Raw genomic sequence first — 115,343 nt, 5'->3', positions numbered from 1 at the left:
GCGCCGAGACCGGCGGCACGAGAACGGAATCGACTGCGGTGCCGGGCGCGAGGCGTTCGGCGGGAACCCCAGCGGCGTAGTGACCGCCGACGGTGATCCAGTCGGCGAGGTCGGCGACCGGGATGCGATGGGTGGCACCAGGGAACTCGATGAGTGCCGAATTGACCGGCAGGTCCTCGGTCGCGGGGGTGAACCGGACGTAGACCGAGGTGGTGATCTCGGTGTCGACCGGAGCCAGTCCGTTCACACCGACGAGGGTGTTGACGAGAGAGCTCTTGCCGCGGCTGACCTCGCCGATCACCACGACGGTGCCCTGCGGTGCGGGCCGGTCCGTCACGCGGAGAGCACGGTCGGCGATGGCGTCCTCGCCGTGCTTGCGCAGCATGTCCACGGCGGCTCGCAGCGTGGCGTCGGGGGTGGGGACCGCGGACTTGGCGGGCGCCTTCTCGAGACTCACTGCCCCGCTCCTCGTTTCACGACTGTTCCCCGGCTCATGTGGTCCACCGCCCACGGCGCACCAGCTGATAGGTCTGTTCGAGAACCAGCAACGCCTCCTTCTCGGCGGATGTCGCGGCGAAGGCCCGTCGCGTGCGGCAGTCGGTGGCCCGTTCCTTCGCGGCGTCGGCGATCTGCGGTGGCGCGGCATTGGGCGGCAGCGACAACAGCAGGCGCACATCGCGACTCGCGACCACGAGGGTCAGCTCGCCGATGAGGTCGCTGTCGGGTTGCCAGCGGGCGAGGGCCTCGAGCGCGGCGACCTCGCGCAACCGGTGCAGCTCGGGAGCGGTCTCGGCCTCCTCGATCGCCTCCAGGAAGGCATCGCGGCGCGTAGCGCGATATGCGGCCTCGCGGAGTTCGGCCAGTGCGGTGCGGGCCTTGAGGATGTCGCCGACCGCGAGGAAGCGTCGTCCGATCGCGAGGCGCAGTTCGTCGATGCCCGAGACTCGTTGCAGCCATTCGCAATACGCGCGCGCACCCTGGCGGGCGACGTCGGCGCCGGCATCCATCGCGTAGGTACCGACCAGTTCTTCGAGTCTGCCCAGCAGGTCGACGTCGAGTCCCGGTGGTGGCGGCGCCGCGCCGTCGAGGATGGTCAGCAACTCCCAGGATTCGAGGAGTCCGCGACGGGAGATCTGTGCGGTCTCCCGTTCGGTGACGCCGCAGACTCCGGCCTCGGCCATGAGTCCCGACACTGCGACCACTGCACCCGCGATCGCCGGGAACCGCCGCCAGACGCGTCGGGCGATCTCCTGCGCCTTGAGCATCGGGTTGTCCGCGGCGATCAGGTCGGCGTGGGAGATGACCAGGATCGTGTTCTGCGCCGACGCCCCGGCGTCGGCGAGGAACTGCACCTCGTCGGACTTGGGACCCGCCGCGTCGTCGAGGAGGAACAGGATGACGTCGGGTCGCGGCAGCCGACCCTCCCCGGAGAAGACGCGGCGGGTGGCGATCTCGGCGGTGTCGGTGAACCCGGACAGCCCGGGGGTGTCGATGACCCGGAATCGCTCGCGGAGCAGGCGGGACGGGGTGTAGACGACGGCGTGGTCGATGTCCTCGGGTCTCCGTCCGAGGTCGCCGCGCATGATTCCGGGGATCTCGGTGACGGTGCCGTCGAGGCCGACGACCTCGACGCGCTGCGGGTTGCCCTCGGTGTACAGGGCGGCGACCTTCGTGCACTCGGCGCGGTCGGTGGGTGCGACGCGGTCGCCGACGAGGGCGTTCAGCAGCGTCGACTTGCCGGCGCTGACGCGTCCGACGAGCGCGACGGTGAGCGGGTTCGCCAGTTGCGCGCGCAGGACACCGATCAGCGCGGGATCGGGCGCGAGGGGAGTGACCTCGTCGAGCAACTGCTCCACGCGACCCCGCACGGTCATGTGTTGCTCCACGCCATCGGTCCTCCAGTTCACGGACACTGCCTCGTGACGTTGCGCAGTTTCCGACTCTGCGCCGTTTCCGACTCTGCGCCGTTTCCGACTCTGCGCCGTGTCGGTGCCGCCGGGAACATTTCCGCGTCGTCGACACTCCAAGTCACGTGACGAGAATTGTCCATTACCGTCGACGCCCTGACAGTCGACCGGATGACGGTATCCGGGCCGACGCCGCGTGCGTCGCAGATCCGAGCAGGAGTCGAACACCATGACCGACAACACCACCAGTTGGGACGACCCGCTCGACGGGGACGACTTCGAGTCCTGGCTACGCGAGAGCGATCCGCCGAGCGAGCTGGCCGTACCGGCCACGACCTGGGATTCTGCGGTGGAGACCGCCTTTGATCCGTCCCACGAACTGACCGAGGACCTGACCGCCGCGCCCGGACCGGACCCGCTCGACGAGGAATCGTCCGACGGCTCCCCCGATGCCGAACTCGTGGGATTCGACGACGATCTCGGTGGAGACCTGGACGCCACCCTCGACACCCCAGACGCCTTCGGCAGCGACGACGACGCCGGCGACGAGTCATTCGGGGGAACGACTTTCGACGACTCGGCCCTCGGTGACGACTTCTGAGGATGGACACTTCTGAGGTGCATTCGTTGACCGACGAATCCGATCCGGGCGCAGACCTTCTCGAGCATGCGCGCTCCGGCGACCCACAGGCCTTCACCATGCTCGTCGAACAGCACCGGGACCGGTTGTGGGCCATCTGTTTACGCATCACCGGCAACCAGCACGACGCCGAGGATGCCCTCCAGGACGCATTGGTCGCCGCGTGGCGCGCGATCGGAAGCTTCCGGGGCGACGCGCAGGTGTCGACATGGCTGTACCGGATCGGATCGAATGCGGCGCTCGCGCGCATCCGCAAACGATCCGACGCCGACGACATCGACGACCACGACCCGGTGAGCTCGCTCGACGTCGCGCAGCAGGTCGTCGTGTCCGATCGCATCCAGGAGGCGTTGTCGCAGGTCCCGGACGCCTACCGGGCCACTTTCGTGCTGCGGGTCTACGGCGAGCTGAGCTATTCGGAGATCGCCGAGGCGCAGGGTATCGGCCTGCAGACCGTGCGCAGCCGCATCTCGCGGGCACGGTCCATCCTCGCGGACCTGCTTGCGGATCTGCGATAGCAGTCGTTGCCCTCCGCTAACGAATTACGCTCTGTCCGAGCACGTTTCAGCCACCTGAATTATGGGTTGACCACCTGGTGCGCGATTACGCTCATCCTCGTGCTCATCGGCGGCCAGGTCATCTCATCGGATGATCGACTCCTCCCAGGGAACAAACACCGCCGAGTTCGTCTCCAAGTAACCAGAGCACGAAAATCCATCACCCACAGCATTCCCTGGAAGGAAACATCATGAGCGAGATCCCCGAAGACGCAGTACTCGTCGACACCGACGGCGACGGCACCATCGACGCCGCCCTGACCGACGTGGACGGCGACGGCGTCACCGACGCCGTCCTCGACACCGACGGCGACGGCCAGGCCGATTCCATCGCCTACGACACCGACTCCGACGGCGAGATCGACGTCATCGAGGCCGACACCGATGGAGACGGCTACACCGACCTCGCGGTCGCCGACACCGATGGCGACGGCACCTTCGACACCGCGGTCGACGACGAGGGCAACGTCGAGGTCGGCGACTTCGGCAGCATCGACGGCGGCGACGCGGTCTGACAGTCCACTCCTCGAAGGAATCCCGGTCGCGCATCGCGGCCGGGATTTCGCCCTTTCTAGACTGTCCGAGTGCGAACCGACCTGAGCAAGTTGGCCGACCCCGATCGCGGAAACATCGGATCCCTGGAGTTCGCCATACCGGTGTGGGCGACCGCGACCGCGCTGGTCCTCGTCCTGATGGTGGCCTGGCTCTTCGGTTCCGTCGCGAAGTGGCTGTTGCGTCGACGGGCACGGCTGAACACGACCACCTGCATGGTGCTCTCGATCGTCGGCACTGCCGTCGGCTTGTTCATCGCCGGCGCCGTCGACCACCGCATGGACATCTGGAGCCCGGTGACCATCGTGCTCGGACTGGTGAGTTCGATCGTCGCGGTCGGCGCCTACGCGTTGATCGCGGCTCGGCTGCAGACCCCGACCGACATCTCGGTCGCCGAGATCCTGGAGTCCGGCGAATCCGAACGGGTCGAGTTCAAGTCGACCGCCCGCATGAACCTGCGCACCAAGCAACGCGATCCCGCACTCGAGGCGGTGATCGTCAAGACGGTGGCCGCATTCCTCAACTCCGACGGCGGGAACCTGCTGATCGGCGTCGACGACGACGGCACTCCCCTGGGTCTCGACGCCGATTTCACGTTGCTCCGCCAGCCCGACGCCGACCGGTTCGAACTGTGGCTGCGGGACCTACTCACCACGATGCTCGGTCAGAGCACCGCCGCCGAGGTGGGCATCTCTTTCGAGAAGATGGCTCGTCCCTCTGGAGACGCCGACTCCGAGGGCCCTGCGGAGGCGCTGGTGTGCCGGGTGGAGTGCACCCCGTCGCCGCGCCCGGTCTATCTGCGCGGCACGAAGAACAACGCCGTGCCCGAGTTCTGGGTGCGCGCAGGCAACTCCAGCCGGCAACTGAACGTCGACCAGGCCGCCGAATACGTCATGTACCGCTGGCCGCTCGGCGTCGGACGCGCGGTGGCGGCCCAGGTCCAGGCCGCCGTGCGGTTCTCGGCCGTCTGACCACCGCCCAGACGCAACGCGCCACTTGGCGGACGAAAACTCGTCCCCCTGAGCCGTATTCAAGGGCAGATTGCCCTCCGACCACGCTCAGGGGGACGGGATTTCACGACGCCTCGGGTCCTCCTCGCGTCTGATGCGATGACGGTCGGGTCGTGTGACGGCTCTGATGTCCTCGAGAACGCTCTCCCAGTCGTAGAGAACGTCGTCATAGGTGACACGCATCGTCATCCAGCGATCGATCAGAGTCATCCGGTCACGACGACGATCGTTCCGAAATGCTTCTGCGCTCGAGTGGTATTGCCGACCATCGCATTCGATCAGCAGCGAACCCACGCGCAAGTCCGCCCGCTCGTGTCCGCCGATGGAGGGCTGGACCGCCACCTTGAACCCAGTGGCGACCAGTCGAACACGCGCGATCGATTCCGTGCCGGACTGAGATCGTGCATCGCAGCGTCCGAACAATTCCATCACTGCCTTCGTCACCCCGCCCATGTCTGCCTGGATGTCGGGGATGGTCAGCTGGGTCTGGTTCAGGATGGAATCGACGGTCGCGACCCAGTCCTCCGGTTCAAGACAGCGCGCCGCGCAACCCAGCGCGATCGGGATCGAATCGACCGCGGACACCACCGGAAGAGGCCGACCATAGCCCTGACACCACCGAAAAGGTCCGGTCGGTCGGGCTCCGGACTTCCGGTGTTTGGGCCGGCGAACGTGGGTCTCCTGGTATCCCGGAGGTACCCAGATCCCCTCGGAACCGTGTGTTCTGTGAAACCGGAGCGCAGAAATGCACGATAACGCGCCACCTGCGGCCACCGCCGAGACCGCTCGCTCGTCGGCGCCCTCCGCACTCACCCAACCGTGCGCGACAGAACTGAGCCGGCCCGCACGGCGGGCTTCGGCCACCTCCGCCCGTGACCAGCCGTTCGCCAGTAGTTCGCTGAGTGGGTAGACGCCGCAATCTGACATATGTCTTGGACGCGCCGCTTCCAGTTCCGGTTGCGCGACTTCGGAAAGAGGACCGAAACCGTCCTCGATGCCTGGGACCGTGGTTTCAGAGCACACGACCACGACATCAGGAGGAACCGTGAACTGGACACTCGAAGTCGTCACCCTGCCCGTCACGGACGTCGATCGCACCAAGGCGTTCTACGAGTCGATCGGGTTCAACCCCGATCACGATCACACCGTGAGTGAGGAGATCCGCTTCGTCCAGATGACGCCTCCCGGGTCGAACTGCTCCATCGCCTTCGGCAAAGGCCTCACCGACAAGGTCCCCGGGTCCACCGGACCGATCATCATCTGCGTCACCGACATCAACGCCGCCCGCGATCAACTGCTGGCCGCCGGCGTCGATCCCGGCGAGGTCGACGTGCAGCCGTGGGGGCACTTCGTGTACTTCGCCGACCCCGACGGCAACCAGTGGTCCGTGCAGTATCTGCCGTATCGCGACAACTGACTGCTGCACCACCGAACGCAGGACCACCGACGGTCGCGGATACGGTGGGATATGCGATCCCCCATCGACGACTATCTCCACCAGGTTCTCCAGGACTGCCGCGACGACGACGCCGGGGACGTCATGTCCGGCAATCGTGAACTCGAGCGGGCGGATCCGTCGTCGTTCGGCATCGCTCTGGCGACCGTCGACGGGACCGTCTACACCGCGGGCGACGCCGATCACGAGTTCACCATGCAGTCCATCGCGAAGCTGCCCGCCTACGCACTCGCGCTGCGGGACCGGGGACTCGACGGCGTTCTCGACCGCGTGGACACCGAGCCGTCCGGTGACGCCTTCAACGAGATCTCCCTCGAGGCCGAGACCGGTCGCCCCCGCAACGCCCTCATCAACGCCGGCGCCATCGCGGTCCACGGCATGGTCGACGGCGACGGCGCCACCGAACGGGTCGACCGCATCGTCGACCTGGTGAGCACCCTCGCCGGACGAGAACTTTCCGTGGACAGCGACGTGCATTCCGCCGAGCTCGCCTCCGACGACCACAACACCGCACTCGCCTACCTGCTGCGGTCCGCGGGCAAGCTCGAATACGAACCCGACGAAGTCGTCGACGGATATGCCGCCCAGTGCGCGATCAAGGTGAGCTGTCGCGACCTCGCGGTCATGGGATCGGTCCTCGCCAACGGCGGACTCTCCACGACGAACGACGACGAGAGCCTCCTCGAGGGTTGGATCACCCGGCACCTGCTGTCGGTGATGGCCACCTGCGGGATGTACGACGGCAGCGGCAGCTGGATGGCAAGGGTCGGGATACCCGCGAAAAGCGGTGTGAGCGGGGCGATCCTGGGAGTGCTGCCCGGCCAGGTCGGGGTCGCGGTGTGGTCGCCACGACTCGACGAGCAGGGCAACAGCGTGCGCGGCGTCGCCGTGTTCGAAAGGCTCTCCCACGACATGGAACTGCACATGATGCACGTCGCGCCGTCAGGCATGCCGGCATTGCGCTCGGTCCACGAAGACAATGGTGCGACGGTCGTCGAACTCCAGGGCGACGTGCGCTTCGCGGGTGCCGAGATCATCGCAAGCCGTGCGTGTGAGGGCTTTTCGACCGACAAGGTGATCATCGACCTCACCCACGTCCGTGTCATGGACGACGCCGCCCGCGGACTGCTGCGCGAGGTCGCCAAGCGCCTGGGTGACGACCACGACACCCACATCGAGGACCCGAACGAACTGATGGACGAAGGCCCCGACGACCAGGACACCGACGAGAAATGATGAACCCGACACGGTTCCGCGTGCCCTGGATCGCAACCCTCGCCGCCATCGTCGTGCTCCTCGGGGTGACACCGGCATCCGTTCCGGCCGCGCCGGCCACGCGTCCCGTGGACGTGTCGTCGTCTGTGGCCACCGAATGCGCGGGCAAACCCGTGCGGGTCGACGCGCGATGGTATTTCCCCGCCGGCCGGCCCACCGCTCTCGTCTGGCTCCAACACGGCTTCTCCCGTAGCGCAGCGAATCTCGACGCCCTGGCGCGCTCCTATGCGAACTCAGGCTTCCTCGTCGTGAGCCCGACACTCGACTCGGTGAACCTCGGCGGGTGCGCCGTCGCGTACAACATCGCCGACAACGCGGCCTTCGCCCGCACCATCGGCGGGGTGTTCGGCTCGGGCCGCGACGCCGACAGCCCGCTCGGTGCCAGTCTCGTCCGGGCACGGGACGCCGCCCACCGGCCCGACGTGACGATGCCGTACCGGATGGTGTTCGCCGGGCATTCGGCCGGCGGCGAGTTCGTGGTGGTCGCGGCCGACGCACTCCGCCGAACGGACCCGGTCGCCTACCGGCGCCTGGCGGGACTCATGCTGTTCGACCCCGTCAACTCCTTCTTCGGCGACCACTTCTCCTCCGCCGCAGCATCTCTCGGTGCCGAGCGGGTCCCGATCCGGGTGATCGCCTCGCAGCCGTCGGTGTCCAACTCCTTCGAGTCCGGGGTGGCCGTCCTCGAGCGGACGACCCGGCAGGAGTTCCTCGGCTCGCGACTGGTCACCGGCATCCACATCGATGCCGAAGGCGAGTCCACCGACCTGATCGGTGAACTGTCCGAACTCGCCGTGCCGCGTCCGCGAAACGGCCGGGTCATCCGCACCCTGGCCACCGGATGGTCGTCGGACATGGTGGCCGGCACCGTGACCCCGACCTACTACCCCGGCGGACGCTACTACGACCTCCTCCTCTCGACCCGCACCGTCACCACCCTCCCCGTGCGCTGAGACACCCCGGACAGCGAAAAGCCCTCGCACTCAACGAGTGCGAGGGCTTTTCAGCTGAAGTACGGCTTACCGGTATTCGTTGGAGAAACCGTAGTCGTCCAGCGGCACCGCAGCGCCGGCCGGAGCACCGAAGGTGCCGTCCGGGCTGTAGTAGGTGTCGTCGTAGGACGGCACCGCGTAGGCCGCGGCACGTGCCTCTTCGGTGGGCTGAACCTGGATGTTGCGGTAACGGTTGATACCGGTACCGGCCGGGATCAGCTTACCGATGATCACGTTCTCCTTCAGACCGATCAGCTTGTCGCTGCGGCTGTTGATCGCCGCGTCGGTCAGGACACGCGTGGTCTCCTGGAACGACGCCGCCGACAGCCACGACTCGGTCGCGAGCGAGGCCTTGGTGATACCCATGAGCACCGGACGTCCGGCTGCGGGCTCGCCACCCTCGGTGACCACCTGACGGTTGGCCGCCTCGAACTCGGCACGCTCGACGAGCGAACCGGGCAGGAACTCGGTCGCACCGTGATCGATGATCGTCACGCGACGCAGCATCTGACGAACGATCGTCTCGATGTGCTTGTCGTGGATCGACACACCCTGGCTGCGGTAGACCTCCTGGACCTCGTTGACCAGGTGGATCTGCACCTGACGGGGACCCATGACACGCAGGACCTCGTGCGGGTTGGCCGAGCCCTCCATGAGCTGCTGGCCGACCTCGACGTGGTCACCGTCGGCGAGGAGCCGCTCGGTTCCGTCGTCGTGCTTGAACACGCGCAGACGCTGACGCTTCGAGATCTTGTCGATGACGACCTCTTCGGAACCGTCGTCCGGGATGATCGTGATCTTGTAGAAGCGGTCGTCGTCCTCGAGGCGAATCCGGCCCGAGACCTCCGCGATCGGCGCGACGCCCTTGGGGACGCGGGCCTCGAAGAGCTCCTGGACACGAGGCAGACCACCGGTGATGTCGTCACCGACGCCACCCTGGTGGAACGTACGCATCGTCAGCTGGGTACCGGGCTCACCGATCGACTGGGCCGCGATGATACCGACGGCCTCACCGATGTCGACGAGCTTGCCGGTGGCCATCGAACGGCCGTAGCAGTGCGCACACACACCGGTGCCGGTGGCACAGGTGAGGACCGACCGGACCTTGACCTGGGCGATGCCGGCCGCGAGGAGAGCCTCGATGGCCGGGTCGCCGAGATCGTGGCCGCGCTCGACGACGACGTTGCCGTCGGCGTCGACCGCGTCGGCGGCCAGGGTGCGTGCGTACGCCGAGGTCTCGACATGCGCGTCGCGGATGATCGAGCCGTCCGGCTGCTTCTCACCCAGCGGCACGTTGATGCCGCGCTCGGTGCCACAGTCGGTCTCGCGAACGATGACGTCCTGCGACACGTCGACCAGACGACGGGTCAGGTAACCCGAGTCGGCGGTACGGAGAGCCGTGTCCGCCAGACCCTTACGGGCACCGTGCGTGTTGATGAAGTACTCGGCGACGGTCAGGCCCTCGCGGAACGAGGACTTGATCGGACGCGGGATGAACTCACCCTTCGGGTTGGTCACCAGACCCTTCATGCCCGACAGGTTACGAACCTGCGTCAGGTTACCGGTGGCACCCGACTTCGGGATCATGATGATCGGGTTGTCTTCGGGGTAGTACTCCTCCATGGCCTTACCGACTTCTTCGGTGGCCTGCTTCCAGATCTCCACCAGTGCGTCGCGACGCTCGTCCGGCGTGAGGGCACCGCGCTGGAACTTGCGCTCCAGGCCGTCGGCGCGCTCCTCGTAACGGTCGAGGATCTCCGCCTTCTGCGGCGGCACGAGCACGTCGGCCATCGACACGGTGACGCCCGAACGGGTGGCCCAGTAGAAGCCGACGTCCTTGAGCTTGTCGACGGTCTGGGCGACCACGATCATCGGGTAGCGCTCGGCGAGATCGTTGATGATCGCGGCCTGACGCTTCTTCGGCATCTGCTCGTCGACGAACGGGTACTCGATCGGCAGCAGCTCGTTGAAGAGCACGCGGCCCAGCGTGGTGATGGTGGTCCACGGCTGACCGAAACGCCATCCTTCGGGGAACAGCTCGGCCTCGACCTCGGCCGGCGGACGCTGACCGGTCAGACGCACCTTGATGCGCGACTGGACGGTGAGCTGACCGCGGTCGACGGCCATGATGGCCTCGGCCGGGCTCGAGTAGACACCGCGTTCGATGTCGTCGGCGGTCGCCGGGGTGTACTCGCCTTCCGCACCCTCCTTGAGGGAGGTCAGGTAGTACAGACCGGTCACCATGTCCAGACGCGGCATGGCGAGCGGGCGGCCCGATGCCGGCGACAGGATGTTGTTCGACGACAGCATCAGGATGCGTGCCTCGGCCTGCGCCTCCGCGGACAGCGGGAGGTGCACGGCCATCTGGTCACCGTCGAAGTCGGCGTTGAAGGCCTCACACACGAGCGGGTGCAGCTGGATGGCCTTGCCCTCCACCAGCTGCGGCTCGAAGGCCTGGATGCCGAGGCGGTGCAGCGTGGGTGCACGGTTCAGCAGAACCGGGTGCTCGGAGATGACCTCTTCGAGGACGTCCCACACCGCGGGGCGCTGACGCTCGACCATGCGCTTGGCCGACTTGATGTTCTGGGCCTGGTTCAGGTCGACCAGACGCTTCATCACGAACGGCTTGAACAGCTCGAGAGCCATCAGCTTCGGCAGACCACACTGGTGCAGCTTCAGCTGCGGGCCGACGACGATGACCGAACGGCCCGAGTAGTCGACGCGCTTGCCGAGGAGGTTCTGACGGAAACGACCCTGCTTGCCCTTGAGCAGATCGCTCAGGGACTTCAGCGGGCGGTTGCCCGGGCCGGTGACCGGACGGCCACGACGGCCGTTGTCGAACAGGGCGTCGACCGACTCCTGCAGCATCCGCTTCTCGTTGTTCACGATGATCTCGGGGGCACCGAGGTCGATCAGACGCTTGAGGCGGTTGTTGCGGTTGATGACGCGGCGGTACAGGTCGTTCAGGTCGGAGGTCGCGAAGCGGCCACCGTCGAGCTGAACCATCGGACGCAGCTCCGGCGGGATCACCGGCACGGCGTCGAGGACCATGCCCAGCGGCGAGTTGCCCGACTGCTGGAACGCGGCGACGACCTTCAGGCGCTTGAGAGCACGGAGCTTCTTCTGGCCCTTGCCGCTGCGGATGGTCTCGCGCAGCGACTCGGCCTCGGCGTCGATGTCGAAGGTCTCGAGGAGCTTCTTGATCGCCTCGGCACCCATCGAACCCTGGAAGTACTCGCCGTAGCGCTCTTCGAGCTGGCGGTACAGCTTCTCGTCGATGATGAGGTCGCCCGGGGCGAGCTTGACGAACTTGTCCCAGATCTCCTCGAGACCGTCGAGCTCACGCTGAGCGGAGTCGCGCATACGACGCATCTCGCGCTCGGCACCGTCGCGCACCTTGCGGCGCACGTCGGCCTTGGCACCCTCGGCCTCGAGCTCGGCGAGATCCTGCTCGAGCTTCTGCTGACGCTCGTTCAGGTCGGCGTCGCGCTGATCGGCGACGGCCTTCTTCTCGACCTCCATCTCGGCCTCGAGGGTCGAGAGCTCGTTGTGACGCAGTTCGTCGTCGACGGCGGTGATCACGTAGGCGGCGAAGTAGATGATCTTCTCGAGATCCTTCGGCGCCAGGTCGAGCAGGTAGCCCAGCCGGCTCGGCACACCCTTGAAGTACCAGATGTGCGTGACCGGTGCGGCCAGTTCGATGTGGCCCATGCGCTCACGGCGCACCTTGGCCTTGGTCACCTCGACGCCGCAGCGCTCGCAGATGATGCCCTTGAAGCGGACGCGCTTGTACTTACCGCAGTAGCACTCCCAGTCGCGGGTCGGTCCGAAGATCTTCTCGCAGAACAGGCCGTCCTTCTCGGGCTTGAGCGTGCGGTAGTTGATCGTCTCCGGCTTCTTGACCTCACCGTATGACCAGTTGTGGATGTCGTCGGCCGTGGCCAGGCCGATCTTCAGTTCGTCGAAAAAGTTGACGTCGAGCACTTGTTACCTTTCCAGAGCTCTGTTGTCAGTGGTGAGGATCAGTTGGCGAGGTCGTCGACGGTTGCCGACTCGTTGCGCGACAGGTTGATTCCGAGGTTGGCAGCAGCGCGCTCCAGGTCCTCGTCGTCGGTGTCGTGCATCTCGATGGCGGCACCGTCGGAGCTGAGCACCTCGACGTTCAGGCAGAGCGACTGAAGTTCCTTCAGAAGCACCTTGAACGACTCGGGGATACCCGGTTCCGGGATGTTCTCGCCCTTGACGATCGCCTCGTAGACCTTCACGCGGCCCACCACGTCGTCCGACTTGATGGTGAGCAGCTCCTGCAGGGTGTAGGCGGCGCCGTACGCCTGCATCGCCCAACACTCCATCTCACCGAAGCGCTGACCACCGAACTGCGCCTTACCACCCAGCGGCTGCTGGGTGATCATCGAGTACGGACCGGTCGAACGAGCGTGGATCTTGTCGTCGACCAGGTGGTGCAGCTTGATGATGTACATGTAGCCGACCGCCACGGGGTACGGGAACGGCTCGCCGGAACGACCGTCGAACAGCGTCGCCTTGCCGTCGCCGTTGACCATGACCTCGCCGTCGCGGTTGGGCAGCGTCGAGGACAGCAGTCCGGTCAGCTCCTCCTCACGCGCACCGTCGAACACCGGGGTGGCGGTGTTGGTGTCGGGCTCCGCCGAGTACATGTCCTCGGGCAGGTTCGAGGCCCACTCCGGGACGCCCTCGGCCACGTTGATGTTCCAGCCGGCCTTGGCGATCCACCCGAGGTGGGTCTCCAGGATCTGGCCGATGTTCATACGACGCGGGACACCGTGGGTGTTCAGGATGATGTCGACCGGGGTGCCGTCGGGCAGGAACGGCATGTCCTCCTGAGGGAGGATCTTGCCGATGACGCCCTTGTTGCCGTGACGACCGGCGAGCTTGTCGCCGTCCTGGATCTTGCGCTTCTGGGCCACGTAGACGCGGACCAGCTCGTTGACGCCCGGCGCGAGATCGTCGTCGTCGTCGCGGCTGAACACGCGCACGCCGATGACCTTGCCGGTCTCGCCGTGGGGCACCTTCAGCGAGGTGTCGCGAACCTCACGGGCCTTCTCACCGAAGATGGCACGCAGCAGACGCTCTTCCGGGGTCAGCTCGGTCTCGCCCTTCGGGGTGACCTTGCCGACCAGGATGTCGCCGTCGCGGACCTCGGCACCGATGCGCACGATGCCGCGCTCGTCGAGGTCGGCGAGGACCTCGTCGGAGACGTTCGGGATGTCCCGGGTGATCTCCTCGGCACCGAGCTTGGTGTCGCGGGCGTCGATCTCGTGCTCCTCGATGTGGATCGAGGTCAGGACGTCCTCTTCCACGAGGCGCTGCGACAGGATGATCGCGTCCTCGTAGTTGTGGCCCTCCCACGGCATGATCGCCACGAGCAGGTTCTTGCCGAGCGCCATCTCACCGTTCTCGGTGCAGGGGCCGTCGGCGAGGACCTGGCCGGCCTCCACGCGCTGGCCCTCGTCCACGATCGGACGCTGGTTGGCGCAGGTGCCGTGGTTCGAACGCGCGAACTTGCGCATCCGGTAGGTGTCACGGGTGCCCTCGTCGGACATGACGGTGATGTAGTCGGCCGAGACCTCTTCGACCACACCGGTCTTGGACGACACGATGACGTCACCGGCGTCGACGGCGGCACGGAGCTCCATACCGGTACCGACCAGCGGCGACTCGTTGCGCACCAGCGGCACGGCCTGACGCTGCATGTTCGCACCCATCAGGGCGCGGTTCGCGTCGTCGTGCTCGAGGAACGGGATCATCGCGGTCGCGACCGACACCATCTGGCGCGGCGAGACGTCGAGGTACTCGACATCGGTGGCGCCCACGAACTCCACCTCGGAGCCCTTCTTGCGCACCAGCACACGCTCGTCGGTGATACGGCCGCTGCCGTCGAAGTTGGTGTTGGCCTGACCGATGAGGAAGCGATCCTCCTCGTCAGCGGTCATGTACTGGATCTCGTCGGTGACGACACCGTCGACGACCTTGCGGTACGGGGTCTCGATGAAACCGAACGGGTTGACCCGTGCGTACACCGAGAGCGAACCGATCAGACCGATGTTCGGACCCTCAGGGGTCTCGATCGGGCACATACGGCCGTAGTGCGACGGGTGGACGTCGCGCACCTCGAGGCCGGCACGCTCACGACTCAGACCGCCCGGGCCCAGCGCCGACAGACGACGCTTGTGGGTCAGACCCGACAGCGGGTTGTTCTGGTCCATGAACTGCGACAGCTGGCTGGTGCCGAAGAACTCCTTGATCGCCGCCACGACGGGACGGATGTTGATCAGGGTCTGCGGGGTGATCGCCTCGACGTCCTGGGTGGTCATGCGCTCACGCACGACACGCTCCATACGCGAGAGGCCCACGCGGATCTGGTTCTGGATCAGCTCGCCGACGGTACGCAGACGACGGTTGCCGAAGTGGTCGATGTCGTCGACCTCGACGGGAACCTCCACACCACCGGGGACGGTCATGTAGGTGGTCGTGTGCGGGTCGGCCTCGTGCAGACGCACCAGGTACTCGACGGTCGCGATGATGTCCTCGCGGGTCAGGGTCGACTCGCCGGTCATCGGGTTGCCCGTCAGACCCAGCTTCTTGTTGACCTTGTAGCGGCCCACACGGGCGAGGTCGTAGCGCTTGTCCTTGAAGAACAGGTTCTCCAGGAGGTTCTCCGCGGACTCCTTGGTCGGCGGCTCACCCGGACGCAGCTTGCGGTAGACCTCGAGCAGCGCCTCGTCCTGGTTGGCGGTGTTGTCCTTCTCCAGGGTCGACATCATGATCTCGGAGAAGCCGAAGCGCTCGGTGATCTCCTCGGTGGTGAAGCCGAGGGCCTTGAGCAGCACGGTGACCGGCTGACGGCGCTTGCGGTCGATACGCACACCCACGGTGTCGCGCTTGTCGACGTCGAACTCCAGCCACGCACCGCGACCCGGGATCACCTTGACGGTGTGCAGGGTCTTCTCGGTGGCCTTGTCGATCGCGGCGTCGAAGTACACGCCGGGGCTGCGGACCAGCTGGCTCACCACGACACGCTCGGTGCCGTTGATGATGAAGCTGCCCTTGTCGGTCATGATCGGGAAGTCGCCCATGAAGACGGTCTGCGACTTGATCTCACCGGTGTTGTTGTTGATGAACTCAGCGGTGACGAACAGCGGCGCCGCGTAGGTCATGTCCTTGTCCTTGCACTCCTCGACGGAGGCCTTGACCTCGTCGAAGTGCGGCTCGGAGAACGACAGGGACATCGACCCGGAGAAGTCCTCGATAGGGGACAGCTCGTGGAGGATGTCCTCCAGCCCGCCCGTCGGGTTCTCTTCTCCGCGGGCGATCGCCTTGGCGCGCCACTCCGGGGACCCGACGAGCCATTCGAAGGAATCGAGTTGGAGGTCGAGGAGGCCGGGAACCTCCAGCGGCTCGCTGATCTTTGCAAACGACGCGCGATGCGGCGCGCCGGGGATTGTTGAGGTGGACTGGCGGTTGACTGCCAAGATGCGTCCTTCCAACACGACGTTATTCACAACCTAGATGTGCGGTGGCTTGATGGGCCGTTCGCTGGTGACACCCTGAGATCGGCGATCACCGCAGCACACACATACAAGGAGTGGCCGAAGAAGGATCGATAGATGGACAGGAGGCAGCCAGCGCAACGTCCAACTGTAGCAGAAAATAGACGTCCTTTGTCAAGTCCGTCGAGAAACGATTTCGCACGGGTGGCTGCCTGCACGTCAATCGCTGGTCACAGCCTGGCCTGACAACGCCGAAACGTCAAGCGGTACGCGCCAATTTCGCGAACTTGTCCCCGGAGTCGTCCGACCGCCTGGCGGTCACGCCCGGATCAGAAGGGCTCGACGCCCTGGATCCGCCACGTGTCGCCCTCCTTGACCATGGCGAACTGCGCACGCGGGGCACCGCTGTTGGTGGCCATGCTGTTCTGCGTCTCGCTGATGATCATGTTCGCGATCACGGTCGCGTGGGCGCCGTCGCCGCCGCCGGTCAGATCCTTGACGCCGAGGGCGTCGACCCGGCACTCGGCACCGGTCTTGGTCTGGGTGATCAGGTCCTTCTGCGCCTTGAAGGTCTTGTCGAACTCTTCCCGCGCCTGACCGGTCAACGCATCCTGGGCACGCTTCTGCCAGGCGTCGAGTTCGGTGTGCTCGTAACCGAAGATCGCGCAGATCCGTTCCTGTGCCTGCCCGGTCAACTGCGACGTGGCCTCCTGGTCGACGAAGGCTTTGTTGGGACCCACGTCGGCACCGGGATGGAAGGCGAGGACCACGGCGACGATGCCGAGGACCACCGCGGCCGCGGCGAGGATCGCCGCGAGCGGGGCCGCACGCTTCTTCCTGCCCTCGGCACTCCCCTGCCGGCCGGGCCGGCCCATCGGGCGGTTCGACGAGGTGTCCTCATCGGTTCTGCCGGCTGCGCTGGGACGCAGGGTCGAGACCCGGGAGACGGGCCTGGTCTTCGGCTTGGTGAGGTCGGGCTTCGCGGGGGCGGTGTCGGTGTCGGCGGCGTCGACGGAGCTCGAGGTGTCGTCACCGGACCCTTCGTGGCTCGTCGACTCGCTCCGCTCGCCCGGCCCGGCGGCTTTCGCTCCTTGCACCTCAGGGAGCGCGGGTGCCGACGCATCGACCTCGGGGGCATCGGGTGTCTGCCCGGGCTGCGTGGCACGGGTGTGTCCGGCGACCTTCGGCGTCGGACGACGCTTGCCTGCGGGCTTCTTCGGGTTCTGGGCCATCAGTTTCCGCCTCCCGGTGCCGGCGCGGGCGCCTGTCCGTTACCCGACTGTCCCGCGTCGGCGTAGGCGATGCCTTCCAGGCCGAGGAGGTTCTCGGCCTTCCAGGTGTCGCCGTCCTTGATCATGCTGACGTCGAATCCGCGCGTCTCGTCGACGCCGGGCTGGCCGGGCCGCTCGAGGGTCGTGATGACGTAGACGAGGACCTTCGCCTTGCCCTCGTCGGGGTTGACCTCGCTCGGCGCGCTGCGCACCAGGCGGGCGCTCAGCTTGGCGGCGTCCGGGCCGGCATTCGACAGCATGTCGAGGACGCTCCCGTCCTTGCCGCCGAGCACCTCGTTCTTGGCCTTGCCGGTCAGCGACGCCTCGGCGCGCTCCCGGAAACCGTCGAGGTCGGCGGGATCGATCGTGGTGATGTTGAGGACGGCCTGTTCGGCCGCCTGGGTCGCGTCGTCACGCGTCTGCTGCGCCGGGTACTGGTTGGCATAGACGTCGTAGGCACGCACTCCGAACACGGCCACGCACACCACCGCCGCGATCACCGCGACGATCGCCAGCGCAAGCGGCGCGACGCCTGCGAGCCGCCTCAGCGCGGGTCGGGTGCCGGTGTTCTTCTCGGTCGGACCTGCATCCGGATCGGTCGAGCCGGTCGATGCAGAACCTGTGGGTTCGGGGGTGCCAGTCATAGCAGAAGACACTGTATAGATCGCTCCTGAGCGCAGGCCAAGGCCCGAGTGTCCGCACGAAGCGGAACCGGAGCCCTGGAAGGCCTGCGTCGTCTACTTGGGCCGCACGCCGAGCAGCGCTGCGAGCTGCTGGGCCAGCGGGTTGAGGTTCAGCTTGTCGGGGTCCTTCTTCGGCGTGGAATCCCACGGCTGCGGGTACGCCGGGTTGGCGTACTTCGCACGCTCCGCACTGCGCACACCCGTCGGGTTGCCCAGCGGCACAGTGCACTTGGCCTCCGTGTTGAACGGGAAGTCGTCGTAGTGCTTGTCGAAGTTCGGGTTCTTGCGCCGCATCTCCGCCATGATCGCGTCGGTGCCGCCATAGCCCCGCGTACAGGCCGCCGGGTTGTTGGTCTCGAGGACGACGCCGAAGTGGATCTGGCCGTCGCCGGGTGCCGGTGAGTGGCTGCCCGCCGACAGAGCGGAGAGCATCGCGAAGGTCGTCGAGATGTTGTAGGTCGCCGGCTCGATGGTGCGGGACACCTCGGCGAGATCCTTCACCACCTTGGAGATGTCGTTGCCGTTCTTCTGGATCAGCTCGGAGATCTGCGTGGCCGACAGCGTGCCGGTGGTGAGCAGACGTCGGAGGTCGGGGTCGGAGCTCGCGAGGGTCGCGGTGACCAGGTCGAGGTTCCGCGACCACGTGAGGATCGCATCCGACTGGTCTGCCTGCGTGGCGAGCACGACATTGGAATCCTGGATGAGCGAGACGACCTCGGGCAGGTTGTCGACGCCCGCGCGCGACAGCTTGCCGAGCGAATCGACCAGGCGGGTGAGGTTCTCACTCTGACCGTTGAACGCCTTGCCGAGTTCGGTGATGACCGTGTGCAGGTCGTCGACCGGGATCGACGAGGTGAAGTCGATGGCCGACTTCACGACGTCCTCGAGCGGCTCGGGCAGCTGGTACTTGGTGATGACGTCGCCCGCCTTGAGGTACGGACCCGACGAGGTCGTCGGCTGCAGGTCGACGTACTGCTCACCGATCGCCGATCGCGAGGCGACGACGGCGGTCGCCGACGCCGGGATGTCCGGGCCGCCCTTGTCGATGTCGAGCTTCACGTCGACGCCGGACTTGGTCAGCGTGAGTCCGCCGACGCGCCCCACCGGCACACCCTGGTAGGTGACCTCGGCGTTGGTGAAGATGCCGCCGGAGTCGGGCAGCTGCGCGGTGACCGAGTACATGCCGACGCCGGCCAGCTTGTCGAGTCGCGCGTACTTCGCGCCCACATAGACCAGCGCCACCAGGCCGACGACGACGAACACGATCAGCTGGATCTTGACGAGCTTGCTGATCATCGTCCTGCTCCTGTCGGTGCCTCAGGGGTCTGCGACTTCGGCGCCAGACCCATCGCCGCGAGCGGGCCGTCGAGAACGCCCTGTCCGGGTTTGGCGGGTGTGGGCATCGGGCCGGCGCCGTCGGCGGACCGGGAGAACGATGCCGCCGGGTAGCGACCGCCGGACGGCGGGGTGTTCGGTCCGGGACGCCAGTTAGGGCCGGGCGGCAACAGGGTGATCGTCGGCCAGCCGTAGCGCGGTCCGTTGCCGTTGTAGTACGGGTTCCGCGGATCGACAGGCACCTTCACCCGGGCCGGGGGCGAGTACTTCGGTGTCCCCTGCCCCACGCCGAGCGCCTCGAGCTGGTTGAGGAGCCGGAGGTCCAACGTCATGAACAGGTTGGTCGAGTCGCCCTTGACACCGGGCAGCAGCCAGTCCGGGAACGGATGGGTCAGGACCAGCGGTGCGGCGGTGATCGCATCGGGCGCAGCAGCGGCGAGCTGGGTGAGCACGGGACGCAGTGCCTTGAGGTCGTTGATCAGCGCCTTGCGCGACTTGCCGAGCACGTCGGTGCCGACCTGACCGAGCTGGTCGAGCTTGGTCAGCAGGTCGACGAACTGCGGACGCTGCTCCTCCAGCACCTCGATGCCCTCGGGCAGCTGCTTGAGGATGCGGTCGATCTGATCGGTCTGCGCCGCGGTCCGTTCGGACAGGTCGGCGAGGCCGTCGATCGCGCCGATGATGTCGTCACGCTGGCGGTTGAGGCCGGCGATGAGCTTCTCGGTCTGGTCGATGAGGTCGCGGACCTTGCCGGCCCGGCCGTCGAGCGTCTTGTTCAGCTCGGTGACGATCGGCTGGATCTGGTTGATGCCGCCGCCGGTCAGCAGCAGCGCCAGCGCTCCGAGAACCTGCTCGATGTCGGTCGCGGTACGGGTTCGCGACGTGGGGATCGGCTGGGCCGGGTTCTGCCGCGGCGCGTCGGCGCTGCCGTCCGGCTCGGACAGGGACACGAACTTCTCGCCGAGCAGCGAGGTCTGCTGAACGCTCGCCTCGGCCTTGTCGGACAGGTCGACCTCGTTCTTGACCTCGACCGTGACCTGGGCGAACCACTGGTCATCAGGCACCTCGACCGCGGTCACGCGGCCGACGGGGATGCCGTCCCGCTTGACCATCGACTGGGGCACCAGGTCGAGCACGTCGTCGAACTGGATCTTGTAGGTGCGTGCGTTGTCGCCGGTGTCGACGCCGCCGGGTAGCGGCAGCGACTGGATGCCGTTGGACATACAACCCGACACCAGCACGGTCAGCGACAGGACCGCACCGGCCAGCGTCATCCGCATGGAGCGTCGGTTCATCAGTTGCCTCCCCGAGGACGTGGGGTGGTCGACTTGGTGGTCGACGACGATGCGGGTGCGCGTGCCGCCGGCGGCGCGGGAGTCCGCGACGACGGGGTTCCGATCTCGGGATCCGGGTTACCGGGAACCGTGCCGGGCACGGGCGCCTTCTGCAGCTTGTTGTTGCTCATGATGCCGAAGGGCAGCACGGGCAGCAGCGGCTCGAGCACACCGTCGGTGATCTGCTTGCCGAGCGCCTCACACTGGCTGATCAGCGGACGCAGCGTGTTGCTGAACTGCGTGGCCTGCGGGTTGCCCGGGAGCAACTGACCGAGGTCGAGCAGGCGGCACTGCGCACCGATCAGGTCCTGCAGATCCGGGATCGTCAGGCGCATCGACAGGGTTCCCGACTCCGCGTCGTAGGCGTTGATCAGATTGCTGATGGTGATCGGCAGGACGGTGAGGACCTCTTTGAGGTTGTTCTTCTCGTCGAGCAGCGCCTGCGTCGTCGGCTGCAGGTCCTTGACGGTCTCGCCGATCTGCTCGCGGTTGTCGTCGAGGAACTCCGCCACGTCGCCGAGGGCGAACGACAGCTTGTTCAGGGCCGACGCGAGCTGGTCGCGTTCGCCGGCGAGGAACTTGTTGAACGACGCCATCTGCGTGTTGAACTGCCGCACCTGGGCATCGTTCTCGCGCAGCGCGCCGACGAAGGTGTTGAGGTTCTTGACGGTGTCGAAGAGGTTGCCCCGCGAATCGCTGAGGGTCGTGGTGGCCTTCGACAGGTTCTCGATGGCCTCGCCGAGCTTCTCGCCGTTGCCCTCGAGGTTCGCGGCACTGGTCGCGACGAGTTCGCTCACCGCGCCCTGGCGGCCGGTGCCGTCGGTCTTGTTGGCGCCGTCGGGACCGAGCGCGTCCGACAGTTCCTTGACGCTGCGATACAACTCGTCGACCTCCACCGGAACCATCGTCTGGTTCACATCGAGGGTGATGTCGCGGGAGGCCTTCGGTCCGCCGGAGTAGGCGGGGGTCAGCTGGATGTAGCGGTCGGCAACCACGGACGGGATCACCTGCACGGCACGGACGTCCTCGGGCAGCGTGATGCCGCGGTCGACGGTCATCGTCACCTTCACGGTGTCGCCCTGTGGAGTCACCGAGTCGACCTTGCCCACGGCGACGCCGAGGATGCGCACGTCGGAACCCTCGTAGATGCCGACGGAACGCTTGAATGTCGCGGTGATCTTGGTGGTCCCCATCGAAGAGAACACCCACCACAGCGCGCCGGCGACAACCAGCGCGATGATCAGCCCGAGGACGAGCGCCACGATGTGGCGCGGTGTGAACCACCGGCCGGGACCGGAGGTCTGTGTGAGGTCTGGCGCGGTCATCAGCCTGCCTCCGTTCCGCCGTTGTTCTGTTCCAGCGTCTTCTTGTTCGGCGGACGTGTGGTGTTCTGTTGCGGCAGGGCCGGCGGCAGGAGGTTCACCACGGTCGACTCGAGCCAGCGGCCGTTGCCGAGCGCGTTGGCGTAGAGCCGGTAGAACGGCGCCATGTACTTGATCGAGTCCCGGATGTTCTGGTTCTGACGCTGCAGCAGTTCATTGACGCCCTTCAGCGCGTCGAGCGCCGGCCCGATCTGCTCCTCGTTGTCGCGCACGATGCCGGTGAGCGAGTCGCCGAGGCTCGTCGTGCTCGCGAGCAGCGCGGAGATGGCCTGCTGCCGGTTGTTGAGCTCGTCGAGGAGCTGTCCCGCACCGCCGATGAGGCGCACGAACTCCTCGTTGCGGTCGGCCAGCAGCTTCGACGTGTCCTTGGTGGCGGCGAGGAGCTTCTGCACCTCCTGGTCGCGGCTGGCGATCGTGTTGGACAGACGCGCCAGCCCGTCGAGCGCCGGACCGGTGGTGCCCGCGGTGCCCGAGAAGGCGTCGGAGAGCACGCGCATCGACTCGGCCAGCTGGTCGTTGTCGAAGTCCTCGATCTGATTCGCGGCGGCCGAGAACGCCTCGATGACGTCGTACGGGGCGACCGTGTCGGTCAGCGGGACGTCGGGATCGGCGGGCTCGCTGCCGCGCGGGTTCAGCGACAGGAACTTCTGACCCAGGATCGTCTTGATCTGGATCGACGCCTGCGTCTGGTCGCCGATCCAGGTGTTCTCCACCTTGAAGGTCACGTCGACCTTGTCGCCGTTGAGCTTCACCGCGTCGACCTCACCGACCTTCACACCGGCGACGCGCACCTCGTTACCGGGCTTGAGCCCGGCGGCCTCGGAGAACTTCGCGGTGTAGCGGGCTCCGGCACCGAGCAACGGGACGTCGGTCAGGTAGAACGCGCTGAGTCCCAGCATCATCAGGATCAGGATGCCGATGGCACCGATGCTCACCGGACTGCGTCGACCACCGAACCGGCGATGGGGGTGCTTCTTCGGCGCATCCGCCCGGGCTGCGTCGTCCTGGTTGTCGTTCTGGTCTGCCATCGTGGTCACCCCCCTGGCTTCTCGTCGGTCCAGCAGCGCGTCGCGGCGCTGGTGTAGAGCACGTGATTGATGTCGGGCAACGGCACCAGCGGTTGTGTCAGCACCGTCGACTTGCCGTTGCCGGCGACGATGTCGATGCCGCACAGATAGAACTGGAACCAGGAACCGAAGGTCGCGGCCCGGCCGATCTTCTGCAGCTTGATCGGCAGGTTGGTCAGCGTCTGCTCGATGTCCTTGTCGCGCTTGTTGATCTGATCGGCGAGCGACTTCAGACCGGCGATGTCGCCCTGGATGGAGGGTCGCGTCGCACCGAGGATGTTCGCGGTCACCGAGGTCAGGTTGGACACCGACGAGATTGCCGAGCCCACCGAACCGCGCTGTGCGGCAAGGCCGGTCACCAGCTTCTCGGTGTTGTCGAGGAGGCTGGTGAACTGCGCGTCGTTGCGGTTGACCGTGTCGAGCACCTTGGTGAGGTTGCCGATCAGGTCACCGATGACCTTGTCCTTGTCGGCGATCGCATTCGTCAGGTCCGCGGTGTCGCTGACCAGGCGCGTGATCGAGCCGCCCTGACCGTCGAAGATCGCGATGATCTGCTCTGTCAGCTTGTTGACGTCTTCGGCCGACAGCTGCTGGAACAGCGGACGGAACCCGTTGAACAGTTCGGTGAGGTTCACCGGCGGATGCGTGTCGGTGCGGCCCGGCTCCAGCCCGAACGTGTGGCCCTGCGCCACGGTCTTCGTCGGGTCGCCCGCCCCCCGCTCCAGACCGAGGTACCGGAGACCGGTGAGGTTGCGGTAGCGGATGTAGAGCTGGGTGCCGTCCGGCAGCCGGTCACGGTCGACGTTGAACGAGACCATGGCCCGGTTGCGGTCGTAGACCTCGACCTTCTCCACCTGTCCCACCCGGACGCCCGCGATGCGGACGTCGTCGCCCGCATTGAGCAGCGTGGCGTCGGTGAAGACGGCCTTGAACTTCGCGTCACCGTCACCACCGGCGTTCGCGATGGTCAGCGCGAGCAGGCTGGTGGTGACCACGGTGACGACCGCGAAGACGATCAGCTTGACGAGGGGCGCGATGATCGACCTCATTTGATGTCGACCTTCGCTCCCTGGAGGGCGCCGCCGGCGAGCATCGTGACCCAGGTCGGCACCGACTCCGGCGTCTCACCGGTGGTCGCGCCGTAGATGACCTGGAGCTGCTTGCGGTAGTCCGGGTCATCGAACGGGTTGGGCTCGACCGATCCCGCGGGGATGCCGCTGAACTGCGGCTGCGGGAGCGTCTTGACGGTGCGCGGGCCTGCGTTGCGTGACGGCGGCTGGTAGCTGCCGTCGGCGAGGCCGCCACCCGGGTACTGCGGGAACGGGCGACCGTTTTTGGCGGGCTCGTAGCACACGGCGGGTGGATCGAGGTCCATGAAGCGGGGTTCGTCCTGGTTCGGTAGGTATCGGCCACGGGGATTGACGAACTGCAGGTTCACGCGCACGCCCGGGTTCTTGGTGCCCTCGCCCACGATGACTCGAGACTCGGGGATCAGACCGGCGAAATTGCGGAACGTGCACACGAACGTCGGAGACTGCTTGGCCAGCCCGACGAGCAGTTGTTCGGAATCGACGGCGAGGTCGATCAGGTCGGTTCGGTTCTGGCGGAGCCAACCGGTGAGGTCATCGGAGGCCACACCGAGCGTGGCGATCAGGGTCCGCAGATCGCCCTGCCGTCCGACGATGGTGTTCGACGTGGTGCGGAACGAGTCCAGCGCGTCGACGACGTCGGGCAGCGCCTGCGAGTAGGTCTGCGAGAAGGTGGCCAGGCCCTCGAGGGTGCCCTCGAGGTCGGGCAGGTTCTTGTTGACCTCGCCGAAGATCTGGTCGAGCTCCTCGAGCGTGGTGCCGATCTGCTCGCCGCGACCCGACAGCGCCTTCGACAGCGAGGTGAGCGTGGCGTTGAGATCCTGCGGCGGGATCGCCTCGAGCACCGGCAGCAGGTCGTCGAACAACTGCTGGACCTCGAGAGCATTGCCGCTCTTGTCGGTCTCGATGGTTGCGCCGTTCTTCAGCGTCGGACCGTTGTTGTCCTCGGGAACCTGCAACGCCACGTACCGCTCACCGAAGAGCGTCTTCGGCAGGATGCGCGCGGTGGTCTTGTCGGACAGCTCCGAGGCCTTGGTCGGATCGAGGCCGAGGATGACCTCCACCGAACCGTCGGGCGCCGGCTTGACCTCGCGGACCTCGCCGACGACCATGCCGCGCGCCTTCACGTCGGCGTTCGCGGGAAGCGCGTTGCCGGTGGAGTCGGTCAGCAGGGTGACGTCGGTGAAGTCTTGGAACGTCTTGTTGAACTTGGTGATGGTCGCGGTGAGGAACAGTGCGACCACGATGAAGAAGACCAAGCCGAGCAGTCGTCGGCGCAGGACCGCCATCTGCTAACCCCCCACTCGCACGGTCGTGGTGGTGCCCCAGATCGCGAGTCCCAGGAAGAAGTCGAGGACGGCGATGAGGACCAGCGCCGCTCGGACCGCGTGACCGACGGCCACGCCCACACCTGCGGGACCCCCGGATGCGTAGTAGCCGTAGTAGCAGTGCACCAGGATGATGACGAAGGCGAAGACCAGCACCTTGCCGAACGACCAGAGCACGTCGGCCGGCGGCAGGAACAGGTTGAAGTAATGGTCGTAGGAGCCGCCGGACTGCCCGTTGAAGACGGTCGTCACCACTCTCGAGGCGAGATACGCCGACAACAGACCCAGCACGTACAGCGGGATGACGGCGATGAAGCCGGCGATCACGCGGGTCGACACCAGGAACGGGATCGACGGCACGGCCATCGTCTCCAGGGCGTCGATCTCCTCGGAGATACGCATGGCGCCGAGCTGGGCGGTGAAGCCACAGCCGACGGTCGCGGACAGGGCGAGGCCTGCCACGAGGGGCGCCACCTCACGGGTGTTCACGTAGGCCGAGAGGAAGCCGGTCAGGGCCTGCGACCCGATCTGGTCGAGTGCCGCGTAACCCTGCAAGCCGACGACGACGCCGGTGAAGCCCGACATCAGCACCATCACGCCGATGGTGCCGCCGATGACCGCGAGTCCGCCCGAGCCGAAGGCGACTTCGGCGAGCAGGCGCAGGACCTCACGGGTGTAATGCACCAGCGTCTTCGGTATCCACGCCAGCGTGCGGCCGTAGAACGACATCTGCTCGCCGGCACCGTCGAGCACCTTGAGTGGTTTGCCCAGCTGTTTGCGGGCCTCGTACATGTAGTACTCAGGCCTGCTCTTGGCGATCGTCACGCCGCCGCCACCATCGGTCACGACTAGCTCCCCTTCGGTGGGACGATCTGCAGGTAGACCGCAGTGATGATCAGGTTGGCGAGGAACAGCAGGAGGAAGGTGATGACGACGCTCTGGTTGACGGCGTCACCCACACCCTTCGGTCCGCCCTTGGGGTTGAGCCCCTTGTAGGAGGCGACGACGCCGGCCAGCACACCGAAGATGGCCGCCTTCAGCGTCGACACGTAGAGGTCGGGCAGCTGGGCGAGAGCACCGAACGACGCCAGGTAGGCGCCCGGGGTGCCGCCCTGCACGACCACGTTGAAGAAGTAACCACCACCGATGCCGATGACGGCGACGAGGCCGTTGAGCAGCATCGCGACCAGGACCATGGCCAGCACACGCGGGACCACGAGGCGCTGGATCGGGTTGATGCCCAGCACCTCCATGGCGTCGATCTCCTCACGGATGGTGCGCGACCCGAGGTCGGCGGCAACCGCCGATCCGGCCGCACCCGCGATGAGGAGCGAGGTCACCAGTGGCGACCCCTGCTGGATGACGACCAACACGCTGGCCGCGCCGGTGTACGACTCGGCGCCGAGCTGTTTGATCAGCGAACCCGTCTGCAAGGAGACGATTGCGCCGAACGGAATCGCGATCAGGGCGGTCGGCAGGATCGTCACACTGGCGATGAACCACGCCTGCTGGATGAACTCCCGCCACTGAAACGGGCGCACAAAGGTCTGGCGTGCAACATCGACGAAGAGCTGAACGATATTGCCGGTCTGGGCGAGAGCACCTGTTCCGGCCTGCGCGATTCGGTCGACGCCACGCGTGGTGGCATTGGTCATCCCTGGATGGTCCGCCCTTCGTTCCCGTCAGCAGCACGATGACTGGGCTTGGTCAGTGCGTCGCCGCCACCGGGCGTCTGCCACTGTTCGGTGGGCGCATCGCTGCCGCCGTAGTCGATGACGTCGGTCTTGGCGTCGGCGACGGCCACGTTCCCGGCGGGAGCGCTGGTCCACTCGTTGTCTCCGCCGTGGCGTCCGCCGCCGCCGCCCGCCATGTCCTCGGCGTGCGCGCGGCTCTCCTCGCGGATCTGGTCTTCCTGCTCCTGGCTGCGGCGGATCGCTTCCTGCGCGTTCTCCGGCAGGTCGGGCAGCATCGCGTGGACGCGCTCACGGTGACGGGCGATCGCCTTACGTTCGGGCATACCGGGATTGGGCTGCACCTGCGGGATGATCTCGGTGAAGTCCTCCTTGGTACCACCACCGGAGATACCCGCGGCCTGCATGGCCTCTTCCTGCTTCTGGACGGCCTCGTCCTTCTCCTCGGACATGCCGATCGGACCGAAACGATCACCGGAGAGGAACTGCTTGACCACCGGCTGCTCCGAGGTGAGCAACTGCTCGCGCGGACCGAACATCACCAGCTCCTTGCGGAAGAGCATGCCGATGTTGTCCGGGATCGTCCGGGCGATGTTGATGTTGTGCGTCACGATCAGGATCGTCGCGTCGATCTGCGCATTGATGTCGATCAACAGCTGCGAGATGTAGGCGGTACGCACCGGATCCAGACCCGAGTCCGGCTCGTCGCACAGGATGATCTGCGGATCCAGCACCAGCGCGCGGGCCAGACCGGCACGCTTGCGCATACCACCGGAGATCTCACCGGGGAGCTTGTCCTCGGCACCGGTCAAACCGACCAGGTCGATCTTCTCCATCACGATGTCGCGGACCTCGTTCTCCTTCTTCTTCGTGTGCTCACGAAGCGGGAACGCGATGTTGTCGAACAGGCTCATCGAACCGAACAGCGCACCGTCCTGGAACAGCACACCGAACAGCTTGCGGATCTCATAGAGTTCCTTGGCCGAACACTGCGTGATGTCGGTGCCGTCGATGATCACCGAACCCTGCTCGGGATGCAGCAGACCGATCAAGGTCTTCAGGAACACCGACTTACCGGTACCCGACGGACCGAGCAGCGCGGAGACTTCCCCCTCCGGGAGGGTCAGAGTGACATCACGCCAAATGTTCTGAGAACCGAACGACTTGGTGAGCCCCTCGACACTGACCTCTACACCCACAACTTCCTCCAGACGATCGCTGCCCCCGAAGGCGGCCACGGTGTGACCGCACACCCACCGGTGGCATTTGTGGTTGGGGTCACTGTAACCGACCAGGGACCACCAACCATGCGACCGGAGTCACTCAGCTTGCGCCCGCGAAAGCTACCAGCCGGTAACTCTCGCTGCGTCGATGACATTAGCCGATGGAACGAAGTGAGGGAAGTCGGACATCAGCGCCGGATGTGATGCCGGACGCAGAGTCCCAGGTCACTCGGGAAGTGTCCGTTTCGGCGATGGAAATTGAACCGAGAAGGCGCCTCGTGCGTCCAATCCTCATGACTTGGTTCCCGACCGATCGACACGGACTCATACGGCGCGAATCGACGCTGCGGGTCGGCATCACCGACGACACCGTCGCAGCGGCGGTGGACGGGGGCGACTTGATCCGACTGGCGCCAGGGGTCTACGTGGAAGCCACCCCCGACACTGCCGATCCCACCGCGGCCCATCGCCTGCGGTCCATCGCGGTGGCGACCTCGGCGCGCGATCGCGGCACGACGACGCTGAGTCATGATTCGGCCGCAGCCATCCTCGGCCTGGAACTCCTCCACCCCGACCGCGAAGCTGTCCATCTCACCAAGAAGTCGAACGCGGGCGGTTTCGTGCGCGGCCACCGACATGTGCACAACGGTCCGCTGACATCCGCCGAGATCAAGATCGTCGACGGGATCGAGGTGACGACACTCGAGCGCACTGCGGTCGACGTCGCGACGAACGGCGACTTCGCGCAAGCACTCGTGGCCTTCGACCGAGCGCTGGCGATGAAGGCCGATCCATCGGCCATGACAGCCATCCTCGACGCACGATCACGGCGGCCCGGGACCAGAATCGCACGACGCGCCCTGTCGTTCGCCGACTCGTCGTCGGAGAGCGTAGGTGAATCGTGGAGCCGCGCCCAGATGATCGCAGCCGGACTCCCCGTCCCACGCCTGCAGCACAGGTTCCGGACATCACAGGGCGAGGCGCGGGCGGACTTCGACTGGGACGGTCGGCTCGTCGGCGAGTTCGACGGACTCCAGAAGTACGGAATGCGCCCCGGAGAGACCCCACGAGAGGCACTGCTACGCGAGAAGCGGCGCGAGGACGCCCTGCGAGCCATGGGGATCATGGTGGTCCGCTGGACGTGGGCCGAGCTCGAACGAGGAGAGCTGGTCGGCCTCCTGAGACCCTGGCTCGTGAAGTTGGGGCTCGCGGCCGCCTGAGCGAGCCACTCTCAGACTTCATTTCGACGCTGCGACTTCGATCGAGGTCGCAACGTCGAAATGAGGTCTGGAAGTCAGGCCGCCACGAGAGTCGAGTGCCCAAACAGCAACAAGCCCGGGACAGCAATGCTGTCCCGGGCTCGTGAAGTCGAGTAAGAGAGTCTTACTTGACGGAAACCTTGGCGCCGGCCTCTTCGAGCTTGGCCTTGGCAGCCTCGGCGGCGTCCTTGTCGACCTTCTCCAGGAGAGCCTTCGGAGCACCCTCGACGAGGTCCTTGGCTTCCTTCAGGCCCAGACCCGAGACGACCTCGCGGACGACCTTGATGACCTGGATCTTCTTGTCGCCGGCACCCTCGAGGATGACGTCGAACTCGTCCTGCTCGGCAGCGGCCTCGCCACCGGCAGCAGCCGGGGCACCGGCAGCGGCAACGGCGACCGGAGCGGCCGCGGTGACCTCGAAGACCTCTTCGAACTTCTTCACGAAATCGCTGAGCTCCAGCAGGGTCAGTTCCTTGAACTGCTCGATGAGCTCGTCAGCGGTGAGCTTCGCCATGGTGGCGTCCTTCCTGTAAGTCCCCGTACGGGGTTGGTGTGCATCCCCGTACGGTCCGGGGATTGGCTTGGTGCGGCGAGTTATTCGCCGGCTTCGTTCTTCTTCTCCTGCAGGGCCGCTGCGAGACGCGCGACCTGCGATGCCGGCTGGTTGAACAGACCGGCTGCCTTAGCCAAGTTGCCCTTCATGGCGCCGGCGAGCTTGGCCAGCAAGACCTCACGGGTCTCAAGGTCGGCGATCTGCTCGATCTCGGCAACGGACAGCGCGCGGCCGTCCATGTACCCGCCCTTGATGACCAGAGCCTTGTTGTCCTTGGCGAACGTCTTGATCGCCTTCGCGGCCACAACCGGCTCACCTTCGATGAAGGCGATGGCGGTCGGACCGGTGAACAGCTCGTCGAGCCCTTCCACGCCCGCATCAGCTGCGGCACGCTTCACCAGGGTGTTCTTGGCGACGGAGTAGGTTGCACCCTCGCCGAGGGAACGTCGCAGCTGGGAGATCTGGGTGACGGTGAGTCCACGGTATTCCGTGACCACTGCCGCCGAGGAGCCCTTGAACTGCTCTGCGATCTCCGCAACAGCGGCGACCTTTTCGGACTTGGCCATACTTCGCCTCCTCTCCTCGTCACTTGAGTTGGTCGGGTTCAACTGAGCGACGGGCCGTGGAGGCGATCGAGGGCGGAAATGACAAACGCCCCGGCACGCAGGCACGGGGCGTGAAGACGCACACTGATGTGTGGGACCACATTCCTCGTTCATCCTGCGTGGGCCGGCGACTTCGTCGCGCCTTCGTTCGGGAGTTCCCGACGACCAACGGTCTCTGGTTGAACCGATACGACGCACGGTTGTGCATCACACCGACGACTAGGCTACGTCCTTGTGGGGGAACAAACCAAATCGACCGACGCGCACGACGCCAACGAGCGCGCGCAGGCCGCCATGGACGCCGTCGCGGCGCGGCATCTGCAGCGCGCCTTCTGGCTGCCGGCGACGCGGACGGCGGCGGTCGCCTGGCCGATCGGGTTCGTCGCGGCGCATCTCGGATCCTGGCACTACTGGTGGCACGCACATCTCGTCGACCTCCTCGTCGACGCCGCGATCCACAGACCCGAAGGTTCCGCACACGGAGACCGCTCCTTCGACCCCGATGTCGCCGACGACGCCAACCGGGTGTTGCGCGGGATCAAGGTGCGCAACCTCGGACGGTGGACGAACAACTACTACGACGACATGGCGTGGCTGGGACTGGCGATCGAACGCGCCGACCGTCACCTCGACCTCGACCATCGACGCGGCCTGGAGGTCCTGACCCGGCGCATGCTCGACGCCTGGGTTCCCGAGGACGGGGGCGGTATCCCCTGGCGCACCACCGACCAGTTCTTCAACGCCCCGGCGAACGGCCCCGCGGCCATCCTGGTCGCCCGTACCGGTCACGTCGAACGCGCGGTCGCGATGTGTGACTGGATGGACGCCAACCTCATCGACCCGAAGACGCACCTCGTCATCGACGGCCTGAAGAAGCAGCCCGACGGTTCGCTGAAGGCCGAGACCGGCACCTATACCTACTGTCAGGGCGTCGTCCTCGGCGCCGAACTCGAGGCCTTCCGCGCGACCGGCGGACAGCGCCATCTGGACCGTCTGGCCCGCCTCCTCGGTGCCGTCGAGAAGCACTCCTGCACCGACGGGGTGATCAAGGGCGGCGGCGGTGGCGACGGCGGCCTGTTCCACGGGGTGCTCGCCCGTTATCTCGGGCTCATCGCCACCGACCTCCCGGATGTCGACGGATCGGATGAATTGCGTGCCCGGGCAGCCCGAATCGTGGCCTCGAGTGCCGATGCGGCGTGGGCGAACCGCACCGAGGTCCGCGGCCGCGTCGTGTTCGGCAGCGACTGGCGCAGCAGGGCCGTCATCCCTACGGCCGCCGGCAAGAAAGCCCAGTTCGTGGCGGGTGCGGTGATGCCCTCGGAGGTCCCCGAACGCGATCTGTCGGTGCAGCTGTCGGCGTGGATGGTCCTCGAGGCGGCGGCCGCGATCGACCTGTCGCTACCGGAATGTGACCGGCCGTAGACCTCCGATGGCCAAACCGAGGCCACCTGGTTAGCCATCCGATACCGGCGCTGAGCTATTCTTCAGCGAACGCGTGAGGTGACCTGGAACACACTGACATCCGCCGCCAGCGGAGCGGGTCCGGCGCCCACGACCGACACGAAGGGGTGTCGGTGTCCACCCGGCCATCTCGACCAGCAGCACTCGCGGTGCGACACCTCTCACCCCAGGCAGGGTGGTGCACCATGACGTATCAGTTGGATCCCGCGGAACGCCGTGCGCGGCCGGCCCCTTCGCCTTCGCGACGTCCCACGGAAGCACCCCATTTCGGTACCCTCCCCCTCGGCGACCCCACCGGAGGAGCCGACGGCATCCGCTGGCGTGAACAGGTCGACGGCAAGCAGCTGTACCCGCGCGTCGTCATCGACCGCGACGTCTCGATCACCATGAGCGACGGGGTCGTCCTGCGTGCCACCGTGATCCGTCCGGCCAACCGGTTCGGCCAGACGGTCCTCACCCCGTACCCCGCGATCATCAACATCAACCCGTACAACCGGGCCGCCATCGACTTCGTCGACCAGGCGCTGCACGCTCCCGTCCTCGGCAAGGCGTTGCACACCGCGTCGGCGTCGATCGATGCGGCCGGTACCGCACTCGAGGGCCTCACCACCCTCACCCAGACGCTGTCGGGGGGCGTCTTCGACGTCTTCGGCATCAACCGCAACCTGGTGCGCAGCGGCTACGTACAGGTCGTCGTCGACGTCCGCGGCACCGGTGCGAGCCACGGCAAGTGGCAGATCCTCGGCCCGCGCGAGCAGGAGGACTCCGTCGAGATCATCGACTGGGTCAGCGAGCAGGACTGGTGCGACGGCACCGTCGGCCTGGCCGGCTGGTCGTATTCGGCGATCAACTCGCTACAGGCCGCGGACAAGCGCCCGCCGCAGCTGAAAGCCGTCTTCGCAGTGGAGGGTTGCGACGACATCGTCCGCGACATCTACATCACCGGCGGCATGCCTTCGGCGTTCATCCCGGTGTGGCTGTCGGCGGTGAACATGCTCAAGTGGGTGCCCAACCCCGCCAACATCATTCGGGACATCACCAGCGGTCACGCGTTGAGGTGGGCCATCGACCGGGTGAAGTCGCCGGCCACCGAGATCCCCTCGCTGCTCTGGGGTTTCCTCACCGCCCGCGACCCGCGCATCTTCGACGACCCGTATTTCGACGAACGCGACCCGATCGTCGACCGCATCGAGGCACCCACGTTCACCGTCGGCGCCTGGCATGACCTGTTCGGCCGCAGTGCAACCGGCGTCTACGAGCGGCTGAACATGGAACCGGGCCGCAAGCAGATGATCGTCGGCGACGGCTATCACCTCGACGTCGGTTCGGGATACGGCGGCAAGTTCGCGCCACCGCGTCTGGACGTCCTCGAACGCGCCTGGTTCGACCGCTGGCTCAAGGGGCACCGCAACGGCGTCGAGCACTACGGGCCGGTCACGATGCTGCAGCAGGGAGGTGCGTGGACCGCCGGACAGAACTTCCCCCGCCCGGGCGTCGAGCCGAAGCGGTTGTACCTGACGGCCGATGCCTCGTCGACCGCCGACCATGCGGTACACGACGGCTCGCTGGGTTCGACTCCCGCACAGGGTGTCTCGTCGTTGCACATCCGCCCCGACATCCGCGGTCTCCGATCGCGCGACATGACCCAGGTGACCGCCGGCGCCACGATGGTCCTCGGCGCCGATTACGCCAAGGACGCACGCTTCCAGGAGCGGGGCGCGTTGTCGTTCACCACCGGCCCGGTTCTCGAGGCCACCCCGATCAGCGGCGCGATGAACCTGCGACTCAACGTCGCAACCACCGCCCACGAGGCGATCTGGGCGGTGACCGTGAACGACGTTGCGCCCGACGGCACGTCGACGGTGCTCACCAACGGCGCCCTCTCCGCGTCGAATCGCGCACTGGACCGCAGCAAGTCGACCTACGCGGCCGACGGCAGCCTGCTCTCGGCGCACCACTACCTGTCGCACAAGCGCAAGCTGCCGGTGCCCGCCGACGAGCCGGTCCGCATCGACGTCGACCTGGTCCCGACCGACGCGGTCCTGCAGCCGGGGCACCGCCTACGCGTCGACGTCTACGCGGCGAGCCTGCCCCGCTACCTCACGGTGGTGCCCGACCTGATCAAGGCACGCGGCCGCAGGCAGCGCCTGGTCCTCGACCCCGACCATCCGAGCTACCTCACGTTGCTCGCGGGTGAGGGACTGTGCGCCGACGCACCCGAGGCGGTGCAGCTCTAGCTGCGCAGCGCCCCTACCTGCAATTTGGGACGGTTCTTTTTGTTCGTCCCATTGACACCGTCGTACCTCCGACCTACGTTTTGGGTGACAGCCGTTACCCAGAACCTCCGATCGGAGTGCACGTCCGATGACCACCGCACGGGTTGCCACCACGCCGCCGCAGGCGCCGCCGAGCACCCCCGCACCGACTATCCCGTCCCGCCACCCGGACGGACCCTGCAAGATCCCGATCGGCCTGCGGCTCGTCGGACCCCTGCTGGGTCTGCGCAAACCCGACCGCGAACTGTTCCGTCATCTCGGTGAACTCCTGACGATCGGCGACGAGCCGGCGGATCGCCTGGTCGAGTGGATGCACACCGCCGGAATGGCCCGGTCCCGTCCGCTGTTCGAGCGGGCACTCGTCAACGGCATCGACTCGATCGACGACGCCCCGGCCCCGCTGCGCGAGTTCTTCACCGAGGTGGAAACCGTACCCACCTGGGTCGACCGCGACCTGATCGAGAAGGGCGCGCGGGTCATGCGCAGCGGAGGCGCCGACGGCCTGTACGTGGCGCGTGACGTCGCCCTACTCGGCGGCTACCAGTTCGCCGGTTTCAACCAGACGCTGCTGCGCACCGGCGCCCTCGAGAAGGGCTCGAACACACGGTTCGCCGAGACCACCCAGTGGGCCACCGACGTCATCACCGAAAACGGTTTGCTGCCACAGGGAATCGGTTACCGGTCGACGCTGCGCGTCCGCCTGATCCACGCGATGGTCCGGCGCCACGTCGCGGCACTACCCGACTGGGATTCCGATACCTGGGGGCTCCCCATCAATCAGACGGACATGGCCGCGACGCTCGTCGGAGCACTCGTCTCGCCCAGCCTGGGCGTGGTCATGATGGGACTCGTCAACCGCCCCAGTGAATATGACGCCGTCGCGCACCTCACCCGGTACGCGGGATGGCTACTCGGCGTGCAGGACGAGTTCCTGCCCACGGGCTTTCGCGACGCGATCCGCGTGCTGCTCCAGACCTCGTACGTCCTCTCCACCCCCGACGAGACGACCAAACAGCTCTCGGTGCCCATGGCCGACGATCCGCTGCAGTGGAACTACTCGCGGTTCCCGAAGTTACGTCGCAAGATCGCTCGCGCACAACACCTCTCGGTCACCAGCGGCTTCCTGGGACCCGCGGCGATGCGCACACTCGGACTGCCGTTCGTCCCACCGTGGTATCCGGCGATCCGGTTCCCGGTGAACATCATCCGTTCGGTGCAGGCGCAACGCCCCGGCGGACGCGAACGTGCAGCGATCCGCGGCGCCGCCGAACAGCGCGAGTTCATGCGGATCATGACCGGCGGTGAGGCCACCGTCGGCCATGCCGCGAAGGAGATCACCGGGCACTAGGCGCCCGATCAGCCGATCCCGGAATCGGCCAGCACCACGCGGAACACGAAGGCCGCCTCGGGGCCGAGGACGAGGCCCACGAGTTCGATGAAGGTGAGCACGAAGCCGCGTCCGTGCCCCGGCCCCTTGGAGTCGTCGAGGTGATGGGCGAGCTCGTGCAGCACCACGAGCTCGCGTAGCGCCCACCGGCCCTCCGCCGACGACGGGATCGCGATCTCCGCGCTGAGCAACTTGTCACCGGAGATCGTCGTCGACCGGGCGTAGTGTGCCGAGCTCTGGCCGCGCCGCTCGCGCACCGACACCGGCTCGGCGGCGCGTGGGAACCGCGACCGTACGCTCGGCAACTCCAGCACCAGTCCCACGTAGTCGCGCACCGCGTCGATCGAGGCGAACCGGGCCTCGGCGGGCAGCGTGAGTTCGGTTCCGGCCAGCTGCACGGTGCGCGAGGAGGACGCGGTGTCGAAGAGTCGGAAGACGAGTCGCTCGGCGTCGTAGTACCGGGCACGCCCGGTGTCACGCGGACTCATGGCATCGCCAATGATGATGAGGGTCCGCCGTACCCGATGGGAGTCCTCATGCGCCGTCCCGACCTGCACGCGATCGGCGAACGTGTGCTGCGACTGCCGGGCGCGACGCTGAGCCTGCGCATCCTCACCGACATCGCGCGCGGCGACATCACCGACCGCGCGATGACCCTCGCCGCGCAGGCCTTCACCTCGATCCTGCCCATCGTCATCCTGCTGCTCACGCTCCCGGGCAGCGACGTCGTCGACGACGCCCTGAGCGGGCTCGGCATCCCGGTGAGCAAGCTCGACCACAACTCGGTGGACAACCCGCAGTCGTTCGCCACCTTCGGGATCATCGGCGCACTCATGACCATCGCCGGCGCCACCTCCCTGTCACGTGCACTCGGCCGAATGTATGTCGCGATCTGGGGCGTCACCAAACTGCCGTGGCGAGCTTTCTGGCGCTGGGTGATCGTGCTGTTCCTCATCCCGACCGCGGTCACCGCGCAGGGGCTGTCGACCGGCCTGCACGCCGAGACACTGTTCGGCCTCCACCTCGGCGGCAGCGGCCTCCTCGGCATCGTGCTGGTCTTCGGAGTGACGGTGACGATCTGGTCGGGCACCTTCACCGCCATCCCGCGCTTGCTGGTGTCCACCCAGGTCCCGCTGCGTCTTCTCGCCCTCAACGGTGTGGTCACGGGGCTGCTGATCACTGCCCTGCTGGCCGGCAGCCGGCTCGCGCTGCCCACGTTGGCGTCGGGAACGATCCGCTATTTCGGCACTCTCGGCATCGTGTTCGTCGCGATCAGCTGGCTGTTCGTGTTCGCTGCGATCCTGGTGGTCACGGCCATCGTCGCGCACGGCGTGGCCACCGACCCCGGACGTGTCGGCACCTGGGTTCGACGTTGGGCGGGAACCCCGACCCCGTTTGCTCCGACCCCGTCGGTGGCCTGGTACGACCGCGGCGCCTGACCACTCGTCAGGCCTCCAGAGCGCCTCGCGCACCGCCGAATTCACGGTCGGCGCCGATCTTGGCCCGACGCCCCGCCCGGTCCCCCGCCTTCCGGGCGGCCTCCGAATAGCCGGCCGACGCGCTCGACGCCCGCCACGTGCCGCGAGCGGTGGACTCGGTCTTGTAGAAGTCGGTGACCTCGAGTTCCTTGTTGCGCAGGGCCAGCGCCGTCGAGCGTTCCGGCTCACCCGAGCGCCGTTCGGCGGCGAGTGCTTCTTCGCGGGCGGCGTCGCGGGCCTCGGTGAGACGTTTGCCGATGCGTTCGGCGAAGGCCGACTGGAAGTTGAGTCGCGCAGTGATCGGCGACAGCGGCTTCTCCTCGATCACCCGCCGCGCTCGCCAGCCGCTGCCCTTGGTGACGACCCGCGCGAAGGTCTCGCCCTTGTACGCCCCCGACCGCAGATAGGCATCGCTCGCCGCGACCATCTGGATGATCAGCGACGTGTAGAGCGCCTCGCAGGCGTCGATGTCGGCCTCGTACCCGTAGGCGAGGACGAAGGTCGAGTTGCTCGCGACGTCGACGGTCACGTCGTTGGCCATGGTGATCGCCACGAACAATTGCACGTAGGTGCGCAGGCCACGCTTACCCGGCTCGCCGATCTTGATCTGCCGCGAGATCGGGGTGACCTGCTTACGCGCGGCCGGATCGTGCGCGCGGGCCACGGCGAGATCGATCGACGACGCCGTGGCAAGGCGTTGTGCGGCCTGCATGAACGTCTCGGCCTCATGCTCGTTGTCGGTGTTCTCCGCCTGCCGCAGGAGGGCGGAGATCCGGGTGAGCAGCTTGTCGTCGCGCATGTAGTTCAGACTATCTGCGCGCCCGATCGGTTCCATCGGACTGCAGGCGAGCAGAAAAAGCCAGGTCGGAGACCCTCACGCACAGTGTGTGACCGAAGGGTCAGTTCTGCTCGCAGGCGATGCCGTCCTTGTCGCGGTCGCTCTCGTCGTTGGCGTCGTAGAGGGCCTGGTCGACGGTGAAGTTCGTAACCGGCGTGCCGGAGGTCGAGTCGACGGCGCCGGGCTCGCCGACGCCGTGCGGGTAGTCGGCGTTGAGTGCCGCGCAGTTGGCGTAGTCGGTCGCCGCCGATGCAGGTGCCGCCACCATCAGCGGCGCGATCGCCATCGACGCCGCAGCGACAAAACCCAGAACCGTCTTCCGCGAACCACTCATCGTCGAACCTTCTCTTCCACCGATGTGACCAGGTGAAACTACCCCGGCGAGGATGCCGCACCGGCATCGAGCACCGAGATTGGTCCACCCGATGGACAGTGCCTGCCCCTACAACCCGAATCGCGCCTGCATCCGGCGTAGCGTCTCCGCCGAGGCGAGCAGACCGGCTTCCTCGTCCGGCGACAGCGGCACCTCGAGGCGCGTCTGCGCACCACCGCGGTCGACGACGGTCGGCAGGGAGAGACACACATCATCGAGCCCGGGGAATCCGGAGGCGACCGTGGACACCGGGAGCACCCGGTGTTCGTCGTTCAGAACGGCTTCGACGATACGGGTGGCGGCGAGGCCGATGGCGTAGTTGGTGGCCCCCTTGCCCTCGATGATGGCGTAGGCGGCGTGCACGACCTCGTCCCGGATACGCTCCCGTGCAACGGCATCCATCTCCCGACGCCCAGGTAGCGGCGTCCACGACGTCAGCGGCACGCCACCGATCGTCGCCGACGACCACAGCGGTATCTCGCTGTCACCGTGCTCGCCGACGACATACGAGTGCACACTCTGCACCGCTACCCCGCAGTGCTGCGCGACGAGGAACCGCAGCCGCGACGAATCCAGCACGGTTCCCGACCCGAACAGCTGATTCGGCGGCAGGCCGGTGATCTTCTGCGCCGCATGGGTGACGACGTCCACCGGGTTGGTCACCATCAGGTAGATCGCGTTCGGTGCCACCTCGAGCACATCCGGCAGGATGGCGCGCGTCAAACCGATTGTGGCCTCGGCCAATTCGAGTCGGGACTGCCCCGGCTTCTGCTTGGCTCCGGCGGTGAACACGACGACGTCGGCGTCGGCGCACACCGACACGTCGTTGGAGCCGATGATGTCGGCGCGCGGTACGAACTCCAGACCGTGGGACAGGTCGAGCACCTCGGCGGTGACCTTGGCGGCCTTGATGTCCAGCAACGCGACCGTGCGCGCGACCCCGCGGATCAGCGCCGAGTAGGCGATCGCGGTGCCGACCGCGCCCGCCCCGATGATCGCCAGTTTCGTGGGTCGTCCGTCCATCGGATCACCGTTCGCCTCGGTTCGATTCGCACCTGTCCGTTGCCTGTCAGCGCCCAGCCTAAGACCTCCGGGCATCCCTCGCCCGACGACTTGGCGACGGGTCGGTGAGAGCTCCGTGTCCGTATTGCTAACCTCACCGGTGAGAGCGGTCGCACCTGCACAGGCGGGTGCCAGGGAACCTGGTGCGAATCCAGGACTGGCGCGCAGCGGTATGGGGGACGGACCCGACATCAGGCCACTGGGGCAACCCGGGAAGGCGTCGGGTTCGGACGAACCCGAGTCCGAATACCTGCCGTTCTCGTCGAGTCCACCCGGCGTCTCGCGCACAGATGCCCAGACCAAAGGCAGTTCCACACGTGTCCCGTCCTCCCGACGGCACGACGATGATCGCCACCGCCATGTCGGTACGGCGACTCCCGTCGTTGCCCCTTGCCCTGATCCTTCTCGCGCTCACCTTGGTGAGCATCGCGATCGCCACCGCTTTCGGTGCCGAGACCATCCCGCTCGGCGATGTCTGGCGAACCGTCGCCGGGCGCCTGCGAGGCGACGAGCTCGACGCCGCCCACTCCGTGATCATCTGGGATCTCCGTTTGCCGCGTTCGGTTCTCGCGGCGATCGTCGGCGCCGGTCTGGCGCTCGCCGGCGCCGTCATGCAGGCCCTCGTCCGCAACCCGCTCGCCGAGCCGTACCTGCTGGGCGTGTCGGCCGGCGCCGCGGTGGGTGCGACGGCGGTCATCACTCTAGGATCGTTTGCCGCCCTGGGTGTCTGGGCGTTGTCCGGCGGCGCGCTGATCGGCGCCCTCGCGGCCTCGGTCACCGTGTACGCCGTCGCCCGGGCGCAGGGCGGACTGACCGCCCTACGCCTGATCCTCTCCGGAGTGGTCCTGTCGTCGGCGTTCCTGGCGCTGTCCTCACTGCTGGTCTTCACCGCGGCCGACCCGCATGCCGCCGACAACGTGATGTTCTGGATGTTGGGCAGCGTCGCCGGCGCGACCTGGGCGAAAGTGCAGATCGCCGGGGTTGTCGTCGTGGTCACGGTGCTCGCCATGCTCGCGATCCACTCCTGGCTCGACGCCTACGCAGCCGGGACCGACACCGCGACATCCCTCGGGGTTCCGGTGCGCGCCATGCGAAACGCGCTGTTCGCGGTCCAGGGAATCCTGGTCGGCGTTCTGGTCTCAGTCGCGGGTGGAATCGGATTCGTGGGCTTGATCGTCCCGCACGCGGCACGCCTGCTCGTCGGTGCGACGCACCGCGCGATGATTCCCGTAGCGGTCTGCGGCGGTGCACTGTTCCTGGTGTGGGTCGACGTCATCTCACGGGTGGCCGCGTCACCTCGCGAGATGCCGCTGGGCATCGTCACCGGACTGATCGGCGCACCGATCTTCCTGTTCCTGATGGGACGGCGCCAGTACGTGTTCGGCGGCGAAGCCTGATGGGCGCCGTGGAGCGCTCGATGTCCCTGCGCGCGAACGCCGTCGGTTGCCGTCGAAGTGGCCGCCCGATACTGCGCGAGGTGGATCTCGACGTCCCTGCCGGAACCCGACTCGCCATCGTCGGACCCAACGGAGCGGGCAAGACCACGTTGCTGCGGACACTGTGCGGTCTCGAACAACCGGCCGAGGGGCGAATCCGGTTGGGCGACGACGATCTCGATCGTCTTCCGGCTCGGCGTCGCGCGCTGTCGATCGCGGTGGTCGGTCAGGATGAACACCCGTCGGCCGAACTCACGGTCGCCGAAGCGGTGGGCCTGGGACGCACGCCGTACCGATCCGCCTGGGCCATACGTAACTCCGACGACCACGCGATCGTCCGGTCCGCGCTGGAGCAGGTGGGACTGGGCGGTTGGGAACACCGTTCGTGTACGCAGCTGTCCGGCGGTGAACGGCACCGCGTCGTGCTCGCCCGCGCAATCGCACAGCAGACGCCGATCCTTGTGCTCGACGAGCCGACGAATCATCTCGACGCGGCCTGGCGACTGCGGTTGATGCAGGTCCTCGACGACCTCGAGGCGACTGTGATCGCCGCGATGCACGACCTCGACCTCGTCCTCCGCCACTTCGACTCCGTCGCCGTCATTTCCGACGGCGGCGTCACCGCACACGGCCCACCGGTCGAGGTGCTGACCCCGCCGCTGCTGGCGTCGGTCTTCGATGTGTCCGGCACCGTCGTGCCACACCCCGAGACCGGCCTCCCCCATCTGCTGCTCGACTCCCCCACCTCTCCTGCACCGCAGGTCTACGCCACCAAGGAAAATCGATGAGACACAACATCACCCGATACGCCACGCTCGCCGTCGTCCTGGGCATCGCAGCGGGCTGCGGCACCGAGTCCGGCGCCGTCGCAACCGACCGCGTCACCGTCACCAACTGTGGCGCCGAGGTCGCCTTCGACCAGCCTCTCGATCGCCTGTTCGTCAACGACGGCGGGATGATCGCGATCGCGCTGGCGGCGGGCGCCAGAGACAAGATCGTCGCCGTCAGTGCGCTCGCCCGCGACAAGGACGTTCTCCGACTCGAATACGGCCCACAGGTCGACACGCTCGACGAGGTCGCCACCGAGCAGCCCACCCTCGAGAACATCGTCGGCGCCAAACCGCAGGTCCTCTACGCCGGCTACAACTACGGCATGAGCGAGTCCCGCGGCATCACCCCGGAGATCCTGGCCTCCCACGGGATCGACGTGTATCAGCTGTCGGAGGCGTGCCGTCAGGTCGACGGCCAGGCTCAGCGCGGCACGATGGACCCATGGGTCGCGCTCGACACCGACCTGCGCAACATCGGCACCATCGCCGGCAATCCCGAGCAGGGCGCGACGGTCGCCGACGACATCTCCGACCGCCTCGAAAAACTCCGTGCTGCACCGCAACCGGCATCGAAACCGACGGTCTTCGTCTTCGACAGCGTCTCCGACACCATCTTCTCGTCGGGCTCCTTCGGTGGCCCGCAGGGCATCATCGACGCGGCGGGCGCGCGCAACGCGACCGAGGATGTCGAGGACACCTGGACCGCGGTGAGCTGGGAACGGATCGCCACCGCCGACCCCGATCTGATCGTCTTCGTCGACTATCCCGGCCAGTCCGTGGAGCAGAAGATCGACGCTCTGCGCACCAACCCCGCCAGCCGCAATCTGAAGGCGGTGCGCGAGAACCGCTTCGTGAACCTCCCCTACGCGATGTGGGTGTCGAGCCCGCTCAACATCGACGCCGCCGAGACACTGCGGTCGGTTTTCGAGGCACATGACCTCGCGCCGGCGTCGGGGATCACGCCCACCCTCGACGTCCGGCAACTCGGACTAGGCGGCAACGACTGGCTCGGCTGAGCACCCCCACGAGCGCGAATGATCCAGCCGGTTTGTTATCAGAGGTGAAATACCTTCGACCAGATGACGCAAATCGGACATCGTCCACGTACCGTGATTCCAGTCGGTCGAGGGCGTTGCTGCCGCAACATACGTTTCGCCGCACCATTCGGTTCGAGTAGGAGTTCGAAAATGAGACGCACATTGGGAATAGCCGCATTGACCGTGGCAGCCGCCGCCACCATGATCACGTCGCCCGCTTCCGCCGCTCCCGGGTTGCCGTTGCCCGGCAACGACTCCGGAAGCCTGTCGGCGCCCCTCCTCGGCGTGCTCCCCAGTATCAGGATGTCGGTGGAGAATTCTCTCGGCAGCGAACTCGGCCCGAATCGTTACAGCAGACCGTTCGCACCCAGGGTGAAGTGGTCGGCGCGCGTCTTCGGCGCCCAGGGCAGGGACATACCCTGTCGAATCGACATCACCTTCCGGGGCACGAGCCTTCCTACGTACCACGCGACGGTCTGCGAGGGCAGCGCCACGTTCACCGACCCCTTTTACAACAAGCCGGGTACCTTCACGATCACCGCCTACGAGAACATGTCCGGGATGGGCGCCCGGGATTCCAGGACGTTCGTCATCCAGTGACATCGCCGTTCACCTGTTCACCCGCACCGGGCTACCGCACAACCAGGGGTTGACCGGCGACCATCATCACGACCTGGTCGGCGCGGTCGGCCATCTCGGCATTCAGTCGGCCGAGTTCGTCGCGGAAGAGACGGCCCGACGCGGTGGCCGGGACGACGCCGCTACCGACCTCGTTGCTGACCGCGACGACGGGCACCGGGCAGCTCCGCCAGGCGTCGAGTAGGTCCTCGACGTCGGACCGCACGGCATCGAGTTCGCCGCTCTCCCAGGCATCGTGGTGATCGATCCGGGCGGCCAGCCAGGTTCCGAGACAGTCGACGAGGACCGGGTGACGCGCGGATCGTAGGACACCGGCCACCTCCGTGTCCTCGATCGTCGTCCACGATGCGGGGCGTCGTTCACGATGGAGTTCGACGCGTCGGTCCCAGTCGGGATCGCCGGCTCGCGGACCGCCGGCGGCGACATAGACGACGTCGTCGACGCCGGCCAGCAGACCTTCGGCATACCGCGACTTCCCCGACCTCGCCCCTCCGGTGACGAAGATCCGCCGCCCGACCGACTCGCCCAAGTCGAGCACCTCCCCGTCTCGTCCCGGCCGCGCGCCGAGATCCCGAAGCCGCTCTCGGAGCACGCCGACCGGCGGATTGTGGTGTCCCAGATGGACTGCGACGACGTCGGTGGAGTCGACGACGGCACCCACTCCACGCAGTGCCGCTACCATCGTCGCAAACCCGGGTAACCCGAGATGCCCATCGGACAGGTCCTCACGATCGCCGAAGGTCTCCTCGAGGAAGACCGCGTCGAACTCGGCCCCGGTCACCGCATCGAACCAATCGTCGGGCCACACACCGGTGTCCGTCGCCCACAGCAGCCTCATACCGTCGGGACCGGTGACGTCGTACAAGACCGCATCACCGTCGCGAAAGACCTGGTGGCGCGCCGGGAGCACCCGCACGTCGTGGTCCCCCACCCGCACCTGGTCACCCGCGACGACCGGCGTGAACCGCACGCCGGCGTCGGGCCCCACCCACGGGCGACACACATCGAGAGCATCGGCCGGACCGATGAGTTCGAGTTCACCGACCCCGTCGACCCACGACCGGAACAACAACGACTGCGGTGCAAGATGATCGGCGTGCGCATGGGTGATCAGGACGTGACGTACGTCGGCGAGCGAAGCACCGTGGCGCACCGCCGACCCGGGCGCGTCCGATCCGAAGTCGAGCATGAGCGCGTTGTCGACGAGCGCGGCTGTCTGGGCACGGAAGTCGTGCCGGCGCCGCGCATCGGAACACGAATCACAGCGGCAGAACGCATTCGGCCAGCCGTCGGCGGCACCCGTGCCGAGCAGCGTGACCTTCATCGTTCTCCGGGTCCCGGGTCACGCACCGGCAGCACGGCCGGGCCGTCGCGGCGGTCGAGCACCTCGACCTTCGCGGCGTAGACGTCCCGGAGTCGTTCAGCGGTGAGCACCTCCTCGGGCGTACCGTCGGCGACGATACGTCCCCGGTCGAGGAGCACGAGGCGCTGTCCGTACTGGGCCGCCGATGTCAGGTCGTGCATCGCCGCGATCACGGTCAGCTCACTGGCCTGCCGCATGGAGTCGACGAGGTCGAGGACCTGCTGCTGGTGGCCGATGTCGAGAGCGCTGGTCGGTTCGTCGAGCAACAACACGCGCGGCTGCTGGGCGAGTGCCCGGGCGAGCACCACCCGCTGCAACTCACCGCCCGACAGCGCCGAGGCGGAACGGTTCGCGAACTCCTCGAGGTCGAGTCGCTCGATGACGTCGTCGACAACCTCGCGGTCCGAGCGGGTCTCGCTGCCGAATCGGGCGATGTGCGGGGTGCGGCCGAGGCCGATGAGCTCCCGCACCGACGTGCCCTCCGGGACGATCGGCCGCTGCGGCATCAGCGCCACGGCCCGGGCGATCTCGCGGCGGCGCGCACGACCCGGGTCGACGCCCGCGACGTCGACCCGCCCGGTCGAGGCCACCAACCCGGCGAGGGAGTGCAGCAGCGTCGTCTTACCCGAACCGTTGGGCCCCACCAGGGAGACCCAGGTGCCGGAACCGATCTCGAGGTCGACGTCGTGCAGGACCTCCACTCCCCCGCGCGACGCGCACACACCTCGACAGGTGATCGCGGCGGTCATTCGACGCTCCGTCCGCTGCGCCGGAGGACGACGAGGAAGAAGGGCGCGCCGATGGCGGCGGTGACCACGCCGATCGGCAACTCCGACGGCGACATCGCGGTCCGCGCGACCACGTCCGCCAGCACCAGGAAGGCCGCACCCACCAGCAGCGACAACGGCAGCAGCAGCCGGTGCCCAGGACCGACGAGGAGCCGGACGGCGTGCGGGATGACGATGCCGACGAAACCGATCAATCCGCTCACCGACACCACCGCCGCGGTGCCGAGCGTCGCGACGCAGACCAGCAGCAGGCGCACGCGTTCAGGTCTGATCCCCAGGCTCGACGCCTCGATGTCACCGACCGCCATGACGTCGAGTGTGCGCCCGAACAGCACGATGACGGCGACGCACGCGAGGACGTACGGCAGCACGGTGACGACCTCGGACCAGCCGTCGGTCGCCAGGCGGCCGAGCATCCAGTTGTAGACCTGCCGCAGCGTGTCGTCGTGCTGCTGCATGAGGAAGGTCTGGATGGCATTCGCGAACGCCGCGACCGCGACTCCGGCGAGGATGATGACCACCTCGGTGCGGCCGCCGCCGACGGTCCGGCCCAGCGCATAGGTCGCGGCCACGGCCAGGATGCCGCCGACGAACGCCGCGGGTGGCAGGCCGATCGTGCCCGCGGCACCGCCCAGGACGATCGCGACGGTCGCGCCGAGTCCCGCGCCGCTGGACACACCGAGCAGGTACGGGTCTGCGAGCGGATTGCGGAAGACACCCTGGTAGGCGGCACCCGCGACGGCGAGCATCGCACCGACCAGCGCTCCCAGCGCCACGCGCGGCATCCGCACCTCCCACAGGATCGTCTGCTGGCGGGGGGTGAGCCCGGATTCGACGTCGACGAGCGGGAGTTGGTCGAGGAGGTCGAGCAGCACGCCCTTCGGGGTCAGTCCGGCCGGGCCGACGAGGACTGCGAGCATGCATGCGCCCAGCAGCACTGCGACGGCCCCGCAGATCACCCCGATGTGACGGCTCGACATCTCAGTTCGTTGGCTGTCCGTCGACGCCGGAGACGATCTGCGCGATGTCGCGGACCAGGTCGACGACGCGGGGTCCCCATCGGCTCGCGATGTCCTCGTCGAGGACGTGGACCTGACCGTTCGCGACGGCCCGCAGGTCGTCCCAGCCGGCACGCGCGGCGACCTTCTCCGGTGTGACCCCACAGCACTGCGAGTCGGCGAGGAAGATGACCTCGGGATCGCTCTCCAGGATGTACTCGGGTGACAGCTGCGGATAGCCGCTCTGACCGGTGGCGATCGACCGCAGACCGAGCAGGCTGTAGACCTGACCGAGGTAGGTGTCGTCGGTGACGGTGTAGTAAGTGTCGTCGAGCTCGTGGAAGTAGGTCAGCGGAACCTCGCGCAGCGGGACTGTGCGGATGGTCTTCTCGATCTCGTCGCGCATCGAGGCGACGAGCTCATCGGCCGACTCGGCATGGCCGGTGGCGTCACCCACCTGCTGGATCTGCGCGTACGTCTCGTCGAGGTTCTTCGCCGCCGGGATCTGCAGCACGTCGACGCCCACCCGGTCGAGGCCGGCGATGATGTCGTTGTTGTCGTCGGTGAGGACGACGAGATCGGGGTCGTAGGCGAGGATCGCCTCGAGGTTCGGGGTGTAACCCGACAGCGAGGTCCGCGGGGCCTCGGCCGGGAAGTCGGACTGGTCGTCGACCGCGACCACCTGATCGCCCGCGCCGACGGCGAAGAGCATCTCGGTGGTCGTCGGGCTGATCGACACGATCGTCGACGGGATGCCCGCGGGGGATGCGTCATCGGCCTGGCCACCGTCGGTGCCACAACCGACGATCACCAGCAGCAGCGACAGCAACACGGCAGCCACCGCCGCACCACCACGACGGGTTCCGAGACGGATTCTCACCACGAGCCACTGACCTCCGATGGAAGAACTGGGGAGACAGAGCACGAGGGGCCCGGCATCGACTGCCAGGCCCCTCGTGGGTGTCTCTAGTTACGCGCGAGCGCCAGGATCAGGCCTGGGGAGCTTCGGCGAAGTTGCGGCTGACCTGCGGGTCGACCGGGATGCCCGGGCCCGTGGTGGTCGAGACGGTGACCTTCTTGATGTAGCGGCCCTTGGCCGCCGACGGCTTCGCACGCATGATCTCGTCGTACGCGGCGCCGTAGTTCTCGGCCAGCTTGGCCGGGTCGAACGAAGCCTTGCCGATGACGAAGTGCAGGTTGGCTGCCTTGTCGACGCGGAAGTTGATCTTGCCGCCCTTGATGTCGTTGACGGCCTTGGTGACATCGGTGGTCACGGTGCCCGTCTTCGGGTTCGGCATCAGGCCACGCGGTCCGAGGACACGCGCGATCCGGCCGACCTTGGCCATCTGATCCGGGGTGGCGATCGCGGCGTCGAAGTCCAGCCAACCGCCCTGGATGCGCTCGATCAGGTCCTCGGCGCCGACCTCGTCGGCACCGGCGGCGGTGGCCTCGGCGGCCTTGTCGCCGGCGGCGAACACGATCACGCGGGCGGTCTTACCCGTGCCGTGCGGCAGGTTGACGGTGCCTCGAACCATCTGGTCTGCCTTACGGGGGTCGACGCCCAGCCGGATCGCAACCTCAACGGTCGCGTCGGTGTTCTTCGACGAGGTTTCCTTCGCCAGCTCAACAGCCTCCAGCGGGCTGTACAGCTTGGACTTGTCGACCTTCTCGGCCGCAGCCGCGTAGGCCTTGCTCTTCTTGCTCATTGCTCTGTTCCTTCTCCGCACTCAACCGGCGGGGTGTGTGGTGCGGGCCGAGCCGGCCCTCCCACGAGATGTTGTGGTAGGTCTAGCCCTCGACCGTGATACCCATGGACCGAGCAGTACCGGCGATGATCTTCGCGGCCTGGTCGATGTCGTTGGCGTTCAGGTCTTCGGCCTTGGTCTTGGCGATCTCACGGACCTGGTCCATGCTCACCTTGCCGACCTTGTTGGTGTGGGGCTCGCCGGAGCCCTTCTGCAGGCCTGCAGCCTTGAGCAGGAGCTTCGCTGCCGGCGGGGTCTTCAACTTGAAGTCGAAGGAGCGATCTTCGTACACGAAGATCTCCACCGGGATGACGTTGCCGCGCTGCGACTCGGTCGCGGCGTTGTACGCCTTGCAGAACTCCATGATGTTCACGCCGTGCTGACCGAGCGCCGGACCCACGGGCGGGGCCGGGTTGGCCGCGCCTGCCTGGATCTGGAGCTTGATGATCCCGGCGAGCTTCTTCTTCTTGGGAGGCATCCTTTTGTCCTTGCTTGTTTCCTTGCGAATTCACGCCCGCTGGAGACGTGAAAGTCTGTGTTTATCTGCTGTGCATCCGCTCCCGCGGAACCAGTCAGATCTTCTCGACCTGATTGAACCCGAGCTCGACCGGGGTCTCGCGACCAAAGATCGACACGAGCACCTTCACCTTGCGCTGCTCGGCGTTGACCTCACTGATCGACGCGGGCAGCGTGGCGAACGGGCCGTCCATGACGGTGACCGACTCGCCGACCTCGAAGTCGACCTCGATGGTGTTCGACGCGGCGGCAGCTGCGGCCTCGACGCCCTCGGCGGCGGAGCCCCCCTTGGCGGGCTTCTTGGCCTCGGCGCGCGGCATGAGGAACTGCAGCACCTCGTTGAGCGACAGCGGCGACGGCTTGCTGGTCATCCCCACGAACCCGGTGACACCCGGAGTGTTGCGCACCGCGCCCCACGACTCGTCGTTGAGTTCCATGCGAACGAGGATGTAGCCCGGCAGCACCTTGCGGTTGACCTTCTTGGGCTGGCCGTTCTTGATCTCGGTGACCTCTTCGGTCGGAACCTCGACCTGGAAGATGTAGTCGCCGACGTCGAGGTTCTGCACGCGGGTCTCGAGATTGGCCTTGACCTTGTTCTCGTAGCCGGCGTAGCTGTGGATGACGTACCAGTCGCCGGGTGCGCGACGCAGCTGCTTGCGCAGCTCCTCGACCGGGTCGACCTCTTCTTCAGGGGCCTCCTCGGCGGGGGTCTCGTCGGCGTCCTCGGAAACGACGTCGGTCGCGGGAGCCTCGTCGCCCTCGGCGGCCGTCTCGACGTCGGTGTCACCGGCCTCGTCGACCGCAGCCTCGTCGACCTCGTCGGTCACGGCCGCGTCGACGGTGTCGGTCGATGCGAGTTCGTTCTCCGGGGTGCTCACTGCAGCCCACGCTCCTTATGGTTCATCTCCGGTCGGCTCCCGCTCGCCCGGCCACCCACCGCGTGGGTCAGCCGAACAACCAGAGGACGCCCTTGGCAAAGGCCAGGTCGAGGCCGGAGATGAACGCGGTCATCACGATGACGAACACGAGCACGACGATCGTGTACGTGATCATCTCGCGCCGCGTCGGCCAGATGACCTTCTTCAGCTCGGCGACGACCTGCGTGAGGAACACCCAGATCCGAACGAACGGATTCCGGCTCTCCTCAGCAGAGGCCTTTTTCTTCTTCTTGCGTTCCTTGACGGCTACTGCCGACCCCGTGGCGGAGTCGGTGTCTCCGTCGGTTCCGGATGCACCGGTTGACGAGCGACGTCCGCGAGCCGAGCGCTTGCCGGACGGACGCAGCTCCTTCGCGGCGCCGGTCGACGTCTCGTCGTCCGCACCGCCGGTGGCCTCGTCGCGACCGTCGAGCTCAGCCGCAGCCGAATCGGCCGCAGAACCCTCAGCGGCTTCTTTGGCGCGGGCAGCCCGGTCTCGCTTGCTCAACTTCGCGGTCCTCTCGTCAACGTGTGCCCTTCACCAGGGCAGGGGCGACAGGACTTGAACCTGCAACCTGCGGTTTTGGAGACCGCTGCTCTGCCAATTGAGCTACGCCCCTTTGCGACTTCCCCACCGGAGTGGTTCCGCTGCCATCTCATCGAATCCCGGCCTCGCGACCGGTGCCGACGTTTCACCGCCGACAAAACCAACGCGCCACCCTATGGGTAGCGCGCAAGTCTGAATCAATCAGACACTTCAGTGTAGATCACCGGGGCTGTGGACCCAAAACGCGCTCCACCTGCTCCCTCGTCGACCGTACACGGTGAGGTCGTCCAAGACGGTCATGACACCTGCTGTCCTGCGAGTTCGATGCGCGGCCAGCCCTCGAGATCGTGCAGCATCTTCCGGTCGTGGGTGGCGACGACGACCGCGCAATCGACGTTCTGCAGGGCCTCGGTGAGCTCGTCGACGAGGCTCGCCGACAGGTGATTGGTCGGCTCGTCGAGGAGCAAGAGGTCGGCCCGGGCGGCCAGGCACAGTGCCAGGTGCAGGCGCCGTTGCTGGCCCTGCGACAGCCGCGCCACCGGGGTTCGCGCGGCCGCCGCGTCCAGCAGGCCGAGACCGCGCAGCGACGGCACGTCGGGCTGATCCGTCTCCAGGCGGCGCCGCTGCTCGTCGTAGATCTCATGGGCGGTGCGATACGGGTCCCAGCTCGGTACCTCCTGCGCGAGGAACGCGCCGCGGGCATCTCGACGGAGGTCCACACGCCCTTCGTCCGGGTGCGTCTGACCGGCCAGAACGGCAAGCAGGGTCGACTTGCCGGCACCGTTGGGTCCGACGATCAGCAGCCGGTCGCCGCCGGTGAGCGCGACGGAGACCGGCGTCCGCAGCCGACCGGCCACCCGCGCGTCGGTGACGTCGACGATCGGCGCGCCGGGCCGCGTACCGGACGCCGGCAGGTTCAGGTGCCGGGGTGGGACGGGAACCGTGATCCGGTGGGCTTCGAGTTCCTCCACGCGGCGGTTGAACGCCTGCACCGCTCCCCCGGCGCGCGTGGCCCGCTGATGCTTCCCGGTGCCTTTGTCGGGCCTCCAGTGGGTCTGCAGCCGATCCCTCGCAGCGTCGGCGGCCCGCACGAGTTCGGCATGTTCGGCCTGCTGCGCCGCGTGTTCCTGCTCCCATCGCTCACGCTCCCGTCGACGACCGGCAACCCAACCGTCGTACCCGCCCGCATACACGCGCGGACGTCCGTCACGGCTGGGGTCGAGATCGACGAAGGTGGTCGCCACGTCGCGCAGGAACGCGCGGTCATGGCTGACGACCGCCATCCCGCCGACGCGCTCACGCAGCCGTCGTGTCAGGAAGCGCAGCGCCTCGGCGTCGAGATGATTGGTGGGTTCGTCGAGGAGCAGCAGATCGGCACCGGAACCGAGGGTGACCGCGAGGCGCACACGGTGTCGCCCGCCTACCGACAGCGTCGACAGCGGGCGCGCACGGTCGGCGCACGCGGACAAGGCCTGGAGCGCGATGTCGATGCGCCGCTGGGCATCCCACGCGTCGAGGCGGGTCGCTAGGTCGAGCGCATCGGCGTAGGCGTCCTCGGCTCCCGGGGTGCCGGTCGCGAGATCCGCGGCCGCCCGATCGAGTTGCTCCAAAGCGGCCAGGGCATCGCCGACCGCGTCGTCGACGAGGCTTCCCACGGTGCGCGCACCGACTGGTAGATCCTGCCCGACGAACGCGATGGTGCCATGGCGCGCAACGGTTCCCGCGTCGGGTGTGGTGATTCCGGCCAGGACTTGGAGAAGCGTGGTCTTGCCGCGGCCGTTCTCGCCGACGACGGCGAGTCGTGATCCTGCGGAGACGATCACGCCGACGTCGTTCAGGATCTGCCGGTCACCGCGGGAGACATGCAGTCCTTGCGCGCGGATGTGTGCGGCCGACCCTGCGGGAAACTGCTGGGGCGGAGAAGAGGGGATCGATGATGAAGTGGTGCGTGATGCGGGCATGCGTATGCTCTCGGCTCGTCGGTACGAAACGCTGACCGGTGCCGGACACGACGAAAGCGTCGGCCGGCGAATCCGGGACGACGAACGAGAACTTCAGAGGATGAGAGGGCTCGTCGCCGTCAGCGACGGGTCCAGAGCTTCATCGACGCGATGCCTGAGTACATGGCCGCGACCGTAGCAAGACCGAGCTGACCGGTCCAGCGGATTGCCTGGCACCACCACCGCACCGCACGATCTGCCGAAACGATGTACGCATCGACGGCGGCGACCCCGACGGGGCGCCGCCGTCGTGGCGTGTTGCGTGCGGAGGGCGTCAGTTGAACTGGACGACCACGGTGGCGCGGCCGAAGATCCGGCGGTCGCCCTGCTTCGCGGTGATCGCGATGGTGCCGCGTCGGGTCTCCGGGTCGAGCGACTTGACCTTGCCGGTGAAGTCGACGGCGGCGCTGTCGTCGGCCGGGACGTACACGGGGCTGGTGAAGCGGACGCTGTACTCGCAGAAAGCGGCCGGGTCGCCGATGAATTCCGATACGAAGCTCGCGCCGAGGCCCATCGTCTGCATGCCGTGGGCGACCACGTCGTCCATCCCGGCCGCGCTGATCACGTGATCGGAGAAGTGGATCGGGTTCGGGTCGCCGGCGACACCGGCGTAGTTCGACAGGTTGCCGCGCGTGAGGAAGTACCGCTTCGGCGTCAGTTCCTGCCCGACGGTGAGGGTGTCGAAGTTCACCGCTGCGTACGCGCCGGGAGTCTGGGTCGGGTCGGGCAGGTCGTAGCGACCGGCCTTGGCCTCGACGGTGTGCCCGGGATCGCCGATGGCGTCGATCTTCATCATCACGTGATCGAGGGAGGCCTCGAGCTCGGGATCGACGTCCATGCCGGGACGTGCGGCGAGCGAGGTCCAGGTGGTCATCACCGGCTCGTCGTGCCGATTCCAGATGACGTTCTTGGTGACCATCAGGTCGATCATCTCGGGACTGCTGACGTGGCGGAACGACTCGAGGGAGACGTCACAGATCAGGCGGTCCCCGACCTTCATCGGCTGGTGGTAGACGAGGCGCTGGTCGGTCTGCATGATCTGCCACATGTCGTAGCCGGTGATCACGTCCTCGAACAGCTTGCGCTGGGCGATGATGCCGAGCACGGAGACGTAGGTGGGAGCGGCGATGAGGGTCTCGTGACCGAACTCGCGGGCGCCCTTCTCACTCCAGTGGGTGGGATGCGCGTCCTGCACGGCCATCGCGTGCTTGCGGACCTCTTCGCGGCCGATCTCGTAGTAGTCGTCGACGGTGTAGTGGAAGCCGACAAGCGACTGGGTGTGCGCGGCGATCTCCTCGGGGGTGAGCTTGACGCCGCCGTTCCTCGACTCGGCGATCCGCTCCTGGAGGTCTGTTCCACTCGCGTCTGACATTGACTACTGCTCCCTTCGCATGACCGACCGGGAGGGGCCCGGACCGGACTACGTGGGCCGAAAGTCGACGACCCACCCGCGCCGCGCTGCGCGTGTTGTCTCGATTGAATTTATTCAGTTGTGCGAAGCACACTGCGCCCAGGCGACCCCTTGGCCCGGCAACAAGCAAAACGAGCTGCCTCTTCGCAGAGGCAGCCCGTGTGCTGGTTCTTGTACCGAAATCGCCGACTGACGTCGTTTAGCGCGATTCCTTGTGCGCCTGATGCTTGCCGCAGTTCGGGCAGAACTTCTTGATCTCGAGGCGATCGGGATCGTTGCGGCGGTTCTTCTTGGTGATGTAGTTACGGTGCTTGCACACCTCGCATGCCAAGGTGATCTTGGGGCGAACATCTGTTGAGGAGGCCACTTGATTGCCTTCTTTCGAGTGGTACGTGGTCGGGTTCGGCAGTTCCCTCAGGGCTTGCGACCCTTGCGCTCGGTTCCGGTCGGATCCGATGTGTAGCGGTGGAGGGACTCGATCCCTCGACCTCACGATTATGAGTCGTGCGCTCTAACCAGCTGAGCTACACCGCCCCGCGGACTTGTCGTCCAGCGAGCCCCCTGACGGAATCGAACCGTCGACCTTTTCCTTACCATGGAAACGCTCTGCCGACTGAGCTAAGGGGGCGTGCCCCGGGCATTTCTGCTCGAGAGCCTTAACGAGGTTACACACTCATGTCCGTGCTAGACAAATCGCTGGTCAGAGACCATCTGTCAGGCAGTTTTCATGGATGTTCACCACGTCGTGGCAGGTATAGGATTCGAACCTATGTAGCTTGCGCGACGGATTTACAATCCGCTCCCTTTGGCCGCTCGGGCAACCTGCCGTGCTGCTCCCACGGCCGCCGTGACGGTCGTTCGAACAACGCGGTGAAGAATACAACGAACCATACGTCCGCACGCAAACCGGCTGGTCAGCGCCTCAGTTTTGGCAGCTCCCGGCCGACCCGACGCGAGCGCTGCCGGTCGGGCGTCGTCCCCTCTGCCGGTCGAGCCGCGTACCTGTGCCGGTTGGGCTACGTCGAAACCCCGCCACGCACCCAGTCCACCCGAGGCGATGACATAGCCTGTCGGACATGGCTGATTCATCGTTCGACGTGGTGAGCAAGGTCGACCGCCAGGAGGTCGACAACGCCCTCAACCAGGCTGCCAAGGAGCTGTCGCAGCGCTACGACTTCCGCGGCACCAACACCGGTATCGAGTGGTCCGGCGAGGAGACGATCGTGATCACCTCCGACGCCGAGGAGCGCGCGCAGGCCGGTCTCGAGGTGTTCAAGGAGAAGCTGATCCGCCGCGACATCTCGCTGAAGGCGTTCGACGCCGGCGACATCGTCGGTTCCGGCAAGACCTTCAAGATCAGCGGCAAGCTGGTCCAGGGCATCGACTCCGAGCACGCGAAGAAGATCTCCAAGAAGATCCGCGACGAGGGCCCCAAGGGCGTCAAGGCACAGATCCAGGGCGACGAGCTGCGCGTCTCGAGCAAGAAGCGCGACGACCTGCAGGCCGTCATCGCCCTGCTCAAGGGCGAGGACTTCGGGATCGCCCTGCAGTTCGTCAACTACCGCTGACATTCACGCCGACATCCCCGCCCGCGATCCCCTGGCGGGCGGGGATATCGCTCGTCGACCCCACCGAGCATGACGCCCGGCGGCCGCAGATGTGTGCAAGATCGCACCGCGGGCCGTCGGAAACCCAAACGGACACTGCGTCGTTTGAATGAACGAGGCGCCTTCATCCTGGTTCGGCGCACGACAGACGAGGACCCCCGATGCATTTCAACGGATTGAAGACCGCAGCCCTACTGGGTGTGATGTCGGCGATCATCGTCGGAATCGGTGCCCTGTTCCAGAGCCCGCTGATCCTCTGGGGCTCGGTGATCGTCGCCGTGGGCATGAACGCCTACGTGTACTTCAACAGCGCCAAGATGTCCCTGAAGGCGATGCACGCCCAGCCCGTCACCGAGCTGCAGGCGCCCGTCATCTACCGGATCGTGCGCGAACTGGCCACGGCCGCCCACCAGCCGATGCCGGCGCTCTACATCTCCCCCACCGAGTCGCCCAACGCCTTCGCGACGGGCCGCAACCCGAAGAACGCTGCCGTGTGCTGCACGACGGGCATCCTGCAGCTGCTCGACGAGCGGGAACTGCGCGCGGTACTCGGTCACGAGCTGTCCCACGTCTACAACCGCGACATCCTGATCAGTTCCATCGCCGGTGCGATGGCCGCGGTGATCAGCGGTCTGGCGAACTTCGCGATGTTCATGGGCGCCTTCGGCGGCCGCGACAACGGCCCCAACCCGCTCGCGATGATCCTCATCGCGTTCCTGGGACCCATCTCGGCCACGCTGGTGAAGATGGCGGTGTCGCGGTCACGTGAGTTCCAGGCCGACGAGTCGGGCGCCGAGCTGACCGGTGACCCGCTGGCACTCGCCTCCGCTCTGGCGAAGATCTCCGGCGGCGTCCAGGCCGCGCCGTTGCCACCGCAGCCCGACATCGCCGCGCAGTCGCACATGATGATCGAGAGCCCGTTTCGCGCCGGCGATCGCATGGCGAAGATGTTCTCCACCCACCCGCCGACCGCCGAACGCATCCGACGTCTTCAGGAGATGGCCCGCAACGGGCGGTGAGCGTCTAGCCGACGCGGTCGATGGTGTAGTCCACCAACGACGAGAGCGCCTTGTGTGCCGGGGTCTCCGGCAACTCGGCGAGCATCGCGTGGGCCTCGTCGGCGAAGCTCTGCAGCTTCGCGCGTGCCGCGGCCATGCCGGCCGACGATTCGAGCAATCGAAGAGCCTCGGCGACCTCGGCGTCGTCGGTGAGCGGCCGTGAACCGCCGTCGGGACCGACGAGCAGTTCACGCAACCGCGCCGACGTCGCGTCGTCTCCGGTGAGCGCGTAGAGCACGGGCAGGGTGTGGACACCCTCGCGCAGGTCGGTACCCGGGGTCTTGCCCGAGTCGACCGACACCGAGCTGATGTCGATGATGTCGTCGGACACCTGGAAGGCGACGCCGACGATGTCGCCGATCTTGGAGAGTCGTTCGATGTCGTCGGTGGTCGCGCCGGAGGCCATCGCGCCGAACCGTGCGGCGGCCGCGATCAGCGAACCGGTCTTCTCCCACACCACCTGCAGGTAATGGTCGATGGGGTCCGCGCCGGGCTTCACGCCGACGGTCTCCCGCATCTGGCCGGTGACGAGTTCGGCGAAGGTCTCGGCGATGATGCGCACCGCCTCGGGACCCAGCGTCGACACCAGTCGCGAGGCGCGGGCGAACAGGAAGTCGCCGGAGAGGATCGCGATCGAGTTCGTCCAGCGGGCGTTGGCGCTCGGGGCGCCGCGACGCATCGAGGCCTCGTCCATCACGTCGTCGTGGTAGAGCGTCGCGAGGTGGATCATCTCCACGACGGTGGCCGAGGTGATCACGTCCTCCGAGTCGGGACGCGGCCCGAACTGCGAGGCGAGGATTGCGAACATCGGCCGGAACCGCTTGCCGCCGGCCTTGGCCAGGTGCGTCGCCGCCTCGGTCATGACCTCGTCTCCGGATGAGAGTTCACCCAGGAGCAGGTCCTCGACCTTCTCCAACGAGGAGCGCACCGTTTCGGCGAACTCATCCGATACCAGGTCCAACCCGGCGAATGTGGACTTCACAGCTACGCCGCCCCATCTCGTCTGATCCGGCTAATGTGTGTCGGCGGAGGCCCGAGTGTCCTCGTGACCCCACCTGCCTGCCGAGCCTATCCGGTCCGGGGTACGGACATACTGTTCGGGTGAGCCCTGAGAAATCGACGCCCCGGGATGTCTCCTTCCCCGATCACGCCGACGTGTTGGTGGTCGGCGCGGGACCGGGCGGATCGGCGGCGGCAGCACATGCCGCGGCGGCCGGTCGTGACGTCGTCCTGGTCGACGCCGCGGTGTTCCCGCGCGACAAGACGTGCGGCGACGGACTCACCCCGCGCGCGATCGCCGAACTCGACGCACTCGGCCTGGGTTCGCTGGTGGCCGACCGGCCCCGCATCGACGGTCTACTCCTCAACGGGTGGGGTGCGCGGCAGCAGGTCCGCTGGCCGTCGGGCCGCTTCCCCGCGTACGGCAGCGCGGTCGCACGGACCGAGTTCGACGATGCGATCCGGGCGCACGCGGTGTCGTCTGGTGTCGCCATGGTCCAGGGCGCCAAGGCCGTCGACGTGACGATGGACGGCGACCGGGTCGGCGCGGTGACATTCTCCGCGGGCGGCACCACCCATACCGTGCGGGTGACCGACCTGATCGTCGCCGACGGGGTGCGGTCGGGACTCGGCAAAGCCCTTGGGCGCGAATGGCATCGAGACACCGCCTACGGTGTCGCGGCTCGAGCGTACGCACCGTCGGGCCGGGCCGATTCCCACTGGATGGGTTCACATCTCGAGCTTCGCGGCCCCGACGGCGACCTCCTCCCCGGCTACGGCTGGGTGTTTCCGCTGGGCAGCGAGGGCGGGGGTCTGGTCAACGTCGGCGTGGGGGCACTGGCCACGTCGAAACGCCCGGCGCACATGGCCCTTCGGCCGATCCTCGAGCACTACGCGACGATGGTCCGCGACGAGTGGGCTCTCGACGGACCGCCGGTCCGCATCGCGTCGGCACTGTTGCCGATGGGCGGTGCGGTGACCGGCGTCGCGGGCCGCAACTGGGTACTCATCGGCGACGCCGCCGCTTGCGTCAACCCGCTCAACGGCGAGGGCATCGACTACGCGATGGAGACCGCCCGGCTCGCCGTCGAACTCCTCGGCGCCGACGACTACACCGACCGCTGGCGCGACATCCTCGTCGGCCACTACGGGCTCGCGTTCTCCGCCGCCCGACGCCTCGCCGGACTCCTCACGATGCCGCAGACCGTGCCCACGCTCGGCCGTCCCGGCATCCGCTCCCCGCAACTGATGTCGCTGGTCGTCCGTGTCATGGGCAATCTGATCACCGACGAGGACACCGACCTCGTGGCCCGCGCCTGGCGGACCGTGGGCCGCGTCTCCAACCGGATCGATCCGCGGCCGCCGTTCGCCTGAGGGCCCGAACTCCCGCGTGCGGGTTTCCCTCCCGCGGTGTCGTTTCCTTCCCGCGTGCGCTATCCGGCAAGCGGGAAGGAATTGGTCCCGCGGGAAAATCTGCGACGTCTCACCACCCCCGGTACCTAATGAGACGTTGAGGCGGTACTGTTCCAACAGTGTGGCGCCGACCACACCGTGCAAGAATCGAGACCACCGCCGACCCTGGAGATGGAACATGTCCACCGCATCCACTCTCGCCACCCGCGCCAAGCACGCCGTCCAGAACCGGGTGGCGCAGCGCTATCACCTGCGTGGCGACATCGATCGCATGGACGCCGACCACGACCCCACGGCCGTCGCCCGGGCGCTGGCCACCCAGGAGTTCCCCTGGGGCATCACCCAGGCGCTGAGCTTCGCACTGTTCCGCACGTACGCGGTGCCGTCCATCGGTGACCTGCTGTACAAGACGAGCCAGTTCACCGAGTCGACGCAGAAGCGCTACGACGACACGGTGCTCCTGCTCGACGCCCCGATCGAGCACGGCGTCGACAGCCCCCTCGGCCGCGCCGGCATCCGCCGCATCAACCAGATGCACGGCATGTACGACATCCCCAACGGCGACTTCCTCTACGTGCTCTCGACTTTCGTGGTGTGCCCGGTCGAGTGGGTCAACGCCTACGAGTGGCGCAAGCTCACCAACCACGAGGTCCGCGGCCTCACGAACTACTACCGCCGCGTCGGGCAGCTCATGGGCATCAAGGACATCCCGGAAACCTACGAGGGTTTCAAGCAGTTCTACGAGGACTACGAGACGGCCAACTTCGCCTTCAGCGCCGACGCCCTGGCGGTCGCGGACTCGACGCTGGACCTGCTGGGCACCTTCATGCCCTACAAGCTGCTCCCCCGCGCGGTGGTGCGCCGGATGTCGTTCGCGCTCATGGACGATCGCCTGCTCACCGCGTTCAAGTACCCGAAGCCGACCCTCGTCGAACGCATCCTGGTACGCGGCGGCCTGAAGGCCCGTGGCCTCGCGATCCGGCTGTTCTTCCCGCCGCGGGCCGAGCCGCTGTTCGGCCGCCAGACCAAGCAGATCCGCAGCTACCCCAACGGTTACCGCCTCGAGGAGCTCGGCACCTTCGGCGCGGGCTGCCCGGCACCGAAGGGCGAGAAGGCCGGCGCCGCAGGCTGCCCGGTTCCGCACGAACTCCTCACCGAGGATGCGCAGCAGGCCGCCGGTTCCTGACCACCCCCTCGCCGCCGCAGTCGGCGAGGAGTCTCAGGCGCGGGCGGAGTGAATCGCGGCGATGCCGCCGGTCATGTTCTGCCAGCGCACCTGGTCGAAACCGGCTTCGCGGATGAGGTCGCCGAGGGCGAACTGGTCGGGCCAGGCCCGGATCGATTCCGCGAGATAGACATACGCGGCCGGACTGCTGGACACCTTCGTCGCGACCGCGGGGAGAGCCTTCATCAGGTACTCCATGTACACGGTCCGGAACGGCTTGAGCGTCGGCGTGGAGAATTCGCAGATCACCAGTCGCCCACCGGGTTTCAGGACCCGGCGTAGCTCGGCGAGGGCCTTGGGGACGTCGTTGACGTTGCGCAGGCCGAAGGAGATGGTGGCCGCGTCGAAGGAGTTGTCGGCGAACGGCAGCGACAACGCGTCGGCCGCGACCTTGGGTACGTTGCGGTGTGCGCCGGCCTTCAGCATGCCGAGCGAGAAGTCGGCGGCGACGCAATGCGCACCCGACGAGGCGAGTTCGACGGTCGACACCGCGGTTCCCGCGGCGAGGTCGAGGACGATGTCGCCCGGGCGCAGATCGAGCGCCTTGCGGGTCTTCTTGCGCCACCCGCGATCCTGTCCGAAGGACAGCACCGTGTTGGTGATGTCGTAGCGGCGGGCGACGCCGTCGAACATGGCCGCGACCTCGGCCGGATCCTTCTCCAGACTTGCTCGCTGAGGTGGGTTCGCGCCCGTCGATGCCATGGGAGTCACGCTACCGCGCGCCGACGGTGTGACGACCGCGAGGTGGGCCCGGCGATTCTGGTCGCGCTCAGGCGGGTCGGTCGAACTCGGCCGCGACCCCGGCACCCGTCACCGACCGGTAGTGGCCGACGAGTTCGGCACACACCGCAGGCCACGTGCGTGTTCGCACCGCCTGTACCGCCGCCCGGCCGAATGCGGCACGCACCGCGTCGTCGTGCAGCGAGTCGACGATCGCGGGCAGGGCGTCCTCGAAGCGCGCGACCTCGAGCAGGTAGCCGGTGCGGAACGGCGTCACCAGGTCGCGTGGCCCACCGGCGTCGGGCGCGACGACCGGCAGGCCGCTGGCCATCGCCTCCTGGATCGTCTGACAGAACGTCTCGTGTTCGCCGGCGTGCACGAAGACATCGAAGGAGGCGTAGGCGCGCGCCAGCGCCTCTCCCCGGAGTTCGCCGGTGAACACCGCGTCCGGCAGCAGCCGTTCGAGTCGGGCACGTTCGGGACCGTCGCCGACGACCACCAGCCGCACCCGCGGACTCCCCGACAGGCCGGCCAGACGCTCGACCTGCTTCTCCGGCGCGAGCCGCCCGACGAACCCGCACACCAGCGCGTCCTCGCGGCCACGCAGCCAGCCGGTCCGCAGCGCTTCGTCCCGCCGGTCGGGCGAGAACAGGTCGAGGTCGACGCCCCGGCCCCACCTCCGCAACCGCGGCACCCCGCGTGCGGTCAGAGCGTTCATCGTCTCGGTCGACGGGACCAGGGTCAGATCGCACATCTCGTGCAGCTTCCGGGTATACCGCCAGGCCGCCTTCTCCACCGCACCCAGCCGGTAGGCCGAGGCGAACCCGGCGACGTCGGTCTGGAAGACCGCGACCGTCGGCACCCCCAGCGCCCGGGCTGCCGCCGCCCCGGCAGCCCCCACCACGAAGGGTGAGGCCAGGTGCACGACGTCGGGCGCGAAGTCGCGCAGCACCCGATACAGCACCGGCATCGGCACCCCGACCGGCAGGGACGTCACCCGCGGAACCCGCACGGCCGGCACCAGATGCACAGGGGTGCGCCGGCCGACGGTCCGCGGTGCCGACGCACATCCCCGCGGCGTGTCCGGGGCGACGACGACCACCTCGTGGCCGGTGGACTCCAGATGTTCGACGACCCGCAGAACGGAATTGACGACCCCGTTCATCTGCGGCAGGAAGCTCTCGGCGACGATCGCAACACGCATACCCCGACCCTGCGCGTCGGATCTGTCCGGCAGCGGCGAAGCGCGTGACTCGATGCGCAACGCCTGGTGAATTCCCGACGACCCGCGCCGCCGGTGCACAGTGGATGTGTGCCCGACATGGACCTACTGCTGCTGAGCCGCTGGCTCACCCCGGTGCGCGACTTCCTCGTGCCCCGGGTCGGCGCCGGTGCCCGCATCGGCTTCATCCCGACCGCGTCGTCGATCTACCCCGACCAGGCCTGGCTCGACCTCGATCGCGGCAGCCTCCGCGATCAGGGTTTCGAGGTCGTCGACGTCGATCCGGAACTCGTCTCGGCGGCCACGTTCACCCGAGCACTCGGCGAGATCGACGCGGTGTTCGTGTCCGGCGGCAACGTCTTCCATCTTCTCGGCGCGCTCCGCCACGCGGGCGCCGACCGCGCCCTCGTCGACGCGGTCCGGCGCGGACTGCCCTACATCGGGGTCAGTGCCGGGGCGTGCGTCACCGGCCCCGACATCGCGCCGCTCGCGCTACTCGACGACCCGGCCGAGGCAGCGCCCCTGACCTCGACCACCGGCCTCGAACTCATCGATGTCACGGTTGTCCCGCATGCGGAGGGAACCGTCGGCGGACGCGGCCGGATCGATCGGACGCGGCAGGAGTTCGCCGACCATCGGCTGCATTTCCTGCGCGACGACGAAGCACTCGTGATCTCCGGAGGGACCACGACGGTCATCGCGGGCTGAGGGACTCCTCGTCGGCGCCGGCAGAATCGGCGCCGGAAGAATCAGCGTCGGAAGGTTCGGTGTCACCGGCGGTCTCCGCGGTCCGGCGGTTCCGGCGCCGGCTGAACTCCGCGACCCCGACCATCAGCAGGCCGACGACCACCCAGCCGACGACGGCGACGGACAGGCCCGGGATGATCGAGAGCATGGCGGTGCGTCCGGTCGGGCGCGCGAGATCCGGATTATAGGCGGCGTATTCGATGCTGATCCGCTGGCCCTCGCTGAGTTCGGTGGGATAGAGCAGACCGAAGCGCGGACTGTGGAACGAGCCGTCGGGCGTCTGGAAGTCGACTGCGGCGTGCAGCGCGTCCACCGAGACCACCTCGGCCATCACGGTGGCCTTGCTGGCCTCGATCGCGGAGTCGTTCTTGAAGCAGCCGGCGACGAGCGAGAACGCCATCGCGGTGATGGTGATCCCGACGACCAGCAGCCCGAGCTGCACGCGTCGCTGGATCACCGGATTCATGCCGTTCAGGGTAACCGGCCGCCGCGGCGGGTACGGGACCGCCGTCGCGCAGTCTAGACCGCCGACGCCTTCAGACGGGCCGCGATCGCCGCGTGCACCGACCGCAGCCGGTCCCGATCCGTGGCGACCTCGATCACCTCGATGCCGCCGGCCGCCGGGCTCTCGGCGAGGACGCTGCGCAGTTCGTCGACGTCGACGCGCCGGTGCGGGATGTGGAAGCCGGCGCACATCGACGCGATGTCGGTGCGGTGCGGGGTTCCGAAGACGCGCTCGTAGGCGCCGGCGTACTGCCCGGCGTTGTAGCGCGGGTCGCCCTGTTCGAGCAGGCCGAAGATCCCGCCGCCGTCGTCGTTCGCCACGACGATCCGCAGCGAGTCGGGCCGCGGCTCCCCGGGCCCGATGACCAGGCCGGTGGCGTCGTGGATGAACGTCAGGTCCCCCATCAGCGCGATCGTGCGAGCGCCCGGACGTTCGTGGTCGAGGGCCAGTGCGGCGCCGATCGCCGTCGAATTGGTCCCGTCGATGCCGGCGACGCCACGGTTGGACAGGACGCGCACACCCTCGGCGACCCGTCCGGCGAGCGCGATGTCGCGGATCGGGTTCGACGCCCCGACGACGAGTTGGTCACCCGGTGCCATCGCGGCGCTGACCGCGCGGGCGACGTGCAGCCCGGTGGTCGGACCGGGTTCGTCGAGCTCGGCCTCCACCGCACCGGCCACGCGTTCCTGCACGGCGGCGCACTCCTTGATCCAGTCCTCGCGCGGTTCGCCGACCACCTCGATGCGGGTGCCGGTCGCGAAGACGTTGCCCGAGACGTCGGGCCAGCGCGGGCCGGTGGTCAGCGCGTAGACCCGGACCTCGGGGTCGGCGAGCAGCCGCGAGACCCCGCGATGGAGCGTCGGACGGCCGCAGATGATCGCCTGCTTGGGTCGCACAGTGTCCAGTGCGAGCGGGTGCAGCGGCGTTGCCGGATGCGGCGCGGTCGGTTCGGCGACCGTCGGCACGTCGGCGAGCGCGGGATGCTCACCGGAGCCGTGACCGGACACCACGACCGTGTCCAGCGACAGGTCGATGGGCAGCGGGACGTCGAGTTTGCCGACCGGCGCCTGCGTCCACGGCAGGCCGCCGGGACGTCCGGCGAAGGAGCCCAGGTCGTCGTCTCCGACCTCGTCCGGATCGGGCACGAGGGGTTCCCGCAGCGGGATGTCGAACTGAACCGGACCGGCGTTGCCGGTGCGTGCACCGCGCGCGGCGGCGAGCACACGACCGACGGCCGACCGCCACTGGCTGTTGGTGTCGAGGTCACGCTCGGCGAGGCCGAGGCTGATCGCGGCACGCACCTGGGTGCCGAAGAGACCGAACTGTTCGACGGTCTGGTTGGCGCCCGATCCGAGCAGCTCATAGGGCCGGTTGGCGCTGATCACGACCAGCGGGACGCGGGCGTAGTTGGCCTCGAAGACCGCCGGACCCATGTTCGCCACGGCCGTGCCGCTGGTCATGACGATCGGCACCGGTTCCTTCGACGACACCGCGAGACCCAACGCCAGGTAACCCGCCGACCGCTCGTCGATGCGGACGTGCAGCCGCAGCCGGCCCGTCGCGTCGGCGGCGTGTAGGGCGAAGGCCAGCGGCGCGTTCCGGGACCCCGGGCACAGCACGGCTTCCCGCACGCCACCCCGGATCATCTCGTCGACGATGACCCGCGCCTGCAGCGTCGAGGGATTCGGAACCGGTCGATTCATTCCTCAAGCGTAGGGACTCGAACTCCCGGCGATGCGCCGGGGAGCGGCGTTACGCTGGTCACGTGGGTTTCTATGGTGACCGCATCGTTCCGCATCTGGTCGAGATGACCTGCGGCATGTCCGCGCTGACGCCGCTGCGGCAACGCGCCTGCGCTCCGCTGAGAGGTCGGACGCTCGAGGTCGGTTTCGGCTCGGGCCTCAACGTCGGCGTCTACCCCGACACGATCACCGAGGTCGCCGCGGTCGAACCCTCCGACGTCGGCTGGTCGATGGCCGCCGACCGCGTCGCGGGATCGAGCGTGCCGATCGAGCGCTCCGGCCTCGACGGTCAGAAGCTCCCCTTCGACGACGAATCCTTCGACGCCGCGCTGTCGACCTTCACCCTGTGCACCATCCCCGATCTCGGCGCGGCCCTCGCCGAGATCCGGCGCGTACTCCGACCGGGCGGCACCCTGGCCTTCCTCGAACACGGCCTCGCCCCCGACGAGAAGGTACGCACGTGGCAGCGTCGGCTCGAGCCGATCCAGAAACGCGTCGCCGGCGGCTGCCATCTCACCCGCGACGTCCGTGCCGAACTGACCGCGGCCGGCTTCGCGGTCGGCACCGTCGACTCCTTCTATCAACCGGGTGTCCCGAAACCCCATGGGGCACTGAGCCTGGGCACCGCTCAGCCCGCCTGATCCCGGCCCGCCCACCTCGACCTCGCACGGCCGACGTCGAGGTGCTGCCCTACTGTGGGCACAATGCGTCGCTGGACACTGCTGGCCCTCCTGACCGCGGCCGCGACGCTGATCCTCGAGTTCTTCGACGTCGACGCGGCGGCCCTGTTCGCCGGTCTCGTCGTCGCCGGCCTACTCGCCATCGCCGGTCGTGCACCCCGGCAACGCAATTCCGACGACGACCCCGACGCCCCGATCGTGCCGCGCTGGGCGTTCGTCTCGTCCCAGGGTGTGCTCGGCGTCTACATCGGGACGATGGCCGAGCCGGAAACCCTGAGCGGACTGGGCTCGACGTGGTTCCCGGTGCTGGTGATCGGTGTCGCGACCCTGGCGATCTCGGTCATCTGCGGCGCACTCCTGGGTCTGCACCGGGACGTCGACCCGCTCACCGGTTCGCTCGCACTGGTGGCCGGCGGCGCCTCCGGGCTGGTCGCCCTCACCCGTGAGTTCGGCGGCGACGAACGGATGGTCGCGGTCATCCAGTACCTGCGCGTCGCGCTCGTCACCGTCACGATCCCGCTCGTCGCCTCCCTCGTCTTCGGGGCCGGCGAGGGCGCGGTCGAGGTCGTCCCGGCGTCGTGGACCGACCAGGCGTGGGGGCTGCTGCTGCTCGTCGTGTGCCTGGGAGTCGGTATCCCGGTGGGTCGACTGCTGCGACTCCCGGCCGCCGGGTTGCTCGGCCCGCTCGCGCTGTCGACGGCCGCCGAGCTCACCGGCATCGCCGGCGACGCCGCAGTGTCCCCGATCCTCCTCACCGTCGCCTATGCGCTGATCGGCTGGCAGGCCGGGCTCGGCTTCACCATGGAGCGGCTGCGCGCGATCGGGCGTGTCCTGCCGTATGCGCTCGTCCTGATCCTGGCCATCGGTGTCGGGTGCGCGCTGCTCGGTGTCGCGCTGTCGGCGTGGACCGGGGAGTCGATGTTCGACTGCTACCTCGCGACCACCCCGGGCGGCATCTATGCCGTCCTGGCGGCGGCGACCGGGGCCGGCGGCAACGTGGCCTTCGTCGTCGCGGCGCAGATCCTGCGGGTCCTCCTCATGCTGTTCGTGGCGCCGTTCGCCGCGCGTGCCGCCTCCCGGCGTGGTGGTCGGGGAAAGTAACTGACTCCCTGGTCACATGTGACCGGCGTCCCACGTAAGGTCGGAAGGATGAGCGGGGAATCCAACACCGAGACAAACAGCAACGAGAACCAGTCCGCAGCCGGCTCGCACGGCCGCGAGTTCGACGTCGTCGTCTACGGCGCCACCGGCTTCGTCGGCGAGATCACCGCGCGGTACCTCGCCGACCACGCCCCGATCGGCACCAAGGTGGCGCTCGCCGGCCGCAACGAGTCCAAGCTGACCAAGGTCCGCGACCGCCTGCCGCTCCGCGCCCGGGACTGGCCGCTGATCGTGGCCGACTCCAACTCGCCGGCCGCGCTCGACGCGATGGTCGCCCGCACGCAGGTCGTCTGCACGACGGTCGGCCCCTACCTCAAGTACGGCGAGGCGCTCGTCGTCGCGGCGGCGACCGCCGGGACCGACTACGTCGATCTCACGGGCGAGGTCCCCTTCGTCCGCTACTCCATCGACAAGGCACACGACACCGCAGTCGCCTCGGGTGCGCGCATCGTGCACTCCTGCGGCTTCGACTCCGTCCCGTCCGACATCACCACCTATGCGCTCTACAAGAAGGTCACCGAAGACGGGGCAGGCGAGATGACCGACACCACGCTCGTGGTGAAGTCGATGCGCGGCGGCCTGTCCGGCGGCACCATCGACTCGATGCGGGTCATCGCCGACGAGGCCAAGAACTCTCAGGCCCGGCGCCTGATGCTCAACCCGCAGGCCCTCTCGGGCGGCCCCGGTGAGGTCCCCCGGGTCAGCCTGTCCGACGAGCCGAGCGACCTGTCGATCATCAACGCCAAGAAGGTCGACCCGTCGCTGCGCGGCACGCTCGCCCCGTTCTTCATGGCGGCACACAACACCCGGATCGTGCGGCGGTCGAATGCGCTGCTGGACAACGCCTACGGCTCGAACTTCCACTATGCGGAGACGATGAACGTGGGCGGGGTCCCGGCCGTGTCGACCCTGGCCGCCGGCGCGGTGGCCGTGGGCACCGGCGCCTTCATGGGTGCCATGAGCTTCGGCCCCACCCGCCGCCTCCTCGACCGCGTTCTCCCGAAGCCCGGCGACGGCCCCAGCGAGAAGTCCCGCAACAGTGGATATTTCGTGGTGGAGACGTTCACCCGGACGTCCACCGGCCGTCGCTACCGCTCACAGATGCGCGCCCAGGGCGACCCCGGATACAAGGCAACCGCCGTGATGCTCGCCGAGAGTGCTCTGGCGCTCGCGCTCGACCGTGACCGCCTGCCGGCTCGCACCGGTGTCCTGACGACCGCGGCGGCGATGGGCGATGCCCTCATCGATCGCCTCCGCGACGCCGGATTCACCATCGACGCAACCGAACTCGGCTGAGCAAGGTCGGCGGACACCGCCGGGAAATCGTCTGGCACTCTCCACCCGAGAGTGCTAGACGAGTGCGGAATCCGGTGCTATCTTCGATGTCAGTACAGCGTTGAGCTGCTCGCCGGACGAGTGGCGGGCAGCCCTTGTGAGACAGGAGGTGAACTGCTGTGCTGCGTTTCGATCCGTTTTCCGACATGGATGCCTGGGCCCGGGGCATGCTGACCGGTTCGACTGCCGGAACCGCGCGTACTCCCAAGTTCATGCCCTTGGACCTCTACAAGGTCGACGACCACTACATGCTCGTCGCCGACCTGCCGGGCGCCGACCCGGGCTCGATCGACGTGAGCGTCGACAACGGCGTACTCACGTTGTCCGCCCAGCGATCTGCACCGTCCGACGAGGGCGTCGAGTGGCTGGCCAGCGAGCGGTTCTCGGGTACCTATCGACGCCAGCTCACCCTCGGTGACCTCATCGACAGTGCCGGCATCTCCGCCCGCTACGACAACGGCGTGCTCACCGTGACCATCCCGGTGGCCGAGAAGGCCAAACCGCGCCGCATCGAGGTGGAGAGCATCAACCATCAGCAGGCGATCGAGACCTCGACCGCCACGTAGTCCGAGAAACCCTCTCCCCGAAAATCATCGGGGACCACAGCGACGGGCCGGTGTGCCGTTCGCGGCGCACCGGCCCGCCGCTGTCGCCACCCTTCGCTGTCGCCTGGCCCTCGGGGCCATCGTCGTGCTGTGGTCCGGCCTACCGCCCCGTCCAGGTGGCCAGCGGTTCGGGCCGACCGAAGAAGAATCCCTGCGCATAGTCGAAGCCGAACTCCGTGAGCACCTCCAGCACATCGTCACTCTCGATGCCCTCGGCCACCATCCGCAATCCGGTGGCCGCCGCCATCTCCGAGATCGCCCGCACCACAGCACGATCGGAATGACTGTGCACGAGCTGGGCGATCAGCGTGCGATCGACCTTCAGGACATCGACGGGCAGATCGCGGACGTAGCGGAGGGCCGAGAAACCGGCGCCGAGGTCGTCGACGCAGATCGTGCACCCGAGGTCGTGCAAGCCGTTGACGGTCCGGGCCGCCGAGGTCTCGAGCCGGACCACCTGATCCTCGCGGACCTCGATCCACACCCGCGCCGGGTCGACACGGTGGTCGCGGATCAGACCGTCGATGTAGCAGACGAGACCCTCGTCGGAGAGCTGCTGTCCCGAGAGGTTGAGCGAGACGAAGGCCTCGTCCCCCGCCGTCTCGGTGATGTCGGTGGCCAGATCCCGGATGGCCTCCCCGATGGCGTGCCGCCCGATCGGCGCGAGCAGCGAGATACCCTCGGCCACTGCGAGAAACGCATCGGGGGCGAGAACGCCGGATTCGGTGTGCCACCGCAGCAGCGACTCATAACCGACCACCCGCCGGTCCGCCATCGCGACGATCGGTTGATAGAAGACCGAGAAGTCGCGCTCCACCGACCGGGTGAGCCAGGCCGCGAGGTCGACCTCCGCGCTGATCTGCCGCACCATGCTCGGGTGCGCGAACTCGACGTGCACCCGCCGGGTGAGCGCGACGCACAGGGCGGCGTCGGCGTGCCGCACCAGGTCGGCCTCATCGGCGCGGAGGTCTGCACCTATGGCGACACCCATGCAGACGTCGAGGAAGGCGCTGCGATCGCCGTCGCTGACGGTGTGCGCGCCGAGTTTGCGCCGGGTCGCGTCGATGAGCGCGTCGTGGCCGCCGTCGTCGACGGAGAGGGAGATCAGCCACTGCAGGTCCGAGCGGCGTTCGAACCGGGCGCGCGGACTGATCGGTTTCAGGACCTGCTCGACGAACCGTTCGGCGATCGACACGGCGGCCTGATGCCCGTAGGCGACGACAGCGCGGTGATAGGGGTCCACCGAGACCGCGATCACCGTTGCGTCGCGGTTCAACACTCCATCATCTGTCTCGTCCGATCCCCCCGGCCGCGGCCCGATCGCCACGTCCCGCCGTGGGCGAGACTTTACTCGCAGACCCCGCGGTTCTGTAGCGCACGACCCGCGCCGGGTCGCGGTCGAAGAACTGCGGATTCGGTCGGAGGAATTCGACCGCGTCGATTGGTGTCGACAATCACGCCGGCACGCGCGAGCGACAGCCCGGCCGTAGAATTCCGGGGTCCCGGTATCGGACGACGTGTGCGCCGACACTTTCTCTTTTCCTCAGATCTCAGCAAACAATTAGAAAGGCTAGAAAACGACTGGTAGGGTAGTCGCAACTCCTGGGTGCGATGCCACTGAAGGATTCGTTCGTTCCGGTTACGATTTTGTTTTCGCAAATCCCATGTTCGGAGTATCCGTGACCGCATGCGCGGTCAAAGCGACGGAAAGCGGTCCCGGCGTATGGCCTTGATCAGGAATGTGATGCGGCGCTACGACGCGCGCTCCATGGCAACGCTGATCAGCACCGGTGGCGTATTGCCCCTGCCCCTCATCGCTCTGCTCGCACCCCACACCATCAAGCCCGGCAAGATGGTTCTCCTGATGGCCATCTGGACGTTCATCGCCCTGATCTTCGCCGTCACCGCTCTGCGTCGCCGGCTGACCGACCCGCAGTTCGCGGTCCTCGGCGGTCTCGGAATCGCCGGCATCGGCGGCACGTCGCTGATCCTCGCCGATCCCCTGACCGCGGCCCTGGTGCTGGCCATCGTGGCCGTCATCCCGGCGATCGGCGCGATCACCGCCTCGCCTCGGCTCATCCTGTCTCATCTGGCGTTGGCCAGCGCGTGCACCGCGGTCGTCCTCGCGACCCTCGCGCACACCGTTCCCACCTTCCTGATCAGCTTCGGCGCGATGTTCGGGGTCATCGTCGTTCCGGTGTTCCTCGTGGTGGCGCTCCGGAAATCGATGGAGGCCGTTCTCGACCAGCAGACCCGACTCTGCGGGCATCGACCCGTTGACCGGCCTGCTCAACCGTCGCGGATTTCTCATCCGGGCATCGCAGTTGCTGTCGGCCGCCCGGTCCTCGACGGGATGGATCGGCATCCTGTTGCTCGACGTCGACCACTTCAAGCGGATCAACGACGAATACGGGCACCTCGCCGGCGACGGCGTCCTGCTCTCCGCCGCGGCGGCCATCCGCGAGCACGCACCGGTCGGTTCCGAGGTGTGCCGCTACGGGGGCGAGGAGTTCCTCCTCTTCCACGTCGTCCGTGACCAGGAAGAACTCTGGCGCTGCGCCGAGCGCCTCCGCGCCGCCGTCGCCGCGACCGCACCGGTGACGGTCAGCGTCGGTGGTGTCTGCGCACCGCTGATGTCCTCACGAAACGGAAGTGCCCACTCGACCGACGACGTCATCGGCAACCTGCTGGGTCGCGCCGACGAATGCGTCTACCGGGCGAAGGAGAGCGGCCGCGACACCACGGTCATCGACACGATCGATCCGATCGTGTGGAACGACGGCACGTTGAGCTCCCACGCCGCCGAGGATCCGCCGGCCTCGCCGCCGTCGGCGAGCCTGTACGAGGTCTTCTACCAGCGGCCGGCGGACTTGGTCGAGATGGAGACACGTCCGGGCAGGAGCTGAGGCGCCCCCGGGGTCTGCAGGATGTCGGCTTCCATCCGCATTCGACGCCATGTCTCGGGAGAGGTGTGCTCGCGGATGCGTGCACGGTCCCACCACATCAGGCGCGTGCGATACCGCTCGTCGGGGAAGGGGGTCGGCGGCACGGATTCGTCGACGCGCCCACCGCCCGACTGCCAGCGCCGCAGCACATGGTCGGCCGCGGTCGCCATCATGTGGTCGGTGCCCGACATCTCCATGATCACCAGACCCAGCCGCGAGAGCTGGCCCGCCACCGACCGCGCGATCGGCGAGCTCTCGTCCACCCAGGCCGTCTTGACCTCGACGATCCCGCCGGCCAGTCGCGACTCGATCGCGTTCACCAGCTGCACCTGACCGGGCTGTCCGGCCCACTCGACGAGCGCATGCGACTGGGCCGCCGCGCTGAACCGCGGTTGGACGCGCAGACCGCCCCGGACCTGGTCGGCGTCGTCGAGGACCGCGAAGAACAGTGCCGTTCCCGCGCCCGTCGAGACCTCGTCGTAGTCGAGCGCGGCCGCACAGCCGTGCCGTTCGTACGATGCGGCCGCCCCGTTCAGGTACCGATCCCACAACGCCCTCTCACGGCCGGGCGCGGCCGCGATGACCGTGTACTCCGACCCCACCTCTCGGGCGGTGGCATGCAGAACGCCCGTTCGCCTCGCCTCACCGGCAGTTTTCATCGTTTTCATCGCAGGATTGCGCCTTTCGAAAAGGAGGAATTCATTGCGAGATCTCCCCTGACCCCGCGTGTTATGTTGCCACAAGAGCGTTTTTATGCAGGCTCACGAGCACGTTTTCCTCCGGATTCGGCGCCTATCGGTCCGGTTGGCGACGCGTCGTCGAGTAAGCCACGATGAGGTATGCCCTCTGTGCCGGACACCGCCGCCGTCCTCTACTCCGAGTCCGAAGTCCCCGATTCTCTGGTCCACGACGACTCGATCGACGTGGCCGACATGACCGCGGAGACCGCCCGAGCACTCGACGAGATCCTCCCTCCGGTCGACCCCGCGCTCCGGACCGAGAACCCTCGTTTCGCGTACTTTCCCTGGCGGAAATCGCTGGTGAAAATCCCCGGTCCACTGTCTTTCCGTCGCCTTCGACTGGACCGCAACCGGCATAAGCTGACCGCCGCGGATCTCGATGCCGCGGCGAAACTGCGCATCGGTGTCGTCGGATTGAGCGTGGGTCACGCCATCGCCTTGACCCTGACGCTCGAGGGACTGGCCGGCGAATTGCGCCTGGCCGATTTCGACGACCTCGAACTGACCAATATGAATCGAATTCCGGCGACATTGCTGGATATCGACACGAACAAAGCCGTGGTCGCTTCTCGCAGGATTTCCGAAATCGATCCCTATCTGACGACCTCGGTGTTCCCGGACGGCATAACATCGGAGAACATCGACGAATTCGTCGACGGCCTCGACCTCGTTGTCGAAGAATGTGATTCCTTCGATGTGAAGGTGCTGGTCCGGCAACGTTGCCGCGAACTGGGCATTCCGGTGCTGATGGAGACGAGTGACGGCGGAACCCTGGACGTGGAGCGTTTCGACCTCGAGCCGGACCGCCCGCTGTTCCACGGCCTCGCGGGCGATCTCCGCGTCGAGGACCTGGTGGGTCTGGACCGTGCGCATCTGACGCCGCTGGCCGTCAAGGTGCTCGAGCCGGCGCGGGTCACCGCACCGATGGCCGCATCGGCGATCGAACTCGGGCACTCGGTCACGGCCTGGCCCCAGCTGGCCGGCGACGTCCTCCTCGGTGGCGCGACGGTCGCCGCCGCGGTACGACGGCTCGTCCAGGGCAGGCCGCTGCCGTCGGGACGGGTGCGCTTCGACCGCGACACCTGTGCTCGACGGTCTCTCCGATCCCCTCCACCGCGCTCTCGACGACGCCGGCGCGACCGGCGAGTCGGCATGCCGTGAGATCCCGGTCGAGCAGATGTCCGACCTCGAGCTCATCACGCACGCAGCGACCCGTGCCCCGTCGGCGGGCAACCAGCAGCCGTGGCGGATCACCGCCGACGACGACTCCGTGACCATCGCCCTGGACCGATCTCGCACCTCGACGCTCGACATCGAGCACCGAGCCTCGGCGGTCGCGGTGGGTGCCGCCCTGCACAACGCCCGCGTCGCCGCGGCCAGCCGGGGCGTGCTGGACGACGTCGAGGTAGTCGCGGACGATCGGACGATCCTCGGACGGGTGCGACTCAAGGGCCTCGGTGCGGGCGTGCAGGCCCCCGAACACGAACGCGAACTCCGTACCCTGCTGGCGCGGAGCACCCGGCGTGGACCCGGGGACGGTTCACCGCTCGGCGACGACGATCTGATCCGTCTCGCCGATGTGGCCGACACCGAGATCACCCGGCTCGTGCCGCTCGCCGACCGTGCGCGGATCACGACCTTCGCCTCGATCTCCGATCGTTCCGACCGGGTGCGCTTCCTGACCCCCGAGCTACACCGCGAGATGTTCGCCGAACTCACCGCCGACCCCGCGGACGGCGCCGGGATCGACATCGCCTCCCTCGACCTGCCGCCGGCGATGGCCGGGATGCTCGACGTGCTCCGCCGCGGCGACGTGATGGCGCTGCTCGACGAGTGGGGCGGTGGTGCCGCTTTGGGCGCCGACGCGGCGGCACGGGTCACCTCGGCCTCGGGAATCCTGCTCCTGGTCCAGCGGGGACGGACACCGGCGGACTACCTACGGGCCGGTCTCGTCGCCGAGCAGCTGTGGGTCGCCGCCGAACAACTCGGTTACGCCGTACACCCCATGACGCCCGCGTTCCTGTATGCGCTCGACGACGCGACGGCTCGCTCGCTGTCGAGCAACCACGGCGACGCTCTCGCCGGTCTGCGTCGCGAGATGGACGAGCTGTGCCCGGTCGCCGACGACGAGGCGGTCACCATCGCGCTGCGGGTGTCGCGATCGGCCTCGCCGACCGTGCGCAGCCGCCGGCTCCACGGCTGACCCGACTGCCCGCCTGACGGGCCGGGTCCGACCGCCTGACTAGGCCTGGCCGGGATTGAGCTTGATGAACAGGGCGTCCATCTCGGCGCACAACCGGTCACCGTCGTGCATGGTGCCCTTGATGAAGACCTTGCGGCCCTCGATCTTGTCCGCCCAGGCGCGCACGCGCAGCGTCGTGTTCAGCGGGGTGATCGAGCGGTACTGCACGTTCAGGTAGGCGGTGCGGCTGACGTGCTGGATCGCCACGGCCGAGGCGAAGCCACCGATGTCGTCGAAGGCGACGGCGACGTGCCCGCCGTGCGCGGCGGCGTTACCGCCGAGGTGGAAGTCGCGGAAGACCAGGTCGGCGACGACACCGTCCTCGGCGGCCTCGACGACCTCATAGGGCGGGAGCGTGATGTTGCCGCGGGACGGCAGGTCGATGCGGGTGCCCGCGGGCGAATGCCACTCGTCGATGCGGACCTTGGCGAGGCGTTCATTGACGGCGGTGAGGTGCTCGATGAGTTCGTCGACGAGCTCGTCGTCGGGGCAGGCGTAGCGCGCATTGTCCATCAGCAGGCGAACCTGCTCGCTGAACTCGCCGTACCGCGGGCCGCCGCGCTCGGTGGTGATGGCCGCATGCGGCCGGAAACCACCCTCGTGCGGGTCTTCCTCGACGGTTTCTACAGCACGGTCGTTCGCTTCACTCACCGGTCAACCGTATAAGAAGACCGATTCGGGGGACGGACTGGTGCTAGCCGTCGTCGCTCGGACGGTTCCGGTCGGAGCGTCGATGCGAGTCGAGGTCGACGCACCCACCGTGGCGGACGAGTCCGTGAGACGTGCCTGGGACGAAGTCGGGAACGCCACGCGGCCCACGCTCCTTTTCGTCCCGGAGCCGTACCGCCCGCCCCACGATCACGGCGACGACGGCGGCCAGTACGCACCAGCCGACCACACCGACGACAATCCACCCCCAGGTGTTCATGGGTACATGTAAGCATTGCGAACTGGGAATTTGCTGAAAACGCGCATCATATACGGTGCAAGCGGAAGGGATACTCCTCAGGACATTTGACCCACCTCGGGCACCCGTGCGCCCGGCGGACCGCCGTGAGCGCGATCGTCTGCGATCACTACTCTGAGCGCATGAGCGCGACCGACGACACCAAGACCGCCGACCAGCCGTTCGACCCGGCCCAGTGGACCCAGGTGCCCGGGTTCACCGACCTCACCGACGTCACCTACCACCGGCATGCGGCCGAGGGTCGCGAGAACGGCATCGTGCGAGTGGCCTTCGACCGTCCGGAGGTCCGCAACGCCTTCCGCCCGCACACCGTCGACGAGCTCTACCGCGTGCTCGACCACGCCCGCCGCTCCCCCGACGTCGGAACGATTCTGCTGACCGGCAACGGCCCGAGCCCCAAGGACGGCGGGTGGGCCTTCTGCAGCGGCGGCGACCAGCGCATCCGCGGCCGTTCCGGGTACCAGTACGCGACCAGCCACGACACCGACGTCGTGGCCGCGGGCGCCGACTCCGTCGACGAGGCCCGGGTGAAGGTCGAGGGCGGACGACTCCACATCCTCGAGGTCCAGCGACTCATCCGCACCATGCCCAAGGTGGTCATCGCGGTGGTCAACGGATGGGCGGCCGGCGGCGGCCACTCACTACACGTGGTGTGCGACCTGACCCTGGCCTCCGCCGAGCACGCCCGGTTCAAGCAGACCGACGCCGACGTGGGCTCGTTCGACGCCGGTTACGGCAGCGCCTACCTCGCCAAGCAGGTCGGCCAGAAGTTCGCCCGCGAGATCTTCTTCCTCGGCGAGGCCTACGACGCGGAGACCATGCACCGCATGGGAGCAGTCAACCGCGTCGCCCCGCACGCCGAGCTGGAGAACACCGCCATCGAGTGGGCCCGCAAGATCAACGGCAAATCGCCCACCGCGCAACGCATGCTGAAGTTCGCGTTCAATCTCACCGACGACGGCCTCATGGGTCAGCAGGTGTTCGCCGGTGAGGCCACCCGCCTGGCCTACATGACCGACGAGGCCGTCGAAGGCCGGGATGCGTTCCTGGAGAAGCGCGATCCGCGCTGGGACGACTACCCGTACTACTACTGACGCGGCCCGCAGGCGGGCACGTCGACGGTGACGGTCGGGTCGTCGACCAGCGGCTGCACCGGGACCTCGGCCTCGCCCGCCGCGGCGGTCGGCTCGTCGATCTTCAGCGTGATCGTGGCGCTCTGTCCCGGCGCGATGCCGACGCGGGTCGAGTAGTACGGCCGCCCGTGCAGGGTCTGTTCGACGTAGAAGGCGCCCGCGTCTCCCAGGGTCATTTCCTTGAGCACCGCCCCCTTGGTGGCGAGGAACTCCACGTTGGCGAGGTTGGTGCCCTTGTCCACCGACAGTTCGGTGCCGAGGCCACCGGCGACGTAGTCGGTGAGCCCGGTGGTCTCGTCGAGGGTGTTGGTCAGGGTGACCTTGATCGTGCTCTCGCGGGTGTCGCCGCGGCAATCGCCTGAGGTGTAGTCGATCTCGCGGCGCAGGTAGTAGTCGAGCTTGCTGCCCGACGCGTTGCCGATCGCCACCTGCAGATACGGCGAGTCGGTGTCGGAGATCTGGTGACCGAGCTTGGTGGTCTCGAGGATCTCCTGTTCGGCCGGCGTGGTGCTGTAGACCATGATCCGGCGCTCGTGGACGCCGCGTCCGAGAGCCTCGAGCAGGTCGCGGGTGCTGCCACCCGAGTCGATCAGTTTCTTGACGACGGCCTGGGAGATGGACTGCAGGTACGCCTTTCGGGCCCCGTTGTCGTCGGCGAACCGTTGGTACGAGGTCGACAGCGTGATCGGTACGACGTTGTCGGCGGTGATCTTCTCGCCGCCGGGTAACGCCACCGGTCCGACGACGTCGAGTATGTACTTCAGCGCGATCGGGTCGAGCGCGATGGCACCGTCGAGCTTCTGGCCGGTCTGGGCCTGCCAGTTGGCCAGCCAGATCTTCGCGGCGTCGGGGAAGTGTGCGCTGAGGTTCCCGTTGCGGAAGTCGGTGTAGGGCTTGTAGTACGAGTAGATCGCGTCGTACTCGGGCCCCAGGTCGATCTTCGGTGTCGTCGGGTCGCGGAACTCGGAGTTGGCGCCGAGCTCGGGAACCGTCACCCGTCCACCCGTCGCGTTGAGCAACCCGAAGCCGCCGACGAGTCCGCCGGTTCCGCGGGATTCCGACGGCGTCTGGAAGGCCATGAAGTAGTTGCGCGGCCCCTCCGAACCCAGCATCGGCGGGATGAGCTGGGCGGCGATGTCGGTCGCGACCAGGGTGGACTCGGCCGCATCGACCTGTTCGGCGAGTTGGGTTCTCGCATCGGCGACGACGCCGAGCCAGCTCGGAGTGATCGACGCGACCTCATCGGCCACCTCGGTCGAGCGTTCGGCGACCTTGGCGAGCTCGGGTTGCGCCTCGCGTAACAGTTTGAGGTTCACCGTGTTCCCGGTCCGGAGCTGATCCGGGTTCAGCACGCCCGCGAGATCCGCGGCCGGGAGGAGTACGTCGGCGGACAGCGCCTCGACGGCGTCGCTCATCTGCTGCACCGACTTCAGCGGCGATCCGATTCCCGGGAGCGCGGCCACCGCCGACCACACGATGCCGTGGGACCTGTCGGAGGCGGCCTGGGCGCTGTCGGCGGCCGCGGCGGCGGCCTGCGAGGCGCCGGCCTGATCGCCGTCGAGCATGAGGGTCCGGGCCCGGGAGGCATCGGAGCGCACCGATTCCAGGTCACCCTTCACCTTCAGTGCCGAGTACGCGAGCCAGGCGACGACCGCGGCGACGAGCAGCACGATCAGAGCCAGGATCTGTACCGCCCGGTTTGCGACGATGCGGCGGATCATCGGGTCTCCCCTGTCGTCTCGGTGATGTGTTGTGCCGCCAGCCAGTTGGCGACGGTCTCGACCTTCGGTTCGACCTCGGCGAACACCCGGTCGAAGTCCTCACGCGGACGGCCCATCGGGTCGACGATGTCGAGGAGCGACGAGTTGGGATCGATGCGTCCCCGCCCGCCCATGATCGCGGCGAGGGTGCCGTTCTGGTCCGGGGTGCCGGTCTCCGCTAGGGCGGCGAACTCGGTGAGGGTGAACACGCGCTTCCAGCGCGCGGGCGCCATCTGCTGGGCGGCCGCACGGTGCTCGCGACTCATGCACAACACGACGTCGGCCTGCGTCAGCATCGGCGGACGCAGATATCGAGCCTCGAAACCCGATGCGTCGTAACCGTGTTCGGCGAGAACCGCGGCGGAGTGCGGGTGGATCGGCTGACCGTTCAGCGCGCCGGTACCGGCACTGCTCGAGGTGACGGCGAGATCTGTTCCGTCGGCGCGCATTCGGTCGGCCAGCCCCGTCAGCACGCGTTCGCCGATCGGCGAACGGCAGATGTTGCCCGTGCAGACGAACAGGATCGACAATCCCGTCGACGTCGCGTCCCGGTCGGATCCGGTCACCATTCCTCCTCGATTCTCCTGGCCAGCCGACGCATCACGTCGGGGTCGCCCATCTGCGCGTGTGCGACTCCGGCGGAGATCACTTCCACCGCCGGAGCCCCGGTTCCGGCATCGTGCCGGACGGCCCGTGCCCAGCTGTCGACGTCCGGATTGTCCTCGGCGGCAACGTAGATGACCTTACCCACGGGCGCCGGACCCAGCTCATAGGACCGCACCGCGGCGGCGAGGGTCCGGGAACGATCCTCGAATCGTCGTAGCGCCTGCGGGTCGTGGCGTTCGGCCGCGGCCCGCAGCGGGTGATCCTCGCCGAGCAGCTCCTTGTCGGCCTCCTCGTCCAGGTCGCCGGGCGGCCGGGAGTCGAGCACCATCAGCACGCCGACCTGCTCCCCGGCGTCGACCAGCTGACGGCTCATCTCATGCGCGATGACGCCGCCCAGCGACCAGCCGACGAGGTGGTAGGGCCCGGACGGCTGACGCCTGCGGACCGCCGCGACGTGGATGGCCGCGATCTCGGCGAGGCTCGCGGGCATGTCACGGTCGGCCACGACCAGTTCGGGCAGCTGGAGACCGTAGGCGACGGCCGAATCCAGCGACCTGCCGAAGGCGCGGAACGGTTCGACGATTCCGGTGGCGGTGTGCACGCACCAGATCGTCGGGACGCCGGATTCCGGGACATCGAGTTCAGGGGCATCGGATTCGGGGAGATCCGGGCGCGAGAGCGGCACGACGCGGTGGTCGACACCGGTGCCCTTCCCCGTGTACGTGGCGTCGACGACGCGGGCCACCTCCGCCGGCGTGCGGTGGGTGAAGAGGTCCGCGACGTCCACGGTGACAGAGGTGTGGCGGGTGAGTTCGTCGCGCAACTGCACCAGGGCCAGGGAGTTGCCGCCCAGGGCGAAGAAGTCGTCGTCCATGCCGACGCCGTGTTCACCCAGCACCGCCCGGAAGGCGTCGCGAACCGTCGTCTCCGTGCGGGTCTCGGGTTCGCGGGTCGAATCCGACCAGGTCGGCTCGGGCAGTCGTCGCTGATCGATCTTGCCCGCGCCGCTCAGGGGGAGTTCGGCCAGTTCGACGATCCGGGCGGGCACCATGTGCCGCGGCAGCCGGGTTCGGCAGACGTCGGCGAGGCGGTCGGCGGGCACCGACGAGACCACGTAGGAGACGAGTGCCGGCCCGGCCGGCCCGGGCCGCAACACGGTCACCGATCGGTCGGCCCCGGCGCCCACCAGGACGGCGTCGATCTCGGCGGGTTCGACGCGCTGGCCGCGGATCTTCATCTGGCGGTCCGCGCGACCCACGTAGATCAGCTCGCCGGACTCGCGATCCCAGCGCACGAGGTCGCCGGTCCGGTAGCGCCGACGACCGTCGTTCCCGGCGACGAAGGTCGCGGCGGTCAGCGCCCGGTCGCCGAGATAGCCACGGGCGACGCCGGTTCCGCTGACGTAGAGCTCGCCCACCACGCCGAGTGGGACGTGGCGGAGTCGGGTGTCGAGGACCTCGGCGCCGATCCCGGGCCGCGGATGCCCCAGTCGTACCGGCTCGCCCGGACGGTAGGCGCTGGTGGACACCGTCACCGTCGTCTCGGTCGGGCCGTAGATGTTGCGGACCTGCGTCCGCTCCGACCATGCCGTCGCGAGGTCGGCCGGCAGTGCCTCGCCGCCGATGTAGACCAGTCGCAACGAGGTGATCGACTGCGGTCGCATCGTCCGCATCACCGACGGGGTCGCGGTGAACACGCTGACCCGGGTGCGGTCGAGGAAGTCGGCGAGGTCGCTTCCCCCGACGATCTCGGGCGGGACGACCACGAGCGTCGCACCCGACGCCAGCGGCAGCAGCATGTCGTGGAACGTCGCGTCGAAGCCGGGGCTGATCGCCATTCCCACCCGGTCGCCGGATTCCACGTCGCCGAGTTCGGCGACACGATGCACGCCGCGATGGGTGACGCCGACGACGTTGGGGGTGCCGGTGGTTCCCGACGTCGTGATGACGTAGGCCAGGGAGTCCCGCGAGACCCGCGTGATCGGTTCCGAGACAACGGGTTCGATCGGTTGAGGGGGAATGTCGTCCGGACCGATCGCCGTCGCCCGCGCGCCGGCGACCACGTGGTCGATGCGCGCCGCGGGGTAGGTGACGTCGACGGGGACGCACACCCCGCCGATGCGGCTCACCGCCCAGATGGCAACCACCGATTCGATGGAGCGCGGGACGACCACCGCGACCGCATCGCCCGCCCCGAGGCCGCGGGCGCGGAGGGCGCGCGCCGTGACCGACACCCACGCGTCGAATTCGCGGTAGGTGAGCGTGCGCCTGCCGTCGGCGATCGCCGGACGGTCACCGTGCGACGCAACAGCTTCCCCGAACAGATCGGCGAGCAGTGGTTCGGTCCCGGTCGGCGCGGCAGCATGTGCACGGCCGGTGAGGAGTTCGCGTTCCGCCGCGGTGAGCGGTTCGATGGTGGCGATCCGACGTGCCGGGTCGTCGGTCACCGCTGCGACGGCAGCCACCAGTCGCTCGCCGAGTCCGCGGATCAGTGTCTCGTCGAGTAGATCCCGCGCGTGATGCAGTTGCAGCCGCCAGTTGCTCCCGGACCGAACCGCGACGATGTGCACGTCGAACTCGCTGTGCGAATCCACCGCGGTGCGTGGTGCGTCCGCAGCGACCGGGGCCGGAGCGACACCGGTGGAGTCGACCACGGAGAAGGCCACCTGGACGAGGGGGTGACGTCCGGGAATGCGAGGCGGATCGACGAGTGCGACGACGTCGTCGAAGGCGATGGCCGCGTGGTCCAGGGCGGCGAGGTCGGTGTCGCGGACGGTCTCGATGAGCTCGCCGACCGTCATCCCGGCGGTCAGCGGTGTGCGCAGGACCACCGTCGAGATCAGCATGCCGACCGTGCCTGCGCTGTCCTCGTCACGGCGCATCGATGCCGGTGTCGCCACGGCGATGTCGTCGACGCCGGTCTGCGCCGCGAGCGCGAGTGCGGTCGCGGCGTGCAGGAGGTGGAAGTCGCTGGCCAGTGCGCGGCGGGCGGCCGTCGAGACGGCTCGGGCGACAGCATCGTCGATCGGGAACTCGACCACCGAGGTGCGCAGGTCGCGCACGGGTGGACGGTGGTCGGCGAGGTCGAGTTCCCCGCTGTACCCGGCGAGGGCCTTCCGCCAGTAGTCGTGCAGCACGGTGCGGGAACTCTGTTCCTCGGCGACCATCCGGCGCGCGAGGACGTCGAAGCCCACCGGCTCCCGCTCGAGGGCGTCGCCGGCCAGGAGCGCGGTGAGTTCCCGCTCGACGATGGCTGCGGATTCGCCGTCCATCGCGATGTGGTGGGCGACGAGCACCACCGCGACCGGGGCGGAGTCGACGCCGCTCTCCGACAGCACCCAGGCCCGCACCGGCGGGTCCCCGGCGAGATCGAAGGGTGCGGAGAACTCGTCGGCGATGCCGGTCCCCGTGAGCGCGGCAGAGTCGAGATGGCGTACCGGCGGCCGCCATCCGTCGACGACCTGCTGCCGCGGGCCGTCGGGCGTGGTCAGGTAGCGGGTGCGCAGCGCCGTATGCCGGCCGACAAGCGCGTCCAGTGCGGCGGTCACCTCGGCGGTCGTGAGTCCGGCCGGGACGCCGACGACGACGGGGACCGAGTAGATCGGGACCTGGCCCAGCATCTGCGCGCCGACCCACATGCGGCGCTGCGTCGGTGCGAGCGGGATGTCCGTGAACCGGTCGTCCGGAAGGTGGACGGTGTGATCCGGTACGTCGACAGGGTCATGCGCAACGTCGACGGCCATGCGGGACACCGCGACGGCGAGCGCAGCGGGTGTCGGGTGCTCGAACAGGACCCGCGTGGGCACCCGGATGCCGAGGTGACGCCCCAGGGCCGAGGTCACCCTGGTGGCGGACAGCGAGGTACCGCCGAGAGCGAAGAAGTCGGCGGATTGCGCGACCGCGTTCTCCGGGACCTCGAGCACCTCGGCCATGATCGCCCCGACCTGCGAGACGAGTTCGGGATCGGCGGGTTCTCCTGTTTTCGAATGTGATTCGTCGGTGTCGCGTCCGGGGGTCCCGGCCACGGGCGCAACTGATGTCGAGGCGACGAGCGGGAACGGTTCCCCCACAGCGGGCAGATCGCACAACAGGGTCGTGTAATCGTCGAGCAGCTCCTGCGCCACACCGTCCGGGATCCGGCCGGAATGCACCAGGGTGACGTGCAGTTCGTCGTCGCTCTCGGCGAGGACCACCTCAATGTCGTACTTCGCGTCGACGGTCGAGGTCGCCTCGGTGACCAGGGAGGCCACCGCACCGGCCAGGGCCACCTCGCCCGACGCCTGGGGCACGACCTCCTGACTGACGAGCAACACCGAGATCAGCGGATCGCCGCCGTGGCGGGCCGCAGGCCGGACCGCCCGCACGACGTCTTCGTAGGGGACGTCGCCGTGGGCCAGCGCTGCCAGTGCGACGTCGCGGACCTGCTGCACGGCCTCACGAACCGGTGTGTCCGGCCGGAGTCGGGTGCGCAACGCGACGGTGTTGACGAACATGCCCACCACCGACTCCCATTCGGGGGCGGAGCGTCCGTGTACCGGCACGCCGACCAGGACATCCCACTGCCCCGTCAGCTGACCGAGGGTCGCCGAGAGAGCGGCGTGCGCGACCTGGAAGACCGTGGCCGACAGCGCCTTGGCGGTCTGATGGATCGCGAGGGCCGGCACGGAGGCACCGATTCGACCGGTGACGCCCACCGCGTCGGAGTCGCGATGGCCGGGCAACCGGACCGGTTGCGGGGCATCGGCGAGAGTCGCCGTCCAGTAACGGATCTGGTGGGCGACGACGCTGTCCCGGTCGGCGGCGTCACCGAGACGTGCGATCTGCCACTGGGTGAAGTCGGCGTACGTGAACGCCTCGTCGGCTGCCACCGCCAATCGCTCGCCGTCGTAGGCCCGCATCAGGTCGGCCAGCAGCACGCGGATGGACCAGCCGTCGATGGCGATGTGGTGGAGCACCGCCGCGAGGTAGAGGTCGGGATCGTGGGTGGGGGCGTCTGAGGTGTCCACCTCGAAGACCGCCGCGCGGAATCCGGGCTCGTTCTCGAGGTCGAACGGCGCTCGCAGGTACTCCGTGACCTCCCGCCGCAGCGCGGTCTCGACGTTCTCGTCCCCGACCTCGACGCGGCGGTGGGCCAGCACCGGGCTGCGGTGTTCGATCAGCCGTTGGACCGGTCCGGCCGGCGAATCCGGGTACACCGTGCGGAGCACCGCGTGCGCGCCCACGACCTCGTCGACGGCCTTGCGAAGCCGGGCGAGATCGACGCGACCGCGGATCCGCATCACCACGGGCACGTGGTATGCGGTCGAGGTCGGGTCGAAATGATGGTGAATCCACATGCGCCGCTGCGGGTATGCCAGTGGCAACGGATCGGGAACAGGAGTCGCGCCGGCGCCGGCGCCGGCGACAGTGCCGCAACGGGTTCGGAGGTCGGTGAGATCAGGTCGTCGATGCGGCGAGCCAGCTCGCCGAGCGTCCGCGACTCGAACAGCAGACGGGCCGCGACGTCGGCCCCGGTGGACGCGGAAAGCCTGGAGGTGACCTGCGTGGCCGACAGCGAGGTGCCGCCGTCGGCGAAGAAATCCGAATCGGCGTCGAAGCTCTCGACGGGGCGGCCGAGGATCTCCGCCCACACCGACGCGATGAGCACTTCCGTCTCCCCCGCCGGTGCGCGACCGACCGCGGCCGAACCACGGACACCGGTCGCGCCGAAGTCCGGTGCGGGCAGGGACGCCGTGTCGATCTTGCCGTTGCGGCCGATCGGCAGTTCCTCGACCTCGATGAACGCACTGGGGATCATGGTGCGCGGCAGCACGTGTGCCAGCTGCGATGCCAGATCGTCGGTGTGGTTCCCGGTATCGGGCTCGCCGATCACCCAGGAGACCAGGACCTTCTCGCCCGCTGCGGTGACGCGGGCCGCGGTCACCGAGGTTGCGATGCCGGGCAGCCGGGACAGCGCCGCATCGATCTCGGCCGGTTCGAGGCGCACGCCACGGATCTTGACCTGGTCGTCGGTCCGGCCGTGGATCACGAAGGTGCCGTCAGCTCGCCGATGGACCAGATCTCCGGTGCGGTACATGCGCTTGCCGTGCGGACCGGCGACGAAGGCGACCGCGGTCGTGCGCGGGTCGTCGAGATACCCACGTGCCAGGCAGTTTCCGGAGAGGTACAGCTCACCCACGGTGTGGTCCGGAACAGGACGCAGCATCGGGTCGAGCACAGCCATGGTCACACCGTCGAGCGGGCGGCCGATGTGGACGGCACCCGACACGGAATCGGTGTAGCGCGCACTGCTCACCGCGACGGTCGCCTCGGTCGGACCGTATTCGTTGCTGAGGGTTGCGGTGCGGGTCCAGTCACGGATGAGTCCCGCGCCGAGCGGTTCGCCGCCCACGGCGACGTGCCGGACGTGCGGCAGGTCGCCGGGGCGCAGGGTGGCCAGCACCGACGGGGTGGTGAGGAGAACGGTCACCCCGGCGTCGTGGACGAGGTCGGCGAGTTCGTCGGCGGCGACGACATCCGACGGACACATGATTGCCGTCGCGCCGGCGATGCGCGGCGGCAGGACTCCCATCAGGTGCGCGTCGAAACCGGTTGCGTACGTGTGCAACACACGGTCGGCGGAGGTCAGCCCCAGCCGTCCGACGGTGTCGCGGGCCCACCCGGCCACGCCACGATGCGTGACCGCGACCCCCTTCGGCACACCGGTCGTCCCGGAGGTGAAGGTGATGTAGGCGACGTCGTCCGGCGTCACCGCCCGCACCCGCTCCGCCTCGTCGAAGGTCGGCACCACCGGGGGCAGTTCGGCGAACAACTCGTCGAGCGCGAGCACCTCGACACCGATTCCCGTCGCGTCGGTTCCCGCGGTGTCGATGCCGCCGAGCCCGAGCACCACCGTCGGTCGGCACCGATCGAGGATGAGGTTCCGGCGTTCGGCCGGGTCGGCGGGGTCGATGTTGACGAAAGCCGCACCCGCGCGGGCGATCGCGGCGGACGCGATCATCCCGAACACCGATCTCGGGAGCAGTTCGACGACCACATCGCCCGCACCGATACCCCGCGCGATCAGTACGCGCGCCAGATGGGTCGACAGTCGGTCGACGTCGTGGGCGGAGATCTCGGTCCCGAAACCCGGTACGCGGTAGCGGGAATCGACGATCGCGACGTCGGACGGGGATGCGTCGGCGTACGACGTGAAGAGCGTGTCGAAGGTCTCCGGTTCGAGCTCCGGCGTCGCCGCCTCCTCGCTCGCCGGGCTCATCAGCGAGAGGACCGGCTCGTCGGGCGCGAGCACGCCGCGTCTCAGGGTGTCGACGACGAGGTCGCACAGCGCTTCCAGACGGTCCGCGGTCGCGACCGCGTCGGTGCAGGACATCGTCACGTGCAGCGCACCGCCGTGCCGGTACATCGAGACGTCGATGCCGAAGAGCGGGATTCCCAGGACCCCCGAGGCTGCGTTGCCGGCCGCACCCGTCGGGAACTCGGCCTCCACCCACTCGACGATCGCATCGGGCACCGCGCCGAAGGACACCTCGAACAACGGGGTTCCGGCACCGGCACGACCGGGATCGGCGATCTCCGAGATCTCGGTGAGGGGCAGGTCGGCATGGGAGAAGGCGCCCAGGTCCACCGAGGTCACCTGCGCCAGGAGTTCGGCGAAGGACAGTGCCGGATCGATCGGCGTGTGCAGTGGCACCGCACGCGCGAACAGGCCGGGCACACCGACGAGGCCCGGGTCGAGACGGCCGGACAGCGCGGTGCCGATGGTCACCACCCCGGCACCCGACTGCCTCGCCAGGACCGCCGCCAGCGCGGTGTGGGTGGCGATGAACGGGGTCGTCGACCGCGCCACGGTCAGCTCGTCGAGCGATGCGGTGACGGTCGCGTCCAGCTGCCCGTGCGTACGATGCACGATCGTCTCCGCCTCGCGGGCAACGGTTTCCGCCTGCAGATTCACCTCGGGCAGGCGGAGCTGTTCGACCGGTCGGGTGAACGCCGTCCGCCAGAACGCGGTCAGTTCCGCCCGCCTCGCCTCGAGCGTCTCGGCACGCCACATCGAGTACCGCCGATAATCCGTCCCGCTCGCGGGCAGCGGCGCTCCGGCCAGGGCGGTGTCGAGATCACCGGCGAGGATCGCGAAGGATTCGCCGTCGGCGGCGATGTGGTGGATCACCCCGACAAGCCACCTGGACCCGTCGATCTCCACGATCCGTACCCGCCACGGAAGCGAGGCGGCGAGGTCGACGGGGGTGGCCATCGAGGCGAGGACGGCGGTCACATCCGGCGTCGAGTCGACTTCCAGACCGAGTTGCCGTTCCAGATGGTCGAGGACGTCGGCGTCGTCCCATCGATGCTGTACCGGGACCCCGTCGCGCAGCGGGAACCCGGTACACAGGGCGTCGTGCCGGGTCACGATCGCGGCCAGGGCGCGTCGCACATCGGCGGGGCTCGCGTCGATCGGCAGGGCCAGCGGCAGGAGGTAGCCGGTGAACTCCGGCTCGGTTCGCCACCGCAACCAGACGTCCAGCTGTTCCGGCGTGAGCGGAAGATCCGCGGGGATCTCGCGGTCATCGGACAGCAGGGACACCCGCGACAGCACGGGCGAAGTAACCGCAGCCGCGATCCGCGCCGCCAGTTCCGCGACGGTCGGGTACTCGAAGACATCGGCCACCTCGATGCGGTGGCCCATCCCGGCGAGAGTGGCGGCAAGACGTGCCGCCGAGAGCGAGGTGCCGCCGGCTGCGAAGAAGTTCGTTTCTGCACCGAGATGACCGGCATCTTCACCGACGACCGCACGGATCGCCGACGCCACCGTCTCCTCGATCGGACCGAGCGCCCGTCCGACCGGCGGGGCGGTGTCGGTGATGCTCGCAAAAAGCTTGTCCCGGTCGATCTTTCCGGTCCGGGTCATCGGCCAACCGTCGACGATCGCGACGCGGGACGGCACCGCGTGCGCCGGCAGCCGGGCGGCGCAGGCGGCCAGGATCGTCGCCTCGTCGAGGTCGTCGAGGACGTCGAAGTCGGCGAGGCCGTCCTCGGTCACGAAGGCCAGCAGGTGCTCGTCGCCCGCCCGTCGGCCCGGTCGTACCAGGACGCGCGCATCGCCCACGCCCGGTATCGCGCGCAGGGTCGAGACGATCTCACCGAGTTCCACACGGTGGCCGCGGATCTGGACCTGGTCGTCGTTGCGGCCGAGGTAGGCGAAACGACCCGGAGCGACCTCGCGCACGCGGTCGCCGGTGCGGTACATCCGTAGGCCGCGCCCCGACGGGTCCGCGACAAACCGGGTCGCGGTGAGCCCCGGTGCGTTGAGGTAGCCGAGCGCGACCTGCTCGCCGGCGAGATACAGTTCGCCGGCCGCACCGGTCGGCACCGGTCGCAGGCGCCGGTCCAGCACCATCGCGCCGACGCCGTCGAACGGGGTGCCGATGATGCTGCGTTCGTCGTCGAGGTCGACGTCGGCGGCGGTGAGCACGACGGTCGTCTCGGTGATGCCGTACATGTTGACCAGGCGGGTGCGGGGATGCTCGGCGGCCCATGCGCCCAACGTGTTCGGCGCGAGGGTCTCACCGCCGAAGACGACGGCCCGCAGTGACGTCAGTTCCGGCGGGGCCGGGGCCCCCGCCGCTCTGGTGGTCGTCGCCAGGTCGACGATCCCGCTGAACGCGGTCGGGGTCTGCGACAGGATCGTTATCCCGTGCCGGTCGATCACCGCGGCGAGTGCCCGCGGGTCCCGGACCGTCGCATGGTCCACCACGACGACGCTGCCGCCGGATGCCAACGCACCGAGGATCTCCCACACCGAGAAGTCGAAGGCGTACGAGTGCACCCAGGCCCAGACGTCCCGCGGGGAGGCGTCGATGAGGTCGAGGCCCGCCCCCATCAACGCGGCCACGTTCTGCCGGGTCACCACCACGGCCTTCGGCAGGCCGGTGGAACCGGAGGTGTGGATGACATACGCGGCGCCCGGCATCGTCTGCGCGCGTTGATGACCCACCCCGGCCGTCACCTGGAGACGGCTGTCGACGATCGCGGCCGGGGCGGTCCCGGCAAGGATCAGGTCGATGCGCGCCTGCGGATGGTCCGGATCGATCGGAACATAGACCGCGTCGGCGAGGAGGGTCCCGACGATCGCCACCACGGTGTCCGCGCGTCGGTCCATGAGCAGTGCCACGCGGTCGCCGGGCCGCACCCCGAACTCCCGCAGGTGCGCCGCCAGCGCGCGCGCCCGGTCCACGAGAGTGCGATAGTCGAGCGTCTCCTCACCGGCGATGACCGCGGTCGCCTCGGGGGCTGCGGAGGCGTGGCGGAGAAGGGCGCGAACGGGGTCGACGCAGGCGGTCCGGCGGGTGCCCGGATCGGCGACCGGCCGCGGCGACAGGCATTCGGCGATCAACGTGTCCGGTGCCGAGGCGCCCAGAGCCGCAACGGCCTCGACGAACCTGTCGAGCAGCCGACCGGCCGACGCCACGTCGACTCGGTGCTCGGCGATCGTCAGAGTGACGGACAGCCCGTTCCCGTCGTCGATCACGGTGAATTCCAACGCGGTTCGCGCCTCGCCGGTGCGCAACGTCTCCCCGCCGGCGAAGACCGTCGAGGCGACGAGATCGGGTGCCGTCGCATGGTAGGCGAAGATGACGTCGGACAGTCCGGTCGGTCCGGTGTCGGCGAACGTGACGGCCGTGCCGAGATCGCGGCCGGCGCCCGCGAGCGCTTCGGCGATCGGGGTCTGGCGAGCACCGGCCACCCGCACCGGCACCGTCTCGACGAACATGCCGACGGGGCGGAGTTCCTCACTGGTGAACCGGCCGGACACCGGCATCGACAGCACGACGTCGTCGGAGTCGGTGAACTCGGCGAGGGTTGCCGAGAGTGCCACGCACAGAAGCGTGTTGACGGTGGTGCCGCTCTCTCGCGCCCGCGCGGACGCGGCATCGGTGACCGCACGATCGATCCGGCGGCTCGTGTGGACCGCGGGTCCGGCGGTGAGCCCGGACGCCGCGGGATCGCCCACCGGGGGTTCGGGCAGTGCGAGACGTTCCGGGGCATCGCGGAGGAACCGGGTCCAGAAAACCTCTGCAGCAGCCCTGTTCGCAGTTGTGGTCGCCGTCGCAGTCGCAGGGCCGGATGGTCGTGCTTCCAGGACCTCACTGAACGCGACCGCTTCGGTCTCCCAGACGGGTTCCGCACCGGCCGCACGCGCACGGACGGCGTGGGCGAAGTCCTCCAGCACGATGTGCAGCGACCATTCGTCGACGGCGATGTGATGGGCGACGAGAACCAGTTCGACGGCCTCGCGGGTCTCGTCGAGTACCGCTCGCCACGGGACTCCGGTCCGCAGGTCGAACGGCGCCGACACGGCGAGATCGACGCCCGCCGGGTTCAGGGTCGCGCTGGTGATCGGTGCGGCAGCGGCAGATTCGGCCCGGCCGCGAACCCGTGCGACCGGCTCCCCGTCTACCTCCGGGTACACGGTCCGCAGTGCCTCGTGCCGGGTGGCCACGTCGACCAGGGCGGCTCGAGCAGCGTCGGCGGAGATGTGTTCGGCGAGCGTGAGACGCACGGGCAGGTGATACACCGTCGCACGAGGGTCGGCGCGGTTGAGCAGCCAGATCTCCTGCTGGGCGCGGGTCGGCCGATAGGAGACGACCCCGCCGGTGGATGTCGTCCGCCTCGGGACGGCTGCGTCGACGACCGCGGCGAGCTCGCCGAGTGTCGTCACCGCCGCCAGGTCGCGCATGTCGACCACCACGCGCAACCTGCTGCCGAGGTGGGTACCGAGCTGCATGAATCCCAGTGAGGTGGCGCCCAATCGGACGAGTTCGTCGTCCATCGACGGACGCGATACGCCCAGCACCTCGGTCACCGCGTCGGCGACCGCCACCTCGGTGGCCGTCACCGGCGGCCGATACGTTGCCGGTGTCTCGCGTACCTCCGCGATCAGTCCGGCCGCCGCATGCCGGTCCACGTTGCCGGTCAAATCGGTCGGCAACTCGTCGAGGATCACCACGCGGCGGGGTCGGGTCGATGCGGGCACCTCGCCGTCCACCCGGCGCCGGACAGCGGCCCGGACACGCTGGTGGTCGGCATCGTCGGTGTCGCAGACGACGCCGACGTCGAGTCCGCCCGAGGTCACCACTGTGACCGCGTACCCGACACCGGCGACCTGTCCCGCCGCCCGGTCGAGCGCCGCGAGATCGATCCGCACGCCGCCGAGGGTCACCACATCGCCTGCGCGGTGGTCGATCACCAACATGGCAGTGCCCGGGTCGAAGTGGCCGCGGTCGCCGGTGTGCAGCATCCGTGCTCCCCGGTCCCACGGGCACGCCACGAGGGTGGCCGCGGTGCCGACCGGGTCGTCGGCGACGCCCCGGATCACCTGCGGACCGGTCACATAGACGTCGCCCGTGATCCCGGCCGGAACCGGTCGCAGCCAGCGGTCCAGAACGGCGATCTCGGTGCCGGGACGCGGTGTACCACTGGGCAATCGGTGGTCGACGGCGGCGTCGGGGGCGATCCGCCGGTTCGCCGTCACCGGACCGAACGCGCCGCGCGGACAGTACGGCGCCGACACCTCTCGACCGAAGGCCAGACGCACCAGAGCGGCCGGCGCGATGTCCTCCCCCGCCACCAGGAGCGAGGTCATCGGCCCCTGCTTGCTAAGCCCCGGGACATCTCCCGGCGTCGCGATCACGTGCGTGACCGACGCGGTGTCCGCACCGGGCACGACGAGCCGCAGACCGTGCGCGGCCGCCGCGATGATCTCCAGATGGGCGGCCGACGACCCGGCGGCAGCGTCGAAGAGGAGGCGGCCGTACTCGAGATCGGTCGACCGGTCGTCGAACAGTCCGGTGGCGATCAGCGCGGCCACCGCGCGCTGGGGCACCGCAACGGTCGTGCCGACCCCGGAATCGGATTCCGTGATCGCGAGATGGCAAGCGATGTCCTCGGATTCGGGTGGACGGACCGGCGCTGCGGAAGCCTCGAGCCCATGGAGGTCCGTGAGTGTCAGGAGGCGCGGACCCGAGTCCGACGCCGGGGCGTCCTCGGACTGTGCGGCGATGACGAGCGCGGGACGTGCGCTCACCGGCAGCGTCGCGACGGCCGCACGCGGCGCGATCGGATCGAGCAGGACGAGTGCGGCACCACTCACCCCGACCGCCCACCACGCGGTCAGCCGGTCGACGCCCGGCGGCAACGCGATACCCACCGCGGTCCCCGGAGCCGCGCCGGCGGTTCGGAGTCGGGTGGCGAGATCCACTGCGCGGCCGTGTAACCGGTCGAACGTGATCGGTCGGGTGCGGGGCTCGTCGATCACCGGCCCGTGCGCGTGACGCGCGGCCGCGACGGCGAGCGCCTCGGGCACGGTGGCCGGCGCGGATCCGAGGGCCTCGCCGCGGACCACCGCCACCGGGTCGGCGAGCGGGAGATCGTCGATGCGGGTGTCCGGCGCCTGCAGAAGGGCATCGGCGAAGGTGCGCAGCATCGCGAGGAACTGTCGATGATGCTCGGCGACCTCGGCGTCGTCGTAGCGATTGGGGTTGGCCTCCACCCCGATCATCAGCACCGAGTCCCGGTCGTCGCCGGCGACCGGGACGATGTTGATCGTCAGATCCTCGGCGGGGCCGACCGTGAGGATGTGGAAGGTGCCGTGCGCCTCTCCGCAGGGGAATTCGCGCTGGAAGAGCATGAGATTGAGCATCGGACCGGACCGCTCCTGCGCCGCGGTGCGCCGTACGCGTCCGCTGGTCTCGTCGGCGGCGACATCGGCCCAGATGTCCTCGCCGCGGTAACGCTGGTGCCGCAGCGCGCCGAGGAGTGCCGCCTGTGTGGTGGCCAGCGCATCAGCGACCGACGCCTCCCCCGCGACGCCGGTACGCAACGGAACCACATTCGAGACGGGCAGCGGCGTCGACCGGAGCGCTGCGGTGGTCCGGGCGGCGACCGGGAACTGGAAGATCACCTCGTCGCCGTCGGCGGCGGCCCGGGCCAGGTAGGCCGAGAACGCGGCGACGAGGACGTTCGGCAGGATCGTCGAACGCACCTCGGCCGCGCGGCGGAGCGCATCCATCGTGCCCGCGTCCACGGGCGCGTGGACGCGCCGCGACACCGCCTCGGGCTCGCCGCGCCGATGGGCGAGCGACGCGGGGATTCCCACCCCGGCCATGGCCTGTCGCCAGTGACTCCGGTCGGTGTCGAAGCGTCGCGATGCGCGGTACTCGTCGTCGGCGCGCGCAGGCAGATCGAGGTCCACCGGTTTGACGGCCGGAGGCGTGCCGCCGGTCACCGCGGCGTGATAGGCGGCGATCGCCTCGACCATGCGGTCCTTGCCGCCCACCCCGTCGGAGAGCAGGTGGTGGCCGCGGTTGTAGACGAAGAACTTCTCGTCGCCGAGTCGGAAGAGACAGCCGCGGGCGGTGCGGTCGACCCGGGGGTCCAGTGGTCGCGCACAGTCTTCGCGCATGATCGCCTCGGCGGCCGCCCGCGGGTCCGGGCAATCCCGAAGATCGACGACGTCGGCCCAGTAGTGCAGCGACGGGTCGTATACGCCCACCAGCCCGTCGTCGGTGTCCTCGAACCTCAGCTGGGTGAACTGGGCGCGACGCACCACTTCGCTGGTCACGCGGAGGAAGAGTTCGACGTCGATCGGCCCGTCGATCTCGACGTACTGCGCGACGTTGATCGGCACATCTGGTGCCGCCTGCTGGGTGAACCACAGCGCTCGTTGCGCGGCACTGAGCCGGAATCGTCGGGCGATTCCGGCAGTGGGGGTCTCGGGCGGCGGGATCGGGTCGCTCATGGCCGGCCCGCCCGTCGCTCACCCGGTCCGTGGGACCAGGAACTCATGGGGCACGCCGGCCGTCTGATCCCCCCGGCCCGCACAGCGGTGCCATCACCGAAATCCGGGGGCCCCGTATCCCCGAAAACGAATCAACAAATCTGGAATTCTCGAAGAGGAATCCTAATCGCGAGATGGACATGGCCCGAATGGGCATGTCCCTGGAGAAGATCGGCGTCGCCGGAGAATTCGTCGTCAGCGGATTCAGCACGGCGGCTTCCAGCATGAGGGAATTCAGCACGGTGGAATTCAACGCCCTGCCTCACCACTCACCATGCGCCGTCCTCGTCACGTCCGACCGCTGTCACCTTTACGCCAGAACCGGCCGTAACCACAGCGGCACGCCGGGTCCTGTCGGCACCGTCTTCTCCAGCAACCGCCTGACACGAAACGTCCTTGCCGATCACCGTCTCCGGTGCCATCATCCGAGCATACAATCGCCGGAATGACCTCGGTCACACCAGTGTGCCGTAGGCGAATGCCGTTGGATCACCGCGCGGATAGCCAAGAGCCTATGGGACGGGTTGATGCCTCACAACTCGGGGGCACCCCGGGATAATCGGCAAACGACCCGATATCGCCGAACCAACCAGATGCCAATCACGTGAGCACGCAAAAACAATTCACCATTTCGCCTGATTCACTTTCTCGTAAGCGTGGCAAACTGTTGCGAAAATCGGGCAGACGGCTGTCGGCCATTCGAGCGACACCACTCCATCCGCTGACGTCAATGGTCGACCGGAACCGGCCCCCGACTCAGAAGTGTTTCGACGGCCTGATGGGGAATGCGCTGCTCCCACCGTTCCGCATTCGCCTCGAAAATCCGCGCGCCCTCTTTCTGCGCCAGATCGGCGTCGAGCAGAAACGCGCGCGCGCGTTCGACGAACTCGTCGGGATCGTCGTAGGCCGTCAGCCCGAAGACCGGTTCGAGCGAACCGATGGCGGCGGTGGTGCCCACCACGGGCAGACCACGGCCGGCGGCGTCGAGGAGCTTCACCCGGACCCCGCCCCCGGTCCGGATGGGGGCGACGAGGGCACGGCAGGTGCCGAGGAACGCGTCGAGGTCCTCCACGAAGCCGATGTCACGGACGCCGTCGGGCAGCGGCGGTGGTGTCGCGCCCGGTTTGGGTGCGCCGACGATGCACAGCTCGGCGTCGGGGATGCCCTGCGCAATGCGCGGCCACAGGCGGAGGATCTCCAGGAAGCCCTCCTGATTCGGCGGCCAGTCCCGGGTTCCCATGAAGACGAGTCGCGGTACGTCGGCATCGGCGTCGGCGCGCGTCCCGGGCGGCAGGGTGAGATCGATCCAGCGGGCACTCGGGCACCCGCGCTCCCGGTAGAACTGCGCCTCCTCGAGGTCGTAGGTGCCGATCGCCGACGCGCTGCGCGCCACCCGGAGTTCATCGGACAGGATGCGCTTCGCCTCGAGGATCCCCGGCACTCCGCGCGTGAGCCGCCACACCAGGGATTCCGAGTTGACCGTGTTGATCACCAGTTCGCTGCGATCCACCTGCGTCGAGCGCAGGTACGACTCGGCCATGTACGAGTGCTCCGCGAGGAAGACGTCACCGTCGAGGTCGTCGAGGGTGCGGACCAGGTCGTCGGTGTCGAACCGGACGTGGCACACGCTCCGCCGGGTCCGCACGCTGTTGCCGATCAGCGCCGGGAGTCGCACAGGCGGCTTCGGCACCCGGATCACCCTGCCGTCGGCCGAGATCCGCGGAGCGTCGCCGGTGGCGAGATGGTTGGAGAGACACACGGCCCGTAGGTCGAACGATTCCGCCGCGATGTCGAAGATCACCCGGGCCAGGGCCACGTCGCCGCCGTGGTCGTGTTCGATGTCCTTGGCCATCATGAACGTCACCGTCGTCATACGCCTCACCCCTGTCTTGCGGTTTCGTCTTCTCCGGTGACGAGCCCTTCGGGCCGCACCGACCGGACATAGATCGCGAACAGGATCGCGTCGGTGACCACCGACGCGATCGCCGCTCCCACCGCACCGAAACCCGCCAGCGCGCAGACCAATCCGAGTTTGACCGGGACCAGTACGGCGGCCGCGGCGCTGCGTACCACATCGCGTCGCTGCACATAGAGCACCGTCGTCAGCACGTTGTTCATCACACGCAGTGCGACGAACAACGAGATCACCACCAGCGCCCAGGCGAGTTCGGATGAGTACGGGGTGGCGAGCAGGACGAACCCGGCCCCCATCACAAGCGCCGAGGTCGCGACCGCCATGATCACCACGTGTTTCACCGGCGGACCCGCGGTGACCGCGCCACCGGCGGCACGCAACTGCTCGTGGTAGGTCCCGGCGAGCGACATCCCGACCTGGCCGGCCGCCCAGCCGACCGTGCTCGCGATCGCGAAGTATCCCGCCACATCGGAATCGGTCACCGCTCCCAGCAGCAGGATGTCGCCCTGCATGTAGAGCGCGTTCGCGAGATGCTCCCCGAACAGGATCGCGATCAGGCGAGCCGAGCCGGGGACGCCCGGGCGGGTACGCGGGACAAGCGTCGCGGCGTAGACGGCGATGACGAGATACGGTGCGAGATAACAGAAACTCGCCGTCTCGAGATCTGCCGACGGTACGAACTGCAGGTAGCCGACGGCCATTGCGATGCTCACGACCTGCCGCGTGGTGTCGAATCGCATCACCCGATCGGGGTGGCCGTCGCGCAGCGCGCGGCTCTTGACCGCGTTGAACGCGATCTCACCACCCGCGACGATCAGGGCGAACCACACCAGATACGGCGCAGCCAGACACGACGCACCCACGCCCATCAGACCGAGCCCCAACAGGATTCGCGTCACCCGCTCCGCCGCGAACGCATCCTCCGCCTCGCGGATGGCCCGCACCGCGAACGGATTGTCCAGGGGCGCCGCGATGATAGCGCCGAGCGCGAAGGCCATCGCGTACTGCCCGTAGGCGCCGATGCCGAGGTGAAAGGTGAGGGCGATGGTCCAGCCCAGACCTGCGGCTCGTCCGCCGTAGGTCCACCCGGCAGCCACGAGCGCCTTGACCAGGTTGCGTCGGTCGTCGACCGGGGCCGCCTTCTCCTCGGTGTCGGTCGCGCCGCTCAGGCCCGACACAGCGACCTCGCCCAGGTCTCGAGGTAACCGCCGACTACCTCGTCGGGTTCGCGCGCCTCGCGCATCGCCTTCAGTGCCTCGGCCATCTCGGACAGGCGATCTCGGGATTCGACGAGATCCGCGGCAGCCGTCGCCAACTCACTCACCGTCTCGTCTTCGGTGCGTCCGTCGTCGTCGACGACGCGAACGCCGCCTTCGGCCCGGAGCTCACCGAGCGCACCATGACCGGTGCACACGACCGGGGTGAGATGTGCGATCGCGTCGGTGACGACACTCGAACCGGGGAACGCCTCGCCGTAGGGACTGCGCGCACCGTAGGGCACGATGAGTGCCCGGATGGCGGAGAAGTAGGCGGGAAGGTCCGCGTCGTCGACGCCGCCCAGGATCTCCACACCGTCGATGGCGGGCAGCGCTTCGGTCCCGCGGCCGGCGATCCGGATGACGATGTCGTCGGGAAGCAGACTCCGAAGTCGTTCGACGTGCTCGAAACCCTTTCCGCGGTATACCAGTCCGAACAGTCCGACCGCTTTCGGCCGGTCCGGGGCGGACACCACCTCACCGCGGCTCCACACCGGCATGTGGGCATGGCGCACAGTCGTGTCCGGATAGGCACGGAGCAGCGATCGGACCCCGGCATCGCTCATCGCGAAGAGCGTGCGAGATCCGGCGACCCTCCGCTCGACCGCACGGGAGAGCGTCCGGAGCGGGAAATGCACGGCGTGGTTGAGCAGCTTGCGCTGCTCGAGGAACGCGACGCGCCCAGGCCACCAGACGAGTCCGGGCGGATCGTGGACGGTCGCACTGACCAGGACATCACGTCGGTGACGTTCGAGTCCGGCCGTGGGCCAGAAGGATTCGACCGAACCGCCGGAGAACTCACCGTGCACGACGACCGGACGGCCGTCCGCGGCGTCGATGAGCTCGATGATCGCCCGCCGCCGAGCACGCAGTCCGGCAACCGTGTCGGTTCCGGGCCGCGGGTGCCGGACCTCGTGGAAGTCCGCGACACGACGGCGCAGTATGCCCGCGAACACCTCCGAATAGGCGCCGACTCCGCCGGCAGTCCTCTCGGCGGCGACGTAGATCAGACGAACCCCGTCCAGGTCCGTCGTCCCCGGCTTCCCGACCGGCCCTGCTGCCATCTGGCCGGCCATCAGTAGAAGAGCGGCCGGTACTTCGGCCGGTAACGCAACGCCGACTCGGGTCGCTTGGAGATCGTCTTGGCCGGCACACCGCCGACGATGTCGAGATCGGCGACGTCCCTGCTGACGAGCGCGCACGCGGCGACCACGGCACCCCGTCCGATGCTGACGCCGCTCACGACGGTGGCGCGGCTGGCGATCCACGCGTGGTCACCGATGTACACCGGTTCGAGAATCGCCTCGAACTCCGGACTCGCCGGGTCGTGCTTTCCGGCGATGATCTGGGTGTCACTCGCGATCACCACGTTGTCACCGATGCAGATGCCCGATCGTGCGTCGAACAGGACGCGGAACCCGATGGAGCACGCCTCGCCGATCCGGATCTGGTCGATGTCGAAGACCTGACAGCCGCGCAGGATCGAGGTGTCCTTACCGATCTTCGCGCCGAACGCGCGGAGGAATCCCTGCCGGATGGTATGAGACGGGATGTAGGTGATGATGTTGTTGTACAGCAGGATTCCGACACGGTTCTTCGCCTTGGCGATCGTCGAGATCTCGGTGAAGGTGTACCGGGGGTGGAAATCCGCGCGCTGCGGAACCGTCGGTCCGGCTGGTCCCGCCGCCGGCGGTGTCGTCATTTCGGTACTCACGTTCGCTCCGCTCCTCTCGCGACCACTGCCTCGGACACGAGGTTCTTGATCTCCTTGATGAATGTCTCCTCGCCGAAGTGGGCGACGTGCGCCTTGATCTGTTCGGCATCCCAGTCGCGCGTGGCGATCTCGGCGACGGCGGCCCGGATGCTCACCGGGTCGGGTGCGTCGAAGAACACTCCGTTGACGCCTTCGGCGATGGTGTCGAGGAAACCACCCCAGCGCAGTACGGCGCACGGCTTGCCCCGCATGCCGCCCTCCAGTGGGGTCAGTCCGTAGTCCTCGTAGCTGGCCGCGACCACTGCGGTGCAGTTGTCGTACAACCAGCCCATCTCGGCGTCGGTGAGGTCGCTCAGCATGGTCACGTTCTCGGGCTTGGTTGCGCGCAACCGCTCCGCCTCGGGCCCGCGACCCACGACCACCAGATGATCGTCCGTACCACGGAAGGCGTCGATCACCGCGTCGACGTTCTTGTACGCCAGCAGGCGTGAGACACACAGATGGAACGGGCGTACCGGAATGCCGGCGGGCGCATCCGCTAACCCCGACGGCGCGAGGGGCGGGAGCACCGGCGCCGAGACCACCGTCGAATCGAGGCCGTACGCCGCCTCGATGCGGTCGCGGACCGCCCTCGAGATCGCGAGGTAGCGGTCGCACTCCCGCGCGGCCGCCCGGTCCCAGCGACGAAGTACCGGCCCGAGCAGGCGGATCGCGAGTTTCTTGACGGCACTGGAGGACTCACCGAGATAGACATCGGTCTGATAGAGCCAGCGCGCCGGCGAGTAGCAGTAGACGAGCTTGTACCCGGAGGTGTCGAAGCCGTGCGCCCAGCCACTCGAACTCACCACCACGATGTCGGCGTCGATGCGCATCCGCGAGGCCGCGAACGGCAGCACCGGCAGGGCCGACCGGTGATCGGTACGCAGTGCCGCAACACGATTCACCGGCGAGGTGATGATCGTCTTGTCCCGGAACTCCTCATAAGTCTGATCCGGCTCGTACAAGAGCGTGTAGATAGGGGCGTCCGGAAACGCCTTACTGAGGGACAGGACGACCTTTTCCGCCCCGCCCCGCTGGGTCAGATAGTCGTGGGCGATCGCCACTCTCGGCATTTTCTCCACGACGAGCCCAGCATCCATCATGTGCACCAAAGAACCACTTCTCCCCCGACGAATTTCGAGAAGAATTCTCGTGAATGGCGAGTGCACGCACTCGCGCGGACCCCGATGTCCGCTCGAAAGGAGATCGTAATGTGGAAACGCCCGCTCCGCGCGGCGTGCTCGCGATATGTGAGCTTGCCGTCGCGGAACGGGCGTGAGAATGTGCCACGGACAGTGGCGGTGTCAGACCGCTCCCAGGACGCTTGCCGCGTACTTCGGAGTCCAGTCGTGCTTGTAGATGGCACCGAAATTCTGTTCGCGATCGGCCAGATTGGTACCGGTGTCCCGGATGCTGTAGATGAACGTCGGGCCCACGAATCCCGCCGAGACGGCGAAGCCCTTCACATCCGTGATCTGTTTGGCCTGTTCCCATTCCGAGACCGCGTCGTCCGCCGTGCCGGTGGGAGCGCCGAGTTCGGTGAACCAGATCTTCTTCGCGCCGTCCCCGCGCGCGATCATCAGGTTGCGCACCGCCGGGATGTCGGTGACGGCGTTCTCCGGGTTGGCGTACAGGCCGCCGGGGAAGACGTACGGGTGCATCGCGAGCGCGTCGAAGCTGCCCTTGGCGCCGGCGTTGTACATGGCGGTGACGAAGTTCGGCGGCGAGTTCCAGCCGCCGGAACGCGCCAGACCTGCAGCGATGACGGTGGAACCCCACTGCGCCGACTTGATGGTGCTGTAGGCGGCCTTCAGGAGGGAGGTGTACCGGGCGGCGTCGACCGTCCACCCGAAGAAGATGGGCAGATTCGGCTCATTCCAGATCTGGTAGTTCGTGACCTTGCTTCCGTACCGCGCGATGAACTTCTTCAAGAAGGAACTCAGGTCGGAATTGTTCGTCGGCGGGGCGGTGAAGAAGGTTCCGGCCGGCCGGGACCAGGGCGGCGACGACACCACATTGGCGAGGACCTTGAGCCCGCGGGCACGCGCCGCATTGATGATCCGGTCCGGGGTGGACCAGTTGTACGAGTTCTTGGCCGCCTCGATCGAGTTCCAGTCGACCGTGACCCGCAGCCAGGTCGCCTTGGTCCGCTTCACCGCGTCGAGTTCGCGGCCGAGGTCGGCATCGTTGAGCCACAACAGTCCTGAGCCGCCGGCGAAGCCGAACCCGGCCGTGGTGACGGGGACCGCCGCCTCGGTGGGGCCGGCAGCGCTCCCGGAACCCAACCAGCCCGGGGCGGCGGGGGCGGAGCTCGCGGATCCGGGGACACTTCCACCGATCCCGAGGCCGAGCAACAGAGAGATGCTCACCACAAAGGCAGAGAGGAAATGGGTTCTCGATAGGCAGAAATGCCGGGATGATCGTATTCTCATGGCGCAGAGAGTACCGCCAAGTTCGGGGACCCACATGGGTGGCGGGTTCCGGACGAGGCTGTGCTCGCAGCTTTTACATGCATCTGGTCGGGGAATCAGTGCGTGTTCGAAAGTCGGTGAAAAGACACGGATGTCGTTCGCCTCGCACTGGGAGAATTGTCGATGAAATCTGCATTGATCACCGGTATCACCGGACAGGACGGCCTCTACCTCGCCGAGCTCCTGCATTCGAAGGGTTACCGGGTCGTGGGACTCGTTCGGGGACAGAACAACCCGAAGGCCGCGCGCCTTGCCGAATCGCATCCGTACGTCGACATCGTCAGCGGGAACCTGCTCGATCTGTCGAGCTTGATGCGGGCCATGACCTATGCGAATCCGGATGAGGTCTACAACCTCGGCGCCGTCTCGTTCGTCGCCTACTCGTGGCAGAATGCCCGACTGACGAGCGATGTGACCGGTACGGGCGTACTGAACATGCTCGAAGCGGTTCGTCTGCACCAGGATACGACCGGCAAGGACATCCGCTACTACCAGGCGTCGAGCTCCGAGATGTTCGGCAAGGTGCAGGAGGTCCCCCAGCGCGAGTCGACACTGCTCTGGCCGCGTTCGCCGTACGGTGTGAGCAAGGTCTTCGGCCACTACATGACCATCAACTACCGCGAGTCCTACGGCATGCACGCCAGCTCCGGAATCCTGTTCAATCACGAGTCGCCGCGTCGGGGCCCGGAGTTCGTGACCCGCAAGGTCACCCAGGCCGTCGCCCGCATCGCACTCGGCACCGACGATTCGATCGCACTGGGAAACCTGGATGCACAGCGCGACTGGGGCTTTGCCGGCGACTACGTCCGCGCCATGTGGATGATGCTGCAACAGGACATCGCCGACGACTACGTCATCTCCACCGGCGAGACACACTCCATCCGTGAGTTGCTCGACGTGGCGTTCAAGGTCGTGGGCATCGACGACTGGGAGCATCTCGTCCGCATCGACCCCCGCTTCTTCCGCCCTGCCGAGGTCGATCTCCTCATCGGCGACAGCACCAAGGCCCGTGAACTCCTCGGCTGGAAGCCCGAGGTCGGCTTCACCGAGCTGATCACGATGATGGTCGAGGCAGATCTCGACATCGAATCGAAGAAGCTGGCCGGCAAGGTCGCATGACCCCGCCACGTGCCCTTGTCACCGGCGCGAACGGGCAGGACGGGCACCTGCTGATCGAGGAATTGGTCACGAGGGGTTGGGATGTCGTCGCCTTGGTACGACCGGGCCGCGCGGTGGGTCGTGCGTCCGGTGGCGACGTGGTGATGAGCCCGGTCGACCTCGCCGACCCGGAATCGACGCGCCGCGTGATCACCGACCACGCCCCCGATCACATCTTCCACCTCGGCGCCGTGTCCTCGGTGTCGGAGAGCTGGCATGATCCGCTGACCACCGCCCGGGTGACCGCGATGTCGACCGTCGCGATACTCGAGGCGGCGTCGGCGCTCGACGACCTGGGGCAGCGCGTCCACGTCGTGAACGCCTCCAGCGCCGAGATCTTCGCCGGTTCGACGACCACCCCCCAGAACGAGACCACGCCGATCGCCCCGGCGTCGCCCTACGGAGCGGCGAAGGCGTACGGCCACACCATGGCCGGGGTTGCGAGATCGAAAGGACTGGAGGTGGCCAACGCCATCCTCTACCCGCACGAATCCCCGTTGCGCTCCACCCGTTTCGTCACCCGGAAGATCACCGCCGGGGTGGCCGCGATTGCGGCCGGGAGCACCGAACCACTTGTGTTGGGCAACCTCGACGCGCGTCGCGACTGGGGGTGGGCAGGGGACTACGTGTCCGCCATGATCGCCCTCGCCGAGAACCGGGCGAACGACGACTACGTCGTCGCGACCGGCGAATCCCACAGCGTCGGAGAGTTTGTCGCGACCGCTTTCGAGGTGGCCGGGATCTCGTCGTGGGAACACCTCGTGACCACCGATCCGTCCTTCGTGCGTCCGGCGGATGGCGTCGACCTGGTGGGTGATCCCCGCAAGATCGGCGACGAGTTCGGCTGGCGGCCGACGACCAGGTTCGCGGAAGTGGTCGAAGCAATGGTCCGGCACGACCTCGCTCTTGTGGGCGCGGACGAATCCCGGCGGGCGGCAATCGCATGACCTCGGCTCGCGACACGATCCCGGCGGATTCGGGGCCGGGGTTCCCGGGCGGATCACGACGCCTGATCGCCGTGCGCCGTAGGCAATCACGATCGCGATCATGGGTTCCGCGGTACACCAGAGCTCTCTGGTGCACCGATCTGGTCGTCGTGGTCGCCTCGGTGGCCCTGGCCCAGCGGCTCCGGTTCGGCCCCAGCGGTTCTCTCCATTCGGCCGCCGCGGTCCACATCCCGTCGATCCTCGTGTCCGCGGCACTGATCGTCGTCTGGATGGCCGCCCTCGCCGCCTTCCAGACCTACGACCGGCGGATCTTCGGCTCCGGCCCCCAGGAGTACAGCCGGGTCGTCACCGCATGCTTCGCGGTCTTCGGCGGACTGGCCATCGTCGACCTCCTCGGCGGACTGAACATCGCGCGGGGGTACCTGGCGCTCGCCCTCCCGATGGGGACCATCACCTTGTTGCTGGGCCGGAACGTCTTCCGGCGGCTCCTCGCACGGGCGAGGATCTCCGGCAGGCATCGTGAGTCGGTGCTGATGGTCGGCGGTGTCGAGTCGGTCCGGCCGACCGTTCGGCGCCTGGCGGCCGCGGCCCCGCTCGGGTACCAGGTCGTCGGCGCCTGCCTGCCGCCCGGGCATCGTGGCACCCACGCGGAGATCGACGTCGACGGCGCGGCGGTCCCGGTCCTCGGAGATTTCGACGACGTCCTCGCCGCCGTCGGGGCGTCGGGTGCGACCACGGTGGCCGTCACCTCGGCCGATGCCCTCGGGCATCAGGCGATGCAGGACCTGTCCTGGAACCTGCACGGACTCGACGTCGACATGGTCGTCGCGCCCGGCGTCACAGACGTCACCGGCCCGCGGATGATGCTGCGGCCGGTGGCCGGGTTGCCACTGCTGCACATCGATCACCCGCGCTACGAAGCAGCGACCCGGTTCCGCAAGTCCGCTCTCGATCGGTGCGGCGCAGCGCTTCTCCTTCTCGCACTGTCCCCTGTCTTCCTGATCGTCGGCGTCGCGGTGGTCGTCGACTCCGGGTTCCCGGTCTTCTATCGCGCCGACCGGGTCGGACTGGGGAACAAGAAGTTCCGCATGTGGAAGTTCCGGTCCATGGTCACCGGCGCCGACCGGATGCGCGGCGGTCTCGGCGACCGCGACGACGGCGCGGGACTGCTGTTCAAGGTTCACGACGATCCGCGGGTCACCCGGGTCGGCAAGGTGATCCGCGCCTACAGCCTCGACGAACTCCCTCAGCTCTTCAACGTCCTGACCGGGCAGATGAGTCTGGTCGGGCCGCGCCCGCCGCTGCCCGAGGAGGTGGAGAAGTACGACGGCCGGGTCGCACGGCGGATGCTCGTCAAACCCGGCATGACCGGGCTGTGGCAGGTCTCCGGACGATCCGACCTCTCCTGGGAGGAGTCGGTCCGGCTGGACCTGTCCTACGTCGAGAACTGGACCATCATGCAGGATCTGACGATCCTGTGGCGCACCGCCCGAGCAGTGGTTGCGAAGGACGGCGCCTACTGAGCCCCGGGCGCCCCCGCATCCCGCGTCCCGCGTCCCGGCAGGATCGCCACTTCGGACCGGAATCACGCGCTCCACCATGTGATTCCGAGACCGAAGTGGCGATCACTCGCTGCGGGAAGGGCCGGCGAGATCCCGATAGGCCTCGAACATCGCGCGTCCGAACTCGCGCTGCCCGGCGGAGTTGTAGTGGATCGTCTCCCCTGGGTTGTGCATGCCGTCCGGTCCCGACACGTGTGCGCACGCCGAGTGCCGGTCGGGTGTGGTGGCGTGCACCGCGGCGATGCCCGGATACTTCGGGTGTCCGGTCGCGATCTCCTCGGGCACCATCTGGCCGAGGATGAACGGTACCTCACCGAAATTGTCTCGGAGACCGGTGATCAGCGCGTCCAGGCGATCCCGGTAGACGTCGGGCGGCGTCAGCGGGACGTCACTCTCGCCCTGGTGCCACAGGATCGCGGCGAGCCGGGAGCCGGTGCTGGCAGCCGCGAGGGCATTGCCGATCTGCCGTACGGCGAGGTCGTACAGATTGACGCGCGCAGTGCGGTTCGCCGGATCCCAGCTGTAGCCGTTCTTCTGATGGAAAGACGTGTCGCCGCGAGCCGACGGGACCAGCAGCACTGCCTCACCGGTGTAGTCGGCCAGCAGGGAACCGAACGTCGTCGCGAATCCGGCCCCGGCACCGGGGATCTCGTGGAGCAGTGGGTCCTCGGCCTGCAGTATCCGCCCGCGCCGCCGGCCGCATCCCGGCCACTGGTGGACCCGCCGATCCGGCTGGCCGGGAAGCGCACCGACCCCGGACATTCCGGCACCATGCGCATTCGACTGCCCGAGAACCGCGACCACCGAGTAGTGATCGGCCGGTTCGACCACGGTCCCCGCGGCGAGTAGACGTTTGACCGCGTCTTTCGCGCGGATGATCCGCTGGGCCCTGGCCGGTGCGTCCCCGTGGATTCGCAGGTCGGACTCCGAGATCGACTGCCCCGTCGTGGGTTCGTGCATGACGTTCACCTCTCCGAGCAGGTCGACGCTGCCGGTTCCCCGGCGAAGCGGGCCGAGATCCATGGCAGCAATGCGGCCGCGTCCACATCTGGGTGCCCGCGGTCCTCTTGGTAGTCGACGGTCACCGAATCACCGACCTCACAGGCCCGTTCGACGAACGCCGCGGTCCATTCCGCGTCGATGAACGTGTCCCGGCCGCCGTAGAGGACGTACATCGGCACCGGTGTCGGGGCCACCGGCACGGCATATCCGGCGAGGATCTCCGACAACCTGTACGCGGACTCCGGCGTGCCGGGTCCGATGTCGCGCGGCGCCAGCGACTCGGCCGCCTGCGCCCGGCCGGCGACTGCCGGTCCCGTACAGGCGGACAACGTGTCCCACGCCGCCACCGCCGCCCCTCGCCGGTAGTCGTCGAGCCGTACCGCCGGGTCGCGACGAGACCACGCCTCGACGATCCACTGCAGCATGAGCTGCTGGTCACCGGTGATCGTGCCGTCCCGGGACTTCTCGACCACACCGGCGATGTCCGCGGCCGGGACCATCGCGGCCGCACCGAGCATCGCCAGACCTCGGCCGTACTCGGGTGCCGCCATCGCGGCGGCCAGAACCGCTCCGCCACCCTGCGATCCGCCGTAGGCGACCCACTTCTCGGAGGCGTAGGGCAACACCGCCCGCAGTGCCCGGACGGAATCGATCACGTTCATACCCGCGGTCCGGGCGTCGAGATACGGGTGCACCCCGGGACTTCCCAGGCCCTGGTAGTCGGGCAGCGCCACCACGAAACCCGCTTTGACGAGCCCATGTGCGAGTTCGCCGAGACCGTACATCCCGGCGGCGACGGAGGGTGCGCACGGTTCGTCGATGCCGGTGGTGCCGTGCGCGAACGCCACTACCGGCCGGGTCTGACCGGCGTCGGGTTCCGGACCGGTGACCACCAGTCCACTGACGACGGTGGGTTCTCCCGAGTTCGCATCCGTGGACCAGTACGTCACCCGGATCGCGCGGACGTCGTCGAGACGTGCCGAGATCGGCAGCGAGTCGGTGTATTCGGCCGACACCACCTTCCCGGGGCCCTCGACGATCGCGAACGGCACCGGTCCGTCCGCGGGGTCCCGGACCACGTTGACGAGACGGATACCCGAGGTCACCACGACCAGCATGACCGTGTGCGTCACCAGCGCGAGCGGTATCGCGACGAGGAGGGGATGTCGGCGGACGAGGCCGATCATCGCCGGCGCATCCTCCTGGCCACCACCATCGCGGGCTGCTCGATGTATCGATAGGTGATGCTCGCGAACACGAGGCTGACCGCGCCGACGAGCAGGACGTTGACGATGAGACCCGTCACCGAATCACCCTGCAGCAGTCCGAGTCTGCCGATCACGATCATCAGCGGGAAATGCCAGAGGTAGATGCTCAGCGAGATCCGTCCGCTGTAGTCGAGCGGCTTCCAGTCCAGGACGGTGGCGAGCCTGCCCTCCTGGCCTGCGGCCAGCGGCAGCACGATGATCAGGATGAACAGCGCAGACGACAGCGCCGTGAAGGTCGACTGATACGACGAGCCGGCCGCGATCAGCACCAGCATGATCAGCAACGACGGTACGAGCGCCACCGCCGATGCGATACGCAGACGCCGGGCGCCCCGCACCGAGATGTGGCCGGTACCGACCGCGACGAACGCCGCGACGGCGAGCATGCCGAACGCGAAGTTGTCGGCGGCTGCGAAGAAACTCCGCAGGATGACGGCGACGGCGTTGGGTCCCCAGTTCTGCTCGGTCACCGCGGTGATGCCCTGGGCCTCGGCGACCCGGCCCGCGACCATCTTGCCGATCGTCCCGACCACGATCAGGATCGCCGGTGGTGTCACCACGAGGATCGCGGCATGCGTTCCGAACCGCCGCCGTAGCCACCACATGGCCATCCCGAACAGCGGCAACGACAGGTAGAAGCCGAATTCCAGTGTCAGCGACCACGATGGGCTGATGCCTGTCTGCAGGTACTGCGGGAAGTAGGTCTGCGTCAGGGTCAGGTTGGTCAGGAGCATGGCCGGGTCGGTGATCATCCCGGTCCCGGTGTCCTTGCCGGTCTCACTCGCGACGAACTCGTTCACGACGAAACAAGCCTGGAGAACGTAGTTGGTGATGAGGAAGATCAGCAGGTACGCGGGGAACACCCGCAGCAGACGATGCGTCGCATAGGAGCGGACGTCCGGCGGGGACTGCCGGCCGCTAACCAGGCCCTTCACGTACGGCAGGTAGAGCAGGAACCCGGACAGCGCGAAGAAGAAGATCAGTGCCTGCCCGAACAGCTGGAGGCCACCACTCGCCATCGTGTCCGGTGAATTCTGCACGGCGACATGGACGATCAGCACCGCCCAGCACGCGATGCCGCGCGGACCGTCGAGTCCTCGGATGCGACCGACGGTCGGCGTCGTCGCGGGTGCGGGGACATCACCGGCGGGGACTCCCCGCCGTTCCAGGTTCTCGGTCATCCGGCTCTCTCGATCTCTGCGCATCGGTTGTAGCTCGGTTCGTCGTCGAATCGGGCGGTCAGCCAACCCACCACCTGGCGGCCGTCGACGCCGCCGTGGTCGGCCGCCGGTTGGAACTGGGTGTGGACGACATCGCCACGGGCACAACTGCGCCGCACCGCCGCCGCGGTCCACTCGGACCGGATCAGCTCGTCCTTGCCGCCGTAGATCACGATGGTCGGCGCCGCTGCCGGCAGGTCGGGAACGGCGCGTTCGCGCAACAGGTCCCGCAGCTCGGTCACGGCCTCGGGCGATGTCGGTCGGAGTTCGTCCGCGCTCAGCGACTCGAGCACCTCGGCTCGCCGTGCCCCACGGGACGCCGAACACTGCGACAGCTCATCCCAGGACGCGACGACCTCAGGGCCGGCGAACCGGCGCAGGTCCAGCTCCGGGTTCTCGGCGTTCAGTGCAAGCAGCAGCCAGTTGTACAGCCCGTACTGGTCGACGGTCATGGTGCCGGAGGCCGCGAGGTCGGCGAGCCCGGCGACGTCGGCGGCCGGCGACAGCGCGGCGACACCCACGAGATCGAGTTCGCTGCCGTACGTCTCGGCCAGCGCGTTGGCAGCCCACGCCGCCTGCCCGCCCTGTGAGCCACCCAGGGCTCCCCACCGGGTCCCGGTCTCCGGCACGAGATATCGGGCCGCCCGGACCGCGTCGATCACGTTGCGTCCGGAGGTGCGCGCATCCAGGTACGGATGGGTCGGACGCTGCTCGTCCGGATCGCCGAGGCCCTGATAGTCCGGGACTGCGACGACGTAGCCCAGCTGTAGCCAGCTCGCGGCGGTGACCGCCAGGTCACCCAGATCGGACTTGAGCGTGACCCCGCATTCGCCGAGTACACCGCTCGTGCCGTGCGGGAGGACGATGACCGGCCGTCCGCCTTCCGGCGCCGGACCCTTGGGCGCGAAGAACGCTCCCCAGGTCTCCGTCTCCGCACCGGTCCGACCGTCGGTCGACACGTACCTGACACGCAGCGCCAGTTGCGAATTCGCCCGTACCCGGCGGTCGAGCAACGGCATCGTCTCGGCTGCCCGCAACGCGCCGGGCCCGGCTCCGTCGGTGTTGACGCGATACTCGACGCCCCCCGCACCGGTCGTCGGGGTGGCTTGTTCGCCGGCGTCCGATGAACAGCCGGCGACGGCGATCGCCGCGGCCAGCAGTACCGACGTCATCCTGATGCGCCCGCTCAATCGTCTCCCCATCACGCTCCCCCTCCGATTGCGCCCTCGAGAGGGGCACCCCGATGTGCGTCATGACGGCGGGATGACGGCCGCGACGTACGCGGGACCCGCGCCTCCCGCGGATCCACGACCCGGTCACGCGCGACCTCGACGCCGATCACGAGCACCAGGCCCACCAGCAGGCCGAGGAGCACAGCGGTCGTGATCGTTCCCCAGAACTCTGGCAGCACAGGTGAATCCGGCACCGAGGCGACGTCGATCACGTCGATCTCGTGCAACGGACCCGCGACCGGGCCGTCGCTCCACTCGAGTTCGGTCACCAGCACCCGCAGGACGTCGACCACCGCACCGGCGAGGTGTGCGGCGGACTCCCCCGTCGGACCCGTGGCCACGACGTCGAGTACGGCGTTGTCGAGGGGCGAGGTGACGGTCAGCCGCGCGCGGAGATCCTCCGGTGTGACGGCGTCGCCGAGGACCCCGGCGGCATCCGCCCGGGCCACCCGTGCCAGCACCTGATCGGACACCGCGAGCTGCACATACGACGCCGACCGCAGCTGACCGGCGAGGTCGCTGGCGCGTTCGGCGCCGACGCTGGCCGGCCCCGGCGCGATGATCAGTGCGCTCGAGTGCGCCTCATAGGTTTTCGGAATCAGCGCGTACGCACCGGCCCCGACGGCGGCGGCTGCGATCACCGACGCCACGAGCACGACGAGGTTGCGGCGCACGATCGCCAGGTAGTCCGCCGGTCGGCGGGTCGACGGTGACCTCATGGGCGGTCCCCGCAGTTCTGCGGCGGCTTCCACCCGGACTCCAGGGACTTCATCCAGGCCACCGATTGCCCGGAGTCGAGCTGGGCATGGGTCTCCCCGATCCGGCGCATGGCCTGGATGGGCGACCCGGCGGTGCAGGACCGGCGGATCGCCCGTTCGGTCCACGGAGCGGCGATGAGTGGGTCCTCGGTGCCGTACATGATGAGCATCGGCGCAGTGGCCCTGCCCACCGGGAGCGATGTGGCGGCGAGGTGGTCGCGGAGTCGTGCCGCCGCCTCCGGGGTGTGCGGTGCGACATCCTCGACACCGATGGAGTTCAGCACCCGCTGGGTCTGCTGGACGTCGATCGGGATGCAGCGGAGTACCTCGGACCAGTTCTTCCGCAGGAACTCCGAGCGGTAGTCGTCGCGGTCGAACTCGTCGGGCAGCACGCGTGCGAGTGAATCGATCAGGTAGGCCATCATCGGGACCTGATCGGCGGTGAGCGTGCCCTTCTCGGCGCGTTCGACCAGGCCGGTCATGTCCGACACCGGCACCAGTGCGACGGTGCCCAGCAGGTCGAGACCACCGCCGTATGTCGGCGCGAGCTCACCCGCCGCCCAGGACGCCATCCCGCCCAGGGAGACGCCGTAGGAGATCCATTTCCTGCCCAGCCCCGGGAACACTCCGCGGGCGGCACGTACCGCGTCGATCATGTTGTAGCCGTACGTGCGAGCGTCGAGGAACGGATGGTCGACGTCCCGCATGCCGAGGCCCTCGTAGTCGCTCATCGCGACGGCGAAACCGTTCAGCACCAGAGCCGCGATGATCTCGTCACTGCCGATGAGGTTGACGTATTCCGAAGGACCGCAGTCGTCGAGGACGCCGGTGGTGCCGTGACCGAAGGCGATCGTCGTCCAACCGCCCGGCGGCGGTTCGCCTTTCGGGGTGACGACGATCCCCGACACGACCGTCGGCGACCGGTCCAGTCCCGACGTCGACCGGTACTCGACTCGTTTGACGATCGCACCCAGTTCGGTGATCACCGGGATCGGGCCGCGTGGCGGGTCGGCGACCGCGAGTACCGCGCCGGGTCCTCCGGTGTCCGCGGCGCCCCGGACAATCGGTTCCGGATAGGGAGTGACCAGATCGGGCGGCGACTGGATGGCGAGCGGGATCGCCGAGTTCAGGGACGGATCATCCGTGAACCCTGCTGCACCACAACCACTCACCACGAGGGCCGTCGTCATCGCGGCGACGACGGCGGCGAACCGCCTCCGGTTCGACGCCCGCGTCAACGACCCCGCCCGTCCGACGGGACCCCCGCCGCGGCAGCCGAGCCGGAGCCGTTACGTGAAGCATGATCGATCGTGGTGCGGATCGTCTGGGTCACACTCTCCGAACCGGGTTCGGCATCGACGGTTTCGGCGCCGGGCTCATCGGTGTCGGTCGCATCCGGCGCCTTCGCCCGCCCAGGCTTGCCGCTGACGAGTACCGTACCGATCACCGCTCCGACGAGTTCGATCGCCGCGACGCTGTCGCGCAGGGCTTTTCGGGTTGCGGACCCGCTGCGCACCACGACGACCATCGCATCGGACAAGGCCGAGTAGACGATCGAATCAGAGGTCGAACCCATGCGGGGACAGGCGATCACGATGTAGTCGAAACGCTCACGCAGGTCGTCGAGCACGGTACCCAGGACCGGACTGCTCACGCGCACAACAGCTTCCGGAGCGACGGGCCCGGCGGGAAGAATGGTCAGCCCACCCTGTTCGACGTAAGGGTCGACGCTGCCGGTGCTGCTGCTGAGCACGGTGGACAGTCCGTGATCCGCGGACAGCTCTGTTCCGGCGGTGATCCCGCCGCCCGACAGGTCGCCGTCGACGAGGAGAACGGTGTTCCCCGTGGCGGCCACGGTCGAGGCGAAGCGTGCCGCGACGTCGCCGGCACCCGCATCCGATCCGACGCCGGTGAACCCGATGACCCGCGGTGCGCGGGCCTGTTCGTCACGCCGGCCGCCGAGGAAGCGGATCAGATTGTGCAGTCCGCGAAGGGCGTCCGCGTCCCGGACGGCGGAATCGTCGATCCCGAGCGTCTCGATCGGGATGGTCTGCGGCGACAGCACCGCGAGCACGGGATGATGCGTCGAGTCGACGGCGGTCACCTCGTCGACAACGGTTCCGCGACGCCGCCAGCCGAGCAGCAGCGCGATCACGACGCCGACGACGAGTCCGGCGCCTACACCGATCGCGGTCCACAACATCCACGGCCGGCCCGCCGTCGACGGGAGCCCGGGCTCGTCGTAGAGCACTGCCGATGCCGCCGATGTCCCGCCGCGCCGTGACGTCTCGAGTTCCTGCACGACCTCGACGGTCTGCTGGGCGACCGCGGCCGCATAGGACTGCGCTCGTTGCGGACTCGGTCCGGACACGGAGACGGTCAGGATCACGGTGTCCTCGACGGGCAGCGCCGTCGTCTTCGACCGCAGGTCAGCGGGGCTGATGGCCCCCTCCAGTGCTTCCGAGGCACGGGTGGCGACCTGCTCACTCGTCGCTATCTGCGCGTACGAGTTGACTCGCCCCTCGGCGAAGAGATTGTTCTGGTAGGACTCACCCACCGATGTGCCGCCCTCGGCGGTGACGAAGAGCCGAGCCGACGACACGTAGTCGACGGATGTGAAGTACATGCCATAGCCGAACCCGGCCAGCCCGCCGACGAGAACACTCGCCACGATGGCCCACCAATAGCGGACCACAATACGGACATACTCATTGAATGGCATGAAACCTACTCCTCCCGACGATGGCGGAGCAGGACCGAGAGCCGAATAACCAGCCGTGGAAATGTCTCTGAAACATTTCCACGGCGAAGTTTTCGAAACCTGTGTCTTTCCCCGACGCGCTAACTCTAGCCACAGTCGGCCACTCGCGCGCTTCGAGCGCTGTGATCTCGAACTCGTTGTGCCACGACTGTTTCCCGACGGAGACCTCACCCCGATACCCGCCGATGGTTCATGTAATGATTCCCGCGTGGGGATTGTGCGTTCACTCGCGATCGTGGCCGTGGTGGCGGCCGGCACCTTCGGCTGCCTTCTCGCCGGCGAGTCCGTCGCGACCGCGGCATTTCTGGGAATCGCCCTGATCGCGGGATCATATATAGGACTGCAGCATCCGACGTGGTTGTTGTGGGCACTCGCGGTGATCGTCGCCCTGCTTCCCGCAGGTTACGTTCCCGGTACGCCCGTACCATTGATCTTCACTCTCACCATGGCGGTCCTGCTCGCCACCGTGATCCACCCGCGCGACGTGACGACCTTCACCCCGCTCGAGTACGCACTCATCGCCTTCGTCGGCGTCGCCGGACTGTCCGTGGTGGCGACCCTGCAGAGCATCGACGACATCGTCGAGTACGTGAAGTGGTCGGGCGCGATCCTCCTCGTCGTCGCGCTGCTGCGGTTGCGCGCCGACCAGTTGCGGACGTTCGGACAGGTCTTCGTGGTCGCATCGGCCGCCTCGGCCGCGGTGGGCCTCGCGATGCAGACGGTCGACAAGTCCGCCCGGACCTTTGATCTTCTGTCCCCCTTCGGTTATGACGCGTCGTCGGCGGGCCGGTTCGTCTTCGACGGGGCGTCGGTGACGGCTCGTCTGTCGGGCACCTACATCGACCCGAACGCCGCGGGGATCGGTTTCCTGGCGGCACTCATGATCAGCCTGCTGGTGTTCGACGGATACCGTCGCTCGATGATCGCGGCGGTCCTGTTCGCAGCGGTCGCGTTGACCCTGAGCCGCGCGGCGATCTTCTCCGTCGTGCTGGCCCTGCTGCTGATGCTCGCCTTCCACACCATGTCGGCACGGGGCCGGGCTGCGCTCGTCGGCACGCTGGTCGGCGGAATGGCTCTGCTGTCGGCGATCCCGGCGTCCCGGCGACGGATCTTCTCCTCCTTCGGTGACGGCGACACCGGCTCCGCCGCACGCACCGACGCCCTGCGCGAGTTCCCGGAGAAGATGAGCGGACACTGGTTGTTCGGACACGGTTGGGGCATCGCCGAATTCAAGGATCCCGAGAAGGCGTTCACCATCAACTACGTCGCCAACGCACCGCTGCTCTCGGTGTACCGCGGCGGGCTGATCGTGGGAATCGTCTTCACCGCGATCATGATCTACGCCTGTTACCTCGCCTATCGCTGCCTGCGTTCGTCCCGTCCGGAGGTCGCCCTGTACGGCGGGTGCTTCATCGCCTTCTTCGTGCTCGGGATGCAACTCGACTTCAGCACGGTGTCCATCCCCGTCTCGGTGACCGATCTGTCGCTGATGCTGGTGTTCCTCGTTGTGGCCCTGCGGAATTCGGGAACCCGCGAGCCACTGCGACAGCCCGGGTCCGCCGCCGGTCGGGCCGTCGTCGACGACAGGTTGCGATCACTGCGGTGAAACGTCTGATCCGGGTGCTGCTCTGCACAGTCCTCGTCGCCGTGGCCGTCGGCGGCGTGCTCGGCTACCAGCTGTTCACGCGTGTCCACGACGACCCGCTTCGCAAGGCCGACGCCATCGTCGTCCTGGGCGGCGAACACGACGGCCGCGAGGACTACGGAATCCAGTTGGCGCGCAGGGGTTACGCCGACCACGTACTGATCTCCGACCCCTATCGGCCCTACACCGAACAGGATTCGATGATGCCGCGGGTGTGTTCGGCGAGCACCCCGGAGATCACGGTCACCTGTTTCGAACCGAAACCCTCCACGACGCGCGGCGAGGCGATGTTCGTCCAGGAGATGGCGC

The 115,343-nt window shown here is 67.9% G+C and carries 91 protein-coding genes, 4 tRNA genes, 2 pseudogenes and 1 riboswitch (2 of these 98 only partly in view); of the genes and pseudogenes, 34 read left to right on the top strand and 63 right to left on the bottom strand.

Annotated elements, in window-relative coordinates:
• Positions 1 to 457, bottom strand: the 5' portion of a protein-coding gene (locus PWF70_RS05250; RefSeq protein ID WP_286352875.1) for a dynamin family protein. Its footprint begins 1,379 nt before the window's first position; the window shows 457 of its 1,836 coding nt (coding positions 1-457); the start codon lies at positions 455 to 457; its stop codon lies beyond the left edge, outside the window.
• Positions 458 to 491: 34 nt separating this feature from the next.
• A complete protein-coding gene (locus PWF70_RS05245) occupies positions 492 to 1,874 on the bottom strand; it encodes a dynamin family protein (protein WP_286352874.1) in 1,383 nt (460 codons plus the stop codon).
• A 262-nt stretch (positions 1,875 to 2,136) separates the two neighbouring features.
• Here PWF70_RS05245 and PWF70_RS05240 point away from each other — a divergent pair, with 262 nt between their 5' ends.
• The 4 genes from PWF70_RS05240 (at position 2,137) to PWF70_RS05225 (ending at position 4,627) form a co-directional block, all read left to right on the top strand.
• The gene (locus tag PWF70_RS05240; RefSeq protein ID WP_280073184.1) at positions 2,137 to 2,508 is read left to right on the top strand and encodes a hypothetical protein; all 372 of its coding nucleotides are present in this window, start codon (positions 2,137 to 2,139) and stop codon (positions 2,506 to 2,508) included.
• A gap of 2 nt (positions 2,509 to 2,510) precedes the next feature.
• Positions 2,511 to 3,065 (top strand): RNA polymerase sigma factor, encoded by a 555-nt coding sequence (locus PWF70_RS05235; protein WP_286352873.1) that lies wholly within the window; start codon positions 2,511 to 2,513, stop codon positions 3,063 to 3,065.
• Between the two features lie 230 nt (positions 3,066 to 3,295).
• Positions 3,296 to 3,619: a hypothetical protein gene (locus tag PWF70_RS05230; protein ID WP_006358254.1), complete on the top strand. Its 324-nt coding sequence runs from the start codon at positions 3,296 to 3,298 to the stop codon at positions 3,617 to 3,619.
• A gap of 69 nt (positions 3,620 to 3,688) precedes the next feature.
• Entirely contained in the window at positions 3,689 to 4,627 is a 939-nt protein-coding gene (locus PWF70_RS05225; protein WP_075862949.1) for an AlbA family DNA-binding domain-containing protein, read from the top strand.
• A gap of 87 nt (positions 4,628 to 4,714) precedes the next feature.
• On the opposite strand, the gene PWF70_RS05220 is transcribed toward PWF70_RS05225, so the two are convergent.
• On the bottom strand, positions 4,715 to 5,593 hold the full coding sequence (locus PWF70_RS05220) for an endonuclease domain-containing protein (protein ID WP_127963926.1): 879 nt from the start codon (positions 5,591 to 5,593) through the stop codon (positions 4,715 to 4,717).
• A gap of 118 nt (positions 5,594 to 5,711) precedes the next feature.
• Here PWF70_RS05220 and PWF70_RS05215 point away from each other — a divergent pair, with 118 nt between their 5' ends.
• The 3 genes from PWF70_RS05215 to PWF70_RS05205 are packed head-to-tail and all read left to right on the top strand — an operon-like array spanning position 5,712 to position 8,350.
• Positions 5,712 to 6,083, top strand: a complete 372-nt coding sequence (locus PWF70_RS05215; protein ID WP_127963658.1) for a VOC family protein — start codon at positions 5,712 to 5,714, stop codon at positions 6,081 to 6,083.
• Positions 6,084 to 6,134: 51 nt separating this feature from the next.
• Positions 6,135 to 7,358, top strand: a complete 1,224-nt coding sequence (glsA, locus tag PWF70_RS05210; protein WP_286352872.1) for a glutaminase A — start codon at positions 6,135 to 6,137, stop codon at positions 7,356 to 7,358.
• Positions 7,358 to 8,350, top strand: a complete 993-nt coding sequence (locus PWF70_RS05205) for an alpha/beta hydrolase family protein (RefSeq protein WP_042375546.1) — start codon at positions 7,358 to 7,360, stop codon at positions 8,348 to 8,350. Before glsA ends, PWF70_RS05205 begins: the two co-directional genes overlap by 1 nt.
• Positions 8,351 to 8,416: 66 nt before the next feature.
• Here the strand turns inward: PWF70_RS05205 and PWF70_RS05200 are convergent, their stop codons facing one another.
• From PWF70_RS05200 to PWF70_RS05140, 13 genes are all read right to left on the bottom strand, one after another.
• Positions 8,417 to 12,373: a DNA-directed RNA polymerase subunit beta' gene (locus PWF70_RS05200; RefSeq protein ID WP_006358248.1), complete on the bottom strand. Its 3,957-nt coding sequence runs from the start codon at positions 12,371 to 12,373 to the stop codon at positions 8,417 to 8,419.
• A 38-nt stretch (positions 12,374 to 12,411) separates the two neighbouring features.
• On the bottom strand, positions 12,412 to 15,900 hold the full coding sequence (gene rpoB, locus PWF70_RS05195; protein WP_042375549.1) for a DNA-directed RNA polymerase subunit beta: 3,489 nt from the start codon (positions 15,898 to 15,900) through the stop codon (positions 12,412 to 12,414).
• A 347-nt stretch (positions 15,901 to 16,247) separates the two neighbouring features.
• The gene (locus PWF70_RS05190; RefSeq protein ID WP_035753262.1) at positions 16,248 to 17,150 is read right to left on the bottom strand and encodes a hypothetical protein; all 903 of its coding nucleotides are present in this window, start codon (positions 17,148 to 17,150) and stop codon (positions 16,248 to 16,250) included.
• Entirely contained in the window at positions 17,150 to 17,833 is a 684-nt protein-coding gene (locus tag PWF70_RS05185) for a hypothetical protein (protein ID WP_006358245.1), read from the bottom strand. Before PWF70_RS05185 ends, PWF70_RS05190 begins: the two co-directional genes overlap by 1 nt.
• 93 nt (positions 17,834 to 17,926) lie before the next feature.
• A complete protein-coding gene (locus PWF70_RS05180) occupies positions 17,927 to 19,168 on the bottom strand; it encodes an MCE family protein (protein ID WP_075862953.1) in 1,242 nt (413 codons plus the stop codon).
• On the bottom strand, positions 19,165 to 20,502 hold the full coding sequence (locus tag PWF70_RS05175) for an MCE family protein (protein WP_286352871.1): 1,338 nt from the start codon (positions 20,500 to 20,502) through the stop codon (positions 19,165 to 19,167). The genes PWF70_RS05180 and PWF70_RS05175 overlap by 4 nt, the downstream gene beginning before the upstream one ends.
• A complete protein-coding gene (locus tag PWF70_RS05170; RefSeq protein ID WP_286352870.1) occupies positions 20,502 to 21,866 on the bottom strand; it encodes an MCE family protein in 1,365 nt (454 codons plus the stop codon). The genes PWF70_RS05175 and PWF70_RS05170 overlap by 1 nt, the downstream gene beginning before the upstream one ends.
• Positions 21,866 to 22,951: an MCE family protein gene (locus PWF70_RS05165; RefSeq protein ID WP_006358241.1), complete on the bottom strand. Its 1,086-nt coding sequence runs from the start codon at positions 22,949 to 22,951 to the stop codon at positions 21,866 to 21,868. Before PWF70_RS05165 ends, PWF70_RS05170 begins: the two co-directional genes overlap by 1 nt.
• 5 nt (positions 22,952 to 22,956) lie before the next feature.
• Positions 22,957 to 24,039 carry an MCE family protein gene (locus PWF70_RS05160; protein ID WP_006358240.1) on the bottom strand — a complete coding sequence of 361 codons (1,083 nt, stop codon included), beginning with the start codon at positions 24,037 to 24,039 and terminating at the stop codon, positions 22,957 to 22,959.
• Positions 24,036 to 25,367, bottom strand: a complete 1,332-nt coding sequence (locus PWF70_RS05155; RefSeq protein ID WP_006358239.1) for an MCE family protein — start codon at positions 25,365 to 25,367, stop codon at positions 24,036 to 24,038. The genes PWF70_RS05160 and PWF70_RS05155 overlap by 4 nt, the downstream gene beginning before the upstream one ends.
• A 3-nt stretch (positions 25,368 to 25,370) precedes the next feature.
• Positions 25,371 to 26,252 carry an MlaE family ABC transporter permease gene (locus tag PWF70_RS05150; protein ID WP_279939069.1) on the bottom strand — a complete coding sequence of 294 codons (882 nt, stop codon included), beginning with the start codon at positions 26,250 to 26,252 and terminating at the stop codon, positions 25,371 to 25,373.
• Between the two features lie 2 nt (positions 26,253 to 26,254).
• A complete protein-coding gene (locus tag PWF70_RS05145; protein WP_006358237.1) occupies positions 26,255 to 27,061 on the bottom strand; it encodes an MlaE family ABC transporter permease in 807 nt (268 codons plus the stop codon).
• The gene (locus tag PWF70_RS05140; RefSeq protein WP_035753406.1) at positions 27,058 to 28,296 is read right to left on the bottom strand and encodes an ABC transporter ATP-binding protein; all 1,239 of its coding nucleotides are present in this window, start codon (positions 28,294 to 28,296) and stop codon (positions 27,058 to 27,060) included. The genes PWF70_RS05145 and PWF70_RS05140 overlap by 4 nt, the downstream gene beginning before the upstream one ends.
• 317 nt (positions 28,297 to 28,613) lie before the next feature.
• Here PWF70_RS05140 and PWF70_RS05135 point away from each other — a divergent pair, with 317 nt between their 5' ends.
• The gene (locus tag PWF70_RS05135; protein ID WP_035753266.1) at positions 28,614 to 29,540 is read left to right on the top strand and encodes a type IV toxin-antitoxin system AbiEi family antitoxin; all 927 of its coding nucleotides are present in this window, start codon (positions 28,614 to 28,616) and stop codon (positions 29,538 to 29,540) included.
• Between the two features lie 163 nt (positions 29,541 to 29,703).
• Here PWF70_RS05135 and rplL read toward each other — a convergent pair whose 3' ends face one another.
• Both rplL and rplJ read right to left on the bottom strand, forming a co-directional pair.
• Entirely contained in the window at positions 29,704 to 30,093 is a 390-nt protein-coding gene (rplL, locus tag PWF70_RS05130; RefSeq protein ID WP_006358234.1) for a 50S ribosomal protein L7/L12, read from the bottom strand.
• Positions 30,094 to 30,173: 80 nt separating this feature from the next.
• Entirely contained in the window at positions 30,174 to 30,698 is a 525-nt protein-coding gene (gene rplJ / locus PWF70_RS05125) for a 50S ribosomal protein L10 (RefSeq protein ID WP_006358233.1), read from the bottom strand.
• A gap of 273 nt (positions 30,699 to 30,971) precedes the next feature.
• Between rplJ and PWF70_RS05120 the strand changes: the two genes are divergently transcribed.
• The 3 genes from PWF70_RS05120 (at position 30,972) to PWF70_RS05110 (ending at position 35,822) form a co-directional block, all read left to right on the top strand.
• Entirely contained in the window at positions 30,972 to 32,159 is a 1,188-nt protein-coding gene (locus PWF70_RS05120; RefSeq protein WP_006358232.1) for a glycoside hydrolase family 76 protein, read from the top strand.
• Positions 32,160 to 32,383: 224 nt separating this feature from the next.
• Positions 32,384 to 34,435, top strand: a complete 2,052-nt coding sequence (locus PWF70_RS05115) for a CocE/NonD family hydrolase (RefSeq protein ID WP_006358231.1) — start codon at positions 32,384 to 32,386, stop codon at positions 34,433 to 34,435.
• Positions 34,436 to 34,562: 127 nt separating this feature from the next.
• The gene (locus PWF70_RS05110; protein ID WP_006358230.1) at positions 34,563 to 35,822 is read left to right on the top strand and encodes an oxygenase MpaB family protein; all 1,260 of its coding nucleotides are present in this window, start codon (positions 34,563 to 34,565) and stop codon (positions 35,820 to 35,822) included.
• 8 nt (positions 35,823 to 35,830) lie between these two features.
• Here PWF70_RS05110 and PWF70_RS05105 read toward each other — a convergent pair whose 3' ends face one another.
• Positions 35,831 to 36,349 (bottom strand): TIGR04338 family metallohydrolase, encoded by a 519-nt coding sequence (locus tag PWF70_RS05105; RefSeq protein ID WP_006358229.1) that lies wholly within the window; start codon positions 36,347 to 36,349, stop codon positions 35,831 to 35,833.
• 48 nt (positions 36,350 to 36,397) lie between these two features.
• Here PWF70_RS05105 and PWF70_RS05100 point away from each other — a divergent pair, with 48 nt between their 5' ends.
• Positions 36,398 to 37,300 (top strand): YhjD/YihY/BrkB family envelope integrity protein, encoded by a 903-nt coding sequence (locus PWF70_RS05100; RefSeq protein WP_035753411.1) that lies wholly within the window; start codon positions 36,398 to 36,400, stop codon positions 37,298 to 37,300.
• Positions 37,301 to 37,307: 7 nt separating this feature from the next.
• Here PWF70_RS05100 and PWF70_RS05095 read toward each other — a convergent pair whose 3' ends face one another.
• The 3 genes from PWF70_RS05095 to PWF70_RS05085 all read right to left on the bottom strand — a co-directional run bounded on the left by PWF70_RS05095 (position 37,308) and on the right by PWF70_RS05085 (position 39,573).
• The gene (locus PWF70_RS05095) at positions 37,308 to 38,138 is read right to left on the bottom strand and encodes a DUF2786 domain-containing protein (protein WP_035753412.1); all 831 of its coding nucleotides are present in this window, start codon (positions 38,136 to 38,138) and stop codon (positions 37,308 to 37,310) included.
• A 100-nt stretch (positions 38,139 to 38,238) separates the two neighbouring features.
• Positions 38,239 to 38,511, bottom strand: a complete 273-nt coding sequence (locus tag PWF70_RS05090; RefSeq protein WP_006358226.1) for an excalibur calcium-binding domain-containing protein — start codon at positions 38,509 to 38,511, stop codon at positions 38,239 to 38,241.
• Between the two features lie 108 nt (positions 38,512 to 38,619).
• Positions 38,620 to 39,573: an L-lactate dehydrogenase gene (locus PWF70_RS05085; protein WP_035753267.1), complete on the bottom strand. Its 954-nt coding sequence runs from the start codon at positions 39,571 to 39,573 to the stop codon at positions 38,620 to 38,622.
• Between the two features lie 129 nt (positions 39,574 to 39,702).
• Positions 39,703 to 39,884, top strand: a riboswitch (cobalamin riboswitch).
• Positions 39,885 to 39,956: 72 nt separating this feature from the next.
• On the opposite strand from PWF70_RS05085, the gene PWF70_RS05080 reads away from it, so the two are divergent.
• From PWF70_RS05080 to PWF70_RS05065, 4 genes are all read left to right on the top strand, one after another.
• Entirely contained in the window at positions 39,957 to 41,009 is a 1,053-nt protein-coding gene (locus PWF70_RS05080) for a FecCD family ABC transporter permease (protein ID WP_042375449.1), read from the top strand.
• On the top strand, positions 41,009 to 41,836 hold the full coding sequence (locus PWF70_RS05075; RefSeq protein ID WP_006358223.1) for an ABC transporter ATP-binding protein: 828 nt from the start codon (positions 41,009 to 41,011) through the stop codon (positions 41,834 to 41,836). Before PWF70_RS05080 ends, PWF70_RS05075 begins: the two co-directional genes overlap by 1 nt.
• Positions 41,833 to 42,894: an ABC transporter substrate-binding protein gene (locus PWF70_RS05070; RefSeq protein ID WP_042375450.1), complete on the top strand. Its 1,062-nt coding sequence runs from the start codon at positions 41,833 to 41,835 to the stop codon at positions 42,892 to 42,894. Before PWF70_RS05075 ends, PWF70_RS05070 begins: the two co-directional genes overlap by 4 nt.
• A 171-nt stretch (positions 42,895 to 43,065) precedes the next feature.
• Entirely contained in the window at positions 43,066 to 43,515 is a 450-nt protein-coding gene (locus tag PWF70_RS05065; RefSeq protein WP_035753268.1) for a hypothetical protein, read from the top strand.
• Positions 43,516 to 43,546: 31 nt separating this feature from the next.
• Here PWF70_RS05065 and PWF70_RS05060 read toward each other — a convergent pair whose 3' ends face one another.
• The 15 genes from PWF70_RS05060 to PWF70_RS04990 form a co-directional block, all read right to left on the bottom strand.
• Complete coding sequence (locus PWF70_RS05060) at positions 43,547 to 44,878, bottom strand: bifunctional adenosylcobinamide kinase/adenosylcobinamide-phosphate guanylyltransferase (RefSeq protein WP_155225044.1); 1,332 nt, start codon at positions 44,876 to 44,878, stop codon at positions 43,547 to 43,549.
• Positions 44,875 to 45,666, bottom strand: a complete 792-nt coding sequence (locus PWF70_RS05055) for an ABC transporter ATP-binding protein (protein WP_155225043.1) — start codon at positions 45,664 to 45,666, stop codon at positions 44,875 to 44,877. The genes PWF70_RS05060 and PWF70_RS05055 overlap by 4 nt, the downstream gene beginning before the upstream one ends.
• Complete coding sequence (locus tag PWF70_RS05050) at positions 45,663 to 46,685, bottom strand: FecCD family ABC transporter permease (RefSeq protein ID WP_155225042.1); 1,023 nt, start codon at positions 46,683 to 46,685, stop codon at positions 45,663 to 45,665. Before PWF70_RS05050 ends, PWF70_RS05055 begins: the two co-directional genes overlap by 4 nt.
• Before the next feature lies 1 nt (position 46,686).
• A complete protein-coding gene (locus PWF70_RS05045) occupies positions 46,687 to 47,586 on the bottom strand; it encodes an ABC transporter substrate-binding protein (RefSeq protein ID WP_006358217.1) in 900 nt (299 codons plus the stop codon).
• A 106-nt stretch (positions 47,587 to 47,692) separates the two neighbouring features.
• The gene (rplA, locus tag PWF70_RS05040; RefSeq protein ID WP_006358216.1) at positions 47,693 to 48,409 is read right to left on the bottom strand and encodes a 50S ribosomal protein L1; all 717 of its coding nucleotides are present in this window, start codon (positions 48,407 to 48,409) and stop codon (positions 47,693 to 47,695) included.
• A gap of 82 nt (positions 48,410 to 48,491) precedes the next feature.
• A complete protein-coding gene (gene rplK / locus PWF70_RS05035; protein WP_006358215.1) occupies positions 48,492 to 48,926 on the bottom strand; it encodes a 50S ribosomal protein L11 in 435 nt (144 codons plus the stop codon).
• A 94-nt stretch (positions 48,927 to 49,020) separates the two neighbouring features.
• Positions 49,021 to 49,842, bottom strand: a complete 822-nt coding sequence (gene nusG / locus PWF70_RS05030; protein ID WP_035753275.1) for a transcription termination/antitermination protein NusG — start codon at positions 49,840 to 49,842, stop codon at positions 49,021 to 49,023.
• A gap of 67 nt (positions 49,843 to 49,909) precedes the next feature.
• Positions 49,910 to 50,389: a preprotein translocase subunit SecE gene (secE, locus tag PWF70_RS05025; RefSeq protein WP_006358213.1), complete on the bottom strand. Its 480-nt coding sequence runs from the start codon at positions 50,387 to 50,389 to the stop codon at positions 49,910 to 49,912.
• 39 nt (positions 50,390 to 50,428) lie between these two features.
• Positions 50,429 to 50,501, bottom strand: a tRNA-Trp gene (locus PWF70_RS05020).
• A gap of 223 nt (positions 50,502 to 50,724) precedes the next feature.
• Positions 50,725 to 52,389: an ATP-binding cassette domain-containing protein gene (locus tag PWF70_RS05015; protein ID WP_051405934.1), complete on the bottom strand. Its 1,665-nt coding sequence runs from the start codon at positions 52,387 to 52,389 to the stop codon at positions 50,725 to 50,727.
• A gap of 313 nt (positions 52,390 to 52,702) precedes the next feature.
• Positions 52,703 to 53,800 (bottom strand): fused (3R)-hydroxyacyl-ACP dehydratase subunits HadA/HadB, encoded by a 1,098-nt coding sequence (locus PWF70_RS05010; RefSeq protein ID WP_241549128.1) that lies wholly within the window; start codon positions 53,798 to 53,800, stop codon positions 52,703 to 52,705.
• Positions 53,801 to 54,038: 238 nt separating this feature from the next.
• Positions 54,039 to 54,206 (bottom strand): 50S ribosomal protein L33, encoded by a 168-nt coding sequence (gene rpmG / locus PWF70_RS05005; RefSeq protein ID WP_003929651.1) that lies wholly within the window; start codon positions 54,204 to 54,206, stop codon positions 54,039 to 54,041.
• A 93-nt stretch (positions 54,207 to 54,299) separates the two neighbouring features.
• Positions 54,300 to 54,373, bottom strand: a tRNA-Met gene (locus PWF70_RS05000).
• A gap of 21 nt (positions 54,374 to 54,394) precedes the next feature.
• Positions 54,395 to 54,467, bottom strand: a tRNA-Thr gene (locus PWF70_RS04995).
• A 118-nt stretch (positions 54,468 to 54,585) separates the two neighbouring features.
• Positions 54,586 to 54,666 (bottom strand) — tRNA-Tyr (locus PWF70_RS04990).
• Between the two features lie 249 nt (positions 54,667 to 54,915).
• On the opposite strand from PWF70_RS04990, the gene PWF70_RS04985 reads away from it, so the two are divergent.
• Entirely contained in the window at positions 54,916 to 55,407 is a 492-nt protein-coding gene (locus PWF70_RS04985) for a YajQ family cyclic di-GMP-binding protein (protein ID WP_006358209.1), read from the top strand.
• A gap of 200 nt (positions 55,408 to 55,607) precedes the next feature.
• On the top strand, positions 55,608 to 56,465 hold the full coding sequence (gene htpX / locus PWF70_RS04980; protein WP_006358208.1) for a zinc metalloprotease HtpX: 858 nt from the start codon (positions 55,608 to 55,610) through the stop codon (positions 56,463 to 56,465).
• A gap of 4 nt (positions 56,466 to 56,469) precedes the next feature.
• On the opposite strand, the gene PWF70_RS04975 is transcribed toward htpX, so the two are convergent.
• Positions 56,470 to 57,486, bottom strand: coding sequence for a polyprenyl synthetase family protein (locus PWF70_RS04975; protein WP_286352869.1), 1,017 nt, complete (start codon positions 57,484 to 57,486; stop codon positions 56,470 to 56,472).
• Positions 57,487 to 57,605: 119 nt separating this feature from the next.
• On the opposite strand from PWF70_RS04975, the gene PWF70_RS04970 reads away from it, so the two are divergent.
• Positions 57,606 to 58,877 (top strand): geranylgeranyl reductase family protein, encoded by a 1,272-nt coding sequence (locus PWF70_RS04970; protein WP_006358206.1) that lies wholly within the window; start codon positions 57,606 to 57,608, stop codon positions 58,875 to 58,877.
• Positions 58,878 to 59,094: 217 nt separating this feature from the next.
• Positions 59,095 to 60,102, top strand: a complete 1,008-nt coding sequence (locus tag PWF70_RS04965; RefSeq protein ID WP_006358205.1) for an oxygenase MpaB family protein — start codon at positions 59,095 to 59,097, stop codon at positions 60,100 to 60,102.
• A gap of 33 nt (positions 60,103 to 60,135) precedes the next feature.
• On the opposite strand, the gene PWF70_RS04960 is transcribed toward PWF70_RS04965, so the two are convergent.
• Positions 60,136 to 60,843, bottom strand: a complete 708-nt coding sequence (locus PWF70_RS04960; RefSeq protein ID WP_005199624.1) for a demethylmenaquinone methyltransferase — start codon at positions 60,841 to 60,843, stop codon at positions 60,136 to 60,138.
• A 67-nt stretch (positions 60,844 to 60,910) separates the two neighbouring features.
• Positions 60,911 to 62,065 carry a glycosyltransferase family 4 protein gene (locus PWF70_RS04955; RefSeq protein WP_040004055.1) on the bottom strand — a complete coding sequence of 385 codons (1,155 nt, stop codon included), beginning with the start codon at positions 62,063 to 62,065 and terminating at the stop codon, positions 60,911 to 60,913.
• Positions 62,066 to 62,173: 108 nt separating this feature from the next.
• Here PWF70_RS04955 and PWF70_RS04950 point away from each other — a divergent pair, with 108 nt between their 5' ends.
• Positions 62,174 to 62,791 (top strand): Type 1 glutamine amidotransferase-like domain-containing protein, encoded by a 618-nt coding sequence (locus PWF70_RS04950; RefSeq protein WP_035753286.1) that lies wholly within the window; start codon positions 62,174 to 62,176, stop codon positions 62,789 to 62,791.
• On the opposite strand, the gene PWF70_RS04945 is transcribed toward PWF70_RS04950, so the two are convergent.
• Together PWF70_RS04945 and menD are read right to left on the bottom strand one after the other, a co-directional pair.
• Positions 62,778 to 63,296 (bottom strand): hypothetical protein, encoded by a 519-nt coding sequence (locus tag PWF70_RS04945; protein ID WP_006358202.1) that lies wholly within the window; start codon positions 63,294 to 63,296, stop codon positions 62,778 to 62,780. The two genes, PWF70_RS04950 and PWF70_RS04945, sit on opposite strands and share 14 nt — an antisense overlap.
• Positions 63,297 to 63,349: 53 nt before the next feature.
• On the bottom strand, positions 63,350 to 65,038 hold the full coding sequence (gene menD, locus PWF70_RS04940) for a 2-succinyl-5-enolpyruvyl-6-hydroxy-3-cyclohexene-1-carboxylic-acid synthase (RefSeq protein WP_286352868.1): 1,689 nt from the start codon (positions 65,036 to 65,038) through the stop codon (positions 63,350 to 63,352).
• 62 nt (positions 65,039 to 65,100) lie between these two features.
• Here menD and PWF70_RS04935 point away from each other — a divergent pair, with 62 nt between their 5' ends.
• The 4 genes from PWF70_RS04935 (at position 65,101) to PWF70_RS04920 (ending at position 68,819) form a co-directional block, all read left to right on the top strand.
• On the top strand, positions 65,101 to 65,718 hold the full coding sequence (locus PWF70_RS04935; RefSeq protein WP_280072409.1) for a class I SAM-dependent methyltransferase: 618 nt from the start codon (positions 65,101 to 65,103) through the stop codon (positions 65,716 to 65,718).
• A 63-nt stretch (positions 65,719 to 65,781) separates the two neighbouring features.
• Positions 65,782 to 66,858: an AbrB family transcriptional regulator gene (locus PWF70_RS04930; RefSeq protein WP_286352867.1), complete on the top strand. Its 1,077-nt coding sequence runs from the start codon at positions 65,782 to 65,784 to the stop codon at positions 66,856 to 66,858.
• Positions 66,859 to 66,906: 48 nt separating this feature from the next.
• On the top strand, positions 66,907 to 68,214 hold the full coding sequence (locus PWF70_RS04925; protein WP_006358198.1) for a saccharopine dehydrogenase family protein: 1,308 nt from the start codon (positions 66,907 to 66,909) through the stop codon (positions 68,212 to 68,214).
• A 158-nt stretch (positions 68,215 to 68,372) separates the two neighbouring features.
• A complete protein-coding gene (locus PWF70_RS04920; protein WP_006358197.1) occupies positions 68,373 to 68,819 on the top strand; it encodes an Hsp20/alpha crystallin family protein in 447 nt (148 codons plus the stop codon).
• Between the two features lie 139 nt (positions 68,820 to 68,958).
• On the opposite strand, the gene PWF70_RS04915 is transcribed toward PWF70_RS04920, so the two are convergent.
• Together PWF70_RS04915 and PWF70_RS04910 are read right to left on the bottom strand one after the other, a co-directional pair.
• Entirely contained in the window at positions 68,959 to 70,134 is a 1,176-nt protein-coding gene (locus tag PWF70_RS04915; RefSeq protein WP_035753421.1) for an EAL domain-containing protein, read from the bottom strand.
• Positions 70,135 to 70,497: 363 nt separating this feature from the next.
• Positions 70,498 to 71,127, bottom strand: a complete 630-nt coding sequence (locus PWF70_RS04910; protein WP_286352866.1) for a hypothetical protein — start codon at positions 71,125 to 71,127, stop codon at positions 70,498 to 70,500.
• Between the two features lie 7 nt (positions 71,128 to 71,134).
• On the opposite strand from PWF70_RS04910, the gene PWF70_RS04905 reads away from it, so the two are divergent.
• Positions 71,135 to 71,764 (top strand): GGDEF domain-containing protein, encoded by a 630-nt coding sequence (locus PWF70_RS04905; protein WP_286352865.1) that lies wholly within the window; start codon positions 71,135 to 71,137, stop codon positions 71,762 to 71,764.
• Here PWF70_RS04905 and PWF70_RS04900 read toward each other — a convergent pair.
• Positions 71,710 to 72,471, bottom strand: coding sequence for a hypothetical protein (locus PWF70_RS04900; RefSeq protein WP_035753293.1), 762 nt, complete (start codon positions 72,469 to 72,471; stop codon positions 71,710 to 71,712). The two genes, PWF70_RS04905 and PWF70_RS04900, sit on opposite strands and share 55 nt — an antisense overlap.
• A gap of 171 nt (positions 72,472 to 72,642) precedes the next feature.
• Between PWF70_RS04900 and PWF70_RS24110 the strand changes: the two are divergent.
• A pseudogene (locus PWF70_RS24110) lies at positions 72,643 to 74,746 on the top strand (Rv1355c family protein).
• Between the two features lie 39 nt (positions 74,747 to 74,785).
• Here the strand turns inward: PWF70_RS24110 and PWF70_RS04885 are convergent.
• Entirely contained in the window at positions 74,786 to 75,436 is a 651-nt protein-coding gene (locus tag PWF70_RS04885; RefSeq protein ID WP_006358192.1) for a PaaI family thioesterase, read from the bottom strand.
• Positions 75,437 to 75,479: 43 nt separating this feature from the next.
• Positions 75,480 to 75,713 carry a hypothetical protein gene (locus PWF70_RS04880; protein ID WP_187346460.1) on the bottom strand — a complete coding sequence of 78 codons (234 nt, stop codon included), beginning with the start codon at positions 75,711 to 75,713 and terminating at the stop codon, positions 75,480 to 75,482.
• Between the two features lie 161 nt (positions 75,714 to 75,874).
• Here PWF70_RS04880 and PWF70_RS04875 point away from each other — a divergent pair, with 161 nt between their 5' ends.
• On the top strand, positions 75,875 to 76,846 hold the full coding sequence (locus tag PWF70_RS04875; protein WP_035753427.1) for a 1,4-dihydroxy-2-naphthoyl-CoA synthase: 972 nt from the start codon (positions 75,875 to 75,877) through the stop codon (positions 76,844 to 76,846).
• Here the strand turns inward: PWF70_RS04875 and PWF70_RS04870 are convergent.
• The 3 genes and pseudogenes from PWF70_RS04870 to PWF70_RS24190 form a co-directional block, all read right to left on the bottom strand.
• Entirely contained in the window at positions 76,840 to 78,606 is a 1,767-nt protein-coding gene (locus tag PWF70_RS04870) for a DUF4012 domain-containing protein (RefSeq protein ID WP_006358189.1), read from the bottom strand. The genes PWF70_RS04875 and PWF70_RS04870 overlap by 7 nt on opposite strands.
• A complete protein-coding gene (locus PWF70_RS04865) occupies positions 78,603 to 79,214 on the bottom strand; it encodes a low molecular weight protein-tyrosine-phosphatase (RefSeq protein ID WP_006358188.1) in 612 nt (203 codons plus the stop codon). Before PWF70_RS04865 ends, PWF70_RS04870 begins: the two co-directional genes overlap by 4 nt.
• Positions 79,208 to 94,047, bottom strand: a pseudogene (locus PWF70_RS24190) (amino acid adenylation domain-containing protein). Before PWF70_RS24190 ends, PWF70_RS04865 begins: the two are co-directional and overlap by 7 nt.
• 188 nt (positions 94,048 to 94,235) lie before the next feature.
• Here PWF70_RS24190 and PWF70_RS04850 point away from each other — a divergent pair.
• Positions 94,236 to 94,535, top strand: coding sequence for a hypothetical protein (locus PWF70_RS04850; RefSeq protein WP_155225041.1), 300 nt, complete (start codon positions 94,236 to 94,238; stop codon positions 94,533 to 94,535).
• A gap of 278 nt (positions 94,536 to 94,813) precedes the next feature.
• On the opposite strand, the gene PWF70_RS04845 is transcribed toward PWF70_RS04850, so the two are convergent.
• From PWF70_RS04845 to PWF70_RS04820, 6 genes are all read right to left on the bottom strand, one after another.
• Positions 94,814 to 95,959 carry a glycosyltransferase gene (locus PWF70_RS04845; RefSeq protein WP_006358608.1) on the bottom strand — a complete coding sequence of 382 codons (1,146 nt, stop codon included), beginning with the start codon at positions 95,957 to 95,959 and terminating at the stop codon, positions 94,814 to 94,816.
• Positions 95,960 to 95,964: 5 nt separating this feature from the next.
• Positions 95,965 to 97,179, bottom strand: a complete 1,215-nt coding sequence (locus PWF70_RS04840) for a lipopolysaccharide biosynthesis protein (RefSeq protein WP_006358607.1) — start codon at positions 97,177 to 97,179, stop codon at positions 95,965 to 95,967.
• Complete coding sequence (locus PWF70_RS04835) at positions 97,167 to 98,333, bottom strand: glycosyltransferase (RefSeq protein WP_006358606.1); 1,167 nt, start codon at positions 98,331 to 98,333, stop codon at positions 97,167 to 97,169. The genes PWF70_RS04840 and PWF70_RS04835 overlap by 13 nt, the downstream gene beginning before the upstream one ends.
• A complete protein-coding gene (locus PWF70_RS04830) occupies positions 98,333 to 98,959 on the bottom strand; it encodes an acyltransferase (protein ID WP_006358605.1) in 627 nt (208 codons plus the stop codon). Before PWF70_RS04830 ends, PWF70_RS04835 begins: the two co-directional genes overlap by 1 nt.
• Before the next feature lie 8 nt (positions 98,960 to 98,967).
• Complete coding sequence (locus tag PWF70_RS04825) at positions 98,968 to 100,083, bottom strand: glycosyltransferase (protein WP_042375517.1); 1,116 nt, start codon at positions 100,081 to 100,083, stop codon at positions 98,968 to 98,970.
• 231 nt (positions 100,084 to 100,314) lie between these two features.
• A complete protein-coding gene (locus PWF70_RS04820) occupies positions 100,315 to 101,382 on the bottom strand; it encodes a cellulase family glycosylhydrolase (protein ID WP_006358603.1) in 1,068 nt (355 codons plus the stop codon).
• Positions 101,383 to 101,604: 222 nt separating this feature from the next.
• Here PWF70_RS04820 and PWF70_RS04815 point away from each other — a divergent pair, with 222 nt between their 5' ends.
• From PWF70_RS04815 to PWF70_RS04805, 3 genes are read left to right on the top strand one after another with little or no spacing between them, the layout of a single operon-like run.
• On the top strand, positions 101,605 to 102,600 hold the full coding sequence (locus tag PWF70_RS04815) for a GDP-mannose 4,6-dehydratase (protein WP_006358602.1): 996 nt from the start codon (positions 101,605 to 101,607) through the stop codon (positions 102,598 to 102,600).
• Positions 102,597 to 103,586: a GDP-mannose 4,6-dehydratase gene (locus tag PWF70_RS04810; RefSeq protein WP_006358601.1), complete on the top strand. Its 990-nt coding sequence runs from the start codon at positions 102,597 to 102,599 to the stop codon at positions 103,584 to 103,586. Before PWF70_RS04815 ends, PWF70_RS04810 begins: the two co-directional genes overlap by 4 nt.
• On the top strand, positions 103,583 to 105,109 hold the full coding sequence (locus PWF70_RS04805; RefSeq protein ID WP_042375519.1) for a sugar transferase: 1,527 nt from the start codon (positions 103,583 to 103,585) through the stop codon (positions 105,107 to 105,109). Before PWF70_RS04810 ends, PWF70_RS04805 begins: the two co-directional genes overlap by 4 nt.
• A gap of 102 nt (positions 105,110 to 105,211) precedes the next feature.
• Here the strand turns inward: PWF70_RS04805 and PWF70_RS04800 are convergent, their stop codons facing one another.
• From PWF70_RS04800 to PWF70_RS04770, 7 genes are read right to left on the bottom strand one after another with little or no spacing between them, the layout of a single operon-like run.
• Complete coding sequence (locus tag PWF70_RS04800) at positions 105,212 to 106,108, bottom strand: sialate O-acetylesterase (RefSeq protein ID WP_006358599.1); 897 nt, start codon at positions 106,106 to 106,108, stop codon at positions 105,212 to 105,214.
• Positions 106,109 to 106,113: 5 nt separating this feature from the next.
• Positions 106,114 to 107,337, bottom strand: coding sequence for a lipase family protein (locus PWF70_RS04795; RefSeq protein ID WP_006358598.1), 1,224 nt, complete (start codon positions 107,335 to 107,337; stop codon positions 106,114 to 106,116).
• Positions 107,334 to 108,599, bottom strand: a complete 1,266-nt coding sequence (locus tag PWF70_RS04790; RefSeq protein WP_006358597.1) for an acyltransferase family protein — start codon at positions 108,597 to 108,599, stop codon at positions 107,334 to 107,336. Before PWF70_RS04790 ends, PWF70_RS04795 begins: the two co-directional genes overlap by 4 nt.
• Positions 108,596 to 109,810, bottom strand: a complete 1,215-nt coding sequence (locus PWF70_RS04785; protein ID WP_035753302.1) for an alpha/beta hydrolase — start codon at positions 109,808 to 109,810, stop codon at positions 108,596 to 108,598. Before PWF70_RS04785 ends, PWF70_RS04790 begins: the two co-directional genes overlap by 4 nt.
• A gap of 29 nt (positions 109,811 to 109,839) precedes the next feature.
• Complete coding sequence (locus PWF70_RS04780) at positions 109,840 to 110,589, bottom strand: YveK family protein (protein WP_006358595.1); 750 nt, start codon at positions 110,587 to 110,589, stop codon at positions 109,840 to 109,842.
• A complete protein-coding gene (locus PWF70_RS04775) occupies positions 110,586 to 111,866 on the bottom strand; it encodes a lipase family protein (RefSeq protein WP_035753305.1) in 1,281 nt (426 codons plus the stop codon). Before PWF70_RS04775 ends, PWF70_RS04780 begins: the two co-directional genes overlap by 4 nt.
• Entirely contained in the window at positions 111,863 to 113,350 is a 1,488-nt protein-coding gene (locus tag PWF70_RS04770) for a tyrosine-protein kinase domain-containing protein (protein ID WP_035753307.1), read from the bottom strand. The genes PWF70_RS04775 and PWF70_RS04770 overlap by 4 nt, the downstream gene beginning before the upstream one ends.
• Before the next feature lie 247 nt (positions 113,351 to 113,597).
• Between PWF70_RS04770 and PWF70_RS04765 the strand changes: the two genes are divergently transcribed.
• Both PWF70_RS04765 and PWF70_RS04760 read left to right on the top strand, forming a co-directional pair.
• The gene (locus tag PWF70_RS04765; protein WP_006358592.1) at positions 113,598 to 114,995 is read left to right on the top strand and encodes an O-antigen ligase family protein; all 1,398 of its coding nucleotides are present in this window, start codon (positions 113,598 to 113,600) and stop codon (positions 114,993 to 114,995) included.
• A protein-coding gene (locus PWF70_RS04760; protein WP_006358591.1) for a YdcF family protein crosses the window boundary here: on the top strand, positions 114,992 to 115,343 show its 5' portion. It continues 209 nt past the right edge of the window; only the first 352 of its 561 coding nucleotides appear in the window; its start codon is at positions 114,992 to 114,994; the stop codon falls past the right edge of the window. Before PWF70_RS04765 ends, PWF70_RS04760 begins: the two co-directional genes overlap by 4 nt.

Source organism: Gordonia sp. Swx-4 (assembly GCF_030316175.1).
GTDB lineage: Bacteria > Actinomycetota > Actinomycetes > Mycobacteriales > Mycobacteriaceae > Gordonia > Gordonia alkanivorans.
The sequence above is the reverse complement of the archived record's forward strand: the minus strand, read 5'-3'. Positions and strand labels throughout refer to the sequence as shown.

Excerpts from the sequence above, each read along its gene's own strand:
- PWF70_RS05245 (WP_286352874.1), bottom strand. The coding sequence starts at position 1,874 with ATGACCGTGCGGGGTCGCGTGGAGCAGTTGCTCGACGAGGTCACTCCC.
- PWF70_RS05240 (WP_280073184.1), top strand. The coding sequence starts at position 2,137 with ATGACCGACAACACCACCAGTTGGGACGACCCGCTCGACGGGGACGAC.
- PWF70_RS05235 (WP_286352873.1), top strand. The coding sequence starts at position 2,511 with ATGGACACTTCTGAGGTGCATTCGTTGACCGACGAATCCGATCCGGGC.
- PWF70_RS05230 (WP_006358254.1), top strand. The coding sequence starts at position 3,296 with ATGAGCGAGATCCCCGAAGACGCAGTACTCGTCGACACCGACGGCGAC.
- PWF70_RS05220 (WP_127963926.1), bottom strand. The coding sequence starts at position 5,593 with ATGTCAGATTGCGGCGTCTACCCACTCAGCGAACTACTGGCGAACGGC.
- glsA (WP_286352872.1), top strand. The coding sequence starts at position 6,135 with ATGCGATCCCCCATCGACGACTATCTCCACCAGGTTCTCCAGGACTGC.
- PWF70_RS05205 (WP_042375546.1), top strand. The coding sequence starts at position 7,358 with ATGAACCCGACACGGTTCCGCGTGCCCTGGATCGCAACCCTCGCCGCC.
- PWF70_RS05190 (WP_035753262.1), bottom strand. The coding sequence starts at position 17,150 with ATGGCCCAGAACCCGAAGAAGCCCGCAGGCAAGCGTCGTCCGACGCCG.
- PWF70_RS05185 (WP_006358245.1), bottom strand. The coding sequence starts at position 17,833 with ATGACTGGCACCCCCGAACCCACAGGTTCTGCATCGACCGGCTCGACC.
- PWF70_RS05180 (WP_075862953.1), bottom strand. The coding sequence starts at position 19,168 with ATGATCAGCAAGCTCGTCAAGATCCAGCTGATCGTGTTCGTCGTCGTC.
- PWF70_RS05175 (WP_286352871.1), bottom strand. The coding sequence starts at position 20,502 with ATGAACCGACGCTCCATGCGGATGACGCTGGCCGGTGCGGTCCTGTCG.
- PWF70_RS05170 (WP_286352870.1), bottom strand. The coding sequence starts at position 21,866 with ATGACCGCGCCAGACCTCACACAGACCTCCGGTCCCGGCCGGTGGTTC.
- PWF70_RS05165 (WP_006358241.1), bottom strand. The coding sequence starts at position 22,951 with ATGGCAGACCAGAACGACAACCAGGACGACGCAGCCCGGGCGGATGCG.
- PWF70_RS05160 (WP_006358240.1), bottom strand. The coding sequence starts at position 24,039 with ATGAGGTCGATCATCGCGCCCCTCGTCAAGCTGATCGTCTTCGCGGTC.
- PWF70_RS05155 (WP_006358239.1), bottom strand. The coding sequence starts at position 25,367 with ATGGCGGTCCTGCGCCGACGACTGCTCGGCTTGGTCTTCTTCATCGTG.
- PWF70_RS05145 (WP_006358237.1), bottom strand. The coding sequence starts at position 27,061 with ATGACCAATGCCACCACGCGTGGCGTCGACCGAATCGCGCAGGCCGGA.
- PWF70_RS05135 (WP_035753266.1), top strand. The coding sequence starts at position 28,614 with ATGACTTGGTTCCCGACCGATCGACACGGACTCATACGGCGCGAATCG.
- rplL (WP_006358234.1), bottom strand. The coding sequence starts at position 30,093 with ATGGCGAAGCTCACCGCTGACGAGCTCATCGAGCAGTTCAAGGAACTG.
- rplJ (WP_006358233.1), bottom strand. The coding sequence starts at position 30,698 with ATGGCCAAGTCCGAAAAGGTCGCCGCTGTTGCGGAGATCGCAGAGCAG.
- PWF70_RS05115 (WP_006358231.1), top strand. The coding sequence starts at position 32,384 with ATGACGTATCAGTTGGATCCCGCGGAACGCCGTGCGCGGCCGGCCCCT.
- PWF70_RS05110 (WP_006358230.1), top strand. The coding sequence starts at position 34,563 with ATGACCACCGCACGGGTTGCCACCACGCCGCCGCAGGCGCCGCCGAGC.
- PWF70_RS05105 (WP_006358229.1), bottom strand. The coding sequence starts at position 36,349 with ATGAGTCCGCGTGACACCGGGCGTGCCCGGTACTACGACGCCGAGCGA.
- PWF70_RS05100 (WP_035753411.1), top strand. The coding sequence starts at position 36,398 with ATGCGCCGTCCCGACCTGCACGCGATCGGCGAACGTGTGCTGCGACTG.
- PWF70_RS05095 (WP_035753412.1), bottom strand. The coding sequence starts at position 38,138 with ATGCGCGACGACAAGCTGCTCACCCGGATCTCCGCCCTCCTGCGGCAG.
- PWF70_RS05090 (WP_006358226.1), bottom strand. The coding sequence starts at position 38,511 with ATGAGTGGTTCGCGGAAGACGGTTCTGGGTTTTGTCGCTGCGGCGTCG.
- PWF70_RS05085 (WP_035753267.1), bottom strand. The coding sequence starts at position 39,573 with ATGGACGGACGACCCACGAAACTGGCGATCATCGGGGCGGGCGCGGTC.
- PWF70_RS05080 (WP_042375449.1), top strand. The coding sequence starts at position 39,957 with ATGATCGCCACCGCCATGTCGGTACGGCGACTCCCGTCGTTGCCCCTT.
- PWF70_RS05075 (WP_006358223.1), top strand. The coding sequence starts at position 41,009 with ATGGGCGCCGTGGAGCGCTCGATGTCCCTGCGCGCGAACGCCGTCGGT.
- PWF70_RS05070 (WP_042375450.1), top strand. The coding sequence starts at position 41,833 with ATGAGACACAACATCACCCGATACGCCACGCTCGCCGTCGTCCTGGGC.
- PWF70_RS05065 (WP_035753268.1), top strand. The coding sequence starts at position 43,066 with ATGAGACGCACATTGGGAATAGCCGCATTGACCGTGGCAGCCGCCGCC.
- PWF70_RS05060 (WP_155225044.1), bottom strand. The coding sequence starts at position 44,878 with ATGAAGGTCACGCTGCTCGGCACGGGTGCCGCCGACGGCTGGCCGAAT.
- PWF70_RS05055 (WP_155225043.1), bottom strand. The coding sequence starts at position 45,666 with ATGACCGCCGCGATCACCTGTCGAGGTGTGTGCGCGTCGCGCGGGGGA.
- PWF70_RS05050 (WP_155225042.1), bottom strand. The coding sequence starts at position 46,685 with ATGTCGAGCCGTCACATCGGGGTGATCTGCGGGGCCGTCGCAGTGCTG.
- rplA (WP_006358216.1), bottom strand. The coding sequence starts at position 48,409 with ATGAGCAAGAAGAGCAAGGCCTACGCGGCTGCGGCCGAGAAGGTCGAC.
- rplK (WP_006358215.1), bottom strand. The coding sequence starts at position 48,926 with ATGCCTCCCAAGAAGAAGAAGCTCGCCGGGATCATCAAGCTCCAGATC.
- PWF70_RS05015 (WP_051405934.1), bottom strand. The coding sequence starts at position 52,389 with ATGCCCGCATCACGCACCACTTCATCATCGATCCCCTCTTCTCCGCCC.
- PWF70_RS05010 (WP_241549128.1), bottom strand. The coding sequence starts at position 53,800 with ATGTCAGACGCGAGTGGAACAGACCTCCAGGAGCGGATCGCCGAGTCG.
- PWF70_RS04985 (WP_006358209.1), top strand. The coding sequence starts at position 54,916 with ATGGCTGATTCATCGTTCGACGTGGTGAGCAAGGTCGACCGCCAGGAG.
- htpX (WP_006358208.1), top strand. The coding sequence starts at position 55,608 with ATGCATTTCAACGGATTGAAGACCGCAGCCCTACTGGGTGTGATGTCG.
- PWF70_RS04965 (WP_006358205.1), top strand. The coding sequence starts at position 59,095 with ATGTCCACCGCATCCACTCTCGCCACCCGCGCCAAGCACGCCGTCCAG.
- PWF70_RS04960 (WP_005199624.1), bottom strand. The coding sequence starts at position 60,843 with ATGGCATCGACGGGCGCGAACCCACCTCAGCGAGCAAGTCTGGAGAAG.
- PWF70_RS04955 (WP_040004055.1), bottom strand. The coding sequence starts at position 62,065 with ATGCGTGTTGCGATCGTCGCCGAGAGCTTCCTGCCGCAGATGAACGGG.
- PWF70_RS04945 (WP_006358202.1), bottom strand. The coding sequence starts at position 63,296 with ATGAATCCGGTGATCCAGCGACGCGTGCAGCTCGGGCTGCTGGTCGTC.
- menD (WP_286352868.1), bottom strand. The coding sequence starts at position 65,038 with ATGAATCGACCGGTTCCGAATCCCTCGACGCTGCAGGCGCGGGTCATC.
- PWF70_RS04930 (WP_286352867.1), top strand. The coding sequence starts at position 65,782 with ATGCGTCGCTGGACACTGCTGGCCCTCCTGACCGCGGCCGCGACGCTG.
- PWF70_RS04925 (WP_006358198.1), top strand. The coding sequence starts at position 66,907 with ATGAGCGGGGAATCCAACACCGAGACAAACAGCAACGAGAACCAGTCC.
- PWF70_RS04910 (WP_286352866.1), bottom strand. The coding sequence starts at position 71,127 with ATGCCCGCAGAGTCGGGTCTGCTGGTCGAGAACGGCCTCCATCGATTT.
- PWF70_RS04900 (WP_035753293.1), bottom strand. The coding sequence starts at position 72,471 with ATGAAAACGATGAAAACTGCCGGTGAGGCGAGGCGAACGGGCGTTCTG.
- PWF70_RS04880 (WP_187346460.1), bottom strand. The coding sequence starts at position 75,713 with ATGAACACCTGGGGGTGGATTGTCGTCGGTGTGGTCGGCTGGTGCGTA.
- PWF70_RS04875 (WP_035753427.1), top strand. The coding sequence starts at position 75,875 with ATGAGCGCGACCGACGACACCAAGACCGCCGACCAGCCGTTCGACCCG.
- PWF70_RS04870 (WP_006358189.1), bottom strand. The coding sequence starts at position 78,606 with ATGATCCGCCGCATCGTCGCAAACCGGGCGGTACAGATCCTGGCTCTG.
- PWF70_RS04865 (WP_006358188.1), bottom strand. The coding sequence starts at position 79,214 with ATGGTGACCGGATCCGACCGGGACGCGACGTCGACGGGATTGTCGATC.
- PWF70_RS04850 (WP_155225041.1), top strand. The coding sequence starts at position 94,236 with ATGGGCATGTCCCTGGAGAAGATCGGCGTCGCCGGAGAATTCGTCGTC.
- PWF70_RS04845 (WP_006358608.1), bottom strand. The coding sequence starts at position 95,959 with ATGACGACGGTGACGTTCATGATGGCCAAGGACATCGAACACGACCAC.
- PWF70_RS04835 (WP_006358606.1), bottom strand. The coding sequence starts at position 98,333 with ATGGCCGGCCAGATGGCAGCAGGGCCGGTCGGGAAGCCGGGGACGACG.
- PWF70_RS04830 (WP_006358605.1), bottom strand. The coding sequence starts at position 98,959 with ATGACGACACCGCCGGCGGCGGGACCAGCCGGACCGACGGTTCCGCAG.
- PWF70_RS04825 (WP_042375517.1), bottom strand. The coding sequence starts at position 100,083 with ATGCCGAGAGTGGCGATCGCCCACGACTATCTGACCCAGCGGGGCGGG.
- PWF70_RS04815 (WP_006358602.1), top strand. The coding sequence starts at position 101,605 with ATGAAATCTGCATTGATCACCGGTATCACCGGACAGGACGGCCTCTAC.
- PWF70_RS04810 (WP_006358601.1), top strand. The coding sequence starts at position 102,597 with ATGACCCCGCCACGTGCCCTTGTCACCGGCGCGAACGGGCAGGACGGG.
- PWF70_RS04805 (WP_042375519.1), top strand. The coding sequence starts at position 103,583 with ATGACCTCGGCTCGCGACACGATCCCGGCGGATTCGGGGCCGGGGTTC.
- PWF70_RS04800 (WP_006358599.1), bottom strand. The coding sequence starts at position 106,108 with ATGCACGAACCCACGACGGGGCAGTCGATCTCGGAGTCCGACCTGCGA.
- PWF70_RS04795 (WP_006358598.1), bottom strand. The coding sequence starts at position 107,337 with ATGATCGGCCTCGTCCGCCGACATCCCCTCCTCGTCGCGATACCGCTC.
- PWF70_RS04790 (WP_006358597.1), bottom strand. The coding sequence starts at position 108,599 with ATGACCGAGAACCTGGAACGGCGGGGAGTCCCCGCCGGTGATGTCCCC.
- PWF70_RS04785 (WP_035753302.1), bottom strand. The coding sequence starts at position 109,810 with ATGACGTCGGTACTGCTGGCCGCGGCGATCGCCGTCGCCGGCTGTTCA.
- PWF70_RS04780 (WP_006358595.1), bottom strand. The coding sequence starts at position 110,589 with ATGAGGTCACCGTCGACCCGCCGACCGGCGGACTACCTGGCGATCGTG.
- PWF70_RS04770 (WP_035753307.1), bottom strand. The coding sequence starts at position 113,350 with ATGCCATTCAATGAGTATGTCCGTATTGTGGTCCGCTATTGGTGGGCC.